Here is a 115,343-nt window from a genome sequence, read left to right on the forward strand (position 1 = left end):
ATCGCCACTTTATTTTGTCCACCTTCAGGAATGATAATATCGGCATATCTCTTAGTCGGTTCGATAAATTGATTATGCATTGGACGAACAACACTGACATATTGCTCAATTACTGAGTCAATGGAACGCCCTCGCTCCTTAATATCACGCATAAGCCTTCTAATAATTCTTAGATCTGCATCCGTATCGACAAACAGCTTCATATCCATTAAATCACGTAAACGCTCATCTTCAAGTACAAGAATACCCTCTAAGATAATCACATCTTTTGGTTCAACAACGATGACATCATCTGACCTCGTATGAATAGAATAGTCATATACAGGCTTTTCGATGACCTCGTGATTCGTTAAAGAGATGATATGCTCAATTAATAAATCTGTGTCAAACGCAAGTGGATGATCATAATTGGTTTTCAAACGTTCTTCAAACGGTAGATGTGCTTGATCTTTATAGTAATAGTCTTGTTCTAACATAAGAATAGAATGACCTTGAAATTGATTATAAATCGCCTTCGTTACACTTGTCTTTCCAGAGCCTGATCCACCAGCTACACCGATCACAATCGGTTTTCTCTTCATCTTTATCAATCTCCCTAACATCGTAGCTTTTTTGCTACTGTTTAACAATATACACCTTTTTGCTATGATTGCCAAACATATGGTACTTATACTAGTAATAATTCTTTATCACAACAAAACTTATTTCTTTCTACTAATCGCAACACCATCACCAATAGGCAAAATCACCGTATGGTAACGATCATTTGTCATAAGCCATTCATTAAATTGGTCAATTTTTTGCACTAGGTTGCGGATGCGTTTTTTTTCTATCTCTGCTTTTTCATAAACAAGGCCTTTAAATAACACGTTATCGGTAATAATTACACCTGTATCATTTAAATATTGACTATACATCTCGAAAAACTTCTTATACTGTCCTTTTGCTGCATCAATAAATATCATATCATAGTCACCTAATATTCGAACCTCATCTTCTTGCTCTAATGCATCGCCTTTAATTAAAGTGATTTGATTCGCCATGCCGCTTCTTGCAAAGTAGTTCTCTGCCTTTTCATAACGCTCCTGATCTCTTTCCAATGTAACAATATGAGCAGATGGACAAGCTTCAGCCATTCGTAAAGCGGAATATCCGATTGCTGTTCCAATCTCTAATATTTTTGTTGGTTGTTGAATTCGTACAATCTGTAACATGGCTTCAATACCTTCTAGTTCCATGATTGGCACACGATTTTCCCTAGCGTATTCTTCCATTTCCATGAAGAGGTTTGTACGATCCGGTATTAATTTTTGCATATATGTAATTAGCTCATCATTTAGCAATTACTCTCACCTCTATTAATTTAACTTCCATCCTTTGCATATGCAAGAAAAAAAGCGCTCACATTAGTAGATTGTCAACAAGAGCTTGGACCATCTACGCTATCTGCATGATACGCCACATAAAAAAATATATAAAATGCTTGTGCTATTTTACCACATAAAAAAGAGGAAAGCTATGAGATTTTATCATAAATGATGATCTAACATCATTCACACCTCTTTAGCTTCCTCTATTTTTTAATTATTACTAGTTATGTGCTCATTTTTCTTCACATTATGTTCATCCAATGTTTTAGAGAATAAAACTTCTCCTTCTGGTGTAGCTAGGAAATACAAATAATCCGTTTCTTCAGGATTCAAAGCAGCTTCAATAGAAGTTGAACCTGCATTAGCAATCGGTCCAGGTGTTAGGCCATTGTATTTATATGTGTTATATGGGTCATCTATTTCTAAATGCTTATACAATGTCCTTTCCTTATGCTCACCATGTGCATATAAAACGGTGGGATCTGTTTGTAAAGGCATATCTTCATCCATACGATTATAAAAAACGCTGGCTATCTTATCGCGGTCCACTTGTGCAGTGGCCTCTTCTTCGATTAATGAAGCCATTGTGAGTAATTCATGGACAGACATCTCTTTGTTCTCCATTGCATCTGTGTACTGAGCAAGCACTTCACTTGTCTTCTTAATCATTGGTGTTACAATTTCTTCTAACGTTGCATCTTCTTTGTAGTAATCATATGTGGCAGGGAATAGATAACCCTCTAAAGGGTATTTTATATTCTCCGCAAAAACATCATCAGTAATGACACTTGGAAATTTCTCCTGCATTTCCTGTACAAATGCTTTATCATTTAATTCTGCAAAGACTTCGTCTGCGTCCATGCCTGCTTTTTCTGCTATAATTGCTGCAATTTGCTCCAACTGCTTGCCTTCAGGAAGTGTGACTTTAAACACGACTTCTTGATCAACATTTCCAGTTTTCAGCTCTGATATGACTTGACCTAAAGTCATCGCCGGTGCCAGTTCATAAGTTCCTGCCATAAAGCCTGATTCATTCTTTAGCTTCACATAGTATTTGAATACTCTAGCATCCTTTATTATCCCATTCTCTTCTAATACTTGTCCGATCCCTGAAACGGATGAGCCTATAGGGATTTCGACATTTTTGACTTTGTCGTTATCTGGATTAACAGGTTTTAAAGCAGAATTCACATAAAGGAACCCACCTAGCCCTCCAACACCTATGATTACAAATAATATTATGGCTGTAATTAACACGATTTTACGCACAACTTTCGCCTCTGTTTGCCTCTCTATCAACTGTTTTTTCATCTTACCTTTTTTATCATCTGTCATGGTAAACCTCCTTGCAACTATTTCCCCTTACTATTCATACTTCCTTTTTGCCTCATGTTGCTACTGTATTAATAGCTGGAAAATAGCTCTCATACATCTCGGATTATTATACTATACTTTCTGTCATAGGATAGCATATTTAGACAAAATTCTTCTACTATAGAACGAATCAGTTATACTGAAAGCGTTAATCAATAATACCTCTCCCTTAATAATGAATGAGTTAAGTTTATAGAGAATGAGATAGAAATGAGGACAATGCTGAAAGTGGAGGTTTTTTTTGAGATAGGTTATATTTTGCTAAGTCTTTTTTTACTTAATGTTTTTTTGTTGTGTGATATTAATTCTGGGTTAGCCTTAGTCGCAAGTTCACCTGCGAAGGATGATAGAACATAAAAAAAAGACCCACTAAATACGCGGGTCTTTTCAAATTTATTCTTCTTCGTTTTCTAAAAATGTATTTAACATCTCTTCGATAAGGTCCCATTCTTCGTCCGTTTCAATTGGCATTAATTCACCATCAGTATTATCTTCACTTGGAACGAATGCAGATGCATGAATTTCAACCTCTTCTTCATCCTCATCTGCACCAATTGGATAATAAAGAACATAAGATTTGCCAAATTCTTCAGAGTCAAAAGTAAAAAGCACTTCGCAAAGCTGCTCGTTACCTTCCTCATCTACTACTGTGATATTGTTTTCTCCGTGATCCATTTCTTTCACCTCTTAATTCTGGCTATCTAAATAACCTTGTAAAATCATGACTGCCGCCATTTTATCAATCACTTTTTTCCTTTTTTTGCGACTGACATCTGCATCAAGTAGGACTCTCTCTGCAGCGATTGTAGTGAGACGCTCGTCCCAATAAATAACCTCAACACCGAAACGTTTGTTAAGTTCATTACCATAGAACTGACTCGCTTCACCTCTAGGCCCTATTGTACCATTCATGTTCTTAGGAATGCCAACAACAACCTTTGTTACTTCATATTCTTTGAGCAGCTCACCAATACGTTTAAATCCGTACTGATTCTGTTCCTCATTTATTTTCACTGTTTCGATGCCTTGGGCTGTCCAACCAAGACCATCACTAACAGCCACGCCGACCGTTTTTGAGCCGACATCTAATCCCATTGTACGCATATTATCCCTCTCGTTGCTGTTTTAAATACGACTTCACAAGTTCTTCAATAATTTCATCCCGTTCTAACTTGCGAATCACATTCCTTGCATCTTTGTGACGGGGTATGTAGGCAGGATCTCCAGAAAGCAGGTAACCTACAATTTGATTAATAGGATTATACCCTTTTTCCTGCAGGGCATCGTGAACATGGAACAAAACTTTATTGACATCTTGTTCAAATGGTTCCTCAGGAAAATTAAATCTCATCGTTTTGTCAAATGAGCTCAATTGCTACACCTCACTATTCTGTTCTTAAGCGATTAAGCTACCTATTCAAAAAGAGAAGGATGGATAGCTACACCAAGTTCATGAAGAAGAGGTTATATAACCTCTTCTTTTTATGATTCGCTTTTGTTTACCTACATTTTACACTAAACTATTCGGGAATCAAACGGATTTTACCCATTCCTCTACAAATTGTAACGCTCCCTCTAATTTTGCTGGGTCTTTTCCACCAGCTTGCGCCATATCTGGACGTCCACCGCCACCGCCTCCACAGCGAGTAGCCACTTCCTTAATTAATTTACCCGCATGATAGCCACTTTTAATCAAATCATCTGTCACACCGGCAATTAAATTCACTTTTCCTTCATTCGCACTACCTAGTACAACCACTGCTGAAGCAAGCTTTTGTTTTAATTCATCTGCCATATTACGCAAGTGGTTCATGTCTGTCGCCTGAACTTTTGCAGCTAATACTTTTACACCGTTCACTTCTTTCACTTGGTCAATCAAGCTTCCAGCTTCAATATTACCCAATTTAGTTGCTAATGATTCATTTTCTCTTTGTAATTGCTTGATCTCTGCATGTAAGCTGTCAATTTTTACTGGTACATCTTTTATATTTGATTTTAATTTAGCTCCAGCCTCTTTTAATACAGAGATTTGCTCTGTCATCATCTTATAAGCACCTTCACCTGTGACTGCTTCTATTCTTCTTGTGCCTGCACCAATCCCGCTTTCAGATTGGATTTTGAACAAACCAATGACTGCAGTATTTGCCACATGACAGCCACCACAAAGTTCTAATGAATAATCACCGATTTGAACAACTCGTACAATTTTCCCATACTTTTCTCCAAATAAAGCCATTGCTCCCATTGCTTTTGCTTCTTCAATATCTTTCAGGTCAATTTGCACATTTAAGCTATTCCAAATTTTCTCGTTAACAATGGCTTCGATTTTCTCTAACTCATCTCCTGTTACTTGTCCAAAGTGAGAAAAGTCAAATCTTAGTCGATCTGGTTCAACGAGAGAACCTGCTTGATTTACATGCGTACCTAATACATCTTTCAATGCTTGATGAAGAAGATGTGTCGCAGTATGATTTTTTACGATTTTATTACGATTAAAATAATCTACAGATGCTTTAACCGATGAATGAGCTTTTAATTCTCCTTCTGTGACAACTGCACGATGGAGGTTTTGTCCATTTGGAGCTTTTTGCACATCTTTTATTTCAACCCTCACGCCACTTGCTGTTAGAGTTCCCTTATCAGCGATTTGCCCACCACTTTCAGCATAGAAAGGAGTAGCTGTCAATATTAATTGAACCTCTTCGCCTTGACCAGCTTGGTCTACTAGCTCGCCACCACTTACAATTGCAGCTACTTCAGTATCAATCGTCAATTGTTCATACCCAACAAACCTACTGTCTACCGTAATTTCACCTAGGACACTATCCTGGACTTGCATACTATCTATATCTTGACGAGCAGCTCGAGCGCGATCACGCTGATTTTCCATCTCTTTTTCAAAGCCATCATGGTCGATGCTCATCCCTTCTTCTTCTGCGTACTCCTCTGTTAATTCAACGGGGAAACCATACGTATCATAAAGACGGAAAACATCTTTTCCATCGATTACAGTATGTCCATTAGCTTTTTCTTTTTTCATTACTTCTGAAAGAATAGCTAAACCCTCGTGTAACGTTTCATGGAAGCGTTCTTCTTCGTTTTTAATGACTTTTTGAATAAAAGCCGTTTTTTCTTTTACTTGTGGATAATAATCAACCATTATTTCTGCAACCACTGGTACTAACTCAAACATGAACGGACGATGAATATTGATTTGTTTCGCATAACGAACCGCGCGACGTAATAATCGTCTAAGAACATATCCTCTACCTTCATTTGATGGAAGAGCACCATCACCAATTGCAAATGCTACTGTACGAATGTGGTCAGCAATCACTTTAAATGCGACATCTTGTTCCGCAGTTTTTCCATATTTCTCAGCAGAAATATCTTCTGTTCCTTTAATGATTGGCATAAATAGATCTGTGTCAAAATTCGTCTTTACATTTTGCACAACTGAAGCCATACGCTCTAAGCCCATGCCCGTATCAATATTTTTCTTTGGTAGTGGAGTATATGTTCCATCTGGATTATGGTTAAACTCAGAAAATACAAGGTTCCATACTTCCAAGTAACGTTCGTTCTCTCCCCCAGGATAGAGCTCAGGATCATTTAAATCGTTACCATACTCTTCTCCCCTATCATAGAAAATTTCTGTGTTCGGTCCACTTGGTCCTTCACCAATATCCCAGAAATTCCCTTCCAAACGAATAATTCGTTCTTCTGGTACACCTACTTTTTCTCTCCATAATTTGTACGCTTCATCGTCCTCAGGGTGGATTGTCACAGATAATTTGTCTTCTTCAAAACCAATCCATTTTGGACTCGTCAAGAATTCCCAAGCATATAGAATCGCTTCTTCTTTAAAGTAGTCACCGATAGAAAAATTCCCAAGCATTTCAAAGAATGTATGGTGACGTGCTGTCTTCCCAACATTTTCAATATCATTGGTACGTATTGATTTTTGTGCATTAACGATCCTTGGATTTTCGGGAATCACTCGACCATCAAAATATTTCTTCAATGTAGCTACACCACTATTAATCCATAGTAGTGACGGATCTTCATGTGGTACTAAAGAAGCACTCGGTTCCACTGCGTGACCTTTTTCTTTAAAAAAATCTAAAAACATTTGTCTAATTTCTGCACCAGTTAAATGTTTCATAAAAAAACCTCCTAAAAAATTTATGTAACCATAAAAAAAAGCCCTCATCCCCAATACAGGGACGAGAACTTAAGCTCGCGGTACCACCCTGATTGTGAAAGAAAACTCTCACCTCTCAAAGCACCTTAACGCGGTGAACGGCAGTAGTTAACTGCACTCCGGATTAGCTTTCTGTTATCCTTCATCGAGAAATTCTCTCAGCCATGGAATTTCCTCTCTTTCGAATGGACTATAACATACTTCTTCCATCAACATCTTACATTATTTAAATAGATATAGTCGAATTATAGCTAGATTTTTGCTCTTTTGTCAATATCAATGTCTAACAGTATCAACAAATTCAGCTGAAACTATACCTTATCTGCCCTATGTCGGTTCATTAATAGTTTACGTGCATGTATAAGACTAATTTTTAGGATTGCCAAAATCGGAACAGCCATAATTAAACCAATGATACCGCCAGCTTCTCCACCAGCTAGTAATGAAAGCATAATAATGAGGGGGTGCATATGTAAGCTTTTCCCTACAATTAAAGGAGATAATATATTCCCTTCCACAAATTGCAATACAACTATAATAATTAATGTGATAATCACCATTTTGACTGACAGGGTCGCTGCAATAATCACCGCTGGGACTGCACCAATAATTGGACCAAAATACGGAATAATATTGGTTATTGCAATGATAAAACCAAGCAACAATGGATACTTCATACCGAACACCCAAAATAAAGTAGCTGAAATCACCCCGATTACTAAACATACAAGGAGCTGCCCACGAATATAACCTCCGAGTGACTTATCAACATCTCTTATAAACAAAACAGCTTCTTTTCTCCATCTTCTTGGCGTTAAGTACCAGACTGCTTTTTTTACATCCGTATAATCTTTTAAAAGGTAAAAGGAGATAAATGGGATAATAGCGATGATTAAAGCATAATTAAGAATCTCAAGCAATATATTAATTGCCTTTGTTAATAATTTATCTAATGCTGCTTCAATATTGTTAATCCCATCCTCTACACGTAATTGTAATGTTTCTGGCCATTCAGATGTGCGTTCTTGAACCAAAGCAATAAAAGAGCGATATTGCTCGGCAAACTCTGGCGCATGATCAACTAAATCATTTAGTTGATGAATAAAAGCCGGAATCCCTTTATACGATCCGTAGCCAACACCACCAAAAAATAATAAATAAATTCCTAAAGCTGCTAATCCTCTGTGCATACCCGTTTGATGTAACTTTTCAACAATAGGGTGTAAGAGATAAGTAAAAAACGCCCCAAGTAAAAACGGAATCAGCACAACAAGCAGTAATTTTAAAAGAGGGAGCCATAATTCTTTTAATTGAAAAAAGATATAAAGTAAAATGAGAACAAGCAAAACAAAGCCTAAACGGTACAACCATTTCATACGAACGTCCATGCACTACGCCTCCCTTTACTATCTTGAGAAGAGAGCATATGAATTATACATACAAGTTAAACAAGGGACGGAATGGATTCATTTATTGACATAGCACAGGTACGAAAAAACGTCCCCAATCTATTTGATTGAGGACGCCAAAACATTTAAAACATTTTCATTACTTTTCTTTGTATTTTTTTCATATCTCTTTTTGAGACGATGTTATTTTTCTGCATATAGCTATATGCGGCTACACCTGCGCCTATGACAGCTGCTGAGGTTAACATTTTATTCATCATATGACACCTCTCATAAGAATTTTTATGAAGAAAAACGACGCTCTTCTTCATCAAATAAGTCATCTAAAGAACTTAAAGACCCATCTTCTTCCACTTGGTGAGTGTGAATAATTCCTTTAGACAATGAGAGTTCGATAAAGCAATTCCAACAGTAATATTGATTTATGCCAATCTTACCGACATCTTTGCTTTGACAATTAGGACATTGAAGCATCATGGAAAGGACACCTACCTTATTCTACATTTACAATAATGGCATCCTTTCCAATCGCTGGTGCGCAACTAGCTTTAACTACTTTCTTTCCTTCAAGTACATCAGAAAAGAAGCCATCTGATAGTTCATACCCTACGATTGTGCCCAATTCTTCATTGAAATATACATCTTGAAGAAGTCCTAAGCGATCGCCCTCTCTTGTCATCATCATTCGGCCAGCCAGACGATTTTCACTAGCAATTGTAAAATCACTATGCTTTGGTATAGCTGTTAATACATCACAACTCTCAATCATCACACCATCCCAACCAAATGAGTACACATCTTTAATATCTAGAAAAAAGGATTTACGAATAAATGAGTGGTTCTTCACCCATAGTCCCTTCACTAATCCTTCGGGTGAGATGAAGAGATCATTCACTTCACCTATTGCCCTACCGTTATTCAACACGATTACCGACAAGCCTCTTAATAAGGAAAATGTTCGCAAAAGTTACTCCCACCTTCTTTGAACATTGTTATTTTGTTCAAAGATGGTGCGAGTCATTCTTCTTCCAGGTTGGCAATTTGTTTTATGTATATAGGTAAAAAAATAAGATGAGAAAAATCTCTCATCTTAGTCTAATCAGCCTCTAAAAAATCATAAGGTGTGATATTTTCCATTCCTATCAACGGGTCGACTTTCATCAAATAATCTTCATATGTTAATGATTCATCTATAGCTTCAATGGTCTCTCCTTCGAAGATTTCATCTTGTAACTTCAATCGTAAGTTAGATCGCCTCGATTGATCATCCAATCGTTGTATACCCATTTTTAACGCTTCTTCATCACCGCATAATATAAGGAACTGCTTGCTTCGTGTAATGGCAGTATATAATAAATTCCTCCGTAACATCCGGTAATAACTTTTAACGACCGGAAGAATAACAATCGGAAACTCACTGCCCTGTGACTTATGAACGGAACAACAATAGGCATGAGTGATTTGATTTAAATCCTGTTTTGTATACGTTGCTTCCACTCCGTCAAAAGAAACAATAACCATATCTTGTTTCTCTGTGTTCTCTTTTGCATAAAATATGGAAATAATTTCACCCATATCACCGTTATAAACGTGGTTTTCAGGTTGATTGACTAATTGCAACACCTTGTCTCCAATGCGATAGACAACATCACCAAAAGCAATTTCCTTTCTACTACCATCTTCATTAGGGTTGAAAATTTCTTGGATCATTTTATTAAGGCGATCAATACCTGCAGGACCACGATACATCGGTGCAAGTACTTGAATATCCTTTGCTAAATACCCCTTTTTCTTTGCATTTCGCACTACTTGCCCGATAACCGTGCCAATTTGACCTGGTTGGCATTGAAAAAAGGAACGGTCTTTTTGTTGCTGAGTAATATTTTGCGGCAATCTTCCCTTTTTCATTTCATGTGCTAACTCAATAATTGACGAGCCTTCCGATTGCCTATAAATATCTGTCAACATAACCGAAGGGATACGTTCAGAAAGTAATAAATCTCTTAATACTTGACCTGGGCCCACAGATGGTAATTGATCTTCATCACCAACAAGTATGACTTGCATTTCTTCAGGGATCGCTTTAAAAAGTTGATTGGCTAGCCATATATCAACCATGGAAGTTTCATCAACAATAAGAATTTTCCCTTCAAGCGGGTTTTCTTCATGATGGTCAAAACCCTCACTTCCATTCCAACCAAGCAATCTGTGAATCGTCACAGCTGGTAATCCTGTAGATTCTGCCATTCTTTTCGCCGCTCTTCCAGTAGGTGCAGCTAATAAGAAAGGAAAAGGCTCTTCTTTTTTATAGTCTTTCGGATTTAAACTACAGCCATGTAATTCACCATACAATTCAACAATTCCTTGAATAACCGTTGTTTTGCCCGTACCTGGACCACCAGTTAAGATCATCATTGGCGACATTAACGCTTTTTGAATGGCATCTTTTTGAGATGGCGCATACTGTACCGAAAGTCGCTCTTCTAATTGTCCCAAAGCAAGGAGGAATTCCGATTCAGGAAACTGTTCATTAAATTCCGTTTGATTGAGTATACGTTTGATATTTGTAACGATTCCCTTTTCAGAAAAGAAAAGAGAAGGTAAATATAACTGCTGTCCTTCTGCAATCACTTTTCTCTCTTCTCCGAGCTTTAAGATTGCTTCACTAATCGCCTCGTAAGGGATTACCTCAGTCGCTTTTTCCTCTAATAGTTTTTTGACAGCAGGGAGTAATTCTTCTGCTTCAGCATATACGTGACCTGCCTGTGCACTTTCACTATCAAGCACATACAAACATGCTGCTTTAATACGGTCAGGATGACTACCTGACATTCCCACTTGTTGTCCAATCTCATCTGCCCGATGGAAGCCAATCCCTTCAATATCCTCTACGAGTTGATAAGGTTTTTTTTGCAAAATATCTATTGCTTGATCTTTATATGTTTGAAAAATCTTCATAGATAGTTGTGGACCAAAACCAAGTTGATTGAGGTGAATCATGACTTGTTCAATTCCTTGATTCTCCACAAGTGTGTCGTATAAAACTTTCGCTTTTTCACTTGCTAATTTTGGTATCCCATCTAATAATGAAGGATTATTTAAAATGCTATTGATCGCATTTTCTCCAAGCTCGTCCACGATACTTTGTGCCGTTTTCTTACCAATTCCTTTAAAGAGGTCACCTGATAAATAATTAACGACACCTTCTTTTGTTTGAGGCATTTCTTTCTTGTACTGCTCTACATGGAATTGCAACCCAAACTTTGGATGTTCCTTCCATTCCCCTATAAATGTATAGGTCTCCTCTTCATGGATTTTCGGTATGTAGCCAGTAATGACCGCTTCTTTCTCTTCATATTGTGCATTTGTCTCTAGCACCCGAATACGTAAAACCGTATAAAGATTACTCTCATTATGGAAAATAGTCACAAGATGCTTGCCCTTTACATACGTTTTTTGTTCAGCAAATAAATCTAAAGAATTCTGCTCATCCATCCCATATGCTCCTTCCTTTTTAAGCGCATCTTGTTTTTTATCTTATGCTTGTTTTTCAATCATTTTCTTACCGTAGCCGGCAAGCATATGATCCGGTTGTATATCCAATGCACGATTAAAATGAGCGAGTGCCTTTTGCACGTCTTCTTTAAAACCATAAGCGACACCGAGATTATAATGAGCATCTGCATGTTCCTCATCTAATTCAATACATTGTTGTAGTTGCTTAATGGCTTCATCTATTAATTCTAATTGCGCTAAGCAAAGACCATATTGAAACGCCGCTTCTGCATCCTGTGGATTTAATTCAGTTGCACGTTGCAAGTATGGTAATGCTAATTTCCCTTGCTCTAATTGCATAAGGGAAATACCTAACATAAAATAATTGTCTCCATGGTCGATTCCTTTTTGCATCGCTTGTTCAAACATATTTTTAGCCTCGTCAAATTGTTCTTTTTCAAAAAGTAAATTTCCGACACTATAATAAGCAACACCCGCGTTTTCATCAAGTTCAATTGCTTTTAGAAAAAACTTCAATGCTCGTTCTCCGTCGCCAACGGCTGATAAAACATTACCAAAATTGATATAAGAAACCGCATCCTCAGGGTTTTCATCAATGGCTTCCATAAAAATCTTAGCTGCTTCTTCCCATTTACCTTCTTGCATATATTGAATACCTTGTTGGTTTTTATCCATTATTTATCGACTCCATTTCTATCTCTTTACTCTTCGAAATAGTATAGCATATTTTTCGTTATGACTTCATTCACAGGCTAAACGTTCAGGCATAATTTGTTTAGGTTTTTAGAATTGAACATAATATAGTTGGTACACGGCTTGATTTTCCAGCTTCTCCAAAGAATGAGAGGAGAAAAGTTAACTTCGATGATTTGCGGCATTTGTGCGTATCCATTCTAGACTCAGTAACTTGTTGAAGATTTATCATAAAAACGTGGGAAAAATAAAAAACCAGGCAATCAATTTGCCTGATTTTTTATCCTACATATGTGAGTTGACTACTATTAATATATACTTCATCAATTGTTGCTCCGCCTAAGCATTCGTCACCGTTATAAAAAACAACTGATTGGCCAGGGGTAATCGCTCTACTTAGCTCATGAAACTTCACTCGAACTTTATTGTCCGCTAAGCGTTCCACCGTTACATTATTGTCTGTCTGACGATATCTAAATTTAGCTGTACATTCAAATGTTTGTGGCATTTCTTTTTCAGATACCCAACTTACATTCACAGCTACAAGGGAATCGGAATATAATTTTTCATGATGAAAGCCTTGTCCTACATAAAGAACATTCCTTTTCAAGTCCTTACCAATCGCAAACCAAGGCTCACCTGCGCCACCGATCCCTAAACCATGTCTTTGACCAATTGTATAATACATTAAACCATCATGCTTACCGACTACTTTACCATCAAATGTCTCCATATTACCTGGTTGAGCTGGTAAGTAGTTACCTAGGAATTCTTTAAAGTTTCTTTCACCAATAAAACAAATACCTGTACTATCCTTCTTAGTAGCTGTTGCTAAATTTGCTTTTGCCGCAATTTCCCTTACCTCTGACTTTTTAATATTGCCGATTGGGAACATTACTTTTTTTAATTGATCTTGCGAAAGCTGATTAAGGAAATACGTTTGATCTTTGTTTTCATCAAGGCCACGAAGCATTTTTACTTCGCCGTCTCTTTCTTCTACACGCGCATAATGACCAGTTGCTAAATAATCAGCACCTAAATGCATCGCATGTTCTAGAAACGCTTTAAATTTTATTTCCTTATTGCACATGACATCGGGGTTCGGTGTTCTACCTGCTTTATATTCTTCAAGAAAGTAGGTGAACACTTTATCCCAATATTGCTTCTCAAAGTTGACAGCATAGTATGGAATACCGATTTGATTACATACGCGGATTACATCTTCATAGTCTTCCGTCGCTGTACATACACCGTTTTCATCGGTGTCATCCCAGTTTTTCATAAAAATGCCGATGACATCATAGCCTTGTTCTTTGAGAAGGAGTGCAGCTACCGATGAATCAACACCACCGGACATCCCAACAACAACTCGCGTATCTTTTGGCGCTTTTGTCATTGTCTTCACCTCTCTTTGCTATACTTTATTTATGCCTGAAATCGTTGCACGATTTTACTTACTTCTTTTCCAGCTACACCTGCTTGTTCTAATGTATTACCATAGCCAAAGCTGAACCTTATAGAGTTAGCTAACCGCTCATCTCCTTTACCAAACATCGCGACCAGTACATGCGATGGGTCTATAGATCCTGCTGTACATGCAGAACCACTAGATGCGGCAATCCCTACCAAATCCAAATTAACAAGCATAGCTTCCACATTTGTTCCTGGAAAGCTTAAGTTTAATACATGAGGAAGTGTTTCAGCAAGCGAACTGTTTTGCTTAAACTTTATTCCATTTTCTATCAATGTTTGCAAGAACATTTCTCTTAATTGTTGAAAGTGCGTACTTTTAGCCCCTCTATTTTGTTGACTTATTTTCACTGCTTCTAAAAAACCAGCAATGGCAGGTACATTTTCCGTTCCAGCTCTACGCTTTCTTTCTTGCTCGCCCCCAAACAATCTTGAAGGAAGGGAAATGTCTTTCCGGCAATATAGAAATCCAATACCTTTTGGACCATTTATTTTGTGAGCTGAAACAGAAAGTAAGTCAATATTTGCTTCATTCACATCTATAGGCAATAGGCCATAAGCTTGTACCGCATCTGTATGAAAGACTGCTTGATGATTAACGAGCAGTTTACCTATCTCAGCGATGGGCTGAATGGTACCAACTTCATTATTCGCATACATGATGGTAACTAAAATTGTATCATCTCGTAACGCTTTCTTAACAGTGTCTACCTCAATGACCCCTTCATTGTTGACTGGTAAATATGTTACTTCAAATCCTTCTCTTTCAAGCTCTTCGCACGCATGTAGTACTGCATGATGTTCAATTTCTGAAGTGATGATATGCTTACCTTTATTTTGATTCGCTCGAGCTACTCCAAAAATAGCATGATTATCGGATTCGGTTCCACCACTTGTGAAAATAATCTCGTTTGCAATAGCTCCAATACTTGATGCCATTACTTCTCTTGCCCGATCAAGTACTTGTCTTGCTTCTCTACCAAAAGAATGAATGCTTGATGGATTTCCGTAATCCTCTTGCATCATTCGCATCATTACTTCAATTACTTGAGGATGCATCGGACTTGTTGCCGCATGATCCAAATAAATTCTTTCCACTTTTTTCACCTTCTTGCCAATCTGTTAAATATAAAACATATAAGCATCGGATTCACCATTATCTTTATGGTTTGCTAAATCCTCAATCGTTGTATTATCCAATACCTCTTTCACTGCGTCACGTATACGCATCCATAATTCTCTTTTAGCTGGTTCTTCATTTTCTATCCCTTCAACTGGACTAATCGGACCCTCTAATACGCGAATAATATCGCCTGAAGTGATCTTTGATGGCTCATCTCCAAGTATATATCCGCCATAAGCTCCTCTTATACTTTTCACAAAACCAGCATTTCTTAAAGGAGCAATTAATTGTTCTAAATAGTGTTCTGATAAATCATTTGCTTGTGCAATTGTTTTTAATGAAACGGGACCTTCCCCATATTTCTTAGCGAGTTCTATCATAATCGTTAATCCGTAACGACCTTTTGTCGATATTTTCATTCCCGACACCTCTATTCATCTTTATTCTCTCTATAAATTCCATCGTTACCTGTTATGAGGCAATCGATACTTTTCTTTCCTTCATTCGTGCAAGTAACTTATTCGTAAATCGTTGACATTGTGGTAATGCTGCACCGACTATTGGACCAGTAGCCAAGCTTAAAACGATTGTCCCCCAAAAAACAGGACCGCCAAGCTGCCAACCGATAACTAACACAATAATTTCCATACTTGACCTTATATAGGCAACTTTCCAACCTGTTCGATTCATTAATGCCATCATTAAACTATCCCGTGGCCCAGTACCTAAACGAGCTGATATATACATGCCCATACCATAACAATTAATTAAAAGACCACAAGCAAACATAATGAACTTTCCCCAAATCGTTTCAGGAGTGGTCATAAACGGTAATAATAAATACAAATCAATAAAGATTCCAATAAGAATCATATTAAGATAAGCACCTGCTTTTGGCATCTCTTTACCAATGATTGCCGCAATGGCAAGTACAAGAATACCAACAATAATAGACCAGGTGCCAATTGATAACCCTAATTGATAATACAAACCTACATGCAATACGTCCCAAGGTGTTGCGCCTAAATCTGCAACAATAAGGAGTACAATTCCTAAACTCATTACTAATAAACCGAGTAAATAGATAATAAACCTCGGTCCTGTTTGCCCTATTTTATTATTATTGATCATTTGACAAGCCCTCACAGGATAGATTATTTTTAATCTTTTTTCTTACGCCCTCCATTAAATGGTAGAATACTCTTTAATAAGTAGTTGGATAGGTTAAAAACATTTTTCTTCACAACATATAAATAGACCTTGCTATTATAGCACATTTGCAAGCGTTAATCATTTTAGCTATTTTAATTTTATGATATGTTATCAAAAGGAACAGGATAAGCCTCTTATCTAATTAGGAGTGATATAGTTGAGTATCAAACCGTTAGCTTTTCGAATGAGACCAAGAACAATCAATGAAATTATTGGTCAACAACACCTCGTGGGAGAAGGTAAAATTATTCATAGAATGGTAAAAGCGAAACAACTATCATCGATGATATTATACGGACCACCAGGAATTGGAAAAACCTCTATTGCTAGTGCAATAGCTGGTAGTACTAAATTCGCTTTTCGCACTTTAAACGCAGTGACAAATAATAAAAAGGATATGGAAGTCGTAGCAGCCGAAGCAAAGATGTCAGGTAAGGTTATTTTATTATTAGATGAGGTTCATCGCTTAGATAAAGCAAAACAGGATTTTCTTTTACCTTATTTAGAAAATGGCATGATTACCTTAATAGGTGCTACTACTAGCAATCCTTATCATGCAATTAACCCCGCCATCAGAAGTCGATGTCAAATTTTCGAACTAAAGCCATTAGAAGTGGAAGAGATTAAAACGGCATTAAAAGTAGCTATTGCTGATGAAGATAGAGGGCTGGGTAATAAGACAATAGACATAGAAGATGAGGCATTAACTCACTTTGCAACTGCATCTGGAGGCGATGTTCGTAGTTCGCTAAATGCGCTTGAATTGGCAGTGCTTTCAACTGAACCAGATGACTCAGGTACTATCCTCATCACACTTTCAGCTGCCGAAGAATGCATGCAAAAAAAGAGTATGGCACATGACAAAGATGGTGATGCACATTACGATGTTTTATCTGGATTCCAAAAATCCATTCGTGGAAGTGACGTGAATGCCTCCCTTCATTATTTAGGCAGATTAATTGAGGCAGGAGATATGGTTAGTATTACAAGAAGACTATTGGTTATCGCTTATGAAGATATCGGACTTGCCTCCCCCCAAGCTGGACAAAGAACATTATCAGCCATTGAATCAGCAGAGCGGTTAGGTTTCCCTGAAGCAAGAATTCCGTTAGCTAATGCAGTGATTGAGCTATGCCTTTCACCGAAATCTAATTCAGCTATTATGGCGATTGACCGGGCTTTATCAGATATACGTGCAGGCATTAGCGGTGAAGTTCCAGATCACCTAAAAGACGCCCATTATAAAGGGGCCAAAGAATTAGGTAGAGGCATTGACTATCAATACCCGCATGATTATGAAAATGGATGGGTAAAGCAACAATACTTGCCTAATAACATTAAGCAGAAAACTTATTATGAGCCAAAAACGAACGGTAAATTTGAACAAGCTCTTTCCAATGTTTACAAACGGCTACAACAGTAAGATTCTGGCTAAAAAAGATAGTAAATCCACTCAGTTCTAAATGTTTGAGTGGATTTTCCTCATTTGTTAACAATAAAATACTTGGCAATGCCTTATCTATCTCTTGTCACTCTGATAAGTAACGCAGAACATATCTTTTCATCACCACTTATTTCCACTCAAAAAAAGAGAAAACGTGTTATTTTGCATCGAAGATAGTTGTTGGAATCTCTTGTGAAAGTAAAATAAGCTCGGACACAGTTACCCCTTTAAATTCAATATTTTTCATTGTTTTCAAGATTTCCTCTAGTGCAAACACTGTCTGTGAACGATCACCACCAGCATCATGTAAAACAATTATATCTCCAGGTTTCATCGCAGTAGATACGTGATGAAAAATAGGATAAACACCAGGGTTCATCCAATCTTTAGGATCTTGATGCCAAGACCACATCGTTACTAAATAACCTTGTTTTGTAGCTGTATTCATAATAGTATCATTGTATATTCCTGCAACTGGTCGATATAACGTCATTGATTTAGAAGTAATGGCTTTCACAACCTCCTCTGTCTTTATAAGTTCTTCTGTCAATTTATCTTCTTTAATTAAGACATCATATCCGTGGTTATACGTATGATTAGCAATTTCATGACCTTCTTTATTTATACGCTGTATCACCTCAGGGAAATCCTTTGCTTTTTTCCCCACGACAAAGAAAGTCGCCTTTACTTGATATTTTTTTAATAAATCTAAGATTTGCGGCGTGTATACAGGATCTGGTCCATCATCAAATGTAAGTGCTACATAATTTCCTTTCATTTGGCAAAAATCCCAAATGGCTAGGCCCAATTGTTCGTATTCATCTCTTTCCTTAATCGAAGCCTCGCTAATACGAAATGGTATAAATAAAATCATTATAAAAACGAGAAAAAACCACTTTATCCTCATGACCCCACACTCCTTCAATGATTATTTTGGCCATTTTACCCATAAAAATAAGCTGCTGGAAATTTCCAGCAGCTTCTAGATTTTATCCAGCTATATCTCTTTTCTTAAATATGATAAATGCAATGATTTGGAATATCAGAAAATAAACAATCAACATGATAACGGAAAAAGTTAACGTCATTCCTGGTAACATCGGTGTTCCTTCAAAGTACTGAAACAGATCGGTATTAGCAAATAAACTATATTTCGCCCAATCATACTTCATCGCAATGAGGTGAGTAATTTGTCCACCAGCAAACATAAGGAAAATAGATAAACCAATTGCTAATGAACTACTTCTGAATGCTGATGAAATCATAAAGGCCATCGTTGCTAGCATAATGTTTTGAATGGATGATAAACTATACACATTGATTAAATGCAAAATCATTGACTGTTCTTTTACTACTCCATCTTGATATAAGAGATACGGTTCACTACCACCTAAACCAAATAGAACGAGGCCTAATATGCCAGAGAACATGAAAAGTAAAAAGAGCAAACTGAAACCAAATAACAGCACAGTTATGTACTTGGAGAGAAGAATTTTACTTCTAGTAATTGGGCGAATGAGTAGCAGTTTAATCGTTCCCCAATTAAATTCACTTGCTACAATCCCTCCAGCAATAATAATCATAAACAAACCGGCAAAATCTATTAGCGAAGACATATCAGATATAAAACTCAGTGCCTCGTAATCTCCATTTGGTGATATATTGTTTTCGATGCGATACTCATTAATGGCAATGATCTTTTCATAGCTTTCTTTTACATCCTCTGGAAGCATATCTCCGGAATTCTCCAGCTCCTTCTCATAGGAGTCTATCTCCATTTGTAACCCTTTTTGCCATTGCTCATTTGGAGGGACTGATCCTTGTACATCTTGGTATTTCATAAAAGCACCTGCTACAGCGACGATAAAAAGAAGAATGCCAATCATTACATAAGTGCCACTTCGTTTAAAGATTTTCACCCATTCGTTTCTAATTAATGAGAACATCGCTTATTCCGCCTCCTTCTGTAGTGTTGTCACTTCAAGAAAGCGGTCTTCCAACGTTTTCGTCGTTTCTTGAATACGATATATATTAATTCCATCATGAACCCACTCTTTCACCAATAAAGGGATATCCTCTTTTTGTGCTCGCAGCATAAGCGTATTTCCCTTCACTTCTGCTTGCTGTTGTGGAATTAATCTATTGACAGCAAACATTGCTTCTGTTGGATGATCGACGTCAATTTCATATTCCTTTGCTCCTCCTTCTACTTGCTCATGGACAGACTGAATCGTAATTAATTTACCTTTTTGAATAATACCGACTCGATCACACATCATTTCCATTTCTGATAGTAGATGACTAGATACAATGACTGCCATTCCTCTTTCTCTTGCTAACTTCCTTACATGGTCACGGATTTCACGAATACCAGCGGGGTCTAATCCATTTGTTGGTTCATCCAGAATTAACACTTTAGGGTCATGTAACAAACATTGAGCTAACCCTAGTCGTTGCCGCATACCTAAAGAATAAGTCTTCACCTTATCATGTATTCTCTCAGTCAAACCAACAAACTCTACTGTCTCCATAATTTTTTCTTTTGTAATTCCCTCTGCCATTTTTGCGTAATGGAGGAGATTTTGATATCCACTCATAAATTTATACATTTCTGGATTTTCAACAATCGCTCCTACATGTTGGATTGCCTTCTCAAAGTTTGTTTGCACACTATTGTCAAGAATTTTAATATCACCTTCACTAATGCCAATTAAGCCAACAATCATCCGAATAGTGGTTGTTTTACCCGCACCATTAGGGCCTAGAAACCCAAAAACCTCTCCTTCCATTACTTCAAAACTTAAGGAATCAATAATTTTTCTCTTTTTAATGATCTTTGTTACATTTTCAATTTTAACTACTGCTTTCATTTCTTTTCCTCACCCCTTATATGTTTCTTTCATCCATTCTTTGATAGACAGCCCTTTTTCTTCTCTTATTGTTTCTACATGATACTGACCAAGAAATTTCCCATCTTCTATCATAATCAATTCGTCAAGGACTGTTTCAACTTCTTCTATTTCATGTGTAGCCATTAGCACTGTTTGTTTCTCAAAATCAATAAAGCTTAATAATCCTTGAACCAACGAATCCCGAACCATTGGATCTAATCCAGAAAATGGTTCATCTAAAAGTAGAATAGGTGCTCTTCTAGCAAGAGCCAATACTAACTTTAACCGTCCACGGTTTCCTTTCGATAATGACCTAATTTTTACTGAATCATTTAAGTTCATAAATTGAAGTAGTTCCATTGCTTTATCTTGTTCAAAATCAGCAAATTGGCTCTCATAAAAATTCAGCATATCTCTAACCGTAAAAGAAGGATAAAAACTGTCTGCCTCTGTTAAATAGATGACTTTGGACGCAATTCTTCTATTAGCAGGCTCGCCTAATACATTGACTTCACCACTTGAAGGATAAGTTAGACCAGAGATGAGTTTCAATATGGTGGATTTTCCACTTCCATTCGGTCCCACTAGACCGATGATTTTCCCAGGGCGTATTGTAAAGCTGATATCTTTCAAAACCTGATTAAAGCCATATTTCTTATTCACCTTATGAAACTCAATCATCATGATCCTCCTTCAGGAATTGAGATAGCCCTTGTTTCATTTCCTCATTAGAAAAGCCTAACTCTCGCAAATTATTTACATAGGATTGGATGATCTGCTTTTGCATATCTCTTTTTAAGTTCATTAACTTGGCTGTATCTTCTGTTACAAATGTTCCTTGCCCACGCTTCGCCAAGGCGACTTCCATCCTTTCTAGCTCTTGATACGTTCTTTGAATTGTATTTGGATTCACCCCAAATGTAAGGGCCATCTCACGAACAGAGGGTAATTTTTCCCCTGGAGCTAACTCTTTTCTCACAATCTGTTGACAAACCCGTTCCATGATTTGGAGATATATCGGCTGTGATGAATGAAACTCTTTCGCCATTATTACACCTCAACCTTCTTTTCGAGCAACCAAGTCGAGGTAATGAATAACAGACTAGCTGTAACGAGGTATAAAAGGATTTCTACAATGGAGATTGTACTATCAGCCATATTGAATGTGAACCCGTCTGATTGAACAAAAAAGTTGAAATGCAGCCAATCTACATTTAAATCAAGCTCACTCATATGGACTAATTGTTTGTACCAATCGCTTTCACCTATTAAACCAGAAATGAACATTTGCACAACTACTATGATAAATAAAGATACTGAGCGCACCCTTCCTAAGATTGGTACATTTTTTAAGCTATAGTAAACGAACCAATAAAAACAGAACCATAAACCAAAATAGAAAGACAAACAAGTGATAAATAATAATAAGTAAAGCGGAAGAACAACTGGTATGTTGTCATAGAATGAGACATTAGGATTATAATAATAGCTCCCTATTGCTAAGAAAATGGTAATGACTATCGACATTACAAAATAAATACTAATGGCCACTAGCTTACTACTCAATAAATAAGAACCCCGATTTGGGTTATGCAACCACCCTTGCGTCTTTGTCTCTAAATTTAAGGAATACAAAATAAAAATAGGGTAAAACAGAATATGCGCAAAAAATAAGAAGAACAGAAAAGCAGGTAAAATATTACCTTCCTTAAAATAATGAGTCAATGCTAAGCCTATTAACACGGCAAAGAACACGGTTAAAATTACGCCATAAAAGTGAGATTTCATTATCTTTAATTCTTTTACGAGCAAGCCACGAAAAGGATTCATTTTTTCCTCCTTTTTACATCTAGTGTATTAGTTAAATAGTACACCGGTACTTTGTTTCCGTCAAGCCTAATGTATGATTCTTTTTTTAAGGTAGAGGATAATAATAAATGTTTTGATAAGGAGGCTTTCGATGACACATGCATCTTGGCAAGAATCCGACGATCAACTATTAGAAGAATTGGTTAATGAGTATAGCCAAAATGGTGATTCTAAAGCAGATGCCTTTCGCATGGCAGCAAAAAAATTAGGTAGAACAGAATCAGCCTGTCAAACTAGGTATCACAATATGAAGAAGACTAAAGAAGACGCTACGAGCTTATCTATACAGAAAGTGATTGAATACTTAAAAACAACCCCTGACCTTTTATTATTATCTGAGAACAAGGCACTTTTACTGGAAAATGAGCAATTAGAGGAAAGAAATAAAGAACTTAATCAAAAATGGGAAGAAACTAGCCATCAATTAGAAAACGAGCTATCACTTTACGAAGGACTAATGTCTGTTATGAAAGAATATCGCAAATAAATGAAGAAAAGCTTGTAGTAACAATAACTACAAGCTTTTTTTCATTTATTTACTTTCGTCATTTACACGACTAATAGGAATGTCGGCTAATAATTCCTTAACAACATAACTTGCCATAATAAGTCCTGATACAGATGGCACAAATGCATTAGAAGACGGCGGCATTTTCGCCTTACGGATTTTTGCATCATCTTTCCCAACGGTTTTTCTCACATCTTCACGAATAACGATTGGACTTTCATCAGAGAAAACGACGGGTATACCTTTACGAATGCCTTCCTTTCGTAAACGAGTACGAATTACCTTAGCAATTGGGTCAGTATGCGTTTTAGAAATATCAGCGATTTGGAATCTTGTCGGATCCATCTTATTAGCTGCACCCATACTAGAAATAATCGGTATATCTCTTTTCAAGCACTCTTTCATTAAGTGGATCTTATAAGAAATCGTGTCTGAAGCATCAATGACAAAATCAGGGTTATAACTAAAGAAATCTTCATATGTTTCTTCTGTATAAAACATTTTCAAAGCAATGACTTCACATTCTGGATTAATATCCATAATTCTCTCTTTCATTACTTCTACTTTTTGTCTACCGACAGTAGAAAGCAAAGCAATAATTTGTCTATTGACATTGGTAATATCCACATCATCTTTATCAACAAGCACAAGTCTGCCCACACCTGAACGAGCAAGGGCCTCAGCTGCAAATGTCCCCACTCCCCCGATACCTAATACAGCCACTGTACTATTTTTCATTGTCTCTAAACCATCTTTACCAATGGCAAGCTCATTTCGCGAAAACTGATGTAACATGCTATTTCAACTCCATTCCATATCTATCCTACAAATAATCATACCCGTAAAAAAATATATCATACTTTCCGTTAAATACAAGTAAATCACTGGGATTTCTCATTCCTTCTTTTGAAAAAGGTGAACAGATTTTTATGGGCATATGATCTCTTTTGACCTTCCTGTTTTGGTACATATTTGTTGAGTTTTTTAAACCCTAAAAATAATGAAGTCATACGCATGCCAGGTTCTTTCTGAGGGACTTGCTCATTCATTTTGCGAAGCGCTCATACGCCAGCTTCCTGCTGAGGGACTTGCTAATACATTTTGCGAAGCGCTCTCGCCCGGGGTTCTTTCTGAAGGAGTTGCTCATCCATTTTGCGAAGCGCTCATAGGCCGGATTCATTCTGAGGGACTTACTAATCCATTTTGTGCAGCGCTCACGCCTGGGATTCCTTCTGAAGGACTTGCTATTCCATTTTGCGAAGCGCTCACGCCCGGAGTTCTTTCTGAGGGACCTGCTAATCCATTTTGCGAAGCGCTCACACACCGGAGTTCCTTCTGAGGGACTTGCTAGTCCATTTTGCGAAGCGCTCATACGCCAGATTCATTCTGAGGGACCTACTAATCCATTTTGTGAAGCGCTCACGCCCGGGATTCATTCTGAAGGACTTGCTATTCCACTTTGCGAAGCACTCACGCCCGGAATTCTTTCTGAGGGACCTGCTAATCTATTTTGCGAAGCGCTCACACACCAGAGTTCCTTCTGAGGGACTTGCTAGTCCATTTTGCGAAGCGCTCATACGCCAGATTCATTCTGAGGGACCTGCTCATCCACTTTGCGAAGCGCTCACGCCCAGGATTCATTCTGAAGGACTTGCTATTCCACTTTGCGAAGCGCTCACGCCCGGAGTTCTTTCTGAGGGACCTGCTCATCCACTTTGCGAAGCGCTCACACACCAGAGTTCCTTCTGAGGGACCTGCTCATCCACTTTGCGAAGCGCTCACACACCAGAGTTCCTTCTGAGGGACCTGCTCATCCATTTTGCGAAGCGCTCATACGCCAGATTCCTTCTGAGGGACCTGCTCATCCATTTTGTGAAGCGCTCACACACCGGGTTGTTTCTAACTTGCAAACCCCTTAAGTAAGTACACTATTATTCGACCACAGATAAAAAAACCTGATAACTATGATCAGGTTTCACATACAATTATAAATTGAAAGAGTCCCAATTATGCCGTCGTTATTGGTCCTTCATTTTGAACCCGCACTTAGCAGGTGGGTGTCCTGCTTCTCGCATCTGTAAGTCCTCTAGAAATGAGGCATTTACGCTTACGTAGAAAACTCCGGACTCCCGAAGGTAATATGTTCGGTCAAAATTAGGGTAGACGACGTACACATCAGGACTCTTTATGATTGAAGTAATCTTATCATAGCTAAGATATGAATTCAAGAAGTGACATATAGTTCAAAAATCACTTTTTTTACCAATTAATCTTGATTCTTTACATTCAAAGCGAGATGAAGATCATTTAATTGTGCTTCACTTACTTCCCCAGGTGCATCTGTTAAAACGCAACTTGCACTAGCTGTTTTAGGGAAAGCAATTGTATCTCTTAGGTTCGTTCTACCAGCAAGTAACATTACTAGACGATCAAGTCCTAGTGCAATCCCTCCATGTGGCGGAGTACCATAGTCAAATGCTTCAAGTAGGAAACCAAATTGCTCGACAGCTTCCTCTTTAGAAAAACCAAGAATTTCAAACATTCGCTCCTGAATATCTCTTTCGAATATACGTAGGGAACCACCGCCAAGTTCATAGCCATTAAGAACTAGGTCATACGCTTGAGCTTTTACTTCTCCAGGCTGATCAGCTAATTTTTCCAAATCTTGTCTTTGTGGCATTGTAAAAGGATGATGTGCTGCATAATAGCGACCATCTTCTTCGTCATACTCAAGTAGCGGCCAATCCGTTACCCATAAGAAGTTAAATTTGCTTTCATCAATTAATTCTAATTGCTTACCTAATTTTAGACGAAGCGCACCTAATGCATCAGCAACTACTGATTTTTTATCCGCAACGAATAGTAATAGGTCGCCAGCTTCTACACCAAGTGCTGACTGAATCGCTGCTTGTTCTTCTTCAGATACAAATTTAGCAATTGGGCCTTTTAAACCTTCTTCTTCTGCTTTTAACCAAGCAAGTCCTTTAGCCCCGTATACCGAAACAAATTCCGTCAAGGCATCAATATCTTTGCGGGAATAGGTGGAAGCAGCGCCTTTGACGTTGATTGCTTTCACTTGTCCACCTGATGATACAGCACCAGCAAATACTTTAAAGCTCGAATCCTTTACGATATCAGATAAATCCGTTAGCTCCATTTCAAAACGTGTATCTGGCTTATCTGAACCGTATCTTGACATAGCTTCATGATAGGTTAAACGAGGGAATGGGATATGAACTTCTTGTCCTTTTACATCCTTCATGATTTTAGCCATCATACTTTCCATCAACTCAATAATATCTTCTTGGCTCATAAAGCTCATTTCAATATCAATTTGCGTAAACTCCGGTTGACGGTCTGCGCGTAAATCTTCATCTCGGAAGCAACGAGCAATTTGATAATAACGGTCTACTCCACTGACCATTAATAATTGTTTAAATATTTGTGGCGATTGTGGCAGCGCGTAAAACTCTCCTGGATGCACACGACTTGGCACTAAATAATCGCGCGCTCCTTCTGGTGTACTCTTCGTTAAGATTGGTGTCTCTACATCGATAAAATCAGCATCATCAAGGAATCCTCTAATAGCTTTTGTTACTTGATGGCGTAGCTTTAATGTATTGGCCATTACTGGTCTTCTTAAATCTAGATAACGATATTTTAAGCGAACATCCTCAGATACTTCAGATTTTTCGTCAATTGTAAATGGAGGTGTTTTCGCCTCATTAAGAATCGTTACTTTTTCCACTCGAATTTCAATTTTACCAGTTGTTAAGCTCTCATTAACCGTCCCTTGTTCCCTTTCAATAACGACGCCTTCAATATCTAACACATATTCGTTACGAATTTTTTCTGCTAATGCTAAAGCTTCTTGTGAAACTTCCGGATTAAAGACAACTTGGACTATGCCTGTTCTGTCACGTAGGTCAATAAAGATAAGACCTCCTAAATCACGACGTTTTTGCACCCAACCCTTTAATGTTACTTTCTCACCTATCGCTTTTTCGGTAATCTCTCCGCAGTAGTACGTTCTTCCAAACATCTATGATTCCTCCTAGTTTCTATATAGCGCAGTAAAGTCTTGGATAAATGAAGCAAGCTCCATTTCCTTTTGTTCCCCACTATCCATTATTTTTAAGTTAATCTTATTGTTTTTTAATTCATCTTCACCAATAACAGCTACATATTTTGCGTTCATTCGATCGGCTGCTTTGAATTGTGCCTTAATTTTACGATCAGAATAATCTCTTTCAGCAGAATATCCTGCATGGCGTAATTTGTGGAGCAAACCGACAGAATAATCTCTCGCCTCTTCACCTAATGCGACAATATAACAATCAATGGATTGATCAATTGGGAGTTCAACATTTTCGGCTTCTAAAGCAGCTAGAAATCTCTCAATACTTAGAGCAAAGCCAATGCCAGGTGCTTCCGGTCCACCGACTTCTTCTGTTAAACCGTTATACCTGCCTCCACCACAAAGAGTTGTTATTGCGCCAAACCCTTCCGCATCACTCATAATCTCAAAGGCAGTATGCGTATAATAGTCTAAACCACGGACTAGATTTGCATCGACTTCAAATTCAATTTCTAAGTCTGTTAAGTACTGTTGTACTTTTTTGAAGTATTGTTTGGATTCGTCATTTAAGTGATCAATAATTGATGGGGCAGTTTTCATCAATGGATGCTCACGATCTTTTTTACAATCGAGAATACGCATAGGGTTTTTCTCTAATCTGCTTTGACAATCTGAACAAAATTCATTAATACTCGGGCTGAAATGAGCAATGAGGGCCTCACGATGTTTTGCCCGGCTCTCCTTATCACCTAAACTGTTGATGACTAGTTTTAACTTTTTCAAACCCATTTCTTTATAAAGCGCCATGGCTAAAGCAATAACTTCTGCGTCAATGGCCGGATCATCGCTGCCTATCGCTTCTACACCAAATTGCACAAACTGGCGGAAACGACCAGCTTGTGGTCTTTCATAACGAAACATTGGTCCCATATAATATAATTTAACAGGCTGATTTGCTTGGCCAAACATTTTATGTTCAACAAATGAGCGTACTGTGGAAGCTGTTCCTTCTGGTCTCAATGTTAAGCTTCTTCCTCCACGATCATCAAATGTGTACATTTCCTTCTGGACGATATCAGTTGTATCTCCCACACTTCGTAAAAACAAATCTGTATGTTCAAATATCGGTGTGCGAATCTCCTGATATTGAAATTTATGACAAAGTTCTCTCGCTTTTTGTTCTATTAATTGCCATTTCTCTACTTGACCAGGAAGTATATCCTGGGTACCCCTTGGTAAACGGATTGACATATATACCAAATCCTCCTCTTTCCTAAAGCTTAAATAAAAAAACTCTCGTCCCTTGTATTTTTCAATACAAGGGACGAGAGTTGAATATCCCGTGGTGCCACCCTAGTTACAGCATAATAATTATACTGTCTCTTTATACAGATAACGCCTGCATACGTTCTTCCCCTAATAAATTTATATTTTTCAGGGAGAAACCTAAGAAGTGTTCTTTCATCAAATCATCATATAGAAATGCTTTCAGCCTATGGCATTTCCTCTCTTTTTATGTGGAGAATGATTACTCTTCTTCATCATTGGTTCAATTTATTTTATCATTTACTGTATTAAAATATCATTTTATCCTTCTTATCATAATAACCATTGTACAAGATGTCAAGTCTCCATATAGAATAGATGGCGATTTACGTTCTAGAAATTTTCTTTTTCAGTTTTCTCACATCTTGTAAGGAAATTCCGAATTCACTCGCAAGTTCAACCATCGTGGCATTCCCCTCAGCTTGAATAAAATCATGAAAGTCAACACCAAATAATTGGTTCTCGCCACTTTGCACATTCATCCCTTTTTCACCATATCTCACAGACAATCATCCTTTTACCATATAGTCTTTTACTCATGTTAGTATGGGCAAATCGAATGATATTTATAAAAATAATAAAGAAATAGACAAAAACCATGCAATTCTCCCGAATGGTTTGAAGTGGTAATTACGTTACAACTTGTTTACAAAACAGGTTGATAAACCGATATTAGAAGGGAAACGGCCACATAAAAAAGAAAGTATATATAACCTCATTTATCTTGACGAGAGAGGAAATATTTGCTTATCTTGATAAATGGCAAACAGGAAGGAGGAACGTGGTTGCAAGGCAAAAAACATCTTTGGATAACCATTTGTATGATTCTAGTGATAGCTCTTCTAATACCCATAAAAGAGGCAGAAGCTGAATCAGCAGGACAAAAGCTTCGAATTGCAACAGATAGTCTTAATGTTCGCACAGGTCCAGGATTAAGTTATGCAAGTCTAGGAATGGCGGCAAGAGACGAGACTTACACAATCCTTGATCAAGAAGGTGATTGGTATCAGATTGATTTTGAATCCGGCCAAAAAGGGTGGGTCGCCAATTGGCTTGTTGTAATGGAAACAGAAAATAAGCAAGAAAAAGAAAAACAAGTAAATAGCGGTAGTGAAAAAACCGTTACCATCAATGCTGATGGTTTAAGAGTTAGAGGTGGTCCTTCAACTGATTATCGCGTTGTTGGCGTTGTCTCAAAAGGAAAAGAATACAAAATCGTCTCCACCGACCAAGATTGGTTCAATATTACGACTGAGTACGGAAATGTATGGGTACACAAAGACTTTGTTCAAGTGAATGGCCAAACCCAAGAAGCAAGCTCTTCATCTAATGAAGAAAAGAAAACGGTGATTAAACAAGGGGTCATTACTGGTAATTCCCTCAACGTTCGTACTAGTCCAGATACAAACAGTAAAGTAATTGGTAAGTTAAATTCAGGTACGTCCGTAGATATTTTATCACAAGAAAATGATTGGACTGAAATCTCATTTCAAGGGACAAATGCATGGATAAGTAGTCAATATATCCAAGCAGGCAAAAAGCAAGAAAAAAAGAAAGAAACTAATAATAATGGCACCATTACCGCAAGTTCTTTAAATGTAAGGGAAAAACCATCATTAAACGGGAACATTATCGGTTCAGTTGCTCAAGGTGACCATTTTCGTATTTTAAAGGAAGAAAATAACTGGACAAATATTGAGCTTCCAAATGGGACAAACGGATGGGTTGCTAGCTGGTATGTGAACAAAGATCAAAGTTCCTCAACGGAATCAAAATCGTCTTCATCTGTCAAAAATGTAACGATTCTGCACAATGGCTCCAATATTCGTCAAAGCGCAACGACTAATGCCACCATTGTAGCAAGAGCCAATCAAGGAGATACATTTGAAGTTGTGGGGACAGAAAAAGATTGGTATGAAATTAAATTAGGTGATGGACAAACAGGTTTTATTGCTGGCTGGATTGTTTCTAATGGCAAACAATCTCAACCAACCGACCAATCTTCTTCTACTCCAGGATTAAAAAACAAAGTGATTGTCTTAGATCCTGGCCATGGAGGAAGAGATAATGGTACAACTGGCGCATCCGGTACACTTGAAAAAACAGTAACGATTCGCACTGCTGAAAAATTGGCTGCAAAATTAAAAGCAGCAGGAGCTACTGTAATATTCACAAGACAACAAGATACATATGTTCCTCTCCAATCACGGGTAAGTATGTCTCATATGAATAAAGCTGATGCATTCATCAGTATTCATTATGATAGCATAAACGATCGAAGTGTAAGAGGCATGACTACTTATTACTATCACGATTATCAACAGCAATTTGCTGCTGATGTCCATCAAGGGATTATGTCGAAGATCGACTTAAATGATAGAGGTTATAGACATGGTGATTATTATGTTATACGTGAAAATAACAGCAAAGCAATATTACTTGAACTAGGTTATTTAAGTAACGCAACAGAGGAAATAAAAGTAACATCTGAACAATACCAAGAAGCTGTTTCGACAGGTATCTTCCAAGGATTACGTACACATTTTCAATAAGAATCTCACACCTGCCTTTTTACTTTTAGGCAGGTGTTTTTTTATATTTATTGAACTAGCATAAATTAAGAGTTCCTTAGCCCAATAACAAAAAGAGAGTGTGTAATGTAGTTTTGCTCGTCTATGTTTGATGTTGTCACTCTAGATACACGAGCTCATTCACTTTCCTACGCTATCTTTAACGATTCCACTCTATTTGTACGATTAATCCTCTTCCTACGCTATCTTTGGCGAAATGTACGAGCAAACACATTCAACTCTCATAAACAACGCCCAATTATTAGAACAAAAAAACAACCTGATCAAATCCCCTTCAATCAAGATTTGTTCAGGTTGGGTCTTATTTTTTATTTACTTTCTAAAATGAGTGTAACGGGACCATCATTGGTGAGAGATACATCCATCATCGCACCAAATTCACCTTTTTCTACGTGAACACCTTTTTCCTCAAGCATTTCATTAAAGCGAAGATAGATGTCTAACGCTTTCTCAGGGCGTGCAGCATTCATGAAGTTAGGGCGTCTCCCTTTACGGCAGTCCCCATACAGGGTGAATTGAGATACAGAAAGAATTTCACCTTGTATATCAAGTAATGACCTATTCATTTTACCTTCTTCATCATCGAACACACGAAGATGAACGATTTTATCAGCTAAATAAGCAGCATCTTCAAACGTATCCTCATGGGTAATCCCAACAAGCAAAACAAAGCCATGCGTAATGCTACCAGTTATTTTTTCACCAACAGTCACTTTGGCTGCTTTACTTCTCTGAACAACAATTTTCAAAACTCTAGCCACTCCTTTTAGTTCATAATTCGACGAACCGCATATACATCGGGTATCTGCTTAATACGCTCTACCACTTTATGCAGATGGTTTACATTATGAATAGAGATCGACATATTGATTGAAGCGGCTTTATTCTTGTCCGAACGACCTGTTACTGCAGATATATTTGTTTTCGCTTCATTTACTGCCTGAAGCACTTCATTCAATAATCCACGTCGATCATAGCCAGTAATTTCTATTTCTACATTATACTCTTTCTGATCATTTAAAGCGGTCTCCCACTCAACAGGTATAAGTCTTGCTTTCGCATCATCTGTATTAATATTCGTACAGTCCGCACGATGGACAGAGACACCTCTACCCTTCGTAATAAATCCGACAATTTCATCACCTGGTACCGGATTACAACAACGCGATAAACGAATAAGCAAGTTATCAATTCCTGATACGCGTACACCTGATTCACGTTTTTTCGCTTGAGGAAGCTGTTTCAATTCGCTTACAGCATTGGATATATCTTTTTTACCTTCAAGGTCTCTTTGCTTTCTTAACTTTTCAGTTAGGCGATTGGCTACCTGTAATGCCGTAATGCCATTGTATCCAACTGAAGCATACAAATCTTCTTCAGATGGGAAATTATATTTTTCCGATACACGATTTAGATTTTCTGCGGTCATAATCTCTTTTACTTCAAAATCCATATTACGAATCTCTTTTTCGATTAATTCGCGCCCTTTTTCAACATTTTCTTCTTTTCTTTGCTTTTTGAAGAATTGTCTAATCTTATTTTTTGCTTGTGAAGATTGAGCTAATTTAAGCCAGTCTTGACTTGGCCCATAAGAATGCTTAGAAGTTAATATTTCAACAATATCCCCTGTTTGCAACTTATAATCAAGTGTTACCATTTTACCGTTTACTTTCGCACCAATCGTTTTATTACCTATTTCTGAATGAATTCTATAGGCAAAATCTATTGGTACTGAGCCTGATGGTAGTTCAATGACATCTCCTTTAGGCGTAAAAACATAGACCATATCAGAAAACAGGTCCATCTTAAGCGATTCCATAAACTCCTCGGCACCAACCGAATCATCTTGGAAATCCAATATCTCTCTAAACCATTTTAATTTATCTTCAAATGAAGAATTTTCATCGACCTTTGTTCCTTCTTTATAAGCCCAATGAGCAGCGATACCAAATTCAGCTATTCTATGCATATCAAAGGTACGTATTTGCACCTCTAATGGATCTCCTTTAGGACCAATAACTGTTGTATGCAATGATTGATACATATTTTGCTTAGGCATCGCAATATAATCTTTAAACCTGCCTGGCATTGGTTTCCAATGCGTGTGGATAATACCGAGAACAGCATAACAATCCTTTATGCTATTTACCACAATCCTTACGGCTAGTAGATCATAAATTTCATTGAATTGTTTGTTTTGTAGAGCCATTTTTCGATAGATGCTATAAATATGTTTAGCTCTACCAGAAATCTCAGGTTCAATGGTTACGTCGTCCAGACGATCTCTCATCATCGCAATAACATCTACTAAATATTGTTCCCTCTCTGCTCTCTTCTTCTTCATCAAGTTAACAATTCGATAATATTGCTGCGGATTCAAGTATCTTAAAGCTGTATCTTCTAATTCCCACTTAATTTTAGAAATTCCTAGTCTATGAGCAAGCGGAGCAAAAATCTCTAAAGTTTCGTTCGAGATTCTTCTTTGCTTCTCAGCAGGTAAGTGTTTTAACGTCCGCATATTATGAAGTCTATCTGCAAGTTTTATTAAAATCACTCTAATATCTTGTGCCATGGCAACAAACATTTTACGATGATTTTCTGCTTGCTGTTCTTCTTTTGATTTATATTTAATCTTCCCCAGCTTTGTTACACCATCTACAAGCATAGCAACTTCTTCACTAAAATGTTCTGCGATATCCTCTAAAGTGGATTCAGTATCCTCAACAACATCATGAAGAAAGCCAGCTGCTACTGTAGCTGGGTCCATTTCCAGGTCCGCTAATATTCCCGCTACTTGAATAGGGTGAATAATGTACGGTTCACCTGATTTACGGTATTGTTCACTATGAGCAGACTTAGCGAATTCGTAAGCTCTTTTGACGAACTGGGCATGCTCTTCATTCAAATATTCTCTTGTCCTATCGATGACTTGTTCGGCGGTCAACACCTGATCGTTCGCCATGGAATCACCTTTATCCCAAATTATTTTTAATAACCATAACCATGTGTAATATCTTCTTTTCCTTATACAAAATAAATATATATCATTAAGAAAAAAGAAACGATTGTTACTATTATCGAAAAAAATAACATAGATGTAAAGAGCTAGCGTTTTATTTTTACAAAAAAACGTAGAATTTGTCGAAATTACTAATAATTAATTCCAATTTCTCCTTAATTATCCTAAAAATAACTATTAATAAAAAAAGAGAACACATATAGTGCTCTCTAGAATCTATTAATAAGTCATTAAAGTTAAAACATCATAATCCTTTAATTTCTCTTTACCATCTAAATAGCTTAACTCGATTAAGAAGGCAATACCTGCAACAACTCCACCTAGTTCTTCTACTAATTTTATTGTTGCCTCAATGGTTCCACCTGTAGCTAGAAGATCGTCCGTGATTAATACGCGTTGACCAGGCTTAATCGCATCTTTATGGATAGTTAAGACATCTTTACCATATTCCAGACCATAATCTACTTTTACCGTTTCTCTAGGTAGTTTACCTTCTTTACGAACAGGTGCAAATCCTACTCCTAAAGAATAAGCTACTGGACATCCAATTATAAATCCACGCGCTTCTGGCCCGACAACAAGGTCAATCTGTTTTTCTTTCGCATAAGTAACAATTTGGTCTGTTGCATATCTATAAGCATCACCATTATCCATTAATGTAGTAATATCTTTAAATGTGATACCTGGTTTTGGCCAATCCTCTACTATAGTAATATATTGTTTTAAATCCATCTTCTTTCCTTTGCCTCCTCAATTCACATAGGCATTCTGAAGCAGCCCATCAAACCAATCTTTTAATTGACCTGCTTTTGAATAAAGCAATTCATTTTCTAACTTCACTTGTTGTTGCTTTATGCAAAAAGCCTGTGATTCCGATAAATCTCTCTTTTGTTTTGCATCACTAAGAGAAATCATCCCATTATCTATTTTAACAAATTCTAGTTCAAAAAACACTTCAGTCATAAAATCAATATAAGAAACTTGCCAGCCTTTAAATTTAGCTACCTCTGCTTTTCTTTCTTCAAGGTTAAAAGGCCCTCTCTTAGCAATGAGCGCATAGTACCATTTAAAATGGTCACGGTTTGGAGTCGCCATAGAGAATATATCATTTGTTTGATAGAAATGACAATAAATTCTTTCTGGACTTTTCCCACGCAAAATAGCCTCTAGTCTTTCCTTTTGTGGTGGTAAATCACAAAAAACCACATGCTTACCATCTAATATAATATTTTCTGCCTCTTCGTCAGACAGAACCAACGATACATTGGGATTATAAGGTAAAAATTTATCATGATTTTCCTTATTAAATACGATCCATTCAGAGGTTTCATGATGGACATGTGTGACAATTGTGTCTAAACGTTTAGCGCCTCTAATATCAAATAATTGCCATTCTTGTATACGTATATCTTGGATAAAGACTTGTGGCTTCTTTATATTATTCCATTCGTTAATAGAAAGTTCCCCTACAATAGCAAGACTAGCATCCATAGAAATTTGTTCTGCGTATTCTCCAAATCCAAATCCAATTCCATCCAATGTCACATCATTATCTTCTAATGTAATCTTCAGATGTGTTTTATTGGTCCCAATTCTCTTTAACAGACTGACATTCGCCTCTTTTAACATTACTTTCGGCTTAGGATTATCAATACCAAACGGTGCCAATTGTTGTATTTCAGCGATCATTTCTAAATTAACATCAGCTACCCTTAATTCAGCATCTAGATTAGTAATCGGTATAAAGTCATCTTCGTTTAACTGTTCCTTCGCAAGCTGGATAAGCCTTTGACGAAGTATGTCAACATCATCAAGTTTCAAGGTCATTCCTGCAGCCATTGGGTGACCACCAAAATGAGGAAGGATATCTCGAGATTGCGACAGATTATGAAACAGATCAAAGCCAGTTATACTCCTCGCAGATCCTTTAGCTATTCCTTGTTGTGAATCGAAACTTAGACATATAACAGGACGATAATATTTCTCTACTAGCCTTGAAGCCACAATTCCAACAACCCCAGGGTTCCAACCTTCTTTACCTACTACAATGACCGGATTTTCCTCAATTGGATATTCCGCCTCAACTTGTTGAATCGCTTCTTCAGCCATGGTATGAACAATTGATTGTCGCTCTTTATTCATTTGGTCGATTTCTTCAGCTAACGCTTCAGCCTCAAGCGCATCTTCAGTTAATAACAATTCCACTGCAGGGTCCGCAGAATCTAATCTACCTACAGCATTTAATCTTGGTGCAATCGTAAAGCCGATTGTCTCTTCTGTCATCTCTGCTAATTTGACATTAGCTAATGATATTAATGATCTGATACCAAGATTCTGTGTTGATTGCAGCTTTTTAAGACCTTTCTTCACAATTAACCGATTTTCATCCGTCAATGAAACAAGGTCTGCAACTGTACCAATTGCAACAAACTCTAATAAATCATTTGGCACATTACCTAATAGAGCATGAGCAAGCTTAAATGCTACACCAACTCCAGCAAGTTCTTTGAAAGGATAACGACTGTCAGGAAGTTTCGGATGAATGATTGCCAGACACTCTGGCAAGACAGGGCCTGGTTCATGATGATCCGTAATAATTAAATCGATTCCCATTTCTTTAGCCGCTTGCGCAGGTTCGATAGCAGCAATTCCTGTATCAACAGTAATAATTAACGAAACACCGATATCACTAGCATATTGAAATGCCGGAACATTTGGCCCATAACCTTCCGTAAAGCGGTTAGGTATGTAAAATTGCACATCTGCTCCTAGTGATGTTAATGTTCTCATCATGACAGTAGTACTCGTAACACCATCGGCATCATAGTCTCCAAAAATCATAATCGATTCGTTATTTTTAATCGCTCGTTGTATACGCGAAACAGCCAAATCCATATCATTTAATAAGAAAGGATCGTGAAATTCTTTTTTTTCATCAAATAAAAAATACCGTGCTGATTCGACGGTATTAAAGCCGCGATTAACAAGTAATGTAGCCAACGCAGATGAAATATTTAATCCGTTTATGAGTTCCTCTACAGAGGCTTCATCTGATTGACGAACATTCCAACGCGTTTTAGAATGTAACATACGTTCACCCCTCAACTTTTACATTATACTAGAGCGTCGCATTCGTTTCAATTATTCTTTGTTGTTGCTTACCTTAATTGTTTAGCATCATGAAATTCACTTTTCACTTGATGAGTTTTATCTGCTTCTTTTTGTCCCTCATTTCCTTTAAGCGCTACTAACTGTTTTTTCAACGATTTAACTTCTCTTTGTAAATTAAAAATTTTTATTAAACCGACTGAACTAACAATGAGACCTCCCATTAATACAGAACTTAAAATAACGAGAATCAGCGGCCAACTACTTTCGCCGAATAGATAATTAACCGTAACAGGATCGACGTTAATAACAGCAAAAATAGCGACAATTAATGTAAAAACAATACTGAGTAATATAATCCATTGATTTTTCATTTATTCCCCTCCTATGTATGATCATATGGAATCATTTGAATAAAAACGTTTTGCACTTGATGAAAAGCCATTAGTTTTTCTTTTGCATTTTTTACAATGAGATGACCGTCTTCAACAGTGAGAGATGGGTCTACGGCTATCTTTAAATCAATAATTAAGTAATGCCCATGCTCTCTTGCATGCAGCTCTTCTATTCGTTTAATTCCTTCTACTTTATCGACAGCAGAAAATAGATAACTTGATGCCTCAGGGCTTAACACATGATCCATTGTATTATGAATGGCTTCCTTCCCTAGTTGAAAAGCCATATGGAGAATCATAAAAGCTACTACTAAACCAATGACAGGGTCCGCATATTCTAGCCAATTGAGCCCTAATTTTCCTCCTATAATCGCACTACCTATACCAATTAATGCAGCTAATGAGGAATAGACATCTGAGCGGTGTTCATAGGCATTTACAATAAGTGCATCACTATTTAACTCTTTTCCCAGTTTAAACTTATATCTAAACATTCCCTCTTTTACTAGGATGGAAACAATCACAGCAATAATCGCATATACCTTCGGAGCTTCAACAGGTTGAAATAATGATTGAAATGATGATATGAAAATCTCTATACCAACAAAGAATAGAAATACAGCAACAATAATTGCAGCAATTAATTCAGCTTTACCGTGTCCATATGGATGGTCCTCATCTGGAGGCCTTTTAGCTGCAATTAAGCCAATATAAACAGCGAGTGAACCTGCTACATCAGATGCTGAATGGATCGCATCCGCTATTAAAGCTTTACTACCAGAATGAACTCCAATTACCCATTTGAAAATAGCTAGGGCAATATTTGCCCCCATTCCTAAAATTGCTGCATTCTCGGCCCGTTTAAACCTCACTTCTTTCTCAACAAGCATTTAAAAATCCCCCTCTTGATCATTCATCTACCTATTATTTCCATAACAACTAAAATCATAACCATAACTAGAGCGTGCCTCCTACTTTAACTAATTACTGACTCTAAATGGAGGGGATAAAAAACGAGAGCAAACAATAAAGACCTAGCAATACCACCTATATACCTTACTAAACCCATACTTGCGATTTAGCAATGAATATAGTGACATCTATGTTATGAAAGCGATAAAAAAAGCATCTGCCATTTTATGCAGATGCTTGATATCTTCTTTTAAACTTGTGGTTCGTCCGTTTTCTGTTTCTTTTCTTTATAAGTAATTAATACGCCATGCTTTTTCAGTTGCATACCTTTCCATGATAGCCACATTTGTGTCGCAAGGAAGATAGATGAATAAGTACCGGCAATTAACCCTATTAATAAAGCAATATTAAAGTTACGTATCGCTTCACTACCAAATATCAACAGTCCGAGTACAGCTAGTACGACTGTAATAATGGTATTAATTGATCGACCCAGCGTTTGCCGCAAACTTTGATTAGCTATTTGCGCAAGCTCCTCAAAGGTTTTAATTTTCTTCTTCCTAACCATATTCTCACGTATGCGGTCAAATGTAACGATTGTATCATTGATTGAATAACCAACAATGGTTAAGACAGCAGCTATAAATGTAAGATCCGCTTCTAGCCTTGTCACACTAAATATAACAACAATAAAGAAGGCGTCATGCAATAAAGCTAGTACTGCGGCTAAAGCCATCCTCCATTCGAAACGGATGGTGACATACAGAATAATTCCTATGGCCGCTATGGCTAATGCTTTTATTGCATTCATCGCTATTTCTTTACCTACTGTTGGGGTAACAGTACTAATGTTAGGAATACTTCCATATTCATCTTCTAGTTGTGATTGATACTCAGCAATTTGTTCTTTATTGAATACCTCGTCTTTTATACGGGCGACACCAATTTCATTATTATTACCGGAAATAACGATATCGTCCGTTTCTATACCTATTTCTGCTAAAGATGCTTGATAACCGTCTTCCGTTAACGGCTCATTAGACATTTGCTCAATTCTTGTTCCTTGTGAAAAGTCAATGCTCAAGTTTAAGCCGAATATAAAGAGCATAATAATTCCTAGGACGATCATCAAGCCAGAAAAACTATAGTATTTTTTCCGATGTTTAACGAAGTCAAAGCGGTCAAATTTAGTTGTTAAGTCTACTGTATCTAGGTTTTCATTTAATTGGTGTATATCTTTCTTATGAACACCGAACATGCCTGGCATGTTTTTAAACAGGTTACTATTTACACATAACCAGAGTAGTAATCTAGCTCCGTATACAGCCGTAATGAAACTCATCAAAATACTTAAAATTAAAGTCGTAGCAAACCCTTTTACAGAACTTGTCCCATAAATAAACAATACGCCAGCTGCTAACAATGTCGTTAAATTGGCATCAAAAATAGTTGATAAAGAGTTTTTACTACCTGCTTTAAATGCAGCTTTAATCGAACGGCCCACTCTTATTTCATCTTTTATTCTTTCATAAGTAATAATATTTGCATCTACTGCCATACCCACTCCAAGAATTAATGCCGCCACACCAGGTAATGTGAGTACCGCATTCATCAGATTAAATACGACTAATGTCAAATATAAGTAAACAGATAAAGTGATGACTGCAATGACTCCAGGAAGTCGGTAATAAGCAATCATAAAGATGAAAATCGCAGCAATACCTATTATTCCGCCAATAATGGTTTTATCTAATGCTGACTCACCAAATTGTGCACCAACAGAAGTCGAATAGACTTCATCTAACTTAACTGGTAATGAGCCTGCCGATAATAAATCAGATAAAGTTTTTGCTTCTTCTAAAGTAAAGTTACCTACAATTGAAACCGAATCTTGATTAAATACTTGACTCACTTGTGGGGCTGATAAGTATTTAGGATCTTCTTTTGTCGCTTCTTCGGCGAATGAATCTCCTTCTTCAAAATCTAACCAAATGACCAGTAGATTCTCCCCTGCTGGTTTGTTTACAATTTCTTGAGTAACTTCTCTAAACTTATCCGCACTCTTTAACTTAATAGAGACGCTCGGACGACCATTTTCATCGAATGTTTGTGATGCTCCCCCTTCAACAAGGTCACTCCCATCCATCAACACATTATCATCCACGTCTCTAAACGTTAGATTGGCCTCAGTTGAAAGCATTTCCCTAGCTTGCTCTTGATCTGTTACTCCAGCCAGTTGCACCCTAATGCGGTTGTCCCCTTCAATTTGAATATTGGGTTCACTTACACCAAGGACATTAATTCGGCGATCTAGGGATTGTGCTGTTGCTGACATTGCAGCTTGGTCAATTTCTTGGCCTTCTTTTGCAGGCGACACCTCATAAAGCACTTCAAACCCACCTTGCAAATCAAGACCAAGCTTTACATCTCCTAAAATATCTTTCGAAGTGAATCCCATCAAACTTGCAAATAAAATAATGATTAGAAAAAATGATAGAATTCTGCTACGCTTTACCATTATGTATATTTCCTCCTCACTTTCCAAACAAGCCCAAATATTGAGCTTTTTACCGTGACTTTTCTAACAGGATAAACGAAGTAAATATGATTATAACCGTTTAATGAAAACCTTTCTCAAGCGCAATATTATTATTATGAAACAAGAGGAAGGGACTGTCAATTTTATCAACATAGTTGTTGAGATAAACGTTTATGACTAGAGTACTAAGTGATGGATAACTAACTCGTTCTATTTTAGTAATTCCTTCATTTCCTCAGCATTTTCCAGAGAAAATTCTGTGTCCATATAAGCTTCAACAGTTGTATAGTTAATAAATTCTCCAACTTTTATCCCTAAAACATCTTCCACAATTTCAAATAATCGTATCGTTGATTTAGGTGTTTTCCACTTTTTCTTCTTTAAGTATTCCCATAATTGCGCTCTTGTCACATGTTCATATCCAAGAAAGCGAAACTCATCGATTTTTACATCAATTGCAGGTTCTACCTCTTCGAAAAAAATATCATAGGCATGCATTTTCAAATTCAACTCTCCTTTTTTTAAATATAACTCACTTTAATTACGAAAGCTTGTCATGCTTTGTCCATCTTCTTGCATATAGATTAATTGTATATGAATACCTTTCATTTGAGAAGGCAGGGTGTACAATGTCGAAATTTATTCAAGGAACGATTATTCTCTTATTTGCTGGACTTGTAACTAGAGTACTCGGGTTTATTAATCGGATTGTCATCGCAAGGTTCATTGGAGCTGAAGGTGTCGGTCTTTATATGATGGCTTTTCCTACATTTATTCTAGTCGTAACAATTACACAGCTTGGTTTACCCGTAGCAATTTCAAAAAATGTGGCGGAAGCGGAAGCAAGAGGAGATACGGAAAAAACAAAAAAAATCCTCATTGTTTCATTAGCTAGTACATTATCATTATCGATCTTATTTACACCAGCTTTAATTTTATTAACTCCCTATCTTTCAGAGCATTTATTAACAGATAACAGGACGCTATATCCATTATTAGCTATCGCACCTGTTGTGCCGATTATTGCCGTCTCTTCTGTCATACGCGGATATTTCCAAGGTAAGCAAAATATGAAGCCGGCCGCTTATTCACAACTTATTGAACAAGTTGTAAGAATCACATTAATTGCTGCACTAACTAAAGCATTTTTGCCATACGGGATTGAATATGCTGCAGCGGGAGCTATGCTTGCATCCGTAATTGGCGAATTAGCGTCACTCATTTATTTACTAGCATCATTTAAATTAAAAAAGAAGTTTAAGGTACGAAGACAATTTTTCCAACATATCCGTAAGGGCAAGGATACGTTTAAACAACTTATGGAAGTGGCATTACCTACGACTGGAAGTAGAATGATCGGTTCTGTCGCTTGGTTTTTAGAGCCAATTGTTGTAACTTATAGTCTTGCTATAGCTGGTGTTTCTACTATTGCTGCTACAGAAGGATATGGTGCCTTAACCGGATTTGCTCTTCCTTTGTTAATGCTACCATCATTCATTAATATGGCGCTCTCCACCTCACTCGTACCTGCCATTAGCGAAGCGAAAGCAGTAAATAACTTTCATTTAATTGAATATCGTCTGCAGCAAGCATTAAGGATTTCTTTAACCACAGGTGGTCTTTCAGTTGTAGTTATTTATATTCTGGCTGAACCATTAATGACTGTCATGTATGGTTCGACAACAGGTACCGACTTCCTAAAATTAATGGCGCCTCTTTTCCTATTCTACTATTTCCAACAGCCACTGCAGTCTGCGCTACAAGCCCTAGATTTAGCACGTGCTGCCATGATCAATAGCCTGATTGGTGCGGTTGCTAAAATTGCGGTTATCTTTATTCTTGGAAGCCAGCCTGCCTTTGGTATTACAGGAGTAGCGCTCGGGTTAATTGTCGGCTTTGTATTAGTTACTCTACTGCATTTCGCCACTTTGTTAAAAGCCATTTCTTATACCATTCATATGCGTGAATACTTAATCACATCGGGCGCTATGCTCCTAACCGGTTATATCGGATATATTACAATTAAGTACCTAAATTTCACCATCGTACCTACTATCCTATGTGGGGCAATGATTATGAGTTTACTCTATCTAATCATCATGATTTTCACAAAGCTCATTAGAAAAGGTGATGTACAAGGACTTCCGGGAGTCGGTCAGTTTTTAGCGAAATTTATGTTTAGATAGCCTTCATATAAAAAACTGAGTGACTAGATTTACACACTCAGTTTTTTCTACCCATGAACATCTTTTCTATTTCTCATCAATTAAATCAATATAAAATGTATTATTTTCAAAACTACATAAGGACACCCTTGAAATATCATGGACCCCTTTTTCCTTTAATTCTTTCTTCAACCATTCTTCATCCTTATTGATTAATGCTAAGTTTTCACTATTTATTCTCCCGTCCATGACAAGAGGAAGGGTAAATGATGGGGTAAGGTCCGCTTGTGATGACTGATTGCTCTTTTCAATCACAGACAAGCTCCCGGATACCTCTAGTATTGCATATTCGACATCAGATATAAGTGAAATATCTTTTTCACGTAGTTGCATAAGGAGATCATCTAAATTGTAGCGCAGTTTTTTCATCGCTTTCTCATCAATCTTCCCTTTATTAATTAAAATGACTGGTTTTCCATCAACAAGATCCCTCATTTTCTTACTTTTTAATGACCAATAGGCGGAAATAATCTGTACAACCATCAGAATAAGCATAGGAAGAATATTCCTAAATAATTTCTCGTCACTCTTCTCAATCGCAACAACAGCCAACTCAGCAATCATTATTGAAATGACTAAATCAAGTATACTAAGCTCACCAATTTCCCTTTTCCCCATGATGCGATAAATGATAGTCATTAAAACATATAGTAAAATCGTTCGAAATATAACAATAAAATATTCTTCCAAAATAGCCACCTCTTTATAAGATTAGCTTGTACAGGACTTCTCAATTTAATCAAATAGAGTAAGAAATATTTTATGATTTTGCTTCTATTTTTCCATCCGCAGAATATGCTTGTACAAAGGAATTTTATCAAAAGAGAAAGGGGAGGTTTCCAATCGAAGAATCGAAGGCATTAGGGACTTCCGTTTTACATGGCCTTATAGCCATTTTCACATTGGCAATTGTTAGTAGTTTTATTTTCGCTCTTATATTGAGGTTTACTTCCTTACAAGAGTCTTCTGTTCAATATGTAATGACAGCCATTTCTTTTATTGCTCTCTTTACTGGAGGTTTCATTTCAGGTGGGAAAGGAAAACAAAGGGGATGGATGCTCGGCGGGATAACTGGTGCGATTTATACAATCATTATTTTTTTATTCCAATATCTCGGTTTTGATAAACTATTTAATCCTCAACAAATCGTATACTTTATTTGCTATATTCTCATTGCAATGATGGGTGGTATTTTAGGTGTAAACATGAGTTCAAAATCAAAATAGAAGTTAAGTGAAAATGAAAAAAGCTGTTTGAAGTAGGAAAACTACTTCAAACAGCTTTTTCATTCTTAAACGGTACCGGGAGCTGATTCAGTTACTTCACGAATCGCTTGACGGTCGTATGTAAGACGGCTTCCATCGCCACACTTGATAACGACTTTGTCCTCATCGATTGCATCTACAAAACCATGTAAACCACCGATTGTAACTACTTTATCGCCTTTTTTCAGACTATTCTGCATTTGATTAACCGCTTTTTGACGTTTTTGTTGTGGTCTGATTAAAAGGAAATAAAACAGCACAAACATAATGACTAACGGCCCAATAGTAGCTAAAATATCCATATTCTCTTTTCCCCTCCTTTCAAGTATTAGAAGTTTTTCGCGTTCGGCTTATTAAAACCATATTTCTCGAAAAATTCTTCTCTAAAGTCACCTAGACGATCCTCTCTGATTGCCTCTCTGACCTTTTCCATTAATTTTAACAGAAAATAAAGGTTATGATAAGTTGTAAGCCTTATTCCGAAAGTTTCGTCACATTTTATTAAGTGTCTTATATAGGCACGACTATAATTTCGACAAGTATAGCAATCGCAATTCTCATCTAGCGGACCAAAGTCACGTGCATACTTCGCATTCTTAACAACTAATCTTCCTTCGCTCGTCATTAACGTGCCATTTCTTGCAATCCTTGTTGGTAATACACAATCAAACATATCTACCCCACGAATCGCACCATCAATTAAGGAATCCGGTGAACCGACACCCATTAAATAACGAGGCTTATGATTGGGCAGAAGTGGTGTTGTTTCTTCCAACACTCTATTCATTATATCCTTTGGTTCCCCAACTGATAACCCCCCTATTGCATAGCCAGGAAAATCAAGTGAAACAAGGTCTTTCGCACTTTGAGCACGTAAATCATTATATTCGCCACCTTGAACAATACCAAATAAACCTTGGTCGTTTGGTCGTTCATGTGCTTCTAAACATCTCTCGGCCCACCTAGATGTTCGCTCAACAGATTTTTTCATATATTCATGTGTTGCTGGGAAAGGTGGACATTCATCAAATGCCATCATAATATCTGAGCCCAGTGCGTTTTGTATTTGCATGGCCTTTTCAGGTGAAAGAAATAGTTTATCTCCATTCAAATGATTACGGAAATGGACACCCTCTTCTTCAATCTTTCTAAAATCACTAAGACTAAATACTTGGAATCCACCGGAATCAGTTAAAATAGCACGATCCCAATTCATGAATTCATGTAAGCCTCCCGCTTCCTTTATCAACTCATGACCAGGTCGTAACCATAGATGATACGTATTACTTAAAATTATTCCTGCCCCCATATTCACTAGATCTTCCGGTGACATTGTTTTCACCGTCGCTAGCGTACCTACTGGCATGAAAACAGGTGTTTCAAATGAGCCGTGAGGTGTGTGAACACGTCCAAGTCTCGCGCCTGTTTGTTTACATGTTTTTATCAATTCATAACGTATAGCTGTCATGACGTAACTCCTTTTCCATATCAAACTCTTTTATTTAATAAACATTGCATCTCCAAAACTAAAGAAACGATACCTTTCTTCTACTGCTTGCTTATATGCTTCAAGCACATGCTCACGACCAGCCAATGCACTAATAAGCATAATCAACGTTGATTTTGGTAAGTGAAAATTCGTGATCATGCCATCAATCGCCTTAAATTCATACCCAGGGAAGATAAAGATATCAGTCCAACCACTTGACTCTTCAAAACGTCCGTTAAAAGCAGTAGCAATTGTTTCAAGTGTTCTTGTTGAAGTTGTACCAACACTGATGATTTTATGACCGCTTTCCCGAATTCGGTTCAACGTTTGAGCTGTTTCTTTTGTCATTTGATAGAACTCGGCGTGCATTTCATGATGATCAATGTCATCTACATTTACTGGTCTGAACGTACCTAAACCCACATGAAGGGTAATGAAAAGAATCTCAATTCCACGCGCTTTTATTTCTTCTAATAGTTCTTCAGTAAAATGTAAACCAGCTGTAGGTGCTGCAGCAGAGCCATTCTCCTTTGCATAAACCGTTTGATAACGATCTCGATCCTCTAGTTGTTCTTTAATATAGGGTGGCAATGGCATTTCACCTAATTGCTCTAATACCTCGTAAAAAATCCCTTCATATTTGAACTTGAGAACACGTCCACCATGGTCACTCTCTTCAAGGCATACCGCTTTCAGCTGACCATCGCCAAAGATAATTTCTGTCCCTACTTTCACCCGTTTTGCTGGCTTTACAAGTGTTTCCCATTGATCATTTTCAAGCTGTTTCAACAGTAACACTTCTAATTTTGCTCCCGTTTCTTCTTTCATTCCAAAAAGTCGTGCTGGCAATACTCTTGTATCATTCAATACTAGTGCATCACCTGGCTGTAAATATTCTAAAATATGTTTAAACACGTCATGACGGACCGCTCCCGTCTCCTTATCTAATACCATTAATCGGCTACTTGTTCTGTCTTTAAGCGGTGTTTGCGCAATTAACTCTTCTGGTAAATTAAAATCAAATAAATCTACTTTCATTTTGTCTCGTCTCCAACTTTTGAATAATTTAACGTGACTTCCCAATAAAATAGACAATTAAGGAAAGTATCACACTAATAATAATTGACGTTACAATTGGGAAATAAACAGTTGTATTCCCTTTTCTAAATACAATATCTCCAGGGAGCTTTCCTAAATTGAAAAAATGCATAAGAAAACCAATAACAAATAGAAGACCACCAATAATCATGAACCATTTTGGCAATTGGATGGCACCTCCATTTGAAAATGTTGATAAACAAGCTGTGTCGCAATTCTGCCCCTTGGTGTCCTTTGTAAAAAACCAATTTGTAATAAATAGGGTTCGTACACATCTTCTATCGTATGTGCTTCTTCTCCAATGGTTGCAGCAATTGTATCTAATCCTACTGGACCACCACGAAAGCGCTCAATCATGCCCCTAAGTAACTTATGATCAATATGATCTAAGCCTAATCTATCGACCTGTAACATCTCTAATGCCTCGTTTGCAAACTGTTGGTTTACTGCACCATCCCCTCGCACTTGAGCATAATCCCTAACTCTACGAAGCAATCGGTTTGCAATACGAGGGGTTCCTCTTGAGCGTCGAGCAATCTCATCTGCCGCTTCTTCGTCTATTTCTGTATCGAGAATCGCCGCTGTTCTTACAACGATTTCCTTTAGTTGTCCCTCATTATAATATTCCAGTCTACTCATAACCCCGAACCTATCCCTTAAAGGGGCAGATAAAGAGCCTGCTCTCGTTGTAGCACCAACTAAAGTAAAAGGGGGAAGATCCAGTCTGACAGAACGAGCACTTGGGCCTTTTCCAATCACGATATCAAGACAAAAATCCTCCATTGCCGGGTATAATACTTCTTCTATTGCCCTTGGCAAACGATGAATCTCATCTATAAATAATACATCACCAGGCTCAAGTGAAGTCAAGACAGCCGCTAAATCACCAGGCCGTTCAATGGCTGGCCCTGCTGTTGTCCGAATATTAACGCCCATCTCATTACTAATAATCGTTGCTAAAGTAGTTTTTCCTAGGCCTGGTGGTCCGTAAAGAAGAACATGATCCAAGGTTTCATTACGCATTTTCGCTGCTTCTATAAAGATGCGCAAATTCTCCTTTACCTGATCTTGGCCGATATACTGTGCTAAGGTTTGTGGACGTAAGCTATATTCAAATGAGGTATCCTGATGATCCGCTTCTCCTGATATAATACGCTCATCCATTTGTTAACCATCCTTCCATGCCTTGCCTTCTTTCTTACTTAAGCAGCTTTTGCAAAGCCAATTTAATATACTGATTGGTAGTTAATGTTTCAGCACTTAAATCTTTCGTTATTTTCTTTAATTCTTTATCAGAATAGCCTAGTGCTTTTAACGCCAGAAGAGCTTCATCTAATTCATGGTTTCGATTACTTTTTATTTGTTTCTCTTCTGTAAATAAGTTCGGTAACAAGTCTGGTACAATATCAACTAGTTTCCCTTTTAAATCAAGAATCATCTGCCTAGCCGTTTTTTTACCTACACCTGGGAACTTCACAAGAAATGCCTCATCTTCATGCTCAATTGCATGAACAACCGCTTCTGGCTGACCTGTAGCAAGAACTGCCAGTGCTCCTTTTGGACCAATACCAGTTACATTGAGCAATTTCATGAATAAAGCTTTTTCCTGTCGTGATGTAAAACCATATAGTGATTCAATATCTTCTCTGACATGATGATATGTATAAATTTTCACTTCTTGATCGGTCGTATATCTAAATGGGTTTGGTGTAATTACTTGGTACCCAATCCCATTATTCTCAACTACAATGTATTCTGGCCCGATGAAGTCAACACGACCAATAATATATTCAAACAAAATTTATTCTCTCCCTCTTTTGCATACCTCCCACCATTATACTACAAAATCGCCTTGAAGAAAAAAGGATATCTATTTACGCTACGACTATCATTCCTTTCACCTGCAGACCACTGAGAATAGTGGACTAACCATTGCAAATTAATTGCACACGTTTGCAAGATTATCGCCGCTTAGGGAATAAAAGAAAAAACCAGCCATTAAGACTGGTCTCCTTCCCGATCTTTCCCTACCAATACTTTCTTTAACTCATCTTGAACAGTGACATCAGCCATTGGAACTTTTGAGCGATAAGCGGAGCGTGAGATGAGATGCGCTGATACAGGTGCAGTTAAAAAAACAAAGAAAATGACTAATATTAATCGAATACTAAAGACACCTTCATGAACAAGAAAAAAGATTAAAGTACCTACAAGCGTAAATAACACACCAATCGTCGAACTCTTTGAAGCTGCATGAGACCTTGTATATACATCTGGTAAACGCAAAATACCGATTGCACTAAGAAAACTAAACAATGTCCCTATAATAATGAGAATCCCTGCTCCTAACTCACTTGTTACGGTCAGATTCAATGACTTTCCCCCTCTCTAGAAAACGCGCAAAGGCTATCGTACCAATAAACGATAAAATTCCCAGTAATAACATGACTGAAAAGAACGCACTCGTCCGCATGAATATAGAAATGATCGCTATCGCCGCAATAATATTTACTCCTATATTATCAAGTGCCTGCACGCGATCCGGAATAGACGGACCCTTAATAAGCCGATATACTGCTGCTAAAATAGATAGGACAAGAAAACATAATGCAACTACTAATAAACTCTCAATCATCTTCCTGTCACCCTCTTAATAGACTTTTCGAATCGAACCTTGGACTTTAATAGCGATTCACTCGAAGTTGGGATATCAAGTCCATGAACATAAAACGTTTTGTTATCATTTCCTACCTCAACCACTACCGAACCTGGTGTTAAACAAAGGAGAAAAGAAAGCAATGCTAATTCGATATCACCTTCTAATTCTGTCTCCAATGTAAAAATGCCTGGCCTAATATCTAGTTTTGGTTTAATTACTTGTTTCACAACTTCCATACTAGAGGTAAATAGCTCATGAATAAACACTAACAAAAGACTAAGGATGTTCATAAAAGTAACGATATAAAAATTATCATCAAAAAATCTTCTTATTAAAAATAAAATAAATATCCCTACAATATAACCACTAAAAAAAGATAAAAAACTCCATTCATCCTGCAAAAACATCCATAACGCAGCAATGAATAAATTGACTAGTACTTGCATAGCCATGCTCGCTCACCGCCCTTTCTATTAGAATGATATTAATCGCTATACCCTAGTAAAACGGCTTCAATATAAGAAGAAGGATTCATTAAAGATTCAACAGCTATATTCACGTAATCATATAATCCCTCTGCGCCTAATCCAAGTCCAACTGTTAACAAAACGAGTGTTACTATTGGAAACATGACACCTTTCGTGCTGCTCTTTTCCATATCTTCTGATAGAATCGTTTCTCCCCAAAAGCTGTTCATAAATATCTTCATGACAGAAAAGAGCACCATTAAACTCGTTATTAACCCAATTGCCCCTAGCCAGTAATAGCCAACTGCAAAGGTTCCTTCTGTTATATATACTTTGCCGATAAAACCGCTTAATGGAGGAATACCCGCTATTGAAAGAGCAACAATAAAGAACATCCATCCTAGGTAAGGGTGTGTCTTAATTAGACCACTAATATCATTCAGTTTGCTTGTACCTACAAGAGCAATAATCACACCGCCGATAAGGAAAATAACTGCTTTAATCACCATATCGTGTATTAAATAATAGATTGAACCAGTTAATCCTTCATGTGTATACGTAGCTAAGCCTGCTAATATAAATCCAACACCAACTATGACATTATATGTTAAAATCTTTTTAATATCATTAAAGGCAATGGCACCAATTGCACCGAGCAGCATAGTAATAGCAGCCATAATACCAATAATTAAATGTGTAACCTCAGGTTGATGATAAAAAATCAAAGTAAAGAATCTAAAGATCGCGTATATTCCTACTTTCGTAAGTAGCGCTGCAAAGATTGCCGCTACAGCTGTTGGAGGTGCACTATAAGATCCCGGTAACCAAAAGAATAAGAATAAACCCGCCTTTAAACTAAAGACAAATAAAAACATCATTGCCACTGCAGTAATAATCCCACTCTGCCCTACTTCTCCTACACGTTCTGCTAAATGTGCCATATTAATCGTCCCTGTTACTGAATATAAATACGCAACAGCTGCTAAAAATAGGAAAGATGCTAGTAGGTTGATTAACACATATTTGATTGACTCTCTTAATTGCTTCTTCTCTCCACCTAACGTGATTAATGCATAGGAGGAGATTAACATTACTTCAAAACACACGAATAAGTTAAAAACATCACCTGTGAGAAAAGAACCATTTACTCCTGTAATTAAGAATAGGAACAGGGGATAAAAGTAATGCCTTTCTCGATCCTCACCAATGGAACCAAAAGCAAAGATAAGACAAAGTAGACCAACAATACTTGTTGTCAATAAAAGTAGTCCCGAAAACATATCCGCTACCATACTGACACCAAAAGGCGCTTCCCAACCACCTAATTGTAATGTTTGAATACCATTATATTTCACCTGGTAAATCAAAAATCCTGAAATAACTCCCGTAGCTATTAGCGTAAACACACTTAAAATCTTATGGAAAAGTATTTTCTGTCTAAATATGACCATCACTAAACCAATAATAAGAGGTACAATGATCGGCATAATGACTAAGTTATTCATTCTCGTCACCTCTCATTTCTGCAGTGTTATCCGTCCCCAGCTCTTGATAGGCTCGGTAACTTAACACGAGAAACAAGGCTGTCGTTGCGAAATTGATAACTATAGCAGTTAAAATAAGAGCTTGAGGAAGCGCATCCGTAAAGGTTGTTGTATCTATCCCCAATAAAGGCGGACCTCCACTTTTTAAGCCCCCCATCGTAAGAATAAGCAAATGAACACCATGACTAATAATTGAAGTTCCTAAAATAATTCTTATCAAGCTCTTCGTTAATATTAAATACGTACCGATTGTAAATAAAACACCAATTAAGATCGACATTAAAGTTTCCATATTATCGATCCTCACTAATTGTCATAATAATAACCATTGCTGTTCCAATAACAGCTAAAGCTACACCTACATCAAAGAGCACAGCAGTCGCTAATTCGGTTTTCCCGAATATTGGTAAGTCGAAATAATCAAAAGCTTGGAATAGGAACGGCTGATCAAATAAGATTCCTCCCACTCCAGTAAATACCGCTATAAGCACACCAACAGCTGTTAAAACTTTAAAGTCAAACGGAAAGTTAACTCTAATTGAATCAATATCATATGTTAAAAACAAGAGCGTGAGAGCTGCTGCGAAAGCTAGCCCTCCAATAAATCCGCCTCCTGGATTGTGATGTCCAGCAAAAAACAAGTAAACAGCAAAGGTAAGAATAATGACTACTGCTACATTCGTTACAGCCCTTAAAATAATATCATTAGGCTTTTTCATTATTTCTCCCTCCTTGAAAATCGTAATTTAATCAGTGTATATACACTTAATGCTGTAATACATAGCACAAAGATTTCTAACATCGTATCAATACCCCTGAAATCAACTAATATCGCATTTACGATATTCTTCGCTCCTGCTAATTCATATGAATCCTCATAATAACTTGCTATCGGTTCAAATATTTGTGTACCATTTGCCGAAAACGCGAACACTGTTACCACTGCACCAACCGCAATCGATATAATTAAATTCAATGGCTTAAATGGAACACCTTTTTTATGCTTTTGCGTTTGCTCTTTGAATTTTGGTAAATGAAAAAAGCAAAGCAAGAATAAGGCTGTAGTGACCGTTTCTACTACTAGTTGAGTTAAAGCTAAATCTGGTGCTCTAAAAATGACGAAGAACAAGGATACTAAATAACCTAAAACACCTAGTGAGATAATAGCAGTCAACCTTGATTTCGCTAATAGTATTGTAAATGCAGCTACTAGCATGGAGAACATAATGGCTAACTCAAAAATGTTCACAGGGGCATCATTGGTCAAATCAATCGTAATAGAATTAGTAATGATTAATGTACCACCAATTAATAACACGAAGAATGTAAATATATAAGCAAGATAATCACGCGTGTACCCCGTCATATATTTATTTGTCACACTTGCTGCTATTCTTTGCGATGTTTCCAAACTATTATTGTATAGTGCATTAATGGTTAAATTTTGTGGATATAGACGATAAACTTTGGTCCACTTTTTCAACATTAGATACATGATTGTTCCTACAACAACGACGCCAATTGTCATATATAATTCGGCTGAAAATCCATGCCAAGCTGAAATATGGATATTCAGTACACCTTCTTCTATTAAAGAAGGAAGAATCGCTGATACGGCAGGAACTAATAATAAATCAGCAATCACATTAGGAAAGAAGAAAATAACAATAACCAATGACGCAAGGATAATAGGTGAAATAAGCATGCCTATTGGTGCTTCATGCGCCTTCTTCTCTAATCGATCTGGTTTATATTTCCCTCTAAATGTCTTAAAGACAAGAATCATACTGTATATAAAGGTAAAAACACTCGCAACCCAAGCGATAATTGGAAACAGTATACCTAATGTTTCCATATTAAATACATCCATTTCCGTTACTTTAACAACAGATGCAAAAAACATTTCCTTACTTAAAAACCCATTAAATGGTGGTAGACCTGCCATTGCAAATGAACCAATTAAGGCAACTGTAAATGTGATAGGCATAACAGTCATTAAACCACCTAGACGTCTAATATCACGCGTACCAGTTTCATGGTCAACGATGCCCACTACCATAAATAAGGCACCTTTAAATGTAGAGTGATTAATCATATGAAAAATAGCTGCTGTAATCGCCGCTGCATACACAGCAGCTTCATTTCCGTAACCGAAATAAAGGGCAGCTGATCCAATTCCAAGCAAGCTCATAATCATTCCCAATTGACTGATGGTGGAATATGCCAGTAATCCTTTTAAATCAATTTGTTTCACAGCGTTGAATGAACCATACAATAGCGTAATTAATCCAACAATTGATATAATCCAAAACCATTCTGCTGTACCACCAAATATGGGGGTTAATCTTGCAACTAAATAAATTCCTGCTTTAACCATTGTTGCTGAATGCAAATAAGCACTAATTGGTGTAGGCGCCTCCATTGCATCAGGTAACCAAATACTAAAAGGAAACTGTGCTGATTTTGTAAAAGCACCTAGTAAAATTAGTATCATTGCTGGTAAGAATAAATCATGAGCAATGATTGTCTCACTCATAGCAAACATTTCTCTAATGCTATACGTGTCCGTTATCATCGATAGCATAATAAAACCAGACAACATCGCTAAGCCGCCAAAAATCGTAATTAACATTGATTTTTGCGCACCATATCTGGATTTTTCTCTCTCATACCAATAGGCAATTAATAAAAAGGATGAGATACTCGTTAATTCCCAGAAAACATATAGAACAAGTATATTATCTGAGAATACAAGTCCTAGCATCGCTCCCATAAAAAGAAGGAGATACACATAAAAATTGTGAAGTGCTTCCTTTTCTTTTGATAAATAATAAATCGAATATAAAATAACGAGTGCACCAATACCCGTGATTAGTAATCCAAAGATCAAACTTAATCCATCTACATACATATCTAAATTAATACCAAACGAGGGGATCCATGGTATCGTTTCGTATATTGTTGCTCCTGAGGATATTTTAGGAATTAATTGAAGCAAATAAACGAATATAATAATAGGAATTAGAATAACAAACCAACCTGTATGCAATCTTTTATTGAAGTATTTATATAACAGCGGGACAAAAATCGCAAAAACAAATGGAATTAAAATCATGATGTGCAATATCGTCAACCGTAGTCCCTCCTCCTGAAATGACTGTGAATAGGTGAATATTAATAAAAAAAGCTTTTTAAAAATGGGGTGACATACTTATTCTGTCTTATGTTAATTTATCCATTACATTAATGTTTTAATTAGGGGAAAATAATGTTTCTAACTATCTTGCCACATTTCAAAAATGGCAGAATTCATTAAATTTCATTTTTTAATTGACTGTTTCATTCGCATAGGATATAGTCATACATAGTTTATTGATATTAAATGTAAATTTTTATGAATTTCACATCTATTTCGAGGTGACAAAACATGAAAAAAATTAAAGGACGTATGGACGAAAGCATTTTAGTATGCGTCTATTATGGACCAAATGGTGAAAGACTTATTCAGCGTGGATGCAAGATTGCAAACATGATGGATTGCCCTCTATATATTTTAACGATTGACCCTAAGCCTTTTGATGATATGGATGCAGAGAAGTCTCATTATATTACGAAATGGCAGCAATTAGCTGAAATGCACAGTGCTGATGCTTTCATTTTAAAAGATAATGAAAGAAGACCTGTTTCTAAAGTTATTGCTGATGTCGCTCGCGAAAAAAATATAACACAAATCATTCTTGGGCAAACGGCTCAAAGTCGCTGGGAGCAAATTGCAAAAGGGTCTATTATTAACTCTCTATTAAGAGAAGTACCTTTTGTCGACCTGCATATTATCTCAGTATCACGATCATTAAAAGATGAAGAAGGTCATTTTGAAAAAGGTGTTCGCGCTTATCTAATTAAGGACGGGGACCATTATCGACTCACTTTCAAATATTCTAATGATGTAGAATATGAAGGTATATTCTTCAAAGATCTCGGTACCGATTTTAATAATGGTGTGTTTAAGTTCATGAAAGATAAAAAAACACTGCAGGTTGAATGTACAGATGATGTCATAAAAGATTTCAAAAACGTTGATATGGCTCCTGAATTTGACGAGGAAGATGAAAAATAATACTTTCTTTCCTCTTAACGCCTCCAATTATATGGAGGTGTTTTTTTTATAAATTGACATCTACTTTTATTAGCTTTTTATCGAATTTATCAATCCCAATATACCTTAACGTTTCAGCTGGCGTATTGTGATTGTATATGTTCATTAGAATGGAAATGGCAATTCCTTTTCGATAGGCATGGTAACCAAAAGTTTTTCTTAATGTATGCGTACCAATTTTCCCTTGTACACCAACCTTTTTTGCCGCTTGGTTAATGATACGGTAAGCTTGTTGCCTTGTAATAGGTTGTTTGTTCTTTTTAGATTTAAATAAATAATCGTTGTCATTTAATTTAAATAACTTCATATAAGAAGCTAGTTCTTTCAAAATGCTGTTATTTAAATAAAATGCACGAGAATCACCATTCTTTTCATCCTTAATATATAAAAATTCTTTTAAGCCCTCTTCCTCCCATAAATCTTTAACCTTTAAAAATAATAAATCACTCACTCTTATCCCTGTATTAATCCCTAAGACAAACAGGAGTACATCCCTTTGTGAATGCAATCTTAATTCTGATTTAATTTTGTTAATGTCTTCTATATCCTTAATCGGATCCACAAACTCCACAGGATTTCCTCCTAGAAATTTTAATGTAACTTAATTGTATGTTATCAAAAATTAAGTTACATTACAACTTGTAAGTATACGGTTTAGCCCATTTATTTATATTTTTAAAATTGCTACCATTCTTGATTTTCCTCACTCCAAGACAAAATAAACTTTTACTCATTTAAAATAGCGACCTTTAAAAGGTCGCTACAGTTCATTTATAAAGAATAGCCGCTAAAAGATTTTAAAACTTCCATGTAATCATTCTTTGACTTAATTGGAATCCCTTGTTTCAACTGCTCGCATTTTTTACTTTCAAGCTTTCCTAAATCAATAGAAAAGAATGATTGAATAATTTGTGCCTTTCTAGGTTCTCCATTAAAAATGGTGAGTACACCATCTTCAGTAATGCCAAAATAACCATTTGCCTTTAATAATGGCGAAATATCATTCACTTGTTGACGAAAAACCATTTCTCCTTTTTTCATATCCATTAATTGCCACTCATCGTATTTTGCCCATAAATCTTCAAATGACCATATCGTTTCGCGCACTCGTTCCTGACTAATTTCCCCATCAATATATTCTCTTTCTAAAATAATATCTATTTGTTCTGGTTTAATTTCTTTTATTGTTTGGTTTTCATTCCCACGACTTACAGCTTGGACGCTATTATGAATACTAAAGGGAAAAGTGATGAGTAAGATAATTAAGGTTATCGCACTTAATTTCTTCATTATTGCCCCTCCTTCACCAAGTATATCCACCTCTTAATACTATATATTTTCTCCACTTTTTTTTTCCTTATACGCATACTCCCGATTGAGCCTATTCATAGGACTAAAATCAAATAACAAACATTAGGTAAATCATCTAACTCCAAAAAAAATGCACGAACAAATTTAATTTCCAAACTTGTTCGTGCTTCATTTATATTGATTACTTTGAATAAAAGATTTCATCAATATTCTCATTTATTTTTTCCATTGGGAGACCTGCTTTTACATCATTATCAATTGTATTTAGGCGAAAGAATTGACTTTCGTTCGTAACAATTCTCACTTTTCTCTCTCCAACAAAGGATTTTACCTTTGAAAAAACCTCTTGTTCAACTTGCTTTTCATCCGCATCTTTATTTAGTCTTAAAGCAATTACTATCTTCCCGTCATGCTCAGCCGCTCTCGCTTCTTTTACTTGCTCTACTTCTTCTGCATCATGGATAACTTTTTCAATTAATTCTCCTTCATAAGATTGATAATAGTTAGACCGCGGTACATGATTATACTCAATATGGCCATTATAATTGACATCTGTTTTGCTGAATTTCCCATCTCTTGTTGTATCCGTTTCATCTCCTAGAGAATGATCCATCCACTCTGTTACTGCACCATCATCATCATTTAATAGGTTAAATTTCGATTTTTGATTATGCTGTTCATTCGTATAATAACCCATAGGTACCGTCCGATTCCGGTTCTCATCTGTCGTCTCACTCGCATCGTTATTCGTACCACAGGCAGCTAAACTCATCGACATCACAACAGCAAAAGGGACAAATAGAATCTTCTTTTGCATTTAACATACCCCCACTGGTAATATTGGAGATTTTTCATCTCTTTACTATTTTGCAAAAAACAAGGGGCAGTCATACAAATTAGATTTATCCATCTATTCTTTTTTTCAGCTCTTCCACAAATAATTTCCTTTTCTGAAATTGATCAATGGTTAAGGATAATAATGGTCGCATTTTCTTTGGATAAATATAGGTTCGTTCTCGAATACACCTGTTCCACTCCCGAAAGACATCAGTTGGATAAGAGAGAGCGTACAAAGATTGGTTACTAGTAGTGAGTTCCTTTAATTGAGGGAACTTCTCCATTTCATTTAACTCCCAATCAAGCGTTGGCAAAATTCTGTTTGCGTACTGTAAATAATCATATTCCTTTTGGCCAATGGATATTAAGTCAAAATCAATTAAAAATAATTGGTTACTATCATCGCGAATAAAATTATGATGAGCCACATCACCGTGAAGTATCACTTCATTCGCTTCAATTGTCTGTTCTTTTCCCCCCATACCAGATAAAGACCAATCTGCCCATGCTAAATATTCAGCCATTATCTCTTTTGGTATAAAATACTTTAAAATACTTTCATTTTTTTTGAATTGCACAGTCCGAATTCTCCATTTATCTCGCTGGTGGTGGGGGGACAATAATGTAACATAACGATCCTTTAATTTTTTTGAGACATGATGAAATTTGTCAATGAGATCTAACCCTTCTTTACGGTTGGTTTCGTTTTGGTAAGTAAAAGGCTGTTCAGAAGGGAGGATATAAAATAAGCATCCAAAATAAATTCCATCGAAAAATAACGGTGGATCCTTTGCTAAAGGAAGAAAGGAATAAGTATGAACAAACCCCTCCTTTATTAATGAAGAGGTAAATGTTTCTTGAAGTTTAAACTTATGATAAGAACGAAACCCTTTTAATATAAATGGTGTGTGGTTTGTTTCTACTTTAAAAACATTTTGCCTGATTTGATTAATTTCTAATATGGTCCATGGTATTTGCTTTTGTAAATAGGAGAGGAGACGATTATGATGATCGTCTCCTTTAACATTATCCTTCGAAGTCACTGCTTTCATCATAGCCTCTTGGCATTCCAAACGGTTGTGCGCCACCCATTGGTGCATAGCCATATGGGGAACCATGGTGCGGCATCGGACTATAAGGATAGCCAAAACCCTGATTCATCGGTGCTTGATATTGAGGGCCACCACACCCACAATCTTGTGTTCCTGCTACAGTTGGAGGCATTGGCATTTGACTGTGGCTAGGACTTAACGGCATCTGGCTTTGACTTGGACTTAACGGTAATTGTTCTCCTGACTCACTCACACCTTGCACCTGTGGATAGAACGGCATTACACCATGATGATGCATCATATGATGTGGCGGGCATGGCGGTGGACATGGTGGCGGGCATGGATAGCAAGGCTGCTGCATCGCCGGCATCATATAAGTCGGTTGTAGCGGTAATTGCTGATCAAACGCTCCCCCTACTTGTGGTGGAAGCTGTGCTTGTTGATCATAGGCACCACTCACTTGCGGCGGGAGCTGTGCTTGTTGATCATAAGCACCGCCCACTTGTGGAGGGAGCTGCGCTTGTTGATCGTACATACCTCCTACTTGCGGCGGGAGCTGTGCTTGCTGATCATACATACCTCCTACTTGTGGCGGGAGCTGTGCTTGCTGATCGTACATACCTCCTACTTGCGGCGGGAGTTGCGCTTGCTGATCGTACATACCTCCTACTTGTGGCGGAAGTTGTGCTTGCTGGTCGTACATACCTCCTACTTGTGGCGACAGTTGTGCCTGTTGTTGATTTTGATATGGTGACATATATGAAGAACTTTCTTCATGATAATTCGGACTCTCTACACCCGCTACCATACCTTGTTGCTGATAGGGGTTGTAAGCACCTTGATTTTGAGGATAGTAAGGCTGTTGCATGCCAGGTTGGAACATATTAGGGTTATAAGGATACATAAGTTGATCATAACCTCCTTGGATTTGCTCCTTCCCTTTAATAGAAGGAGATTGTGATGCCTCAGTCGACTTAGGTAAGATATTGGTTGGTTTTGGTGGTAATTGCGGCATAGGTTTTAATGGCTTTTGTTCTTGAACAGGTTTTAATGGCTTTTGCTCTTGAACAGGCTTTAACGGCTTTTGCTCTTGAACAGGTTTTAACGGCTTTTGCTCTTGAACAGGCTTTAACGGCTTTTGTTCTTGAACAGGCTTTAACGGCTTTTGTTCTTGAACAGGTTTTAAAGGTTTTTGCTCTTGAACAGGTTTTAAAGGTTTTTGCTCTTGAACAGGTTTTAACGGCTTTTGTTCTTGAACAGGCTTTAACGGCTTTTGTTCTTGAACAGGTTTTAAAGGTTTTTGCTCTTGAACAGGTTTTAACGGCTTTTGTGTTTCGAAATTCATCATATAGTAGTTGTTTATATCGATATCCGGCAGGATTTGTTTAGGCATTTTAGGTTTATACGGTTTTTTCACTTCTTTTTTTACTGCTTCTTTCTTTACTTCTTCCTTCTTTACCTGTTCTTTCGGCATCTCTTTTGGCATTTCTTTTTTAGAGCCTACGTTAATCTTTGTTCCTGATAGGGGTGCTTCCTTCTTAATCATCCCACCTGCTCCTGGTACTTTAATTTTCATACCCGGCATAATCATATCAGGGTTACTTAACTGAGTATTCATCTTTTTAAGCTCTTCGAAATTCACGCCGTACTTCTTCGCAATCTTCCATAGGGTATCACCCTTTTGAACGATATGGATTTTCACGCTGGTTCCCTCCTATACAAAACAAACTTTCATTGATGAGAGCTTTATACCATCAATGATTATAACGAATCGGGATAAAAAGTAGCTGCCTAACACCTATAAATACGTGCGGGCTCATACCTACTTCTCGACGAGTCCATATATTCTATGAAGGAATGGGCAAATTGCTAATAATCTTCAAAAAAACTTATGCAGAAATCATGAAAATTATGATAAACATTAAAGGAAAGCACAAAAAAAGGATTTTTTTAATGAAAATTCTGAACAGACTTATGAAATGATTTTTTGTCCACAGCAACATTTTTTGATTCACCCATAAAAAAAACTACCTAATGAAAGGTAGCCTTATTTCAATTTATTTTATTACCAACATGCGTGCTAAAGCTTGTTTTGCTCCTGCAGCGATTTGATCATCAACCTTGATTTGATTTATGGGCTCACCTTTCTCCAACATTTCTAAATTCCATGCCAAATGCATTAAATCAATGCGATTCATTGTCATACATGGACACATATGTGGATTTAATGAAACAATCTGTTTATCTGGATGTGATTGAATGAGACGATTTACTAAGTTCATTTCAGTGCCAATTGCCCACTGAGAACCTGGCTTACTCTTTTCGATTGCCTGAATAATATCATTCGTAGAACCATCCATATCAGACCGCTCAACAACTTCTCTTCTACACTCAGGATGAACAATGATTTTCATTTCTGGTCTGTTTTTTCGTATATCTTCGATGTTCCTCACTGTAAAATTCTCATGCACTGAGCAATGACCTTTCCATAAAATCACTTTGATCTGCTCATTTCCTCCATCAAATTCTAATCTATGTTGAATCGGATCCCAGACTGCCATTTCATCTAAAGCAATACCTAACTTATAGGCTGTATTTCTGCCAAGATGCTGATCCGGCAAGAACAAAATCCTTTCCTTTTGTTGGAGCGCCCATTTTACCACTTCTACTGCATTGGAAGAAGTAACGGTCGCTCCACCATGTTCACCCACAAATGATTTAATGGCAGCTGTTGAATTTACATAAGTAAGCGGTAAAATGGTCTCCCCAAATCGCTCGGTTAATAGCTCCCATCCTCTTTCTGTTTGATGGATATTAGCCATATCAGCCATTGAACAGCCCGCTCTCATATCTGGTAAATAGACTTTTTGATTTTTAGTTGTTAAGATATCGGCTGTTTCTGCCATAAAATGTACACCGCAAAACACGATAAACTCAGCTCGGGTATTCTGCGCACAAAATTGTGCTAATTTTAATGAATCACCTGTACTATCAGCAAATTGTATCACTTCATCTTTTTGATAATGGTGGCCTGGAATATACAACTTGTCTCCAAAGGTACCCTTCACGCGACGCACAATATTTTCTAACTGCCCATTAGATAAAGAACGATATTTTTCTGGTAGTATCGTTTGTTTTTCAATCGTGTCAAATAGATTCATTTCGCTTCTCCTTCTCTATCATAGACATTCTCACACTAATATCAAGTGCGGCAACTGAATGTGTTAAAGCACCAATCGAAATATAGTCAACACCTGTTTGTCCATACTTATGAAGTTCCTCTAAACGGATACCTCCTGATGCCTCGGTTATAACACCTTTCGGCACATAAGTTAACCAATCTTTTATTTCATTAGGTGTACGATTATCAAACATAATGACATCTGCGCCAGCAGTAATCGCTTCATTCAATTGCGCTATACTCTCAATTTCGACCTCTATCTTAACCATATGTCCAATCTTTGACTTCACACTTTCTACTGCTTTACTTATCGAGCCTGCAAAGCTTATATGATTATCTTTAATCATGACCGCATCATATAATCCGTAGCGGTGATTATAACCACCACCTGTTCGAACTGCATATTTCTCAAGCATTCTTAATCCAGGTGTTGTTTTTCTTGTATCGACAATACGTGTATGTGTGCTATTTAATAAATCAACCGCTTTCTTTGTTTTCGTTGCGATTGCACACATTCGTTGCACTAAATTCAAAATTACACGCTCTCCTTTTAAAAGTGCTGAGATTGGCCCATATACTTTAAGTAAGACTTCCCCTTGATTAAACCACTCACCTTCCTGTTTGAAGAATTCAAAATGGCATTCATTAGATAACAAAGGAAAGCCTGTCGTTATGATCTCTCTACCGCAAAACACACCTGTATCCTTCGCTAGAAAAGTAATTGCACCTCTTTCGTGTTCTCCAAAGATCAATTCTGTCGTTACATCTCTTTCACCAATATCTTCAATGAAGTAATGCTCTAATTGTTTGCGAAGTTTCAATGTATTCATCATGATCACCTTTCTTTTCATGCTTAATTTCTTTTTTCATCCATTCTTCCATTTCAATTGGAAAGTCCTCACGAAAATGTCCCCCTCTACTTTCATTCCGTTTAAGGGCTGATTTCGTAATGCATTTTGATATTTCCATCATAAAAACGATTTCAATCTCCTCTTGTGATAGATAATCTAATGATTGTGGGAGATGAAAATGATTGAGATAACGTAACTGATCTTGTAAGTTGGCCTTATTCCTTACTATGCCAACATATTCCATCATTCGGTTTTGAATATCTTCTTTTGCAGGTAATCTTCCTTGGATATTCTCTTTCTTAATTTCAAAACGATAATCGCTTCTTTTACCTACGTCATGATCCTTACTCTTATTTATTTGCTGAGCTACTTTTTTACCAAAATACAAACCTTCTAAAAGAGAGTTACTAGCTAAACGATTTGCTCCATGCACGCCCGTCCTTGCCACTTCCCCCATTGCATAAAGATGAGCAATACTTGTTTCGCCACTATCATTCGTCTTGACCCCACCCATAAGAAAGTGGGCACCAGGCGAAACTGGTATTAATTGATCTTCAAGATTAACACCATTAGCTTCACATAATTTACTAATAGTCGGAAATCGAGTAGTAAATCGTGCCACCTGCTGGATATTTAAATAAACTTTTCTACCTTGCTTCATAGTTTGATAAATTTCTTGAGCGACAATATGCCTCGGAGCCAAATCCTCAAGTGGGTGAACTCCCTTCATTATCGAAATTCCTTGTTCATCAACTAAAACGCCACCTTCCCCACGAACAGCTTCAGAAATAAGACCTTTCGTTTCACCACCCACGTATAATAAAGTCGGATGGAATTGAATAAATTCAAGATCCGTTAATATAGCCCCTGCCCGATGTGCAAGAGCTAAACCATCACCGGTAACAACAGGGCTATTAGATGTATATTGAAACAACTGACCACACCCACCAGTTGCTAAAACCACATGTTTGGCGAAAATGATATGGGTTTCGTCTTTTTTTTTCACTTTTACGCCATAGCAAATTTTTCGTTTAACGAGAAGCTCATAAACAAATGCATTTGTTATTACTTCAATATGTTTAGGTAATTGACTGATCATAAAATCAACAAGATGCTTCCCCGTCGCATCGCCGCCACTATGCACAATTCTTTTTTTACAATGCGCTCCTTCTAACCCAAGTGATAATTCCCCGTTTGTATTCTCATCAAATGGAAAGCCTAGTGCACTTAACTCATGAATTAAATCAGGTGCCTCCTTTGTTAAAGCTTCCACAACCCGTTCCTCATTGTGATAGCATCCAGCATTCAAAGTATCTTGTAAATGGAGGGCCCAATCATCCTCTTTACTGAGCGAAGCAGCAACCCCTCCTTGTGCTAAATAAGAATTACTACTTCTCATATCTGACTTTGTGATAATTATCACATGCAAATCATTACGAATTTTTTGTGCTAATTGAAGAGCAGCTACACCACTCCCAATAATAACCACATCTAAACTTTTCATTGTGATCCTCCTGACAGTAAACTATACAGGTAAAATTAACATATGTCTTGACACTTATATTTACACAGATTTAAACTGATGACAAGAGTTTTTAACAATATTTATTTCCCTACTTGTAATAATTAGGTTAAAGCCTAGAAATGAATACAGATGATGATGGATAAGACCTTCATACATCCCCTTCTATTCAAAAACAAAGGAATGAAGCCATTTATGATTTACTTAGACTATGCCGCCACTTGCCCCTTATCAAAAGAAGCGGCTGATGCATATGTAAGAACTGCTACTGAATTTTATGGAAACACAGAAAGCTTTCATGATATAGGCAGTCGGGCACATGATTTACTGGAACAATGCCGTTTGACGCTAGCTTCTTTTCTACATGTACCGAGTAGTGGAATTTATTTTACGAGTGGAGGGACGGAAAGTAACCTTATTTGTATCCGATCTCTTTTAACCTTAACGAATACAAAAGGACATATTATTACCACATTAGCTGAGCATTCTTCTATTTCTAACTTTTTATCTATACTTGAAGATAATGGTTATGAGGTGACTTATCTACCATTTGATCATAATGGTCAAATTGATTCTAAACAATTCGCGGCCGCTATTAGGCCAGATACCATTCTTGCTATTATTCAACATGCCAATAGTGAACTTGGTTCAATCCAACCAATCGAAGAAATAAGCGCATTATGTAAAATTCATCAAATCTACCTTCATTGTGACTGTGTCCATTCCTTTACGAAAGTAGATATCACTCCTGTGAGCCAAGTCGTTGATAGTCTTGCAATATCTGCCCATAAATTTTACGGACCAAAAGGAGCCGGTTTAGCCTATATACATCCTGCACATCCCATTCGTGGCTTACTACCAAATACTTCACATGAAAAGGGATTGAGGCCAGGTACAGTCAATCTACCAGCTATAGTCGCTATGACAATAGCTGCGGATGAAAGTATGAGAACATGGAAACAAACAAGAACGCACGCACAAATCCTTCGCCAAGCTTTCATCACTCATTGTGTCCATTTTGACTCTATTATTTATGAGGCACCAAAAGAAAGACAAATCCCATCTACTATAGGGATGCGAATACCTGGAATTGAGGGACAGTATGTGATGTTAGAAGCGAACCGAAAAGGCTTTTGCATTGCTACTGGTAGTGCTTGTGCGACCAATGCGCAATTGCCATCCTCAGCTATGTCTGCCATCGGTGTTAATGGAAAAGCGGCGAAAGAATTTTTCAGAATATCTACTGGAACAGAAACCTCGAAAGAACAATTAATCGCACTTGCCGAATTGCTAGCAACAATAAAGGAAAGCATGGGATAACTTTATTTATACTGGTTTCCTATGGTAAAATTATTGATTATGGTTATAGTAGAGGGGATTAAGAATGAGCGAACAAAAAAAGGTGCTTGGAGAAGACAGACGGATGAAACTACTACAATTATTGAAGGAAAGTGAAGAGCCTATTACAGGTAGTGAACTAGCAGCAAAGTACCATGTAAGCAGACAAGTAATCGTTGGTGATATTACACTGTTAAAAGCAAGAAGCGAACCAATTATTGCCACAAGTCAAGGATACTTAAGGTTAAATCATACTTCACCACATCCGGTAGCTACAAGAACAATAGCTAGTAACCATTCACCTGAACAAACTGAAGAAGAGTTAAACTTACTTGTTGATCATGGGGTCACTGTAAAAGATGTCACAATCGAGCATCCAGTATATGGTGATTTGACAGCATCTATTATGGTTTCTGACCGCAAAGAAGTAAAACAGTTTATGAAGAAAATTCATTCTACTCAATCTAGTTATTTATCAGAATTAACAGGTGGGATTCATTTACACACGATTACGAGCAGCAGTGAAGCAAAGCTTGACGAAGCAGAAGAGGCATTGAAAAAATCAGGATTTCTTATCGAAATAGATACATAATACTTGCTAGGAAATGGTACTTTATAAAAAGAAAGTAGAGCATGTACTCTACTTTCTTTTTTGTTATTTATGAGTCAATTCTTCTATTTTCCCGAGTTGATATGAAGGATAACTACCTAAAATTTGCACTTTGCAACCTAATGCCTCTAATTCCGCCTTTACGCCCGGAATAAGGACATCATCTATTTTCTGGTCGATATCAATAATAAAGAAATAATTCCCTAATCCTGTTTTCATTGGTCTTGACTCGATTTTTGATAAATTTAAATTTCTCCATGAAAAGGCGGATAGCACTTGGTGAAGTGCTCCAGCACGATCATCAGGTAACGAGACCATAACAGTTGTCTTATATCCTTTTGACTTCTGCGCTGTCTTGAGGTGACAATCTTGCTTTGCCACTACAATAAACCGTGTATGATTATGTGAATAATCATGAATATCTTGGTGAGCAATGGTTAATTGATATTCTTCTGCTGCTAAAGCATTGGCTATTGCAGCAACCTTTTCGTCAGGATGGTCACTTACATATTTTGCAGCTGCAGCCGTTGATGTCATATTAACAAGTTCAACAGCTTTTAAAGTCGAATGTAGGAAGCGATGGCATTGAGCAATCGCATGAGAATGGCTATATACCGTTTGAACATCTTCTAGTTTTTGGCTAGGATGAATAAGTAAATGTTGTCTAATAGGGATGGTCATTTCACCCACAATTGGGTAAAGTGCCTCATGAACTAAATAATCTAAAGTAATATTAACTGATCCTTCTAATGCATTTTCAATTGGTACAACAGCTAAATCAATTTCATCATTTGCTAAAGAATCTAAACAAGCAGGAATGGTTGCTTGTGGAATTGCTCTATCTTCTGGAAATAACCCGCGAACGGCTATATCTGTAAAAGTAGCAACTGGTCCTAAGAAGCCTATTTTTTTCATTGTGAACACCTTTCATCAGTAGCTTCATTCTATGTAGCCACAACAAATTTGAATTATGAAAAAACTCATTATACTATACTTTAACACTTTAGTTTATGGATGTAAAAGAGGTTTTTATCTTTTTTTATAAGATATCTTTCTTATTAAAATCGAGATAGTTTATATGAGCTGTCGATGAGTAAACAAATACGGTTTGACTTGCCTATTATTTCATTGCCTCTGACTCGTTTCTACATGTATGTTTGAAACTTCACCATTTTATTTTACTAAGCTGTTTGAGTGATTCATTTTAGGTATAATAACCCCCTTTTTAAAATGAATAAGACGCAAGAGTTTTAACTCATGCGCCTGAACTTAATACTTCTACTTTATCTACAAATTCTAGTTTCCTTAAATCGGATAATAAATGATCGATTCCTACCGCCATATCAGCAACATTTAGTGACAAGGTGACATTGGCACGACCTAAAATCGGAATGGTTTGATGGATGGTTAATACGTTACAACCTGATCCAGCCACAATACTTAATAATTGTGACAATGTGCCCGAACGATCCTCCAAATGAAAAAACAATGTAATAATTCTTTCCTTCACGATTGTATGAAAAGGAAAAACAGTATCGCGATATTTATAAAATGCGCTGCGACTCAAATCAACTTTATGGACAGCGTCCCAGACAGATTCTGCTTTTCCCCTTTCAATCATTTCTTTTGCATCCAAAGTCTTTTTCATAGCCTCAGGCAATACATCTTCTCGGACAAGGAAGAATTTTTTATCTAATTTATCCTGTTTCATCTTTCACCTCATTGATATTTTAAGGTTAGTCAATAAATTCAAATTCATAATCTAATAACTTGACGATATCCCCGTCTTTTGCACCTTTTTCGCGTAATGCTTCATCTACACCCATCCCTCTTAATTGACGGGCGAAACGTCTAACCGATTCATCTCTGCTAAAATCAGTCATCTTAAATAATTTCTCAACTGCATCACCAGACACAATAAAGTCACCAGCTGAATCTCTTGTAATCGTAAATTCTACTTGATCTGCTTCATGTTTATAAAGTACACGGTGAACTCCTGTATCCTCTTCTTCATGTTCAAGTGGGAATTCTGGTGTTTCTTCTACCTTATCTGCAATCGCAAATAGTAGCTCACGTAATCCAGACCTTGTAACTGCAGAGATCGGGAAAATTGGATACTCTTCTTCAAGCTGCTCCTTAAATGCCGCTAAGTGTTCTTCTGCATCAGGCATGTCCATCTTGTTAGCTACAATAATTTGTGGACGTTCTGTTAAACGTAAATTATATTCCTGTAATTCATTATTGATCGTCACATAATCTTCGTAAGGATCTCTGCCTTCCATTCCTGACATATCAATCACATGAACAATTACTCGTGTACGTTCAATATGTCTTAAAAATTGATGTCCCAGGCCCACTCCAGAATGAGCACCTTCAATTAACCCAGGTAAATCAGCCATGACAAAACTACGATTATCTTCTGTTTCTACCATACCCAAATTAGGAACGATTGTCGTAAAATGATACGCGCCAATTTTCGGCCTAGCAGCAGAAACGACAGAAAGTAAAGTCGACTTACCAACACTTGGGAATCCAACTAGCCCTACATCTGCAAGCAATTTCAACTCAAGCATAACTTCTCTCTCTTGACCTGGCTCTCCATGTTCTGATAATTCCGGTGCAGGATTGGCAGGTGTAGCGAACCGTGAATTTCCACGACCTCCACGGCCACCTTTTGCTATAATTGCCTGTTGGCCATGCTCAGTTAAATCCGCAATTACTTCACCAGTCTCAGCATCTGTAACCACAGTTCCCGGCGGTACTTTTATAATCATGTCCTTCGAATTTCTGCCATGCTGATTTTTAGACATTCCATGCTCACCACGTTCCGCTTTGAAATGTCGTTTATATCTAAAATCCATTAACGTTCTTAAACCTTCTTCAACAATAAAGACAACATTCGCGCCCTTACCACCGTCCCCACCAGCTGGACCGCCTTTAGGAACATATTTTTCACGACGAAAGGCTACCATTCCGTTCCCACCGTCGCCACCTTTTACATACACCTTGACCTGATCGACAAACATAAGATCTACTTCCTCCTATTCAAAAGATGCACATGAATATGAACACCCTTGACTCTCGCTGTTTATAATATCTTTTACTGACTAGCTTTTTACTATTAAATAAATCCATTTTACTTCTCTTCAAAAAGAACAAAGAAATCAAATGATATTTCATCTTCTGTTAAGCGTCTCACTGTAAGCCCCATACTTGTTGATTGCTCTAGTAAAAATAAGCGAATCTGCTGCATATAAGTAATTGTTCCACTAAAATCAAAAAAGAAACGGACACCCTGCTTTTCTGGATTAATTGATATAGATAAATGATTATCAGCAAATGGCTGTACAGCATCATTTAAGCAAGAGAAAAAAGATCTTGTCCAATCAGTTAAACTTTTATCATCCAGTTGATCACATTTGAATACTTCATAAACGTCATACTCTAATTGAAATTTTGGATTTCGCCAATTGTACGTAAATAAAAGTGAAGCAAATTGAGGCATTTGTAGGTTTGATAACTTTGCCTCTTGTTGCGCCTCCACAACAATTTCATCAATAATTTCTTTTGCCCGTTCCACCTTATTTAAGCTTAAATTGCCTTTAATTAGTTGTATTTTATTTAACCAATCATGCCTTGCATGACGTAGCACTTCAACAATATCCCAATCTTTTTCCATAATTGACTCCTACATCTTCTTTTATGGTCCTCAGCCATTACATTGATATGGTGTTAGTATAACAAAAAAAAACCATAGCCGTATGTATCTTAGCAAAAAGAAAGGTAAGAATTTTTAAATCTGCCCCTATATTTAAGGTTCCATCAATAGAAATGCATAAAAAGTAGCGGACTTTTATCAAAAGAGGACAGTTTGAGGAGATATATGTGGGATGAATGACATGAAGAGAACTCTAACCATTAATGGTTAGAGTTCTCCACTCAATCTTATGCTTCTTGAGCTGCAGGGTATACGCTAACTTGCTTACGGTCACGTCCAAGACGCTCAAATTTTACAACTCCGTCCACTTTCGCGAAAAGAGTATCGTCTCCACCTTTACCCACGTTTACACCTGGGTAAATTTTCGTACCGCGTTGACGGTAAAGAATAGAACCACCAGTAACGAATTGACCATCTGCACGCTTAGCGCCTAAGCGTTTAGAGATTGAGTCACGTCCGTTCTTTGTAGAACCTACTCCTTTTTTAGATGCGAATAACTGAAGATCTAATTTTAATAGCATGAAATCCACCTCCTACTGTTTGAAGGTTATTTTTATATTTTCCGGATAGTTCTCAACGATCGTTTGCAATGAGACAACCATACCCTCAAGCAATAATTGGACTTTTTCTTCTATATCTTGAGCAAGATTGCTCGGAAGAATACAGGATAATAGTCCAGATTCCATTTGAATATGCGGAGTAACTCCCGCTAACTGATGGATGCTATTAACGCACCCAACTGAAACAGCTGATGCACCTGCACAGACAATGTCCTCACCATTATTAGCAAACAGGGCATGACCACTTATTTCAAATGATTGTATGAGTCCAGAACGATTACGATGAATGCTTACATCAATCATCAATCATCAACCTTATGCGTTGATTTTATCAATCACGACTTTAGTGTACGGTTGACGGTGACCTTGTTTCTTATGATAGTTTTTCTTTGCTTTGTATTTGAATACAGTGATTTTCTTCGCACGACCTTGTTTTTCAACTTTAGCCGTAACTGAAGCACCATCAACAACTGGGCTTCCAACTTTCACACTGTCTCCACCTACGAAAAGAACCTTTTCAAAAGTAACTGTTTCGCCTGCTTCTGCGTTAAGCTTTTCGATGTAGATTGTTTGACCTTCTTCTACACGGATTTGCTTACCACCAGTTTCAATAATTGCGTACATAACTGCACCTCCTCTTAAGACTAAGACTCGCCATCCCAGGTGTTCTGCCAAAGCAGAAGCTTAATGACCTTTTCTGCGCGGTTGTAGCATGGGCGCTACAAACATAACATCAAAATGTTATCATACACATACTGTACTGTCAATACGATTACACTTGCATTTCTTTCAATGGACCAAATCTTTTTATTTGATAGCTTGGTTTTGGGCGATCGATGAAATCGAAAACAAGGTGTTTCGCACAGCTCTCTTCTAATTGCTGTAACTCCTCTTTAGTGTATACAGCAACGACATCCCTTGTCACTTCTATAAGAACCGCTTCCTCATCACGGGTGCGATACGACCACAATTCTCTCTCTAAGCGAAAGGCAACCGTTTCTGCGCGCAATACCTTACCCGTCCCATGACAAACTGTACAATTCTCCTGTAAAGCTTCAGAAAGAGACACCTTCGTTTTCTTTCTCGTCAATTGTAAAATACCAAGAGGTGTAAATCCAATTACTTTTATTTGTCTTTCATCGGTAGCTAGCGCCTCTTTTATCACAGATAAAATATGTATTCTATCCTGCTCTTTTTCCATACTAATAAAATCAATTAGTATCATTCCTGCTAGGTCCCTGATACGTATTTGTCTCGCTACCTCCCTTGCCGCTAATTCATTTGTTTTTATGACCGTATCTTGCAATTGGTGTTTTCCAGAAAATTTACCTGTGTTCACATCAATAATAGCTAACGCTTCTGTTTCATCAAAAATCAGATAAGAACCATTATCTAACCATACAATTCTTTTTAATGCTTTTTCAATTTCACGTTCAAGACCATAGGAAGTAAAGATAGCTTCTTGATCCGTATGAAGGTGAAATGTGACATTGTCTTTAGGCTGTAACTGCTTTTTGACAGTAGTATCATCCACAATTACTTCCCCACTCTTCATTTTTTGTATGACTTGACGTACTTTATGTAAAAATTGATCTTCCGTTTGAATAACACCGGGTCTTTTTATTAAGAGAGAGGCGGCATAGAGTTGCTGATATTTTACACGCAATTGCGTTAATTCTTTTTTAAGTACAGCCATATCAACATCTTTCGCAGCAGTCCTAATTACTAGCCCTTCCTTGGCTTCGAGCAACCTCGCACAGTTTTGCTTTAACTGTTCTCTGACACTCTGATTAGTAATTTTCTTCGATACAGCAAGATAGTTCCCATACGGCAAATAGACCATATAATTGCCTTGCAATTCTACGATCCCCGTTAACCTTGGTCCTTTCGTTCCCGTTTGATCCTTTTCTACTTGTACAAGTAACCTTTCCCCTTGATGGACAAAAGAAGAAAGGTTACGTTTTTCCTTCTTATCATCATCTTCAAGTGCATAACTTTGCAATTTATCCTTATGCAAAAAGCCACTCTTTTCTTCACCAATATTGACAAAGAGTGCATTTAACCCTGGCATAACCTTTTCAACTATGCCTAGATAGATATTCCCTACTTTTGTTTCGAGTTGTAATGGTTCAATATACAATTCTTCAACTTCATTTTGATCGAGCAAGGCATACCTTTTTTCTCTATTTATTGTATTGATCACTAATCTTTTCAATTCTACTTTCCTCGCTTCTAATAAACATACACTAAGTCACTTATTTGAGCTGACACATTCTTTTCCGCAAAGTACGCATGTAATAACTCATTTTCATCTAGCACACTCTTTTCTTTATTCCCCGTCTCAACAATAATCGAGTGTTTACAACCTCGTTGAAATTTCTCGAGCACTTTCATGATTGGTTCAGATTCTTGAACGACTAACGGTTTTAATTTACGTAGTTCACTATGCTTTCCATAGTATCGTTCCAATAAGAACCGCATAAATATATATCTGCGCTGTTTCCATTCATAGTATAAGGAAAAAAGTAAGAATGCAAGGATGATGCAAATATTAATATTAAAAGGGAGAATCCAAAGAGAAGCAATTAAAAACAATATGAGCATAAAAATAGACAGCTGCAACGCCTTCCTATGTGCATCACCAAATGCATAAAAATAAGACAGATACAAAAAGACTAATTTCCCACCATCCAATGGCCAAATCGGAAGCAAATTAAAAAGTAAGATCATCAAGTTATACTGGACAAACAAAGAAAAGTACTCAGGTGTGATTAGCTGCCATTCAAAACATAGGAAGGCAGCAGCAATCATCCAAACATGCTGTATAGGTCCTGCTAAAATTACCATTAACTCTTCTTTTAATGGGCGATTACCATGTTCGTCCATCTCTGCCACACCGCCAAATGGAAGTAACACAATGCTTTTTATTCTCCAAGAAAAAAACTGTGCGGCCACAGCATGTCCTATTTCATGAACAAAAATAATCAATAGTAAAAGAAAAAGCTCGTTGAAATGAGAAGTGATAACAGCTAATCCGACTACCAACCAGAGTAAAGGATGGATACGTATCTGCTTAAAAAGTAAGATCCATTTATTCAAAAGGAATCACCTGTGAAGGATCAACAAAGTCATCCCCTTTTTTAATGGCAAAATAAAACAAGCCTTTCCCATCCTCTTTAGTAGCCGCTTCTCCTACTTCTGCACTTTTTTCAACATAGTCATATGCCTTTACATCAATTTCAGCTAAATTGCCATACCAAGATTGACTTTGATCGGCATGCTGAATGATAACGGTTTGTCCAAACCCAGGTTTTTCGCCAATAAATTCAACGACTCCTCCATTTGCAGCCTCTACTTTTTCACCCATGTTTGTTTCAATCGAAATTTTTTGTCTATCTTGCTCAAACGCTTGTAATACCTTGCCTGTTGCTGGTAAGCTTGGTTGCGCTTCCTCAACAGATTCTTCTGTCTGTTTCTGCTTTGGCAAAAGGGCAAAGGTTTGTCCGAATTGCTCTTCATACCAATTTATAACAGTAGCAAACTGAAAATTCTTATCCATTGCCTCTACAACAAAGGCTTTCGGCTTTTCAAAAATTGCTCCATCATTTTTAAACATAATGGCTACTATGAGGAATAAGCAGGCTGATACGAGCACTTTAAATAGAAAAACCTCCTTTTTAAATAAAGGGTGATTCGTATTTGAATCTTTAGGAGGTGGACTATCATATGAGGGAAGTTGGTCAAATCCATGCCTCTCCTCATCTTGCAACCAATTCATTTTTTTCGATTTTTTTTGAACAGGCTTATTCTTCTCCATCTCTTTTTTTCTTTTAGCCATCCGTTTTCTTATATCATCAGCTCTTGAGCTCATCATAACTTCCCACCTATTCATCAGCATTTGTACAAGTCTATGATGTGAGGTTTTTAAGTATGACAGATAGATAAGGGAGAAGTATTTTTTATGTTGTCAAACACCTAGATGCAGTTGGAAAGCTACCTACTTATAAATGATCATTATATCTGTGTTTACTCTTAGACTATTGATAGTGAAACCTTTTATTATGAATGATCGTGCTCTTAGAGTGCTTTCTATAGAAGAAGATAGGGGTACTAACAGGGGTAATTGACTATACGTCGCTTTTTGATGAAAAGCTTACATTTCTGCAATTGAATGGCTTATTCATGGATGGTGCATTTGGACCGTTTGCTGTACTACTTATTACTATCAGCAGAATATTCCATAGTCCTATTTCTTTTCCCATGTCAAATATTAAGAAATCCTTAGTGACAACAGTTCACTAAGGATTTCTTTTGTTATTTTACTTTGAAGAAGTTCTTTATCTTTGTAAAAACACCGGTATTCTCTTCTTGAAGTTGTTGAAGTGGTACAGATTCGCCAAGAATTCTGCGGGCAATATTTCGATAAGCAATAGATGCGATATTATTTGGATCCATTGCGATGGGTTCTCCTTGATTTGTCGCCCGAATCACTTGATCATCATCCGCTACAATGCCTAATAATTCTAAATCGAGATGTCTCGTAATATCATCAATATCCATCGTATCACGGTTTTTCATGAGTTGTGGTCGGATACGATTAATGACTAACCTTGGACGTTCGATATGATCTTCTTGCTCTAACAACCCGATAATGCGATCGGCATCGCGTACCGCTGTTGCCTCTGGTGTAGTTACAACAATCGCTTTTGTTGCTCCTGAAACGGCATTACGATAGCCTTGTTCAATTCCCGCAGGACAATCAATAATAATATAATCAAAATCCTGCTTTAAATCGTCTATTAATATTTTCATTTCGTCCGGGTCAACCGCGTTCTTATCACTTGTTTGTGCCGCAGGCAGGAGATAAAGAAGATCATCAAAGCGTTTATCCTTCACAAGGGCTTGCTGCATCTTACAACGCCCCTTAACTACATCCACTAAATCATAAATAATACGGTTTTCAAGGCCCATAACAACATCAAGATTTCTTAGTCCAATATCTGTATCCACAAGGCACACTCTTTTTCCTTGCAGGGCTAATGCTGTACCAATATTTGCAGATGTTGTTGTTTTACCAACGCCGCCTTTTCCGGATGTAATGACTATCGCTTCTCCCACTCTAGAATCCCCCTTGCAAATTCGATATATTTGGTCTTACATGTACCAATACTTGTAGTCTGTCGATAATGATCTGCTGCTCTTCATTCATATAAGCACATTCCATTTCGCGACTGTTCTCATCTTGTTTTTCATCAGGCGCACGAGTGATACTATCACAAATTCGAAGCTGTGTCGGTCTCATAATAGAAGCTGATATCACAGCCTCCTGGTTACCATAGTAACCCGCATGTGCAATTCCTTTTAGCTCGCCCATAATAAAAATATTGCCACCAGCTCTTACTGTTCCTCCAGGGTTTACATCTCCAATGAGCAATAAATCCCCCGGGACTTCAATCACTTGACCTGACCGAACAATTTTTGTTATAGAGACGATTTCATTTGCTTGCTTTTGCTTTTCAGCCTCATCCTTTGTCAGTACATTAGAAAGCACAGACTCCACAACAAGATTTTTCTTTTGCCTGATTAACTCTTTTATCTCTTCCTCTTGAGAGGAGGTTAAATAGCGATTACCTGTATGTACAAGGACAGATATCAATTTATCTTCTTGACTTTTACTACTCTCTATTAATTTATGATTTAACTCTTTTTTAAGTTCCTCATAAGAACAGGCATCATCAAGATGGAGTGTAATCCCATCCTTTGTGCCCTTCATCGTTACATTTTGTCTTTTATTCATTTCAAGATGTTCACCTCAAGAAAGACAAGAACAGATCCATTCTGTTATCTCGCCTCATTCTGATTCTCAATACATATTGTAGGAATAAATTCGACATCAGTTTGCAAAATCCTTTTTTCTTGCAAACTCAATCTTCACTCTGGTTGAAAAGAATAATTATATGGCAAAAGAAACCGGATAACCGGTTTCTAAAGTTGCCTGCAAACAGTCATTCAACTTTATTTCTTCGTTTTCCTTCATTATTGACTAGAACAGACTTAACATTATAACGATAGTCGTTCAACATATCTTTCAAAATATTTCTTCAATGGAAAAATGACTATGACGATAAAAATGAGGTTCAATATAAGTGTTGGAATGAATCTCATAAAGATGAAATCCGAGAATCCCATTGTTGTAATACTAATAATATAGTTGACCCCGAAAGATCCTAGCTCCATTAATGCTACACCAAAAAGAGTAATGATTGTCGTCACAATAAGGTTATTCTGTAAGATCTTCATTAGTTGATACACAATATAAGTGACAACTGGAAATAAAAATAGGTTAATACCGATAATTTCAGTATAAACAATGTCAAACAGCAATCCAAAAATAAAAGCATAAAGTAAACCTAGCTTCCTCGAGCCAAAAATAACTAAAAGCATAATCGCTCCAAGTAAAAAATGCGGGATAAGCCATCTCTCATTTGCAAACATCTCTGTTGGAGCGACCATAAGGGCAAATGTACTTTCAATGACGAATAAGAAAATAAATAAGAGAGGGAGAAGATATTTTCTCAACTTTCTTCCTCCTCATTTAATTCTTCAAGCTCTTCTTGAATCTCTGGATTAATGCTGTTAAGTTTTGTTACCATCACATGTTGAATGTCATATAGGTCCGCATTCGGCTCAATATAAGCAGTTTGTGTAAGGCCATATTCCGCAGGTGTAACCTCAACAACTTTTCCAATTGGCAAGCCTTTAGGGAATACTCCACCATAACCAGATGTCACTACCATTTGCCCTTTTTCTACTTTTGCATCATAAGGTATCTTCGTCATAAGCAAACGTTTTGTTTTTTCATCGTAGCCTTCAATTAAACCAAAAGTTTCTTCTTTTTTCTCACCATCTTGAACAACAGCTGAAATACGGTTCGTTGGATCTTTAGAACTCACCAGCTGAATCGTGGACGTGAAGGTTTGTGCACTTTTCACCTTACCAATCAGTCCATTGGCTGTAATAACCGCCATATTTGCCTCGATACCGTCTCTGGTTCCTTTATTTATGGTAAGCTTTTCTTCCCACCTTAAAGGATTTCTACCGATTACTGTAGCCTGTATAGGTTCATAGTCGGTTAAACTATCTTCTTTTTCTAGTATTTCACGAAGCTCAGCATTATCCTTTTCTAACAATTGTACCTCTGCCTCTAAAAATGCTAGTTTATCTAATCTAGATTTCAGTTCTTTATTTTCTTCATATGTATTTTGCAAGTCTTGAACATTTTCAAAGAAACCAGCAATGTACTGTGTTGGACCAGCAACAATGTTCTGCGCCCATCCTGTCATATCTTTCAAAAACTGTTCTGGCCATGTAACACTATCTCTCTCTCTTAAAGAAAAGCCTATCAACGATACGAGAATAATGATACTTACAAGCAAAATAATCAGGCGTTTATTCAGAAAGAACTGTGGCATGCTAAACACCTCGATTGTTATATTTTATGCAAAAAAACTTGAAAAACTGGGCATTAATGACAGCCACTAATGCCTAATTTTTCTGTAGGTCACTATTCTTAACGAGAGTCTTTAGATTTATTTTTAAATAAATGAATATGATCTAATGCTTTACCGGTACCAATCGCCACACAATCCAGTGGATTTTCAGCAATAAGAACAGGCATTTTTGTTTCTTCACTAATCACTTTGTCCAAATTGCGTAACAACGCTCCTCCACCTGTTAAAACAATGCCACGATCCATAATATCAGCTGCTAACTCCGGCGGTGTTTTTTCTAATGTTACTTTTACAGCATCAACAATAGAGTATACCGTATCTTTTAATGCTTTTGAAATTTCATCACCTGTAATCTCAATTGTTTTTGGTAATCCAGTTAAAAGATCACGCCCACGGATTTCAAGGTTTTCTACACCTTCCGCTTCACTAGCAGAACCAATTTCTAATTTAATCATTTCAGCAGTTCGGTCACCAATCATTAAATTATAAGTTTTACGGATATAATTAATGACTGCATCATCCATTTCATCCCCAGCAATGCGGATTGATTGGCTTGTAACTATTCCCCCTAAAGAAATAATAGCCACTTCAGTTGTACCACCACCAATATCCACAACCATACTTCCTGTCGGCTCCCATACAGGTAAATTCGCACCAATTGCTGCTGCAAATGGTTCTTCAATGGTAAATGCATCCTTTGCACCAGCTTGTCTAGTTGCATCTACTACAGCTCTTTCTTCTACTGCAGTAATGCCAGATGGTACACAGACCATAACATTCGGTTTACCTGAAAAAATGCCCTTATTTTTATTCGCTTGTTTCATATAATATTTCATCATTGTTGCTGTCGTATCATAATCAGCAATTACGCCATCTTTCATTGGTCTTAATGCCACGATATTTCCCGGTGTACGACCAATCATATTTTTAGCGTCATTCCCAACGGCAACAATATGTTTCGTATCAGTTTGAAGTGCCACGACCGATGGCTCTCTAACAACGATTCCTTTACCTTTTACATACACAAGTGTATTTGCTGTTCCTAAATCTATCCCAAGGTCTTTTGTACCAAATCCAAACATTCCTGTATCTCCCTTTCTGATACTATACGATTTTTAAAATAAGGTTTATTTAATAGGGCATCTGACAGTCCCTCATTCTTAAAAAAATGATAGGTAAAATACTATACTTCCCCTAAAAAATCATAAACAATATTATATCGTATCGTCAAATAAAAACATAGTGCTAGATATAACCTTTTTCCTTTAAACTGACAAATTTCTTTTCACCAATGATAATATGATCGAGAATATCTATCCCAATTATTTTACCACATTCAGTTAGCCTTTTCGTCACATCAATATCTTCTCTACTTGGAGTCGGATCGCCAGAGGGGTGATTATGCAGACAAATAATCGAGGCGGCAGACTGTCTGAAAGCTTCTTTATACACTTCTCGTGGGTGAACAATAGAGGCATTTAAGCTACCAATAAAAATGGTTTGCTTGCTTAAAACTTGGTTCTTAGTGTTTAAATAAAGACAAACAAAATGTTCCTGAGATAGAAAACGCATTTCGTTCATCACATAATTAGCAGCATCTTCTGGTGAACGAATGCTGTATCTTTCATCGAAGGTTAAATTAGCCATTCTTCTGCCGATTTCTACAGCTGCCATGATTTGAATGGCTTTTGCCTGGCCAATACCTTTCACTTCGGTAATTTCGCTAAGGGAAGCATCCTTTAATAAACGCAATCCATCAAACTTTGTTAGCAAGCGATTGGACAGCTGCAAAACAGATTCATTTTTTGTCCCTGTCCGCAATAAAATAGCTATTAGTTCATGATTGGATAAGCTCTCTGGTCCACTCTGCATTAACCTTTCCCTCGGCTTTTCATCTTGAGGGAAGTCTTTAATCATTAAGCTTTCCGTATGCATCCCTTTCCTCCTTTTTCATTATCCAAACAAATGGTGAGGAAGTGAATAGCCCATTTTGCGCAACTCTCTAATCGTTTGTGAAATAGGCAATCCCATCACAGCAAAATAGTCTCCGTGTATTTGTTTAACAAGTGTTGCACCAATTCCTTGGATCCCATAGCCCCCCGCTTTGTCAAAAGGCTCACCCGTTTGGATATAGGCATAGATTTCTTCTTCTGAAAGCGGCCAAAATTCAACTTTTGTAACAACAGAAAAACGAGTTATTTTATTAGCTGTTAGTATCGCTACACCTGTGTACACTTCATGTGTACCGTTCGATAGGTTCTTAAGCATAAGATACGCTTCATCTTCATCAATCGGTTTGCCTAAAACCTCGCCTTTTTGGACAACAACCGTATCTGAGCCAATAACAAAAGTATCACTTTCGTTATTGTAGACTGCTCTCGCTTTTCGTTCCGCCAATTCTTGCACAATTTCATCCGGCTTTAAATTGGCTTCAAACTGCTCATCAACATGACTGCCTTTTACTTTGAAAGATAAATTTATTTGTTCAAGTAGCTGTTTTCTACGAGGAGAAGTGGAAGCGAGTATGAGGGTTTGTGTTTGCATGTGGTTCACCTTACTTTCATCGTATTTCAAATTGGGAGATACTTCTCTATCGTATCAAACAATCCACCTATTAACAATTTTAAATCATCTAATAATATGAATTTCCCACAAAAAATAGCCCGAAGAAAATCGAGCTAAAGAGAGGTAATCTGCTAAAAATAAATATAGACAGTGAAATCAGTGTTTCATAGATTCAATTAGAAATAAAATTAAATTATTCCCCAGAAAATAATATACTAAGAAACTTTTAAGTTTGAACGATGACCGTATATGATTGTAGGAAATTTAAGGCTGCCTGTTGAGCGTCCTTTCCGTTATTAGCTTTTAGAGCAGTAAGCATTTTATCCTTTAATGCTATTAGGTCTTCATGGTTCAGTCCTTGATTAATCTCATTTAACGTACTTGAATATGCATTAATTTGTTCAGGGGACGCTTCACCTGTCAATAATTGATACACTTGGGGTGAGAGCTCTAAGATTTTCTTTTCTTCTGCAGTTAAACCTTCTACCTTAGCACCATCAATCGTATACTCTTTAGCAAACACTTCTGCACCTTGACCTTCTAATTGGGTACTCATAGTCTTAGCCGCTTCACTTGTAGCTGCTACTCCGATGATAAGTGTATATTGTTCTTGATTCTGGTGGATAAATGTAGGAATGCCTTTTTCCTTATACGAAGCAGCGATACCCTCTGCACTATCCTTGGTAGTAAAAACACCTCCTTGGACGATAAACGTATCTAAAGCAGGTAATTCTGCCGTCTCACTACCCGCAGTTACTGCTCCTGATGCACCTACTTGGGAACTTGCTGCGCCTCCTTCTGCCGTTTCCCCTTTATCGAGAACATTTAACATTACCAACCCAAATCCCGTTCCGATAACAACAGCAAACAGAATGGTAAAAAACATCGACGGGTTTAATTGATATTTCATTTGTTTAAAACTACTTTTCTTAGCTGTGCTTTTACTGTATTTGTTTTTCTTTTTCGTCACTTTTTCTCTATCTGCAAGTTCTTTCTCCCAATCTACTTCTTCTTCTCCACTTGGTAAAATCCAATCAAATTGATCCTCCGCTTCATTTTCCTTTGTGGCCGCTTGCTCCTTTACACCTTCTTCTTTATGCTTCGGTTGCCCGTCCTGATTTAATTTTATTGTGATTGTTCTCGCCTTTCCATTATGCTTGTCCATCTTTGTCCACTTCCCTCCCTCTTACCTTTTACTATTATTTTCATCACTTTATCATAGGAGAAAAAAAAAATAACAAGACTTTTGTCGTCTTGTTACAGAATGATTTCGTCAAATTCCATCATGGATAAAAACTTTGTCAAAGAAAGGCATCAGTCTCTATCTTCAAAAGGATAGGACTTGCCAGCAGCTTGATCATTGACGATTTTAGGATCATTTTCTTTTAAATCAATAGCGGTAGGAAAATGATAAACTGATACAACCATAGTGTAATCTCTTATACCATCTTTCACCTGGGTGATTTCGATTGATTCAATGGTTGTATACCGCTCTAGATGCTGTAATTCCTCTGTGAATGAAAGCCAATCCTCATAGCTTTGAGATTGCAAGTGCATGCTAATGACGGTCTTTTCTAATCCATTGGGCAACTTTACTTCAACAATACCTTCTTCTGATGTTGTCGAAATATCATTGATTGTTTCACTATTTGCCGTCTCATCCGAATGAACTCTTTCAACATTAATGGCCATTTGTGTAAGCTGAATCTTATTGACCGTTGCCGCTTCATCTAATAATAATAAAAACTGTTCTTCTAATGGCTCGATAGGTAGATGTAGTTGAGCATCTTCCCATTGTTCTGTCTGTGATACCGTTGCGGAAGAGCCTTGTTCCTTTAAGCTATTTAACCGTGCTTCTTCTGTAATGACCCTTTTTTTTATGGCCGATTCCTCTAACTTGAGTGGGTATAAGTAAAGAACGTAGGTTAATACAACTGTTATAAGCATGGATAAAACAATTACCAACAACCAATATTTACTTCCTTTGAACACAGTCAACGTTTTTCCTCCTCTACAATTGAGAAATAAGAGGGATCAAACGTGAAGGAGTAACTTGCTTCAAAACGAGACCGTTCCATTTCAGCTGCCTGTTGTTCATTAATCGTTGCTAAAGACGCATCTATAGACCAATCAGCTTGTTTAATACTGTGCAATAAATAAGCTGCTTCTCTTTGTGTATCAAATTGAACAAGCATCTCAACCTCATTTTTGTTCGATAGCTGCAGCGAAAGAATATAGCCTCTTGTTGGCAAAAGAGCTGTTAATTCAGATAAAAACCCGGTGATATTCACGCGTTCTTGTTCTAGCCAAGTTGTTGCATTCATTAACTCTTCTAGCGATTGTGATTGCTCTCTCTCATTCGACATTTCTGTTTGCTCTATTATTTCAACTTGTATATACGCTAATTCTTCCTCACTTGATTGGATACTTCTTTTTATTTTGTAGGCTCCTACGAAAATCGAAGCTAAGAGTAGCAGCAGGATGACCAACAAGATAACTATAAAAGTTGGGTTAACTAAAGGCTTTTGCTTTTGCAACAAATTTATATTGACCGTCATTTAAAGCACATCCTTTAACGCTAACCCCAGCACCTTATTCATCGAAGGTACAATCGTTTCATCATCCATTATTTTCCTAGCGTCAACAATAGCTATACGGCTTGTCATTCTACTACTTAAAAACAACTGAAAACTATGTATAATATTTTCACCACTTAATAAAACACTTGTAGTTGCATGATTGGTTTGTTGAAGGGTGAAAAAATGAAAATCTTGTAATCGATCCACTTCACGATACACTTCGGTAAATAAATAATCATCATTGGTTAATTCTATATTGTCATCATAGGGTAAATAATGAACAAGCATAGGAATGCCATGATGAATGATAGAGATATGAACACCTTGTTTTTCAAAATGAATGATAACAACACTCTCATTATCCTCTGCTAATCCTAAATAGGCGCTCAACCTCCATAAAGATAATGCTGTGATCTCTGCTTCTTCTGGGTAAACATTAGCTTGAGCGATTACTTGTTCAAACTGATGAACGAGCGTCTCCTCCGCAGCAACTAACAACACACGTTTCTCTTCATTCACCTCTTTATTAGGCATGAGGTGATAATCAAATACTGGTTGTTGAAATGGTAAATGAATGCTAGCCCCTATTTCCATATCCAAATATCCATGAATATGCTTTGCAGGCACTTCATCAGGAATAACTACTGACCTTACAACACTTTGTCCATCCGGAACTATAAATCTAACTTTTTTCCGATGAAGCTGCCAGTCTTCCACACAGCTTTGGAGGATTAAGGATAACCCCGTTTCATCTATTATTTTTCCTTCTTCAATGATTCCTTTTGCAATAGGTTTCACTGCTAGCTTTGTACCATAGGGAAACTGCCGCTTGTTCACTTGGCAATAGCGAATGCAATCATCCTCTATGACTATATTACAAAAGCTTTTTCTTAAGAAAGATAAAGCCATCATTTAAACTCCTTTGTCTAAACTAGAAGATTTGTAAATAATACAGCCATATTTCTTTGCCGAAAAAGTAAGCAGAAAGCGCTCCAGCTGCAATAAAGGGACCAAAGGGGATGGGGTTGCCTCGTTTAACTTTGCCTACTAGCATAGCTAGTAAACCGAATACAGCGCCGTAAATCGTCGCAAGGAAAAAGGTTAACAAGACAAGCTTTGCACCAAGAGCAAACCCTAATAACGCAAACAGTTTAATATCACCACCGCCCATCCCACCATTACTCACAACTGCAATGGCAAGAAGCAAAAAGAAGCCAATAGCGCAACCTACTAAACTATCCCACCAAGGTGAAAGTGGCCAAATCAATCGTTCTATTATAAAAATGACTGCAAAACTTAACAAAATACGATCCGGTATTAACATATATTGAATATCCGAAACGAAAATAATCATAAATAAAGATATCAACGTTAGAGCAAACAAAAGCTCTGGCGTCCAACCTAACGTGACAAGCGCAAGCACGAATAACAGCCCTGTTAACAGTTCAACAATAGGATATAAGGGCGAGATCCTCACACCACAGTGACGACATTTCCCGCGCTGAAATAAATAAGATAACACTGGCACCAATTCATACGCTTGTAAGTTATGGCCGCAGTCAGTACAAGCTGACCGCGGTTTTACAATCGATTTTTTCACAGGTACCCTCAAACCGACAACATTGTAAAAGGAGCCGAGGATGAGGCCTATGATAAATAAGTAGATTAGTAGTATGTGATTGACCTCCTAACTTTATTCCTTAACACTTTCTCTAGATAAGTCAGATTCTAGAACGGCTTCATTATTTCCATCAGAAACTGATCTTTCTCCGTTTGTTAAGAAAACTTTGTATGTGATATTGCTTTTATCTTTTTCAACTTCAACATAGGAACCATTTTTATTTTTATTTCTTTTATATCCATTTTTAACTTTATCTGGATCATCCATCTTTTCCAAATAACCAGATTCCTCTATATCAGCTAAGTATATTATTTTATTTCCATTGTTCTCTTGAATAACATCCTCTGAAGCTACCATTAATTTAGCTGAACTAATCATCTGCCTTGCATTGGCGACGTGAGCATCCTTTTTACTATTATCAATCAATCCTCCGATACTAGGCACAGCAATGGCAGCTAGTATACCAAGGATGACAACAACTGCTAATAATTCAACAAGCGTTAGCCCTCGCTCATTTTTACACTGTTTTTTCCATTTTTTCAACATGTTCATCTACCTTTCTATCTTTTTATTTAAAATAGGTATAATTACCTAAGTATATTATACTATTTTTCTGTGAAATAAATAGATATTTTTTCCTCTAAATGGTAGATATTATTCAACATGATTAAAAATATCAAACATAGGCACAACGATACTGATAACGATTGTACCGACGATAAGTGCTAAGATGATAATCATAAGCGGTTCAAGCAGCGCTTTCATCCGTTCGGTTGTCTGATCGATTTCACTATCATATAAATCAGCTACTTTTTCAAGCATCTCATCTAAGGAACCACTTCTTTCACCAACGGCAATCATATGTGAAAGCAATGGAGGTAGCAGACGATTCTTCATCGGCTTCGCTAATGATCTTCCTGTCTCAATACTGAGACTTGCATCTTGTAGAATAGTTTTTATTACCGTTAAGGAAGCCATTCTTTCCACTATTTTAAGTGCTTCTACAATCGATACAGAACTGATTAACAAGCTTGATAATGTTCTCGTAAATAAAGCGACCTCTTTAATAATAAGCATTCTTCCGATAAATGGGGTACGTAACAATAACCAGTCTCTACAACCTCTAAGGAGTTTATGATCACGAAATAGTAAAATCGTGAGTACAAGCACGAATAAGAAAAAGAGAATCATATACCAGTTCATCGTAAGGTAGTCACTAATACGAAGGACAAATATCGTAATGGCTGGAAGTTCTGCATTGAAGCCTGCGAACATTTGAACGAATGTCGGCACCACTTGTAGCATTAAAAATAGAACAACAAAAATAGCAATGATGCTGACAACAATAGGATAGGCTAGGGCAGATAAAACCTTGTTTTTTAGCTGATTTTGTTTTTCGTAATAATCGGCCAGACGGCGTACGACATCATCTAGCATCCCCCCGGCTTCTCCAGCATGTATCATATGAATCATATAAGGCTGAAACAAATCAGGGTGTTCTTTTACTGCTGCCGATAGAGGCTTTCCTTCATCCAAAGTGTCTCTCATACTTAATAATGCTTGCTTTAAACGTTTATTTTCCGTCTGCTCTGCTAACATATCTGTTGCCTCAATTACTGTAATTCCAGCTTGTAAAAGGGCAGCGAATTGCCTCAAATACACTACAAGCACACTTGTCTTTAATCCCTTTTTTATGGCAATATCTTTTGTCCAGAATGTTTCTCTCACTTCATTTAATTCGATAACCCGAAATCCTTTTTGCTCTAATTTAGTGACCGCCTCTTTTTTTGTCCAGCCATGAATGATTCCTGTCCGCTTTCCTTTTAAGCTTTTAGCGACATAGGAGAATCTAGCCATGACGTCTCCTTTCTTTTATAAAGGGAGAAGCCACCTCCGGAGAGATGAGCTGTTTTTGTAATAATTTCGTTACGCTTGTCTCTAGTGTATGCATGCCAATCTCTCTTGATGTTTGCATCACATTGATGAGCTGATGGATTTTCTCGTTACGAATAAGGTTAGCTACTGCTGCTGTATTCACTAATAATTCAGTAGCTACCGTTCGACCGGTACCCGTTTTTAAAGGCAAGAGTCGCTGTGAAAAAACCCCTACTAAGACGGATGAAAGTTGAAAGCGAATTTGCGTTTGTTGGTCAGCCGGAAAAACATCAATCATACGATTAATTGTTGAAGGAGCACTAGATGTATGCAATGTGCCTAGAACGAGATGACCCGTTTCAGCAGCTGTAATCGCTGTTTGAATCGTTTCAAGGTCACGCATTTCACCCACCAATATGACATCAGGGTCTTGTCTTAATGCAGCCCGCAACCCGTTGGCAAAGTTTTGTGTATCAAAACCGACTTCTCTCTGATTAATAATTGACCGATGATGTTTATGTAAATACTCAATCGGATCTTCTAAAGTGATAATATGCTTAGAAAAAGTTTCATTCATTTGTTGAATAATAGCTGCTAATGTTGTTGATTTGCCGCTACCTGTTGGTCCCGTCACTAAGAAAAGCCCTTGTGGTTGCTCAACTAATTTAGCTAACACCGGCGGTAAAGAAAGCTGATTCAATGTTGGAATGCTGACTGGAACAACACGAATTGCGAGGCTTATACATGACCTTTGATGATAAGCATTGACTCTAAAACGGGATAAACCAGGAATGCCATATGAGAAATCTAATTCCCCTTTTTCTTTAAACTTTTGCCAAAGGTGAATAGGAATGATCTCTTTAGCCATCTCCTCTGTCGCCTGTGGTGTTAATATTTCCTCTGTGATTCTTTCTAGCACACCATTGATACGAATAATCGGTTGAGTCCCTACACTAATATGTAAGTCAGATGCCTGTTTGTTATACGCGCTCGTTAACAAATCTATCATTTTCATTTCCCAAACTCCCCCCTTCCTCTAACATCGTTACTTTTAACACTTCCTCTAAAGTCGTCAGTCCTTGAGAGATTTTATGCAATCCGTCTTCTAATAAGCTTCTCATCCCAGCTTTCTTGGCTGCGATTTTTAATGTAGTAGTATCATGATCAGTAGTAATAATTTTTCGCAAAACGTCGTTTAATGTAAAAACTTCATGTAAAGCGATTCTCCCTTTATACCCTGTCATCTGGCAATGACTGCACCCTCTCCCTCTTTGTAAGTTTTCAGGTTCAATTCCTTTGCTAGCAAATACCGTTTGCTCATACGAAGTAGGTGTAACGGTTTCCCTACATTCAAGGCAGACTTTGCGTACCAATCTTTGAGCAACCACACCATTTAATGCTGAGCTCACTAGGAAAGGTTCAATTCCCATATCGATTAACCTCATCACCGTTGACACACTATCATTTGTATGGAGAGTACTTAAAACGAGATGCCCTGTTAAAGCTGCCCTTATAGCGACTTGAGCTGTTTCTTGATCTCTTATTTCACCGATCATGATGATATTTGGGTCTTGCCTTAATATAGATCTCAATCCACTAGCAAAGGTCATCCCCACTTGCTTATGAACTTGTAGCTGATTGATTCCTTTTAGAATTTGTTCAACAGGGTCTTCAATCGTAATAATATTGACTTCTTCTTTATTCATTTCATGCAAGGCGGCATATAAGGTAGATGTTTTTCCGGCACCAGTTGGTCCTGTAATTAGTACAATACCTGCCGGTTGCTGAATCATCTGCCTTATTTGCATTAAATATTCTTTTTGAAAGCCAAGATGTTCAAACTTCATAAGCCGCTCTTGCCGATCTAATATTCTTAATACCGCTTTTTCCCCATGAACCGTCGGAATAATAGACACCCTTATATCGACCGTGCGATAATCAATTGGTATTTTGATACGTCCGTCTTGTGCTATTCTTTGCTCGGTTGTATCCATCTCTGCCATGATTTTAATTCTTGAAAATAGTTCATTTTGGATTGATTTCGCTAATTCCCTCTCTCGACGTAATAACCCATCAACGCGAAAGCGAATAACAACACTGCTTTCTTGTGCATCTATATGAATATCACTAGCCTTCATGGCAATGGCACTACTTAATAATTGATCTATTAACTGGATAATCGGTGCATTCCTTCTACTTCTTTGCTTTCCTTGCCTTTCATTCCCAGCTGCCACTTCTTCTTTAGGTTCATCTCGATAATAGCGATGGATCGTACGAACAATATCATCTTTAGCAGCAATGGCTGGATGAATTTTATACCCTGTTGTTAATCGAAGATCATCAATTGTATAGTAATCTAGTGGGTCCGCCATCGCCACGAGGAGATGGTCACCCTCAAGCTTTAAAGGAATGACAAGATTTCTCTTCGCCACTTCCATTGAGATAAATTGCAAAATTGAGGGATTGATTGGATAAGCCGTTAAGTCCACATGAGGAATGCCCAATTGCCATTCGAGCGCTTGAATGAGTTGTTTCTCCGTTATTAATTCGCTTTGTAGTAAGGCATCCCCGAGCTTTTGACTCTTGTTCTTTTCCCGTAATACCTTCTCTAATGCTTCATGGGTGATAACACCGGCATCTATTAATAATTCACCTAATTTTTTGCGCAAGAGATTTCCTCCTTTATTTCTCCATTTTTTCGCCCTCTATCCCCCATAAATCATCACGCGGTTCACTTTCTTCATTAGAATCCTTTGTTACTTTTTTGTTCTCTTCATCTTCCCTACCGTCACCTCTCCATTCAATTGTAGATATGGGGGGATAATAATCTTTCAATCTAGCAAATGTCTCTATAAACATACCTTTTCGCTTCTGGCGCTCAATGACAACCCGTATACCTACGGCACCCTCTTCAATCATTTTCACACCGTCTGCTAACCCTTCTTGGTTATATACCTTTGTCAGTGGCTCAATTTGCTCCATCTCTTTTATTACGGCTTCATAATCATAAATAAATGGTGGCCCCATTAAAGTAAAATACATCCTCCCCCTGTTCTCTTCTATTTTGATTGTATAATTGACAGTATTAGGGTTGTAGAATTTGAAATCATTGTCCACGTAAGCTTCATATCCTGCCTCAGTAAAGCTTGGCTGCTTATTTTGAATGTATCTTTCTTCAATGGAAAAATTCGTATGTAAGGTAAGTTGATAAATGCCTGTTGCTATTATATGTAGATCATTTTCCTCACCGAATTGATCTAACACAGAGAAAAGGGAACGATTATCGATAGCAATGGATTGGGTATAGCCACTCCAATCAGCATCTACTTGTAGTACAACTTGAGCGAGTGGTTCTTGTACAAGTGTTACAGGTAAGTATTCCTCTATTTGCACATTATAGGATGTTTCTAATCTACTAACTTTATCTACAATGTCCTCATAGATTTTATTCATCTCTTCTTCATTCAACGTCAATTGTGAAAATAATTCTTCTACACGCTCATAAAATAATTGCTTATCATATTCAACAAAAAGTGGATTATTTGTTCCTTCTGTTAGTTCTTCAACAGTATCCTCCACGTTAAAGCGAAATAATTGCGGGTCAAGTATCCATTCTTCATCAAGGTAGGCAACCTTTATTTGTGCTTTATTTCGCCATTGTTCTATTTTTTGCAGTAACTTACTTTTTATTTCTCCTTCACTTAAACCTTTAATGACCACATCTGCCACTTTCGTTTTGCTTGAATAAATAGAAGGAGGAGTGGCATGAGCAACATACTGCCAAACGATGATGAGCAGAAGAATTAGTACAATACTTGTTAGAATTATTCTTGCTTTCATTTTTCTTCACCTTCATGTACGAATGCCATTGCAGATCCGCACTTATTTTTATAAATAGGGATTATACCTAACCCTTCTATATCCAATGCATTGTCACATTTACAAGCACTCGTCTCATCCTCTATCTCAACCCAAGATGTATCTGTAGCGAAAACCACACAGTGATGGTCAGATAGCGCAATTGCCTTGTTCCCTTCTTGGGTAGCAAATAGGGTTACTCCTACTTCAATCAAACGACGATGTTGAATATCAAATTGACTTTGTGTGATTTGTTTGGTTGATTGAAGGACACCTAACAAAAGCGGTGGGATGATAATAAATAGCAACAATATAAGCAAGAGAACAGTAACAAGTGCATACCCCTTTTCGCCATTTTCCTTTACTTGCACCTTGAACCCTCACCTTCAAGTTGTGATATACCATAGAGTTCCTCTAAAGGCTCATCTCCTTCCTTTCCAGTAGAGACAGTAACCTTCAGTATTGCTTTTTCTTCTACCATCTTCTGAATCACCTTAATAACATATTCTTGGTCGTTTATATCAACAGTTTCTTGACCGCACTTTCCCTCTATTAATGCTTTCTCTGCTAGTTGTAATGCAGTAAAATCATTCTCCGCTCTTGTTATTTGTCCGTTTGCATTGATAAAGACAGAAATAAACGCAGTAAGTACAATCGTGATTAACAAAAGAGAAACAATGACTTCAATGAGTGTTAACCCCTTTTGTTTTTTTAATAGTTTAAAAATTCCTCATTCACCTCCAGGTAATTATTATGTAAAATAAAGGTATGAAGGGGGTATAAAGAAATGGGTCAATATAACTATAAAAATAACATAGGTATGACATTAATTGAAGTACTAGCGACCATTGCTATCCTTTCAATTATTAGTTCTGTCATTTATGGTACTTTTATTTCAATAGAGAAAACAAAAAGTAAGACTTTTACTTCTGTCAATTTAAGGCAAGAATCTAACCTCATTATGGCTTATTTAAGAGACTTACATCAAGTAAAATATGCAACAACGCCACAATATTCTTTATCGCTACCTTCTTTACTATTAAGAAATGATATTCACTTCAAAGACATCTCGATTAAACCTGCTAATCAAAGCACAGCAGATCCTTATTGTAGTTATCATGAAGATGATGTGAAACCTCTTGAGGATTGCCTCATTTCTAGTGATGTTATTGATGTTCAATTCACTCTTGCAGGCGGAGAAGATACTTTCGGTGTTCATACAAAAATAAACAAACTGCTGATAGATAAAGAGGACGATTCCGGAAACGTGGAGAATCCCGGCGACGGAGAAGATAATGGCGAGGACCCTGATGAAGGAGAGAATTCTACTTGCTCTGACAGCTTTTATCAATGTATGATAGAAAGTCAACTATTTCTCCATGGTTCCTCATTTGCCTTTCATGGTAACCGAATCAATGGTAGCGATGCCACCATATATATTGGAGATTCATTAAAAACTGCCCAGATCAATGGCGGCGCCTTAAGTAGTGTTTCTAATCTATTTATAGATGGAGATGTAAATTTACAAGGAGGTAGTGCAGGGTTAGGATCAGCTTCTAAGCCAGGGCAAGTTTGTATTAACGGCGACTTTTCAGCCTCAGGTGGACGTTCTATTTATGGTCATACCGTTGTGAATGGAAGGGCCAATATTAAGGATACGACTTTTTATCAACCTTTAACAATAATGAAGGATGCAGTGTTACCTGGAGGAACATATAAAGATAACGTACATATTGGTGGTGACACATACATCAAAGATGCTTACTTTGAGAAGGCGCTTTTTTCTCATCAAGACTTGACGGTTGATTGGACTCCATCCTTTTCTCCTTCCGCTTTAGCAACATATGTTGGAGAATTGTATCATCCGAATAATATAGATTTATCCGCTTATCAAAAAGGATCATCTTTAGAAAAGTTAACGAGTTGTAGCATCCCTTCTTACCCTCTTCTTAAAACCAAACCAGCAGGATGGTATGAAGCAAATGGCTATGGTTCCTCAGTAAAAAGTGAAAATATGAAATTATTTGGCGAAGATATTACCATTTCTCCATATCTTGACGAAAAATACCGTTATATAAACTCCTTTTCAAAAGCAGTAATTATTGCTACCGGTGATGTATATATCGGTTCACAAAGTCAATGGATTGAACGATTTAGCGGAGTTGTATTTGCTCCATATGGAAGTGTAACCTTTTATGGAGGAGAATTTAATGGCAGTATCATTGCTAAAAATGGCGTTTACCTTATGAGTGGGGGAACAACAGTGAACTATATCCCGATTAGTGATTTTTTTGCTCAAGAAAAGGATTTCCCTCTTGAATAAGACACATAATGAGAAAACGCCAATTGCTCTATTCATGTTGGTCAACTAAAAAGTAAAGGGCGATTCTAAAAGTATTTGACGCCCTTTACTTATACGGCTACAAGCAATATCCATCGTAACCAATCATTATTGATGAGCAAAAAAACGCTTTACTTCGGAAATAAAGTATAGGGAACCTGTAATCACTAAAACATCATTTTCACGCATCATTTCCTTCGTTTCTTTTATTGCTTCTTGCCAATCAGCTGTAACTAAATGATGATTCTTTTGACTGATTGCAGACAGTTCCTCAGCTGTTGCCGCACGAGGGAAATCAAACCCTACAAAAGTAATCGCTTTCGCACAATCCTCCATTCTTTGAATCATGCCTTGCAGTGGTTTGTCCTTTAATGCTGCAAAAATAAAATAAATATCACGATCTTGATAGCGCTTTTCTAATTCGTCACAAACAGCAGCCATTCCTTCTTCATTATGTGCTCCGTCTAAAATCGTTAGTGGTGCTGTTGCCACGCGCTCAAAACGACCAGGCCAATACATTTTTTTCAAGCCTCTCTCTATGCTTACTTCTGAAATCACAAAGGAAAAATATTGATTCAGAAAATCAACCGCCATCAACGCCAAGCTAGCATTTTCTACTTGATGAACACCTGGCATCGATATTTCTAAATAGTCTCTTTGCCTAAATGTATTCTGAAAAGAAAAGGCCTCACCTACTTCTGTCGATACGATATGCTCCGCTTGGAATTGCTTATTTGCTTGATAAACTTTTGCATGTTTTTCTTTTGCTGTCTTTTCGATAACAGCCACTGCCTCATCTTGCTTAACACCAGTAATAATTGGTGTTCCAGGCTTTATAATCCCAGCTTTTTCAGAGGCAATCTTCTCAATCGTATCACCTAATATCGCTGTGTGATCAAGACCGATATTTGTAATGATAGATAATAGGGGATGAAGGACATTTGTTGAATCTAGTCTGCCACCTAATCCTACTTCAAACAAAGCAATATCAACCGGTTCAATATGGGCAAAATAATGAATCGCCATTGTTGTTATAATTTCAAATTCAGATGGCTCTCCTAGTTCTGATCCTTCGAGCTCTACTGCAAGCGGATAAATATCATTCACTAGCTGGACAATATCTTTATCAGAAATCGGCTTGCCGCCTAATGTAATCCGTTCATTGAATTGCTCTATATATGGAGAAGTAAATGTACCTACCATAATCCCCTCTGCTTCAAGGATTGAGTGGATATAAGCTAGTGTCGAACCTTTACCGTTCGTTCCCCCTATATGTATAACCTTCAGTCTTCTTTCTGGATGATTCAATTTTTCCATCATCCATTCCATCCTTTGTAATCCTGGTTTGATCCCAAGACGAAGACGAGAATGAATCCAACCAATTGCTTCTTCATATGTTGTAAACATTTCTATCTGCCACCTTTATTAATATAACCATTATAAGAGGAGACGATATTTCGCCTCCTCTCCTATTATACCTTATTCACCTTTTAATTCGTTCATTCTTGCTTCAACTGCTGAACGTTTTTCGCTATAATCTTGTTCTTTCGCTTTTTCTTCAGCGATTACTTTTTCGGGTGCTTTCTTAATAAAACCTTCATTGCTTAATTTTTTCTGAACACGTTCCACTTCTTTATTTAACTTATCCCATTCTTTTTGTAGACGAGCAATTTCTTCATCAATATTAATTAAACCTGCTAATGGCAGAATAATTTCTGCTCCAGTAACAATTGCTGTCATCGCTTTATCAGGTGCTTTTGCATCAATCGCAATGGTTAATTGCTCAGGGTTACAGAAGCGTTCAATATAACCAACATTTTTACTTAAAACCTTCTGTACATTTTCATCTTTTGTTTTGATGAGCATATCAATCTTCTTACTCAATGGTGTGTTTACCTCTGCACGAATATTACGTACAGAACGAATAATTTCCACAAGCAGTTTCATTTCTTCTGCTGCTGCTTTATCGGAAAGCTCTTCATTCACAGTCGGCCAAGAGGCAACTGTAATCGATTCTCCTTTATGAGGGAGGTTTTGCCAGATTTCCTCTGTAATAAACGGCATGAATGGATGCAATAATCTCATTGTTTGGTCTAATACATAAGCGAGAACAGATCTTGTTGTCTGTTTAGCCGCTTCATTTTCACCGTATAATGGCAGTTTTGCCATTTCAATATACCAGTCACAGAAATCATCCCAAATGAAGTTATAGAGGATTCTGCCCACTTCACCAAACTCATAACGATCGGACAACCTTGTTACCGTTTCAATTGTTTCATTTAAGCGCGTTAAAATCCATTTATCTGCAACCGATTTTTCATCGGTTAAATCAATTTCATCATAAGTTAATCCATTCATGTTCATTAAGGCAAATCGAGAAGCGTTCCATATTTTATTGGCAAAATTCCACGTAGATTCTACTTTTTCAAAGCTGAAACGCAAATCCTGACCTGGTGAGCTTCCTGTTGATAAGAAATAGCGCAAAGAGTCTGCACCATATTTCTCAATAACATCCATTGGATCAACACCATTACCTAGTGACTTACTCATCTTACGACCTTCCGCATCACGAACCAATCCGTGAATAAGTACATCTTTAAATGGACGGCCATCAGTAAATTCAATACCTTGGAAAATCATTCTAGATACCCAGAAGAAAATGATATCATAGCCGGTTACTAACGCATCAGTCGGATAATAGCGTTTAAAATCAGCACTTTCTTCATTCGGCCAACCTAATGTAGAGAATGGCCATAACGCTGATGAAAACCATGTATCAAGCACATCTTCATCTTGTTTCCAGTTCTCACTATCACTCGGTGCTTCTGTTCCTACATATACTTCACCTGTTTCCTTATGATACCAAGCTGGGATGCGATGGCCCCACCAAAGTTGACGAGAAATACACCAGTCACGAATATTTTCCATCCAGCGTAAATACGTATTTTCAAAACGATCTGGAACGAAGTTGACTTTATCTTCACCCTTTTGTAACTCAACAGACGCATCCGCAAGTGGTTGCATTTTTACAAACCATTGGGTAGACAAATAAGGTTCTACAACTGCTCCACTACGTTCTGAATGACCAACAGAATGAAGATGCTCTTCGATTTCAAAAAGAATACCTTCTTCTTGCAAATCTTTAACGATTTGTTTACGACATTCGAAACGATCTAGCCCATGATATTTGCCAGCATTCTCATTCATTGACCCGTCTTCATTCATTACTAGAATTCTTGTTAGGTTATGACGATTACCAATTTCAAAGTCATTTGGGTCATGAGCTGGTGTAATTTTTACTGCTCCTGAACCAAATTCCATGTCAACATAATCATCTGCAACAATCGGAATTTCTCTTCCAGTAATAGGTAGTTTCACCGTTTTACCAATCAAGTGTTGATAACGCTCATCTTTAGGGTGAACGGCAACCGCTGTATCACCTAGCATCGTTTCAGGTCTTGTTGTCGCAATTTCAATATGACCACTACCATCTGTTAATGGATAGCGCATATGATAGAACGCCCCTTGAACATCTTTATGGATCACTTCTATATCTGATAAAGCTGTTTGAGTAGAAGGGTCCCAGTTAATAATATACTCGCCTCTATAAATCAAACCTTTATTGTATAAAGCAACGAAAACTTCTTGTACAGCATCTGATAACCCTTCGTCTAGTGTAAAGCGTTCACGGTTATAATCTAGACCGAGACCAAGCTTAGACCATTGTTGTCTAATATGTCCTTTATATTCATTCGTCCATTTCCACGTTTCCTCTACAAACGCTTCACGACCAAGATCATAACGACTTTTTCCTTCTTCGCGCAGTTTTTGTTCAACTTTTGCTTGAGTAGCAATACCTGCATGGTCCATACCAGGTAACCACAAAACATCATACCCTTGCATGCGCTTCATTCTCGTCAAAATATCTTGAAGCGTTGTATCCCATGCATGACCAAGATGCAACCTTCCCGTTACATTTGGTGGCGGTATCACAATTGTATAAGGTTTTTTCTCCGGATCATCTTTTGCCTCAAAATATTTTCCTTTTAACCACCAATCATAACGACCTTGTTCAATAGACTGAGGGTCATATTTTGTTGGCATCGTGATATTATTCTCTTCCATCGCCTATTCATCCTTTCTCACATTCGCTTATCGTTAACAATCAAACAAAAGCAAAATAAAAAACTCCACTCGTCACAAAAAGGACGAATGGAGTTGCTTCCGCGGTACCACCTTTTTTTCAATTACCATAAACTTTAGTAATTGACTCTCGAATGGATAACGGCGTTCCCGTCTTTCGCTAATAATAGAACTACGTTCACGAAAGAAGCTCCAGGGCGACCTTCCAATGGGTTCGCTTAGAAAATCTCACAGCAATTGATTTTCCTCTCTTAAAGCAAAGCGCCAATGTACTCTTCCCTATCAAAGCTTTTCATTTGTTTGAATATAAAGTAATACTACCTAAAAATAGTCACTATAGTCAATAAGGATGACCAATTTTTTTTATTATATACATGATAATAAAAAAAGGGAACAAACCTGTAAAAAAAATTGCTCATATTTTGAGCCTGCCTATGTATGAGGGAATATGCGCGGGATGAGGATGCAAAAGAGAAATCCACTACCTAAATGTAAACTTTCGAGGAGGGGTAGAAAGGTATACCCTAAGATATAAAACTTGCTTTTACTGAGTGAGTTTGTTTACCATTTGGATTCTCTTAAAATGAATATAGGAGCCCAGGTTTTATCCATTTTGGGCTCCTTCTTGTTCTGCATTCGCCTTCTCAGCTGCTTCTTGTGCTTGTTTTTTCTGACGCTCAATTTCATCAATCCTCATAGCCACATATTCCGTATTTTTTAATAACCAAAATTGCCTTTGTATATGCTCTACATGCTTTCTTTCATTCTTTTTCGACTTACCATTATGATATTTTTCTGCTGCGCGAATGACAGGCCCTGGATGAGCAAAATAACTTTGAAATAACAGCATTTCATCTTCTCTAAACGGATAATGCTTAAAATAAGTGTAAATCCAATCGACAGCATCGTCCGCACGCTTCGGAAAGGTTTTTAATGACCTTGATAAGAACGGAAGAAGATCATGCATAGGTGAACTTCTCTTCGCTTCTTCAAAATTCAAAAAATAGCCATATCCGCGCTCATCATACAAGAAATGTTCGGTAGAAATTTTTCCATGTATAACAGCTGTACGAACTTTTTCCTCTTCCTTCGTTTTTTCGTACCAATCCTTTAATTTCTTCGTTGAGAAAGTTAAAGCTTGAGCGATATCATTATAATATTGTGTAAACATCAATTCATAAGGAGATAAATATTCCCTAGATTCACATGTTTCAATAAAACCATCCAAAAATTCACTCTGCTTTTCCCATTCTAGTAACGTATTTTCATAATGCTCTTCACGTTCTTCTTTGGAGACTTCCACTTCTTTCGTACTTAAGACATGCAAGCGAGCAAGTTCTCTAAACATTTGTTGATGCCGTTCAAATTGATCTTCTTTAATCTCATTAGCTAGCCAAGGCATTAAATAATACAGCTTTTGGTTGTGTAAAACGGCATACCTACCATCAACCGTCGGATAAATCGGGACGATCCGGTTATAACCCATTTGGTATAATTGCTGAATATAACGAATGAAGTCCGCACCATGATTTGCTTTTATTTTTTTTAAAGAAAAAACACCTTTGCTAGAGTAAACCTTTTGAACGCTACCAAAACTTTCGATGAAATTTGGCTCAAGTGCGTAGTGTTTTAAGATCGGACCATATTTTTTTAATCTATTTTCCTTTGCCACTTAGACCACTCACTTTCCTCGCTTACCTAAACTGTGTAAGTAAACAAGTGACACTGATAAAAATGCGAGCAGACCGATGAGATCTGCTCTTAATGTACTCCCCTTATCCGCTAGTTCGTAACAGCTACAGGGATATATAAAACTTGGCCTTCATGCACTTCTTTATTCAATTCTAGTTGATTGGCTCTCATTAATGTTTGTGGTGTCACATCATATCTTTCTGAAATAAGATCAATCGTATCATTAGGCTGGACAATACATACCTTAACCTTCGTCAATTGTTCTTCATCTTCTTTACGAGCAAAAAATTCCGTCAAACTCATGCTTTTCTTGCCCTTTACTTTTTTCTTTTGTGGTTTCACTTCTTCTGAAGAGGATTCAAGCTCATCTTTCAATTCTTCAAGCTCTTGAACTGGTTTTGTTTCTTCTACTTGCTTAACCTCAAAAATCTCTTCTGCTTCCTGCTTTTTCTCTTCATATCGATTAGCTATAAAAGAAACCTCTGGCATATCAATGGGTTCTTCTTCTTGGGGCTCAAGAATAGGTAAGGAGCGATTTAATACCGGTTCTTCTTCAACCACTTCTGGCTCCTGCTTCGCTTCAGCAACAAACACATCTTCATCTTTTTCATTCTCCTCTGGTAGGGAGAAGTTAATTTCTGTTGTTTGTTCTTCTTCACGACTGGTGTCTGTGTCTTCTTCTTCTTGATCCTGAACCGTTGAACGTTCTACCGTATCAAGTTCAAGCACATTATTCTCATCTTCAGTATATGCCACATGCTGTTGGTCACCATACAAACCAGATATCGTCAAATTAGCATGGAGTTTCATGCAACTTCTTTCAGGAAACATATAATCAAATGACTCTACTTGGACATCAATATCATCCAATCTCTCAATACGGTTATTCGGGATCGTAATATCTACAGGAAAGTAGTGTGTAAACTCACATACCCCCTCTTCCCTTTCTTCCACAGATTGGATAAACCTTAATGTAGATGGCGGTTCATTCATACTGTCCTCGGTTGATTCATCACGATGATATTCGCCTGTTAGTTCTAGTGCACCTTGAATCGTTACATACTGCTCACTATCCTGAATCGTTATATTCGGATCAAGTGAAATCGAAAGTAATTGTGATACTTCCTGTCCTTTTTGAAACCAAACGGATTCCTCTAATGAAAACCGCAAGTTCGACGGATTTCCTTGAGACATATTCGACTCCTCCTCCCATATCATCAAAAACAATAACATCTTTTCTCTTACACTTTATGAGGAGGAAAAGTGAATTATGATTACTTTACTTAGAAAGGAGCACGTCTTCGATAGAATAACTATATTGTTAAAGAGGAATAGATTAATTTAGGGGTTGCGAATTTAAAATCTCACATCTTTTCCAACAGAGAATTATTTTCTACATAAGTGACTATATCCACTTTGACTATTTTTCGATGTGAGCCTTTTTCTTTTTCATTCTAACTACCGTTGTTCTTCTCTTTGCCCCTCTCTCAAAAAGATTGGCATCTTTCGATCGAGAATAAAAAAGCGAACAAATTCCGGAATGGAATTGTTCGCTAAAAACTTATTTCAATTTCGCAAAAGCCTTTTCTGCTGCGGCAATTGTTTGATCAATATCTTTATCCGTTAATGCTGTAGACAGGAATAAACCTTCAAATTGTGATGGTGGAAGGAATACGCCTTGAAGCGCCATTTCACGATAATAAGAGGCAAAGAAGTCAAGATTAGACGTTCTCGCTTGATCATAATTAATGACATCTTCATTTGTAAAAAATAGTCCAATCATCGATCCTGCCCGGTTAATTGTATGTGGAATCTCATATTTTTCTGCTGCTGTTCTCAAGCCTAATTCGAGTTTATCAGCTTTCTTAATAAAGTTAGCATACGTATCCGGTGTTAATTGACTTAATGTTGCATAACCGGCAGCCATCGCAAGCGGGTTCCCTGATAATGTACCTGCCTGATAAATGGGGCCACTTGGTGCAACCTGCTCCATAATTTCTCGTTTACCACCGTAAGCACCAACAGGCAGTCCACCACCTATTACTTTTCCTAAGCAAGTTAAATCAGGTGTAACGCCGAAGAAACCTTGGGCACAGTTATAATCAACACGGAAACCTGTCATTACCTCATCAAAAATAAGAAGGGCACCGTATTCAGTTGTCACATCACGTAACCCTTGTAAAAATCCTTCTACTGGTGGGACAACTCCCATATTACCAGCAACAGGTTCAACAATGATGGCAGCGATATCTTCACCAAATTGTTCAAAAGCGTATTTAACACCTTCAAGATCATTGTATGGAACTGTAATCGTATTCTTTGCAATACCTTCAGGCACACCAGGACTATCAGGCAATCCAAGTGTAGCTACACCAGAACCGGCTTTAATTAAGAGAGAATCTCCATGACCGTGATAACAGCCTTCAAATTTAACTATTTTATTGCGTCCTGTGAAACCTCTAGCTAATCTTAATGCACTCATCGTTGCTTCTGTACCTGATGAAACCATACGAATCACATCAATTGAAGGAACACGATCGATGACGAGCTGTGCTAATTCATTTTCAATCAACGTTGGCGCCCCGAAGCTTGTGCCATTTTCGGCAACTTCCTTCACCGCAGAAACAACTTTTTCATTAGCATGTCCTAAAATCAGTGGTCCCCATGAAAGGACATAATCAATATATTCATTACCATCAATATCATAGATTTTTGATCCTTGGCCCTTCTCCATAAAAATCGGATCCATATCAACCGATTTAAAAGCACGCACTGGGGAGTTTACTCCACCAGGCATCAATTTAACTGCTTCTTTAAATGCGGCTTGTGACTTTTCATATGAACGCATAAACATCCCTCTTTTCTTATTTGTGTGAGTTCATCCATTTGGCAGCATCTTTTGCATGATAAGTAATAATTAAATCACTACCAGCTCTTTTCATCCCTGTTAACATCTCAAGCACGATTCTTTCTTCGTCAATCCAGCCATTTTGTGCAGCGGCCTTTACCATCGAGTATTCGCCACTTACATTATAAGTAACAAGTGGTAAATTAATATTGTTTTTCACATCGCGAACAATATCAAGATAAGGCATCCCAGGCTTTACAATGAGGAAGTCTGCACCTTCCATTAAATCTGATTCTGCCTCTCTCATTGCTTCTAAGCGGTTTGCAGGGTCCATTTGGTATGATTTCCGATCACCAAATTGTGGTGTACTGCCAGCAGCATCCCTAAATGGTCCGTAAAAAGCAGACGCATATTTAACTGCATAAGACATAACAGGTATATGTTCAAAGCCTGCCTCATCAAGGCCCTCACGAATAGCGATTGTAAATCCATCCATCATATTAGAAGGAGCAATAATATCTGCGCCTGCTTTTGCTTGACTAATTGCTGTTTGCACAAGTAATTCTAATGAAGCGTCATTTAATATTTCGCCATTTTCAATCAAACCACAATGACCATGGTCAGTATACTCACAAAGACAAGTATCTGCAACGACCAAAATTTCTGGATACTTTTCCTTGATTAATCTTGTTGCTTCTTGGACAATTCCATGTTCATGATACGCCTGCGTACCACAAGCATCCTTTTCAAGAGGAACACCAAATAATAAAACAGATTGGATACCTAGAGATACAACCTCATCCATCTCTTCAGTTAAATGGTCTAATGATAAATTATAAATGCCTGGCATAGAAGGAATTTCTTTTTTTATGTCTTGTCCTTCTGCAACAAAAATTGGATAAATAAAATCCTCCACATGTAGATGTGTTTCTCTTACCAAATTGCGCATATTAGCTGTCCGACGTAAACGGCGATGACGATTAAATTGACTATCCATTGTACTACCTCCAACTTGATTAAGAAATGACTTTTACTACTTCCTTAATTAAATGTTTAAATGTATATATAGTTGGTACAGCATGTACCTTCAAACCGTAAAATTCTGCTCTTTTTGCAGCTATTGGTCCTATACAACCGATGATACTCTTCCTTATTTGATTCTTCAAATCATGACCCTCTACGATTTCCATAAAGTGATCAATCGTTGATGGGCTGGTAAATAATAGTATATCAATGCCATCATTCAATAAGCGACCCGTTAATAATTGTTTACTCTCATCAGGAAAAAAATTTTCATAAACGATTCGTTCAGTCACTCTATGCTTTGCTTCCATAAGCTTTTGCTTAATATAATCTCGGGCCAAGTTGCCCTTAGGCAAGAATATATTTTGTTCATCCCCTAAAATTGCTAAAAATTCAAGGGTAAAAGTTTCAGCCACAAATTCCGTTGGTATGAAATCAGCTTTCAAGTCATATTGTGATAACTTTTCAGCTGTTTTCTTTCCTATAACGGCCAACTTCGGTAAGTTTGTCTTCTGTGACACATATGTAAAAAACACCTCAACTGACACACTGCTTGTGAAAATAATCCATTGGTATTGTGTGAAATCATGGGTTTTTAAAGAATGGGCTTCTGTTGTTTCTCTAAACGAAATTAATGGGATAATTACTGGATGTCCACCAAGGGATCTGACCAAATCACCACTAGCCTCCGATTGATCTTTACTTCGGGGAATAAGGACAGACATTCCATGTAAGGCACTGTCCTCATGAATCATCCTTCGTCTAACTCCTCTTTGACAGCATCAATTAATGCTTTTGCACCTAATTCCGATAAGTTTTCTGCTACTTGATACCCTATTGTCTCAGGATCATCACCAACAACCATATCTTTATAAATCGTACGACCATCTGGAGAACCAACTAAACCAGTCAAACTTACTTCACCATTCTCAGTTAAACGTGCAAAGCCTGCAATCGGCACTTGGCAACCGCCCTCCATTTTATGAAGAAATGCACGCTCGGCAAGCACTGTTCTTTTCGTTTCCTCACAAGTGAATGCATCTAAAAGCCTTCTTAGTTCATGATCATCTTCTCTACATTCAATAGAGAGTGCACCTTGACCAACAGCTGGTAAACAAATATCTGGATCAATAAATTCTGTAACGATCTCCTTCGTCCATCCCATTCTTGATAGGCCGGCAGCAGCAAGAATAATGGCATCATATTCTTCTGTTTCTAGTTTAGCAAGACGTGTATCAATATTCCCTCGTATCCATTTAATTTCCAAATCTGGTCTTTTAGCCAAAATTTGTGAACCTCTTCTTAAACTACTTGTCCCGACAATTGCACCTGGTTTTAAGTCAGCTAATTTCACATGGCCTTTGGAAATAAGTGCATCTCGATAGTCTTCTCTTTCCGGAATACAACCAATGGTCAATCCTTCAGGTAAGACAGCTGGCATGTCCTTCATACTATGTACAGCCATGTCAATTTCCTTATCTAACATCGCTTGTTCTATTTCTTTAACGAATAGGCCTTTTCCTCCTACCTTTGAAAGGGTAACATCCAGGATTTTATCTCCTTTTGTCACAATTTCTTTTACTTCAAAATCAACTGCAGGATTCAAACGGCGTAACTGATCAATCACCCAATTCGTTTGTGTTAACGCAAGCTTACTTCTTCTTGAACCGACAATTATTTTTCTCATGACAGCCTCCCTATTCTTTAAAAACATATTCCTTTTCTTATTCATACCAGAAATGGAAAGACGATAACCTTCCAAATAAGAAAAAATTAATTAATACAACAAGGAAAGCAGCCACATTCCAAGTAGCAAGTGATTTACCACGCATTCCTCTGCCAACCTTTAAATATAAGTAAATACTATACAAAATGAGTACCAATAAGGAACCAAGCACTTTTGAATCCAACCATACCATATTTGGTAATTTCATATAAGCCCATTGTATCCCTAATATTAAACTAATCACTAACATAGGCACCCCTATACTAGCAAATAGATAAGACATTTTTTCTAGTTGTGATAAATTCGCAATTCGAATAAGCCTTGAACCCCACTTTTTCCTCTTCAACAAATCATATTGAATCAAATATAAAAGAGCAAATACAAATGACAATGAAAAAGCACCATATGAGAGAATCGCACCAATAATATGAAAAAAGAGGAGCTCAGACATCAATTGATTCGCCAGCACATCTGATTCAATCTCAATAGGAGCAAATGTATGTAAAGCCATAATAAAAAAACCAAGTACATTTGTGAAGAAAACGATAAAATCGACTTTCATAATGCGATTAATAATTAAAGAAAATGTAATAAGTACCCATGCGTAGAAGTATAAACCTTCAAATATCGTTAATACAGGGAATCTACCCGTATTCCACATATAGAGTAATAAGAATACCGTCTGTAATCCCCATACAAATGCAAGTAACCAGAAGGCGACACGATTGGCCTTCCGGTTACTTGCTAAAAAGTCAATAAAGTAGAGAAGTACACTCGCTGCATAAAGAACGACAGTAAATTCATGCAGGCGTGCCATATAGATATCAAACATGGACAGTACCCCTTTTTATGATTGAAAGGATGTCTGTTGCACCTTTACACGATCTGATTTTGGTTGTTCTTGTTTTTCGATTTGCTGGACAACAAGATCTTCTATATTAAATATTTTCACGAACAATTCTAATGCTTTATCAGCATTTTTATGTCCTGCCAATTCTTTTGCTTGTAATACAGGGTCTTTCAACATTTGGTTCACAATACTCTTCGTGTGCTTGCTAACCACTTTTCTTTCACGTTCTGTTAGGTTAGGAAGCTTTCTTTCCAAACTTTTCATTGTGTCAGCCTGAATAGCAAGAGCTTTCTCTCTTAAAGCAGAGATGACAGGTACAACACCTAGAAGTTTAAGCCATTGTTTAAATTCAACGATTTCTCCTTCGATTAATAATTGAATTTTCGCCGCTGCTTTTTTACGTTCTTGCAAATTCGCTTCAACAATACCTTCTAGATCATCAATATCATATAAGAAAACGCTATCTAAATCAGCGAGTGCTGGATCTAAATCACGTGGGACAGCAATATCGACCATAAATAATGGCTTACCTTTCCGCAATCTTTCTACATCTGCCATCATCTCTTTTGTAATCATATAACTGTTTGCACCTGTAGAAGAAATCACGATATCGGCTTCCACTAATGCACATTGTAATTCTTGCATTAATTTCGCTTGCCCTTCATAGCGGTGTGCTAAATTTTTCGCTTTCTCAAAAGTACGATTAATAACCGTAACATTCGCACCATTTGCATGAAGATGTTGTATCGCTAATTCGCCCATTTTACCTGCTCCAAGAATAAGTACTTGCTTATTCGTAATTAGACCGAATATTTTCTTAGCAAGCTCAACTGCAGCATAACTGACAGATACAGCATTTGCACCAATATCTGTTTCGGAATGTGCTTTTTTAGCAAATGTAATGGACTGCTTAAATAATTGATTGAAAATTGTTCCAGTTGTATGTTCAACTTGCGCTTGCAAAAAGCTAGAGCGAACTTGGCCCAAAATTTGAGTTTCTCCTAGAACCATTGAGTTTAATCCACTACCGACTTTAAATAAATGCTCTATCGCACCATCATGTTCATAAATAAAAAGAAAGGGCGAAAATTCATTTTGATCTATTTGAAACCAATCGGCTAAAAATTCTTTAATATAATATCTTCCTGTATGCAGTTGATCAACAACCGCATAAATTTCGGTCCGATTACATGTGGATAGAATTACATTTTCCAAGATGCTTTTCTTTTGTTGCAATGCTTGCATTGCTTCACCCAATTGAGAAGGATCGAATGTTAATCTCTCTCTAATTTCCACAGGGGCTGTTTTATAATTTAGACCAACGACCACGATATGCATTTTTAGTAGACCCCCCAAAAAAATTGCATAATTACATACATATATTATAACATTATCTTTACAAGCTTTTTCGAAAAAATGTGAACAGAGTATGAACACATATGATATGATATTTGAGTAGTATATGATTACTTTAGAACTATTATAATTTGATATTTATTATCATAAACACTCCACTATGTACAATACCAAAAATCTGCCTAATATTCAAGTGTACCTAACTGAAAGTGGTGAATAAATGAAAAGTCAACGACTATTTGCCGGTATTATCTTAGTAGGCTACGGCTGTTTCTTTCTCATCCAGCAATTACAGGTTGAGAGTTTACAATCGTTATTGACCTGGCCAGTATTACTAGCTATTACAGGTTTGGCCTTTTTAATCCAAGCATATAGCGGTAAAGAATATAATGCTATATTTCCCGGTGTGATTCTCTTTGGGTTTGGTTTACATTTCATCATTGTTGATCGTTTAAGCATATGGCCTAATCATATTGGTGCCTTTGTCCTTATTATTGCCCTTGCCTTTTTATTATATTACTTAAAAACAGGCAACGGCCTCTTGCAAGGGTTTCTTATGTTAGTATTAGCCATTACTTTATTATTTTATGAAAAAATTTCGCAATATGCAGGTAGCTACGGTGAGATCATTTCATACATAACGAAATTCTGGCCTGCTATTTTTATTATCATTGGCCTCTTTTTCCTCATTAAAAGAAAATAATCTATTAGAAACTTCCATTGAAAAAACGAACATATCTGCAAAGAAAATGTTCGTTTTTTCGTTTTAATTATTAACTCTTTTTAAAGAACAGAATCTAGGAAGCTTTTCGTTCTTTCTTCCTTTGGATGATTAAATAACTCTTCAGGATGACCGACTTCAACGATTTTACCATCATGCATATACACTGCCCAATCTGCTACTTCCCGCGCAAATCCCATTTCATGCGTGACGACAATCATCGTCATTCCTTCTTCAGCAAGTTCTTTCATTGTTGCTAACACTTCACCAACTAATTCTGGGTCTAGTGCAGAAGTTGGTTCATCAAACAGCATTACATCCGGCTTCATCGCTAATGCCCTCGCAATGGCAACACGCTGCTTTTGACCACCCGATAGTTTAGATGGATAAACATCTTTCTTATCCGATAAGCCAACTTTATCTAAGAGTACTAACGCTTGTTCCTCTGCTTCCTTTTTCGATAATTTTTTCACTTGCATCGGTGCTTCCATTATATTTTGTATGACTGTTTTATGAGGGAAAAGATGAAAGTGCTGAAACACCATTCCAACTCTCTGTCTAATTTCATTTAAGTCATGAGAGTCCTTTTCTATTACTTCACCCTCTAATGTAATTGTTCCACTATCTTTTAATTCTAGAAAGTTAAGACATCTTAGTAATGTGCTTTTACCAGAACCACTGGCACCTATTAGACAAACAACATCGCTTTCTTTTACTGTAAAATCAATATCTTTTAATACATGAAGATCACCAAAAGACTTATTTAATTTCTCTATACTAATCATAACTGATTCACTCATCTACATTCATCCCTTTCTATCGCTCACTATTAGACATTTTCTTCTCAACAAGGTTCACAATAACTGTAAATAGAAGAACAAGCACTAAATAATAGACGGCAACAATCAATAAGTAAGTCATATAATCATAATTGATTGATCCTTGTGTTGTGGCAATATTAAAGAGCTCATAGACACCTACAAACGAAGCTAGTGAAGAATCCTTTAACGCGATAATAAATTGGTTCCCGAGTGGTGGCAAAGCACGTCTGCTTGCTTGTGGTAAAATAATTCTTCGCATTGTTAAGCCTGCACTCATCCCTAGGGATCGACCTGCCTCCATTTGACCACTTTCAATAGATTGAATGGCTCCTCTAAAAATCTCTGCAATATAGGCACCATTATGGAAGGCTAAACCTAAAACAACGGACCAAAAACCGGAAATATTTAATGAAGTTAAACCGAAATAAAAGATAAAAATTTGCACAACGAGAGGTGTTCCTCTGACTAAGAAGATATAGAGGTCCGCAACCCACTCTAATACTTTCACTTTAGATATCTTTAACATTGCAAAAAAGAGACCGATAAAAATAGCAATAAAAATTGAGACTATTGTTAATTGAAAAGTTAGGAGCATTCCCTCAAAAAACATTGGGAAGGTGTCAACAAACGTTGTTAGTATGTCCATATTTCCTCCTTAAGGTAAAATGTATTTTCTCTTTAGATAGAAGAGGCGAATGCACACGCAATAAACGGAGATGCATTCGCCAACAGAAAATTATTCTTCTGATTCTACAGTAATATCTTCGCCGATATATTCCTTGCTAATTTCAGTCAAGGTTCCATCTTCATGAAGCTTCTCTAATGCATCGTTAATTTTTTCAAGTAGCTCGTCATTGTCTTTGGCTACAGCAATCGCTTGCTCACTTTTTTCTAAAAGCTGTTTTCCCTCAATATTCATACCCGCACCGATCGCTTCTTTACCTGTAACAAAATCGGTAATTACAGCATCATGCTTTCCACTAGATAAAGCCTCGAGTGCTACGACATCGCTATCATAAAACTTAATATTATCTGTAACTTCTGATACTGTTTTTTGATACGTTGTTCCTTTAGCTACAGCTACTTCAAGACCCTCTAAATCTTCTAATGTTTCTACATCACTATCCGGTCTCACATAAATTTGTGGGCCTGAATAGTAGTAAGGAATCGAGAAATCAACAGCTTGTAATCTTTCCTCTGTTATTGTATGACTAGCAACAGCGGCATCAAAACGTCCTGATTTTACACCTTCAACAATTCCACCGAATTTAAATTTTTGCTGCACTGGTTCTAGTCCTAGCTCTTTTGCAACTGCTTCTGCTACTTCAATGTCGAAACCTGTCATTGAACCATCATCTTGCGTTACACTAAATGGATTAAATTCTCCCGATGAAGCATAAGTGAATTTCCCTTCCTCTGCTAAATCCATTCCTCCACTACTCGCTTCTTCATTTGAGCCACATGCAGCTAATACAGCTACAGATGCAGCAACAATCATTCCTTTAAGTATCTTTTTCACTAGTAAAATATCCCCCTTGTATGTTCTTTTTTCATATACGCTATCAACCTTACCACTCTTACAAATTATTCTCAAAATTCATATTTTATGATATTTTGAGATATAAAACTGTAAGAAAGTCTCACACATCCCTCTTATACTCTATCCTCCTTATTAAACATGTATCCTCCTATATCATCTCTATTACTAAGTATAGCGGGAAAAGGGCTCACTTGATTCACAAGTGAAATTATGTAAACCAAAATTCACGTACATAGTCTAATTTCCCTAAATTCAGAAAAATAAACGTAAACTTCTCAAAAAATGATTAACTTTTAACTTATTTTGATAACCATTAATACTACCAAGATGAAAGATATAGCGAATTAAATCTTTAACAAAAAAAAGCGAACAAATCCGGCTTTGTCCGGTTTGTTCGCCTTTTTAAATGTTTGTTTGATTTTAACCTTGAACCCGATTACATCAATCCTTTAATAACAGCCCATGCTTCCTCTTTCCCTTTTCCTGTTTCTGAAGAGAATAAGATAAGGGAGTCACTAGGGTCAACATCAAGGGTTTCTCTCGTCACTTTAATATGTTTCTGCCATTTTGATTTTGGCACTTTATCGGCTTTTGTGGCAATAATGATACAAGGAATCTCATAATGTTTAAGGAATTCATACATCATAACATCATCTTTAGTAGGCTGATGTCTTAAATCCACAATCAGAACAACCGCTCGTAATTGATCTCGAGAAGTGAGGTAGGTCTCAATCATTTTCCCCCATGCTTCCCTTTCTTTTTTTGACACTTTTGCATAGCCATATCCTGGTACATCAACAAAATGTAAGATTTCATTAATAAGATAAAAGTTTAATGTTTGCGTTTTACCAGGCTTAGAAGATATTCTTGCTAATCCTTTACGATTCAACATTTTATTAATAAAAGAAGATTTCCCTACATTCGATCGACCTGCTAATGCGAATTCTGGTAATTCTACATCTGGATATTGCTCAGGCTTTACGGCACTGATGACAATATCTGAACTTACAACCTTCATTGTTCCACCCCGTCTACTAACGCTGCTTTAAGCACTTCATCTACATGGGATACAAGCACAAATGAAAGTTCCTCACGAATCGATTCTGGAATATCATCTATATCCTTTTCATTATCTTTCGGTAAGATAATTTTCGTTAATCCCGCTCGATGAGCACTTAGTGATTTCTCCTTTAATCCCCCGATAGGTAAGACACGACCACGCAACGTTACTTCACCTGTCATTCCTACTTCTCTTCTAATTGGTACACCGGTTAATGCTGAAACAAGTGCAGTAGTCATTGTGATTCCTGCAGATGGACCATCTTTAGGGACAGCCCCTTCTGGAACATGAATATGAATATCGAATTTCTCATGAAAATTCTCATCAATCCCTAATTCCTTCGCATTTGAACGCACATAACTAAAAGCTGCTTGAGCGGATTCTTTCATCACATCACCAAGTTTACCAGTTAAGACTAACTTGCCTTTACCTTTTGATAAAGAGACTTCGATTTGAAGTGTATCTCCGCCTACAGTTGTATAAGCAAGTCCTGTAGCGATACCGACTTGATCCTCTAATTCCGCTTGGCCGTATCTAAAACGTTTCTTACCTAAGAAATCTTCAAGGGATTTCGCCGTAACTACAACTCTTTTTTTCGTCTCTGATACAATAATCTTTGCCGTTTTTCTACAAATACCAGCCAGTTGACGTTCTAAACTCCTAACACCAGCTTCTCTTGTATAATAGCGGACAACACCTTGAACAGCATCATCTCTCACTTGCAATTGAGATTTCGAAAGACCATGCTCTTTAATTTGTTTTGGCAGAAGATGGTCCTTGGCAATATGAAGCTTCTCATGTTCTGTATAACCAGCAATTGAAATAACTTCCATGCGATCTAATAATGGTCCTGGAATTGTACTTAAATTGTTAGCCGTAGCAATGAACATAACCTTCGATAAATCATACGTCTCTTCAATATAGTGATCACTGAAGTTATGATTTTGCTCAGGATCTAATACTTCAAGCATTGCTGATGAAGGGTCTCCACGAAAATCATTAGACATTTTATCAATCTCATCTAATAAAAATACTGGATTGACTGTTCCTGCTTTTTTCATTCCCTGGATCACTCTACCAGGCATTGCACCAACATATGTTCTTCGATGGCCGCGAATTTCTGATTCATCACGGACACCGCCTAAAGATACCCGGACAAAATTACGGTTGAGTGAGGAGGCGATTGATTTCGCGAGACTTGTTTTCCCTACACCCGGAGGTCCAACGAGACAGAGGATAGGGCCTTTTAAAGAGTTCGTTAACTGTTGAACCGCCAAATACTCAAGCACTCTCTCTTTTACTTTCTCTAAACCATAATGATCTCGATCAAGGATTTTCTCTGCTTTGTTGATGTTTAAATCATCGACCGTTTCTTTAGACCAAGGTATAGCTAATAACCAATCGATATAATTACGAATAACAGAGCTCTCTGCCGAACTAGAAGGAACCTTTTCGTAACGATTTAACTCTTTTAATGCAGTATTTTCTACATTACTAGGCATATTTGCTTCTGTGATTTTCGCTTTTAAATCTGCAATTTCTCCTGTTTTACCTTCTTTATCGCCTAATTCGGTTTGAATGGCTTTCATCTGTTCACGCAAATAATATTCTTTCTGCGTTCTTTCCATCGATTTCTTTACCCGATTACCGATTTTCTTTTCTAAATTAAGCACTTCTTTTTCGTTATGAATAATGCTGATCACACGATTCAAACGATCTTTTATATTAATCGTCTCCAAGATTTCCTGTTTCTCTTTAAGTTTTAAAGGAAGATGAGAAGCAATAATATCAGCTAAACGACCGGGTTCTTCAATATCTGTAACAGATGTAAATGTTTCTGTTGATATTTTTTTAGATACTTTTATGTATTGTTCAAAATGACTTAAAAGAGTACGCATTAATGCTTGGTCTTCTACATCGCGAGATTCAGGCTCTTCGAATGCTTCCACTTTTACTGAAAAATAGTCTTCATCATCTAAAACCTCTGCTATTTTTGCACGTTTAAGTCCTTCTACTAGTACACGAATCGTACCATTTGGCAATTTGAGCATTTGTTTTACCCGAGTAAGAGTACCTAAATGATATAATTCATTGCTGTCAGGCTCATCTATAGAAATGTCCTTTTGTGTTGTTAAAAAGATTAAATGGTCATCTACCATTGCTTTTTCAAGTGCTTGTACTGATTTATCACGACCTACATCTAAGTGCAGGACCATTGTAGGATAAACGAGCAAACCTCGAAGCGGCAGGAGGGGGACGATGATCTCTTTCTTATTCGTCATATACTTGCACCTCCAAAATGCATATGTATCAAGATTTCAATTCATTTTCTTTGTACAATTTTATCTTATTTACTTCACAGTGTCGACTTTTTTAATCTAGTTCCTTTGCTAAAAGAGTTAAAAAGTACAACCGTTTTGTTTGTTTTCTTCATTTCTCGCTTGACAATTACTTATTTCATTCCCTATTTATAGGACTTTAAAACGAAAGGAATAAAAACTCCGGCAGCTGTTGCCGAAGTTATTACCTTACATACTTTCCTTTTTAGCAAGATCAATCGTTGACGCATCTAGTGGTGAAATTAACGGCTTTTCATGTTGATATTCTTTGTGGAGGGCGCACTCGAACACCTCATTCAACGTTTTAACGGTAACAATATGAATTCCTTCCACTTCATTTAATATCGATTGCATATTCTCTTCAGGGATAATAACGGTTTTTGCTCCAGCTTTTTTAGCAGCTTTTACTTTTGGATATACGCCGCCAATAGGCTTAACGGCACCATGAATACTAATTTCTCCTGTCATTGCCACTGTATTGTCTATCGGATGTTTATAAATAGCTGAATATATACCTGTAGCCATTGCAATCCCAGCAGATGGGCCATCAATCGGTACACCACCAGGGAAGTTCACATGAATATCATAATCATCTGCAGGTACGCCCATTGAGCGAAGAACTGTAATCACATTCTCAATTGAGCCACGTGCCATACTCTTTCTTCGAATCGATTTTCCTTGTCCGCCAATACTTTCTTCTTCTACAATTCCTGTAATATTAATTGATCCTTTTTCTTTAGCAGGAATCACAGTAACTTCAATCTCTAATAAAGCACCAGAATTAGGTCCATGAACAGCCAAGCCATTAACTAAACCAACCTTTGCTGTTTCTCCGATTTTTCTTTCCATTCTCGGCACTAACTGACTTGATTGAATCACCCACTCGACATCTTCGTCCTTAATATAATCGCGCTCTTCTTGTATTGCTAGACTCGCTGTCGTTTGTACTAAGTTGACTGATTCACGACCGTTTCTTGCATAAGATGCTAATGTTTGTAAAGCTTGTTCACTTATTTTTAAGTTCACTTTATCAGCTGCTTTTTTAGCAACTTCTGCGATTTCTTCTTCTGTTAATTCCCGGAAAAACACTTCCATACAACGGGAACGAATAGCTGGAGGCAATTCGTTAGGTGTTCTTGTAGTGGCACCCACTAACCGAAAATCTGCCGGTAAACCATTTTTAAAGATATCATGTATATGAGAAGGAATTTGCATATTTTCCTCATTATAATAAGCGCTTTCGAGGTATACTTTGCGATCTTCCAACACTTTTAACAACTTATTCATCTGAATAGAATGTAACTCTCCAATTTCATCTATAAACAAGACCCCACCATGGGCATTTGTGACTGCTCCTTGTTTTGGTTGTGGGATTCCTGCCTGCCCCATCGCTCCTGCCCCTTGATAAATGGGATCATGTACAGATCCAATAAGAGGATCTGCAATTCCTCTCTCATCAAAACGAGCGGTTGTCGCATCTAGTTCAATAAAGACGGAGGATGGTTTAAATGGTGATTTTTGATTTTTCTTTGCTTCTTCTAATACTAATCTGGCTGCAGCTGTTTTACCTACTCCAGGAGGCCCATAAATGATGACATGCTGGGGATTTGGTCCACAAAGTGCCGCTTTAAGTGATTTTATGCCATCTTCTTGACCTACAATATCATCAAAGGTCGCTGGCCTAACTTTCTCTGACAGAGGTTCTGACAGTTTAATTGACCTCATCTTCTTTAATTGATCCATTTCTTTACGAGACTCTCTATCAATAGAGACTTTTTGAGTACGTTGGTTTTTAAGTAAGTTCCAAAAATAAAGCCCAATAACAATCCCAAAAAATAGCTGTACAAACAATGCAATTCCCGTCCAACTCATCCTATTCCCTCCTGAACATTTTCTTGCTGTTAATGGATAGTATCTCCTGCGCAAAGTTGGAATAAACA

At 37.2% G+C, this 115,343-nt stretch carries 113 protein-coding genes, 1 other RNA gene and 4 other annotated features (1 of these 118 running past the window's edge); of the genes, 10 read left to right on the forward strand and 104 right to left on the reverse strand.

Features of this window, described 5'->3' with window-relative positions; all coding sequences use genetic code 11:
* The 17 genes from udk to U9M49_RS08915 all read right to left on the reverse strand — a co-directional run.
* A protein-coding gene (gene udk / locus U9M49_RS08835; RefSeq protein ID WP_095372475.1) for a uridine kinase crosses the window boundary here: on the reverse strand, positions 1 to 581 show its 5' portion. The gene continues 55 nt to the left of window position 1, outside the view; only the first 581 of its 636 coding nucleotides appear in the window; its start codon is at positions 579 to 581; the stop codon falls past the left edge of the window.
* 120 nt (positions 582 to 701) lie between these two features.
* A complete protein-coding gene (locus U9M49_RS08840; protein WP_322909614.1) occupies positions 702 to 1,343 on the reverse strand; it encodes an O-methyltransferase in 642 nt (213 codons plus the stop codon).
* Between the two features lie 237 nt (positions 1,344 to 1,580).
* Complete coding sequence (mltG, locus tag U9M49_RS08845) at positions 1,581 to 2,705, reverse strand: endolytic transglycosylase MltG (RefSeq protein ID WP_322909615.1); 1,125 nt, start codon at positions 2,703 to 2,705, stop codon at positions 1,581 to 1,583.
* A gap of 432 nt (positions 2,706 to 3,137) precedes the next feature.
* Complete coding sequence (locus U9M49_RS08850) at positions 3,138 to 3,419, reverse strand: DUF1292 domain-containing protein (RefSeq protein WP_095372472.1); 282 nt, start codon at positions 3,417 to 3,419, stop codon at positions 3,138 to 3,140.
* 12 nt (positions 3,420 to 3,431) lie between these two features.
* On the reverse strand, positions 3,432 to 3,848 hold the full coding sequence (gene ruvX / locus U9M49_RS08855) for a Holliday junction resolvase RuvX (RefSeq protein WP_095372471.1): 417 nt from the start codon (positions 3,846 to 3,848) through the stop codon (positions 3,432 to 3,434).
* 1 nt (position 3,849) lies between these two features.
* On the reverse strand, positions 3,850 to 4,116 hold the full coding sequence (locus U9M49_RS08860; protein ID WP_095372470.1) for an IreB family regulatory phosphoprotein: 267 nt from the start codon (positions 4,114 to 4,116) through the stop codon (positions 3,850 to 3,852).
* 159 nt (positions 4,117 to 4,275) lie between these two features.
* Positions 4,276 to 6,909 (reverse strand): alanine--tRNA ligase, encoded by a 2,634-nt coding sequence (gene alaS / locus U9M49_RS08865; RefSeq protein WP_322909616.1) that lies wholly within the window; start codon positions 6,907 to 6,909, stop codon positions 4,276 to 4,278.
* Positions 6,910 to 6,963: 54 nt separating this feature from the next.
* Positions 6,964 to 7,170 (reverse strand) — a binding site (T-box leader).
* An 89-nt stretch (positions 7,171 to 7,259) separates the two neighbouring features.
* Positions 7,260 to 8,336 carry an AI-2E family transporter gene (locus tag U9M49_RS08870; RefSeq protein WP_322909617.1) on the reverse strand — a complete coding sequence of 359 codons (1,077 nt, stop codon included), beginning with the start codon at positions 8,334 to 8,336 and terminating at the stop codon, positions 7,260 to 7,262.
* A 146-nt stretch (positions 8,337 to 8,482) separates the two neighbouring features.
* The gene (locus U9M49_RS08875; RefSeq protein ID WP_095372467.1) at positions 8,483 to 8,614 is read right to left on the reverse strand and encodes a DUF3918 family protein; all 132 of its coding nucleotides are present in this window, start codon (positions 8,612 to 8,614) and stop codon (positions 8,483 to 8,485) included.
* 25 nt (positions 8,615 to 8,639) lie between these two features.
* Positions 8,640 to 8,831, reverse strand: coding sequence for a hypothetical protein (locus tag U9M49_RS08880; protein WP_095373640.1), 192 nt, complete (start codon positions 8,829 to 8,831; stop codon positions 8,640 to 8,642).
* A 19-nt stretch (positions 8,832 to 8,850) separates the two neighbouring features.
* Entirely contained in the window at positions 8,851 to 9,321 is a 471-nt protein-coding gene (locus tag U9M49_RS08885; RefSeq protein WP_095372466.1) for a PRC-barrel domain-containing protein, read from the reverse strand.
* Positions 9,322 to 9,452: 131 nt separating this feature from the next.
* Positions 9,453 to 11,852: an ATP-dependent RecD-like DNA helicase gene (locus U9M49_RS08890; protein WP_322909618.1), complete on the reverse strand. Its 2,400-nt coding sequence runs from the start codon at positions 11,850 to 11,852 to the stop codon at positions 9,453 to 9,455.
* Between the two features lie 42 nt (positions 11,853 to 11,894).
* The gene (locus U9M49_RS08895) at positions 11,895 to 12,548 is read right to left on the reverse strand and encodes a tetratricopeptide repeat protein (protein ID WP_095372464.1); all 654 of its coding nucleotides are present in this window, start codon (positions 12,546 to 12,548) and stop codon (positions 11,895 to 11,897) included.
* Between the two features lie 298 nt (positions 12,549 to 12,846).
* Positions 12,847 to 13,962, reverse strand: coding sequence for a tRNA 2-thiouridine(34) synthase MnmA (gene mnmA, locus U9M49_RS08900; RefSeq protein ID WP_322909619.1), 1,116 nt, complete (start codon positions 13,960 to 13,962; stop codon positions 12,847 to 12,849).
* Positions 13,963 to 13,991: 29 nt separating this feature from the next.
* Positions 13,992 to 15,134: a cysteine desulfurase family protein gene (locus tag U9M49_RS08905; protein WP_322909620.1), complete on the reverse strand. Its 1,143-nt coding sequence runs from the start codon at positions 15,132 to 15,134 to the stop codon at positions 13,992 to 13,994.
* Positions 15,135 to 15,158: 24 nt separating this feature from the next.
* Positions 15,159 to 15,578 carry a cysteine metabolism transcriptional regulator CymR gene (cymR, locus tag U9M49_RS08910; protein ID WP_095372461.1) on the reverse strand — a complete coding sequence of 140 codons (420 nt, stop codon included), beginning with the start codon at positions 15,576 to 15,578 and terminating at the stop codon, positions 15,159 to 15,161.
* A 52-nt stretch (positions 15,579 to 15,630) separates the two neighbouring features.
* Positions 15,631 to 16,290: a YitT family protein gene (locus tag U9M49_RS08915; RefSeq protein WP_322909621.1), complete on the reverse strand. Its 660-nt coding sequence runs from the start codon at positions 16,288 to 16,290 to the stop codon at positions 15,631 to 15,633.
* 238 nt (positions 16,291 to 16,528) lie between these two features.
* On the opposite strand from U9M49_RS08915, the gene U9M49_RS08920 reads away from it, so the two are divergent.
* A complete protein-coding gene (locus U9M49_RS08920; RefSeq protein WP_095372459.1) occupies positions 16,529 to 17,794 on the forward strand; it encodes a replication-associated recombination protein A in 1,266 nt (421 codons plus the stop codon).
* A 178-nt stretch (positions 17,795 to 17,972) separates the two neighbouring features.
* On the opposite strand, the gene U9M49_RS08925 is transcribed toward U9M49_RS08920, so the two are convergent.
* The 6 genes from U9M49_RS08925 to U9M49_RS08950 all read right to left on the reverse strand — a co-directional run bounded on the left by U9M49_RS08925 (position 17,973) and on the right by U9M49_RS08950 (position 22,536).
* Entirely contained in the window at positions 17,973 to 18,722 is a 750-nt protein-coding gene (locus tag U9M49_RS08925; RefSeq protein ID WP_322909622.1) for a polysaccharide deacetylase family protein, read from the reverse strand.
* Positions 18,723 to 18,804: 82 nt separating this feature from the next.
* The gene (locus U9M49_RS08930) at positions 18,805 to 19,761 is read right to left on the reverse strand and encodes an ABC transporter permease (protein ID WP_095372457.1); all 957 of its coding nucleotides are present in this window, start codon (positions 19,759 to 19,761) and stop codon (positions 18,805 to 18,807) included.
* A 3-nt stretch (positions 19,762 to 19,764) separates the two neighbouring features.
* A complete protein-coding gene (locus tag U9M49_RS08935) occupies positions 19,765 to 20,685 on the reverse strand; it encodes an ABC transporter ATP-binding protein (RefSeq protein ID WP_322909623.1) in 921 nt (306 codons plus the stop codon).
* A gap of 9 nt (positions 20,686 to 20,694) precedes the next feature.
* A complete protein-coding gene (locus U9M49_RS08940; RefSeq protein ID WP_095372455.1) occupies positions 20,695 to 21,390 on the reverse strand; it encodes an ABC transporter ATP-binding protein in 696 nt (231 codons plus the stop codon).
* Positions 21,380 to 21,754: a GntR family transcriptional regulator gene (locus U9M49_RS08945; RefSeq protein WP_095372454.1), complete on the reverse strand. Its 375-nt coding sequence runs from the start codon at positions 21,752 to 21,754 to the stop codon at positions 21,380 to 21,382. The genes U9M49_RS08940 and U9M49_RS08945 overlap by 11 nt, the downstream gene beginning before the upstream one ends.
* A gap of 2 nt (positions 21,755 to 21,756) precedes the next feature.
* Complete coding sequence (locus tag U9M49_RS08950) at positions 21,757 to 22,536, reverse strand: hypothetical protein (RefSeq protein WP_095372453.1); 780 nt, start codon at positions 22,534 to 22,536, stop codon at positions 21,757 to 21,759.
* Between the two features lie 130 nt (positions 22,537 to 22,666).
* Here U9M49_RS08950 and U9M49_RS08955 point away from each other — a divergent pair, with 130 nt between their 5' ends.
* Positions 22,667 to 23,062 (forward strand): SANT/Myb-like DNA-binding domain-containing protein, encoded by a 396-nt coding sequence (locus tag U9M49_RS08955; protein ID WP_095372452.1) that lies wholly within the window; start codon positions 22,667 to 22,669, stop codon positions 23,060 to 23,062.
* Between the two features lie 45 nt (positions 23,063 to 23,107).
* Here the strand turns inward: U9M49_RS08955 and U9M49_RS08960 are convergent, their stop codons facing one another.
* The 6 genes from U9M49_RS08960 to U9M49_RS08985 all read right to left on the reverse strand — a co-directional run bounded on the left by U9M49_RS08960 (position 23,108) and on the right by U9M49_RS08985 (position 28,990).
* The gene (locus U9M49_RS08960; protein ID WP_095372451.1) at positions 23,108 to 23,878 is read right to left on the reverse strand and encodes a ThiF family adenylyltransferase; all 771 of its coding nucleotides are present in this window, start codon (positions 23,876 to 23,878) and stop codon (positions 23,108 to 23,110) included.
* A 381-nt stretch (positions 23,879 to 24,259) separates the two neighbouring features.
* Complete coding sequence (locus U9M49_RS08965) at positions 24,260 to 24,403, reverse strand: hypothetical protein (protein WP_157733928.1); 144 nt, start codon at positions 24,401 to 24,403, stop codon at positions 24,260 to 24,262.
* A gap of 676 nt (positions 24,404 to 25,079) precedes the next feature.
* A non-coding RNA gene (gene ssrS / locus U9M49_RS08970) (6S RNA) lies at positions 25,080 to 25,268 on the reverse strand.
* Positions 25,269 to 25,349: 81 nt separating this feature from the next.
* Entirely contained in the window at positions 25,350 to 27,125 is a 1,776-nt protein-coding gene (aspS, locus tag U9M49_RS08975) for an aspartate--tRNA ligase (protein ID WP_307312785.1), read from the reverse strand.
* A 12-nt stretch (positions 27,126 to 27,137) separates the two neighbouring features.
* Positions 27,138 to 28,412, reverse strand: coding sequence for a histidine--tRNA ligase (hisS, locus tag U9M49_RS08980; protein ID WP_095372447.1), 1,275 nt, complete (start codon positions 28,410 to 28,412; stop codon positions 27,138 to 27,140).
* Between the two features lie 66 nt (positions 28,413 to 28,478).
* Positions 28,479 to 28,715: a binding site (T-box leader), on the reverse strand.
* Positions 28,716 to 28,813: 98 nt separating this feature from the next.
* Positions 28,814 to 28,990 carry a hypothetical protein gene (locus tag U9M49_RS08985; protein WP_180316944.1) on the reverse strand — a complete coding sequence of 59 codons (177 nt, stop codon included), beginning with the start codon at positions 28,988 to 28,990 and terminating at the stop codon, positions 28,814 to 28,816.
* Positions 28,991 to 29,272: 282 nt separating this feature from the next.
* Between U9M49_RS08985 and U9M49_RS08990 the strand changes: the two genes are divergently transcribed.
* The gene (locus tag U9M49_RS08990; RefSeq protein WP_322909624.1) at positions 29,273 to 31,039 is read left to right on the forward strand and encodes an SH3 domain-containing protein; all 1,767 of its coding nucleotides are present in this window, start codon (positions 29,273 to 29,275) and stop codon (positions 31,037 to 31,039) included.
* Between the two features lie 347 nt (positions 31,040 to 31,386).
* Here the strand turns inward: U9M49_RS08990 and dtd are convergent, their stop codons facing one another.
* The 8 genes from dtd to U9M49_RS09030 all read right to left on the reverse strand — a co-directional run bounded on the left by dtd (position 31,387) and on the right by U9M49_RS09030 (position 41,549).
* Positions 31,387 to 31,827: a D-aminoacyl-tRNA deacylase gene (gene dtd, locus U9M49_RS08995; RefSeq protein WP_095372445.1), complete on the reverse strand. Its 441-nt coding sequence runs from the start codon at positions 31,825 to 31,827 to the stop codon at positions 31,387 to 31,389.
* A gap of 17 nt (positions 31,828 to 31,844) precedes the next feature.
* Positions 31,845 to 34,040: a RelA/SpoT family protein gene (locus U9M49_RS09000; protein WP_095372444.1), complete on the reverse strand. Its 2,196-nt coding sequence runs from the start codon at positions 34,038 to 34,040 to the stop codon at positions 31,845 to 31,847.
* A gap of 276 nt (positions 34,041 to 34,316) precedes the next feature.
* Positions 34,317 to 34,829 (reverse strand): adenine phosphoribosyltransferase, encoded by a 513-nt coding sequence (locus U9M49_RS09005; protein ID WP_095372443.1) that lies wholly within the window; start codon positions 34,827 to 34,829, stop codon positions 34,317 to 34,319.
* 18 nt (positions 34,830 to 34,847) lie between these two features.
* Entirely contained in the window at positions 34,848 to 37,187 is a 2,340-nt protein-coding gene (gene recJ, locus U9M49_RS09010; RefSeq protein WP_322909625.1) for a single-stranded-DNA-specific exonuclease RecJ, read from the reverse strand.
* A 68-nt stretch (positions 37,188 to 37,255) separates the two neighbouring features.
* Positions 37,256 to 37,579, reverse strand: coding sequence for a LapA family protein (locus tag U9M49_RS09015; RefSeq protein WP_322909626.1), 324 nt, complete (start codon positions 37,577 to 37,579; stop codon positions 37,256 to 37,258).
* Between the two features lie 11 nt (positions 37,580 to 37,590).
* The gene (locus U9M49_RS09020; RefSeq protein ID WP_095372440.1) at positions 37,591 to 38,490 is read right to left on the reverse strand and encodes a cation diffusion facilitator family transporter; all 900 of its coding nucleotides are present in this window, start codon (positions 38,488 to 38,490) and stop codon (positions 37,591 to 37,593) included.
* A 272-nt stretch (positions 38,491 to 38,762) separates the two neighbouring features.
* Positions 38,763 to 41,030 (reverse strand): protein translocase subunit SecDF, encoded by a 2,268-nt coding sequence (gene secDF / locus U9M49_RS09025; RefSeq protein ID WP_095372439.1) that lies wholly within the window; start codon positions 41,028 to 41,030, stop codon positions 38,763 to 38,765.
* Positions 41,031 to 41,261: 231 nt separating this feature from the next.
* Complete coding sequence (locus U9M49_RS09030; RefSeq protein ID WP_233435379.1) at positions 41,262 to 41,549, reverse strand: post-transcriptional regulator; 288 nt, start codon at positions 41,547 to 41,549, stop codon at positions 41,262 to 41,264.
* Positions 41,550 to 41,680: 131 nt separating this feature from the next.
* Here U9M49_RS09030 and spoVB point away from each other — a divergent pair, with 131 nt between their 5' ends.
* Positions 41,681 to 43,237 (forward strand): stage V sporulation protein B, encoded by a 1,557-nt coding sequence (gene spoVB, locus U9M49_RS09035; protein ID WP_095372437.1) that lies wholly within the window; start codon positions 41,681 to 41,683, stop codon positions 43,235 to 43,237.
* Positions 43,238 to 43,303: 66 nt separating this feature from the next.
* Here the strand turns inward: spoVB and U9M49_RS09040 are convergent, their stop codons facing one another.
* Positions 43,304 to 43,966, reverse strand: a complete 663-nt coding sequence (locus tag U9M49_RS09040) for a DUF421 domain-containing protein (protein WP_412728586.1) — start codon at positions 43,964 to 43,966, stop codon at positions 43,304 to 43,306.
* A 152-nt stretch (positions 43,967 to 44,118) separates the two neighbouring features.
* Here U9M49_RS09040 and U9M49_RS09045 point away from each other — a divergent pair, with 152 nt between their 5' ends.
* The gene (locus U9M49_RS09045; protein ID WP_095373639.1) at positions 44,119 to 44,502 is read left to right on the forward strand and encodes a TIGR04086 family membrane protein; all 384 of its coding nucleotides are present in this window, start codon (positions 44,119 to 44,121) and stop codon (positions 44,500 to 44,502) included.
* Positions 44,503 to 44,567: 65 nt separating this feature from the next.
* Here U9M49_RS09045 and yajC read toward each other — a convergent pair whose 3' ends face one another.
* The 13 genes from yajC to U9M49_RS09110 all read right to left on the reverse strand — a co-directional run bounded on the left by yajC (position 44,568) and on the right by U9M49_RS09110 (position 54,931).
* Entirely contained in the window at positions 44,568 to 44,843 is a 276-nt protein-coding gene (gene yajC / locus U9M49_RS09050) for a preprotein translocase subunit YajC (protein ID WP_095372435.1), read from the reverse strand.
* Between the two features lie 26 nt (positions 44,844 to 44,869).
* On the reverse strand, positions 44,870 to 46,009 hold the full coding sequence (gene tgt / locus U9M49_RS09055) for a tRNA guanosine(34) transglycosylase Tgt (protein ID WP_095372434.1): 1,140 nt from the start codon (positions 46,007 to 46,009) through the stop codon (positions 44,870 to 44,872).
* A 30-nt stretch (positions 46,010 to 46,039) separates the two neighbouring features.
* On the reverse strand, positions 46,040 to 47,068 hold the full coding sequence (gene queA, locus U9M49_RS09060) for a tRNA preQ1(34) S-adenosylmethionine ribosyltransferase-isomerase QueA (RefSeq protein ID WP_307312771.1): 1,029 nt from the start codon (positions 47,066 to 47,068) through the stop codon (positions 46,040 to 46,042).
* A 28-nt stretch (positions 47,069 to 47,096) separates the two neighbouring features.
* Complete coding sequence (locus U9M49_RS09065) at positions 47,097 to 47,279, reverse strand: DUF2905 domain-containing protein (protein WP_095373638.1); 183 nt, start codon at positions 47,277 to 47,279, stop codon at positions 47,097 to 47,099.
* The gene (gene ruvB, locus U9M49_RS09070) at positions 47,276 to 48,292 is read right to left on the reverse strand and encodes a Holliday junction branch migration DNA helicase RuvB (RefSeq protein ID WP_095372433.1); all 1,017 of its coding nucleotides are present in this window, start codon (positions 48,290 to 48,292) and stop codon (positions 47,276 to 47,278) included. The genes U9M49_RS09065 and ruvB overlap by 4 nt, the downstream gene beginning before the upstream one ends.
* A 34-nt stretch (positions 48,293 to 48,326) precedes the next feature.
* The gene (gene ruvA, locus U9M49_RS09075; protein ID WP_322909628.1) at positions 48,327 to 48,926 is read right to left on the reverse strand and encodes a Holliday junction branch migration protein RuvA; all 600 of its coding nucleotides are present in this window, start codon (positions 48,924 to 48,926) and stop codon (positions 48,327 to 48,329) included.
* Positions 48,927 to 49,126: 200 nt separating this feature from the next.
* Positions 49,127 to 49,501, reverse strand: coding sequence for a monovalent cation/H(+) antiporter subunit G (gene mnhG / locus U9M49_RS09080; protein ID WP_095372431.1), 375 nt, complete (start codon positions 49,499 to 49,501; stop codon positions 49,127 to 49,129).
* Positions 49,479 to 49,763: a Na(+)/H(+) antiporter subunit F1 gene (locus U9M49_RS09085; protein ID WP_095372430.1), complete on the reverse strand. Its 285-nt coding sequence runs from the start codon at positions 49,761 to 49,763 to the stop codon at positions 49,479 to 49,481. Before U9M49_RS09085 ends, mnhG begins: the two co-directional genes overlap by 23 nt.
* The gene (locus U9M49_RS09090; protein ID WP_095372429.1) at positions 49,760 to 50,239 is read right to left on the reverse strand and encodes a Na+/H+ antiporter subunit E; all 480 of its coding nucleotides are present in this window, start codon (positions 50,237 to 50,239) and stop codon (positions 49,760 to 49,762) included. The genes U9M49_RS09085 and U9M49_RS09090 overlap by 4 nt, the downstream gene beginning before the upstream one ends.
* Positions 50,240 to 50,271: 32 nt before the next feature.
* Positions 50,272 to 51,759 (reverse strand): Na+/H+ antiporter subunit D, encoded by a 1,488-nt coding sequence (locus U9M49_RS09095; protein ID WP_095372428.1) that lies wholly within the window; start codon positions 51,757 to 51,759, stop codon positions 50,272 to 50,274.
* The gene (locus tag U9M49_RS09100; RefSeq protein ID WP_095372427.1) at positions 51,752 to 52,090 is read right to left on the reverse strand and encodes a Na(+)/H(+) antiporter subunit C; all 339 of its coding nucleotides are present in this window, start codon (positions 52,088 to 52,090) and stop codon (positions 51,752 to 51,754) included. Before U9M49_RS09100 ends, U9M49_RS09095 begins: the two co-directional genes overlap by 8 nt.
* A 1-nt stretch (position 52,091) precedes the next feature.
* Positions 52,092 to 52,517, reverse strand: coding sequence for a Na(+)/H(+) antiporter subunit B (locus U9M49_RS09105; RefSeq protein WP_095372426.1), 426 nt, complete (start codon positions 52,515 to 52,517; stop codon positions 52,092 to 52,094).
* On the reverse strand, positions 52,517 to 54,931 hold the full coding sequence (locus U9M49_RS09110; RefSeq protein WP_157733924.1) for a Na+/H+ antiporter subunit A: 2,415 nt from the start codon (positions 54,929 to 54,931) through the stop codon (positions 52,517 to 52,519). Before U9M49_RS09110 ends, U9M49_RS09105 begins: the two co-directional genes overlap by 1 nt.
* A gap of 294 nt (positions 54,932 to 55,225) precedes the next feature.
* Between U9M49_RS09110 and U9M49_RS09115 the strand changes: the two genes are divergently transcribed.
* Positions 55,226 to 55,915 (forward strand): universal stress protein, encoded by a 690-nt coding sequence (locus tag U9M49_RS09115; protein ID WP_095372425.1) that lies wholly within the window; start codon positions 55,226 to 55,228, stop codon positions 55,913 to 55,915.
* Positions 55,916 to 55,961: 46 nt separating this feature from the next.
* Here U9M49_RS09115 and U9M49_RS09120 read toward each other — a convergent pair whose 3' ends face one another.
* From U9M49_RS09120 to nadB, 8 genes are all read right to left on the reverse strand, one after another.
* Positions 55,962 to 56,525, reverse strand: a complete 564-nt coding sequence (locus tag U9M49_RS09120; RefSeq protein WP_095372424.1) for a tyrosine-type recombinase/integrase — start codon at positions 56,523 to 56,525, stop codon at positions 55,962 to 55,964.
* 200 nt (positions 56,526 to 56,725) lie between these two features.
* Positions 56,726 to 57,244, reverse strand: a complete 519-nt coding sequence (locus U9M49_RS09125; RefSeq protein ID WP_095372423.1) for an intercompartmental signaling factor BofC — start codon at positions 57,242 to 57,244, stop codon at positions 56,726 to 56,728.
* 202 nt (positions 57,245 to 57,446) lie between these two features.
* Positions 57,447 to 58,082, reverse strand: coding sequence for a YhcN/YlaJ family sporulation lipoprotein (locus tag U9M49_RS09130; RefSeq protein ID WP_322909629.1), 636 nt, complete (start codon positions 58,080 to 58,082; stop codon positions 57,447 to 57,449).
* A gap of 85 nt (positions 58,083 to 58,167) precedes the next feature.
* The gene (locus U9M49_RS09135) at positions 58,168 to 59,154 is read right to left on the reverse strand and encodes a phosphotransferase (protein WP_095372421.1); all 987 of its coding nucleotides are present in this window, start codon (positions 59,152 to 59,154) and stop codon (positions 58,168 to 58,170) included.
* Positions 59,129 to 60,856, reverse strand: a complete 1,728-nt coding sequence (gene safA / locus U9M49_RS09140; RefSeq protein WP_322909630.1) for a SafA/ExsA family spore coat assembly protein — start codon at positions 60,854 to 60,856, stop codon at positions 59,129 to 59,131. The genes U9M49_RS09135 and safA overlap by 26 nt, the downstream gene beginning before the upstream one ends.
* Positions 60,857 to 61,211: 355 nt before the next feature.
* Positions 61,212 to 62,315, reverse strand: a complete 1,104-nt coding sequence (nadA, locus tag U9M49_RS09145; RefSeq protein ID WP_322909631.1) for a quinolinate synthase NadA — start codon at positions 62,313 to 62,315, stop codon at positions 61,212 to 61,214.
* Positions 62,302 to 63,165 (reverse strand): carboxylating nicotinate-nucleotide diphosphorylase, encoded by an 864-nt coding sequence (gene nadC, locus U9M49_RS09150; RefSeq protein WP_322909632.1) that lies wholly within the window; start codon positions 63,163 to 63,165, stop codon positions 62,302 to 62,304. Before nadC ends, nadA begins: the two co-directional genes overlap by 14 nt.
* Positions 63,119 to 64,690 carry an L-aspartate oxidase gene (nadB, locus tag U9M49_RS09155; protein WP_307312755.1) on the reverse strand — a complete coding sequence of 524 codons (1,572 nt, stop codon included), beginning with the start codon at positions 64,688 to 64,690 and terminating at the stop codon, positions 63,119 to 63,121. Before nadB ends, nadC begins: the two co-directional genes overlap by 47 nt.
* Positions 64,691 to 64,903: 213 nt before the next feature.
* Here nadB and U9M49_RS09160 point away from each other — a divergent pair, with 213 nt between their 5' ends.
* Both U9M49_RS09160 and U9M49_RS09165 read left to right on the forward strand, forming a co-directional pair.
* Positions 64,904 to 66,028 carry an IscS subfamily cysteine desulfurase gene (locus tag U9M49_RS09160; RefSeq protein WP_095372416.1) on the forward strand — a complete coding sequence of 375 codons (1,125 nt, stop codon included), beginning with the start codon at positions 64,904 to 64,906 and terminating at the stop codon, positions 66,026 to 66,028.
* A 64-nt stretch (positions 66,029 to 66,092) separates the two neighbouring features.
* The gene (locus U9M49_RS09165) at positions 66,093 to 66,638 is read left to right on the forward strand and encodes a transcription repressor NadR (protein ID WP_095372415.1); all 546 of its coding nucleotides are present in this window, start codon (positions 66,093 to 66,095) and stop codon (positions 66,636 to 66,638) included.
* Positions 66,639 to 66,701: 63 nt separating this feature from the next.
* Here U9M49_RS09165 and pheA read toward each other — a convergent pair whose 3' ends face one another.
* The 29 genes from pheA to U9M49_RS09310 all read right to left on the reverse strand — a co-directional run bounded on the left by pheA (position 66,702) and on the right by U9M49_RS09310 (position 91,670).
* A complete protein-coding gene (gene pheA / locus U9M49_RS09170; protein ID WP_322909633.1) occupies positions 66,702 to 67,571 on the reverse strand; it encodes a prephenate dehydratase in 870 nt (289 codons plus the stop codon).
* Between the two features lie 340 nt (positions 67,572 to 67,911).
* Positions 67,912 to 68,367, reverse strand: coding sequence for an ACT domain-containing protein (locus U9M49_RS09175; protein WP_095372413.1), 456 nt, complete (start codon positions 68,365 to 68,367; stop codon positions 67,912 to 67,914).
* 25 nt (positions 68,368 to 68,392) lie between these two features.
* Positions 68,393 to 69,682 carry a GTPase ObgE gene (obgE, locus tag U9M49_RS09180; protein WP_095372412.1) on the reverse strand — a complete coding sequence of 430 codons (1,290 nt, stop codon included), beginning with the start codon at positions 69,680 to 69,682 and terminating at the stop codon, positions 68,393 to 68,395.
* A 110-nt stretch (positions 69,683 to 69,792) separates the two neighbouring features.
* Entirely contained in the window at positions 69,793 to 70,335 is a 543-nt protein-coding gene (locus U9M49_RS09185; protein WP_095372411.1) for a sporulation initiation phosphotransferase B, read from the reverse strand.
* A 266-nt stretch (positions 70,336 to 70,601) separates the two neighbouring features.
* A complete protein-coding gene (gene rpmA / locus U9M49_RS09190) occupies positions 70,602 to 70,895 on the reverse strand; it encodes a 50S ribosomal protein L27 (RefSeq protein WP_009333115.1) in 294 nt (97 codons plus the stop codon).
* Positions 70,896 to 70,907: 12 nt separating this feature from the next.
* Positions 70,908 to 71,237: a ribosomal-processing cysteine protease Prp gene (locus U9M49_RS09195; RefSeq protein ID WP_095372410.1), complete on the reverse strand. Its 330-nt coding sequence runs from the start codon at positions 71,235 to 71,237 to the stop codon at positions 70,908 to 70,910.
* Positions 71,238 to 71,249: 12 nt separating this feature from the next.
* The gene (rplU, locus tag U9M49_RS09200; RefSeq protein WP_095372409.1) at positions 71,250 to 71,558 is read right to left on the reverse strand and encodes a 50S ribosomal protein L21; all 309 of its coding nucleotides are present in this window, start codon (positions 71,556 to 71,558) and stop codon (positions 71,250 to 71,252) included.
* A gap of 13 nt (positions 71,559 to 71,571) precedes the next feature.
* Positions 71,572 to 71,651 (reverse strand) — a sequence feature (ribosomal protein L21 leader region).
* Positions 71,652 to 71,706: 55 nt separating this feature from the next.
* Positions 71,707 to 73,149: an Rne/Rng family ribonuclease gene (locus U9M49_RS09205; RefSeq protein ID WP_322909634.1), complete on the reverse strand. Its 1,443-nt coding sequence runs from the start codon at positions 73,147 to 73,149 to the stop codon at positions 71,707 to 71,709.
* Positions 73,150 to 73,166: 17 nt separating this feature from the next.
* On the reverse strand, positions 73,167 to 74,033 hold the full coding sequence (locus tag U9M49_RS09210; protein WP_095372407.1) for a M50 family metallopeptidase: 867 nt from the start codon (positions 74,031 to 74,033) through the stop codon (positions 73,167 to 73,169).
* Complete coding sequence (locus U9M49_RS09215) at positions 74,026 to 74,808, reverse strand: M23 family metallopeptidase (RefSeq protein ID WP_322909635.1); 783 nt, start codon at positions 74,806 to 74,808, stop codon at positions 74,026 to 74,028. Before U9M49_RS09215 ends, U9M49_RS09210 begins: the two co-directional genes overlap by 8 nt.
* Before the next feature lie 440 nt (positions 74,809 to 75,248).
* Positions 75,249 to 76,052, reverse strand: coding sequence for a septum site-determining protein MinD (minD, locus tag U9M49_RS09220; protein WP_095372405.1), 804 nt, complete (start codon positions 76,050 to 76,052; stop codon positions 75,249 to 75,251).
* Between the two features lies 1 nt (position 76,053).
* Complete coding sequence (minC, locus tag U9M49_RS09225; protein ID WP_095372404.1) at positions 76,054 to 76,731, reverse strand: septum site-determining protein MinC; 678 nt, start codon at positions 76,729 to 76,731, stop codon at positions 76,054 to 76,056.
* A 263-nt stretch (positions 76,732 to 76,994) separates the two neighbouring features.
* Entirely contained in the window at positions 76,995 to 77,513 is a 519-nt protein-coding gene (gene mreD, locus U9M49_RS09230; protein ID WP_095372403.1) for a rod shape-determining protein MreD, read from the reverse strand.
* A complete protein-coding gene (mreC, locus tag U9M49_RS09235; protein ID WP_095372402.1) occupies positions 77,510 to 78,406 on the reverse strand; it encodes a rod shape-determining protein MreC in 897 nt (298 codons plus the stop codon). Before mreC ends, mreD begins: the two co-directional genes overlap by 4 nt.
* A gap of 98 nt (positions 78,407 to 78,504) precedes the next feature.
* Positions 78,505 to 79,527, reverse strand: a complete 1,023-nt coding sequence (locus U9M49_RS09240) for a rod shape-determining protein (RefSeq protein ID WP_095372401.1) — start codon at positions 79,525 to 79,527, stop codon at positions 78,505 to 78,507.
* A 163-nt stretch (positions 79,528 to 79,690) separates the two neighbouring features.
* Entirely contained in the window at positions 79,691 to 80,380 is a 690-nt protein-coding gene (gene radC, locus U9M49_RS09245; protein WP_095372400.1) for a RadC family protein, read from the reverse strand.
* An 18-nt stretch (positions 80,381 to 80,398) separates the two neighbouring features.
* A complete protein-coding gene (locus U9M49_RS09250; protein WP_095372399.1) occupies positions 80,399 to 80,989 on the reverse strand; it encodes a Maf family protein in 591 nt (196 codons plus the stop codon).
* A gap of 247 nt (positions 80,990 to 81,236) precedes the next feature.
* Positions 81,237 to 82,175, reverse strand: coding sequence for an SPOR domain-containing protein (locus U9M49_RS09255; protein ID WP_095372398.1), 939 nt, complete (start codon positions 82,173 to 82,175; stop codon positions 81,237 to 81,239).
* A gap of 149 nt (positions 82,176 to 82,324) precedes the next feature.
* Positions 82,325 to 83,008: a hypothetical protein gene (locus tag U9M49_RS09260; RefSeq protein WP_095372397.1), complete on the reverse strand. Its 684-nt coding sequence runs from the start codon at positions 83,006 to 83,008 to the stop codon at positions 82,325 to 82,327.
* Positions 83,005 to 83,568 carry a hypothetical protein gene (locus U9M49_RS09265; RefSeq protein ID WP_095372396.1) on the reverse strand — a complete coding sequence of 188 codons (564 nt, stop codon included), beginning with the start codon at positions 83,566 to 83,568 and terminating at the stop codon, positions 83,005 to 83,007. The genes U9M49_RS09260 and U9M49_RS09265 overlap by 4 nt, the downstream gene beginning before the upstream one ends.
* Positions 83,569 to 84,498: a type IV pilus biogenesis protein PilM gene (pilM, locus tag U9M49_RS09270; RefSeq protein WP_157733923.1), complete on the reverse strand. Its 930-nt coding sequence runs from the start codon at positions 84,496 to 84,498 to the stop codon at positions 83,569 to 83,571.
* Positions 84,499 to 84,520: 22 nt separating this feature from the next.
* A complete protein-coding gene (locus tag U9M49_RS09275; protein ID WP_095372394.1) occupies positions 84,521 to 85,264 on the reverse strand; it encodes a prepilin peptidase in 744 nt (247 codons plus the stop codon).
* Between the two features lie 18 nt (positions 85,265 to 85,282).
* On the reverse strand, positions 85,283 to 85,756 hold the full coding sequence (locus tag U9M49_RS09280; protein WP_095372393.1) for a prepilin-type N-terminal cleavage/methylation domain-containing protein: 474 nt from the start codon (positions 85,754 to 85,756) through the stop codon (positions 85,283 to 85,285).
* Between the two features lie 108 nt (positions 85,757 to 85,864).
* Entirely contained in the window at positions 85,865 to 87,067 is a 1,203-nt protein-coding gene (locus tag U9M49_RS09285) for a type II secretion system F family protein (protein ID WP_322909636.1), read from the reverse strand.
* Positions 87,060 to 88,100 (reverse strand): type IV pilus twitching motility protein PilT, encoded by a 1,041-nt coding sequence (locus U9M49_RS09290; protein WP_095372391.1) that lies wholly within the window; start codon positions 88,098 to 88,100, stop codon positions 87,060 to 87,062. The genes U9M49_RS09285 and U9M49_RS09290 overlap by 8 nt, the downstream gene beginning before the upstream one ends.
* Entirely contained in the window at positions 88,066 to 89,754 is a 1,689-nt protein-coding gene (locus U9M49_RS09295) for a GspE/PulE family protein (RefSeq protein ID WP_322909637.1), read from the reverse strand. The genes U9M49_RS09290 and U9M49_RS09295 overlap by 35 nt, the downstream gene beginning before the upstream one ends.
* Positions 89,755 to 89,767: 13 nt before the next feature.
* Complete coding sequence (locus U9M49_RS09300) at positions 89,768 to 90,925, reverse strand: hypothetical protein (RefSeq protein ID WP_322909638.1); 1,158 nt, start codon at positions 90,923 to 90,925, stop codon at positions 89,768 to 89,770.
* The gene (locus U9M49_RS09305) at positions 90,922 to 91,314 is read right to left on the reverse strand and encodes a hypothetical protein (RefSeq protein ID WP_095372388.1); all 393 of its coding nucleotides are present in this window, start codon (positions 91,312 to 91,314) and stop codon (positions 90,922 to 90,924) included. Before U9M49_RS09305 ends, U9M49_RS09300 begins: the two co-directional genes overlap by 4 nt.
* Positions 91,305 to 91,670 (reverse strand): type IV pilus modification PilV family protein, encoded by a 366-nt coding sequence (locus U9M49_RS09310; RefSeq protein WP_095372387.1) that lies wholly within the window; start codon positions 91,668 to 91,670, stop codon positions 91,305 to 91,307. Before U9M49_RS09310 ends, U9M49_RS09305 begins: the two co-directional genes overlap by 10 nt.
* A 60-nt stretch (positions 91,671 to 91,730) precedes the next feature.
* Between U9M49_RS09310 and U9M49_RS09315 the strand changes: the two genes are divergently transcribed.
* Complete coding sequence (locus U9M49_RS09315) at positions 91,731 to 93,266, forward strand: type II secretion system protein (protein ID WP_322909639.1); 1,536 nt, start codon at positions 91,731 to 91,733, stop codon at positions 93,264 to 93,266.
* A gap of 126 nt (positions 93,267 to 93,392) precedes the next feature.
* Here the strand turns inward: U9M49_RS09315 and U9M49_RS09320 are convergent, their stop codons facing one another.
* The 10 genes from U9M49_RS09320 to hemA form a co-directional block, all read right to left on the reverse strand.
* Positions 93,393 to 94,691, reverse strand: a complete 1,299-nt coding sequence (locus U9M49_RS09320; protein WP_322909640.1) for a folylpolyglutamate synthase/dihydrofolate synthase family protein — start codon at positions 94,689 to 94,691, stop codon at positions 93,393 to 93,395.
* Positions 94,692 to 94,763: 72 nt separating this feature from the next.
* The gene (locus U9M49_RS09325) at positions 94,764 to 97,409 is read right to left on the reverse strand and encodes a valine--tRNA ligase (protein ID WP_322909641.1); all 2,646 of its coding nucleotides are present in this window, start codon (positions 97,407 to 97,409) and stop codon (positions 94,764 to 94,766) included.
* A gap of 76 nt (positions 97,410 to 97,485) precedes the next feature.
* Positions 97,486 to 97,722: a binding site (T-box leader), on the reverse strand.
* 309 nt (positions 97,723 to 98,031) lie between these two features.
* Positions 98,032 to 99,099 (reverse strand): spore coat protein YsxE, encoded by a 1,068-nt coding sequence (ysxE, locus tag U9M49_RS09330; RefSeq protein ID WP_095372383.1) that lies wholly within the window; start codon positions 99,097 to 99,099, stop codon positions 98,032 to 98,034.
* 110 nt (positions 99,100 to 99,209) lie between these two features.
* Positions 99,210 to 100,313 carry a stage VI sporulation protein D gene (spoVID, locus tag U9M49_RS09335; protein ID WP_322909642.1) on the reverse strand — a complete coding sequence of 368 codons (1,104 nt, stop codon included), beginning with the start codon at positions 100,311 to 100,313 and terminating at the stop codon, positions 99,210 to 99,212.
* Positions 100,314 to 100,680: 367 nt separating this feature from the next.
* Entirely contained in the window at positions 100,681 to 101,967 is a 1,287-nt protein-coding gene (hemL, locus tag U9M49_RS09340) for a glutamate-1-semialdehyde 2,1-aminomutase (protein ID WP_095372381.1), read from the reverse strand.
* Positions 101,968 to 101,983: 16 nt separating this feature from the next.
* Positions 101,984 to 102,964: a porphobilinogen synthase gene (hemB, locus tag U9M49_RS09345; RefSeq protein WP_095372380.1), complete on the reverse strand. Its 981-nt coding sequence runs from the start codon at positions 102,962 to 102,964 to the stop codon at positions 101,984 to 101,986.
* A 19-nt stretch (positions 102,965 to 102,983) separates the two neighbouring features.
* A complete protein-coding gene (locus U9M49_RS09350; protein ID WP_322909643.1) occupies positions 102,984 to 103,745 on the reverse strand; it encodes a uroporphyrinogen-III synthase in 762 nt (253 codons plus the stop codon).
* Entirely contained in the window at positions 103,742 to 104,677 is a 936-nt protein-coding gene (hemC, locus tag U9M49_RS09355; protein ID WP_095372378.1) for a hydroxymethylbilane synthase, read from the reverse strand. Before hemC ends, U9M49_RS09350 begins: the two co-directional genes overlap by 4 nt.
* 37 nt (positions 104,678 to 104,714) lie before the next feature.
* Entirely contained in the window at positions 104,715 to 105,548 is an 834-nt protein-coding gene (locus U9M49_RS09360) for a cytochrome C assembly family protein (RefSeq protein WP_322909644.1), read from the reverse strand.
* A gap of 15 nt (positions 105,549 to 105,563) precedes the next feature.
* Positions 105,564 to 106,904 carry a glutamyl-tRNA reductase gene (gene hemA, locus U9M49_RS09365; RefSeq protein WP_322909645.1) on the reverse strand — a complete coding sequence of 447 codons (1,341 nt, stop codon included), beginning with the start codon at positions 106,902 to 106,904 and terminating at the stop codon, positions 105,564 to 105,566.
* 238 nt (positions 106,905 to 107,142) lie between these two features.
* Between hemA and U9M49_RS09370 the strand changes: the two genes are divergently transcribed.
* Positions 107,143 to 107,625, forward strand: coding sequence for a LiaI-LiaF-like domain-containing protein (locus U9M49_RS09370; RefSeq protein ID WP_095372375.1), 483 nt, complete (start codon positions 107,143 to 107,145; stop codon positions 107,623 to 107,625).
* Positions 107,626 to 107,705: 80 nt separating this feature from the next.
* On the opposite strand, the gene U9M49_RS09375 is transcribed toward U9M49_RS09370, so the two are convergent.
* The 6 genes from U9M49_RS09375 to lonB form a co-directional block, all read right to left on the reverse strand.
* Positions 107,706 to 108,443 (reverse strand): amino acid ABC transporter ATP-binding protein, encoded by a 738-nt coding sequence (locus U9M49_RS09375; RefSeq protein WP_307312704.1) that lies wholly within the window; start codon positions 108,441 to 108,443, stop codon positions 107,706 to 107,708.
* 16 nt (positions 108,444 to 108,459) lie between these two features.
* Positions 108,460 to 109,110, reverse strand: coding sequence for an amino acid ABC transporter permease (locus U9M49_RS09380; protein ID WP_095372373.1), 651 nt, complete (start codon positions 109,108 to 109,110; stop codon positions 108,460 to 108,462).
* A 90-nt stretch (positions 109,111 to 109,200) separates the two neighbouring features.
* Positions 109,201 to 109,983 (reverse strand): transporter substrate-binding domain-containing protein, encoded by a 783-nt coding sequence (locus tag U9M49_RS09385; RefSeq protein ID WP_095372372.1) that lies wholly within the window; start codon positions 109,981 to 109,983, stop codon positions 109,201 to 109,203.
* A gap of 457 nt (positions 109,984 to 110,440) precedes the next feature.
* The gene (yihA, locus tag U9M49_RS09390; RefSeq protein ID WP_322909646.1) at positions 110,441 to 111,022 is read right to left on the reverse strand and encodes a ribosome biogenesis GTP-binding protein YihA/YsxC; all 582 of its coding nucleotides are present in this window, start codon (positions 111,020 to 111,022) and stop codon (positions 110,441 to 110,443) included.
* A complete protein-coding gene (gene lon, locus U9M49_RS09395; protein WP_095372370.1) occupies positions 111,019 to 113,346 on the reverse strand; it encodes an endopeptidase La in 2,328 nt (775 codons plus the stop codon). Before lon ends, yihA begins: the two co-directional genes overlap by 4 nt.
* A gap of 246 nt (positions 113,347 to 113,592) precedes the next feature.
* The gene (lonB, locus tag U9M49_RS09400; RefSeq protein ID WP_095372369.1) at positions 113,593 to 115,275 is read right to left on the reverse strand and encodes an ATP-dependent protease LonB; all 1,683 of its coding nucleotides are present in this window, start codon (positions 115,273 to 115,275) and stop codon (positions 113,593 to 113,595) included.
* Positions 115,276 to 115,343: the final 68 nt, after the last annotated feature.

It is taken from the genome of Cytobacillus sp. OWB-43 (assembly GCF_034651445.1).
GTDB classification, from domain to species: Bacteria; Bacillota; Bacilli; order Bacillales; family Cytobacillaceae; genus Cytobacillus; species Cytobacillus kochii.

Excerpts from the sequence above, each read along its gene's own strand:
- U9M49_RS09090 (WP_095372429.1), bottom strand. The coding sequence starts at position 50,239 with ATGGCTATGCAAGTACTAGTCAATTTATTCATTGCTGCGTTATGGATG.
- U9M49_RS08960 (WP_095372451.1), bottom strand. The coding sequence starts at position 23,878 with ATGTTACATCAGTTTTCGCGAAATGAGCTTGCCATTGGTAAAGATGGT.
- U9M49_RS09135 (WP_095372421.1), bottom strand. The coding sequence starts at position 59,154 with ATGAAAGCAGTGACTTCGAAGGATAATGTTAAAGGAGACGATCATCAT.
- U9M49_RS08915 (WP_322909621.1), bottom strand. The coding sequence starts at position 16,290 with ATGATCAATAATAATAAAATAGGGCAAACAGGACCGAGGTTTATTATC.
- recJ (WP_322909625.1), bottom strand. The coding sequence starts at position 37,187 with ATGTTACATTCTAAAACGCGTTGGAATGTTCGTCAATCAGATGAAGCC.
- U9M49_RS08940 (WP_095372455.1), bottom strand. The coding sequence starts at position 21,390 with ATGATGATTGAGTTTCATAAGGTGAATAAGAAATATGGCTTTAATCAG.
- U9M49_RS08955 (WP_095372452.1), top strand. The coding sequence starts at position 22,667 with ATGACACATGCATCTTGGCAAGAATCCGACGATCAACTATTAGAAGAA.
- tgt (WP_095372434.1), bottom strand. The coding sequence starts at position 46,009 with ATGACAGCTATACGTTATGAATTGATAAAAACATGTAAACAAACAGGC.
- U9M49_RS09255 (WP_095372398.1), bottom strand. The coding sequence starts at position 82,175 with ATGGACAAGCATAATGGAAAGGCGAGAACAATCACAATAAAATTAAAT.
- spoVID (WP_322909642.1), bottom strand. The coding sequence starts at position 100,313 with ATGTCTCAAGGAAATCCGTCGAACTTGCGGTTTTCATTAGAGGAATCC.
- hisS (WP_095372447.1), bottom strand. The coding sequence starts at position 28,412 with ATGTCAATCCGTTTACCAAGGGGTACCCAGGATATACTTCCTGGTCAA.
- minC (WP_095372404.1), bottom strand. The coding sequence starts at position 76,731 with ATGAATAAAAGACAAAATGTAACGATGAAGGGCACAAAGGATGGGATT.
- U9M49_RS09115 (WP_095372425.1), top strand. The coding sequence starts at position 55,226 with ATGAAAAAAATTAAAGGACGTATGGACGAAAGCATTTTAGTATGCGTC.
- mltG (WP_322909615.1), bottom strand. The coding sequence starts at position 2,705 with ATGACAGATGATAAAAAAGGTAAGATGAAAAAACAGTTGATAGAGAGG.
- U9M49_RS09320 (WP_322909640.1), bottom strand. The coding sequence starts at position 94,691 with ATGTTTACAACATATGAAGAAGCAATTGGTTGGATTCATTCTCGTCTT.
- U9M49_RS09285 (WP_322909636.1), bottom strand. The coding sequence starts at position 87,067 with ATGGCTAGATTCTCCTATGTCGCTAAAAGCTTAAAAGGAAAGCGGACA.
- U9M49_RS09020 (WP_095372440.1), bottom strand. The coding sequence starts at position 38,490 with ATGCTTGTTGAGAAAGAAGTGAGGTTTAAACGGGCCGAGAATGCAGCA.
- U9M49_RS09030 (WP_233435379.1), bottom strand. The coding sequence starts at position 41,549 with ATGCATGCCTATGATATTTTTTTCGAAGAGGTAGAACCTGCAATTGAT.
- U9M49_RS08945 (WP_095372454.1), bottom strand. The coding sequence starts at position 21,754 with ATGGCGAAAGAGTTTCATTCATCACAGCCGATATATCTCCAAATCATG.
- U9M49_RS09130 (WP_322909629.1), bottom strand. The coding sequence starts at position 58,082 with ATGCAAAAGAAGATTCTATTTGTCCCTTTTGCTGTTGTGATGTCGATG.
- U9M49_RS09280 (WP_095372393.1), bottom strand. The coding sequence starts at position 85,756 with ATGTTGAAAAAATGGAAAAAACAGTGTAAAAATGAGCGAGGGCTAACG.
- U9M49_RS08935 (WP_322909623.1), bottom strand. The coding sequence starts at position 20,685 with ATGAAAGCAGTAGTTAAAATTGAAAATGTAACAAAGATCATTAAAAAG.
- U9M49_RS09015 (WP_322909626.1), bottom strand. The coding sequence starts at position 37,579 with ATGAAAAATCAATGGATTATATTACTCAGTATTGTTTTTACATTAATT.
- mreC (WP_095372402.1), bottom strand. The coding sequence starts at position 78,406 with ATGCCACAGTTCTTTCTGAATAAACGCCTGATTATTTTGCTTGTAAGT.
- hemA (WP_322909645.1), bottom strand. The coding sequence starts at position 106,904 with ATGCATATCGTGGTCGTTGGTCTAAATTATAAAACAGCCCCTGTGGAA.
- U9M49_RS08870 (WP_322909617.1), bottom strand. The coding sequence starts at position 8,336 with ATGGACGTTCGTATGAAATGGTTGTACCGTTTAGGCTTTGTTTTGCTT.
- U9M49_RS08850 (WP_095372472.1), bottom strand. The coding sequence starts at position 3,419 with ATGGATCACGGAGAAAACAATATCACAGTAGTAGATGAGGAAGGTAAC.
- obgE (WP_095372412.1), bottom strand. The coding sequence starts at position 69,682 with ATGTTTGTCGATCAGGTCAAGGTGTATGTAAAAGGTGGCGACGGTGGG.
- spoVB (WP_095372437.1), top strand. The coding sequence starts at position 41,681 with ATGTCGAAATTTATTCAAGGAACGATTATTCTCTTATTTGCTGGACTT.
- U9M49_RS09085 (WP_095372430.1), bottom strand. The coding sequence starts at position 49,763 with ATGATTGAGAGTTTATTAGTAGTTGCATTATGTTTTCTTGTCCTATCT.
- ruvX (WP_095372471.1), bottom strand. The coding sequence starts at position 3,848 with ATGCGTACAATGGGATTAGATGTCGGCTCAAAAACGGTCGGCGTGGCT.
- U9M49_RS09315 (WP_322909639.1), top strand. The coding sequence starts at position 91,731 with ATGGGTCAATATAACTATAAAAATAACATAGGTATGACATTAATTGAA.
- nadC (WP_322909632.1), bottom strand. The coding sequence starts at position 63,165 with ATGAATACATTGAAACTTCGCAAACAATTAGAGCATTACTTCATTGAA.
- rpmA (WP_009333115.1), bottom strand. The coding sequence starts at position 70,895 with ATGCTATTAAAATTAGATCTTCAGTTATTCGCATCTAAAAAAGGAGTA.
- rplU (WP_095372409.1), bottom strand. The coding sequence starts at position 71,558 with ATGTACGCAATTATTGAAACTGGTGGTAAGCAAATCCGTGTAGAAGAA.
- U9M49_RS09375 (WP_307312704.1), bottom strand. The coding sequence starts at position 108,443 with ATGAGTGAATCAGTTATGATTAGTATAGAGAAATTAAATAAGTCTTTT.
- U9M49_RS09215 (WP_322909635.1), bottom strand. The coding sequence starts at position 74,808 with ATGATGAGCTCAAGAGCTGATGATATAAGAAAACGGATGGCTAAAAGA.
- cymR (WP_095372461.1), bottom strand. The coding sequence starts at position 15,578 with ATGAAAATATCGACAAAAGGTCGTTACGGATTAACGATTATGATAGAA.
- hemL (WP_095372381.1), bottom strand. The coding sequence starts at position 101,967 with ATGCGTTCATATGAAAAGTCACAAGCCGCATTTAAAGAAGCAGTTAAA.
- U9M49_RS09380 (WP_095372373.1), bottom strand. The coding sequence starts at position 109,110 with ATGGACATACTAACAACGTTTGTTGACACCTTCCCAATGTTTTTTGAG.
- U9M49_RS09100 (WP_095372427.1), bottom strand. The coding sequence starts at position 52,090 with ATGGAAACTTTAATGTCGATCTTAATTGGTGTTTTATTTACAATCGGT.
- U9M49_RS09240 (WP_095372401.1), bottom strand. The coding sequence starts at position 79,527 with ATGTTTGGATTTGGTACAAAAGACCTTGGGATAGATTTAGGAACAGCA.
- lonB (WP_095372369.1), bottom strand. The coding sequence starts at position 115,275 with ATGAGTTGGACGGGAATTGCATTGTTTGTACAGCTATTTTTTGGGATT.
- U9M49_RS09325 (WP_322909641.1), bottom strand. The coding sequence starts at position 97,409 with ATGGAAGAGAATAATATCACGATGCCAACAAAATATGACCCTCAGTCT.
- mnmA (WP_322909619.1), bottom strand. The coding sequence starts at position 13,962 with ATGACAAAAGCGCCAAAAGATACGCGAGTTGTTGTTGGGATGTCCGGT.
- U9M49_RS09195 (WP_095372410.1), bottom strand. The coding sequence starts at position 71,237 with ATGATTGATGTAAGCATTCATCGTAATCGTTCTGGACTCATACAATCA.
- hemB (WP_095372380.1), bottom strand. The coding sequence starts at position 102,964 with ATGGATAGTCAATTTAATCGTCATCGCCGTTTACGTCGGACAGCTAAT.
- U9M49_RS09065 (WP_095373638.1), bottom strand. The coding sequence starts at position 47,279 with ATGATTATTGGTGGTCTTCTATTTGTTATTGGTTTTCTTATGCATTTT.
- queA (WP_307312771.1), bottom strand. The coding sequence starts at position 47,068 with ATGAAAGTAGATTTATTTGATTTTAATTTACCAGAAGAGTTAATTGCG.
- U9M49_RS09300 (WP_322909638.1), bottom strand. The coding sequence starts at position 90,925 with ATGAAAGCAAGAATAATTCTAACAAGTATTGTACTAATTCTTCTGCTC.
- U9M49_RS09360 (WP_322909644.1), bottom strand. The coding sequence starts at position 105,548 with ATGTTTGATATCTATATGGCACGCCTGCATGAATTTACTGTCGTTCTT.
- U9M49_RS08890 (WP_322909618.1), bottom strand. The coding sequence starts at position 11,852 with ATGGATGAGCAGAATTCTTTAGATTTATTTGCTGAACAAAAAACGTAT.
- U9M49_RS09005 (WP_095372443.1), bottom strand. The coding sequence starts at position 34,829 with ATGGATTTAAAACAATATATTACTATAGTAGAGGATTGGCCAAAACCA.
- aspS (WP_307312785.1), bottom strand. The coding sequence starts at position 27,125 with ATGTTTGGAAGAACGTACTACTGCGGAGAGATTACCGAAAAAGCGATA.
- yajC (WP_095372435.1), bottom strand. The coding sequence starts at position 44,843 with ATGGATATTTTAGCTACTATTGGGCCGTTAGTCATTATGTTTGTGCTG.
- U9M49_RS09000 (WP_095372444.1), bottom strand. The coding sequence starts at position 34,040 with ATGGCGAACGATCAGGTGTTGACCGCCGAACAAGTCATCGATAGGACA.
- nadB (WP_307312755.1), bottom strand. The coding sequence starts at position 64,690 with ATGAAAAGTTTAGATGTGGTTATTATTGGGAGTGGTGTAGCTGCTCTT.
- U9M49_RS09175 (WP_095372413.1), bottom strand. The coding sequence starts at position 68,367 with ATGAAACAGGATAAATTAGATAAAAAATTCTTCCTTGTCCGAGAAGAT.
- U9M49_RS09165 (WP_095372415.1), top strand. The coding sequence starts at position 66,093 with ATGAGCGAACAAAAAAAGGTGCTTGGAGAAGACAGACGGATGAAACTA.
- U9M49_RS08930 (WP_095372457.1), bottom strand. The coding sequence starts at position 19,761 with ATGTTCTCATTAATTAGAAACGAATGGGTGAAAATCTTTAAACGAAGT.
- hemC (WP_095372378.1), bottom strand. The coding sequence starts at position 104,677 with ATGAGAAAAATAATTGTCGGTTCAAGAAGAAGTAAGCTTGCGTTAACA.
- U9M49_RS09105 (WP_095372426.1), bottom strand. The coding sequence starts at position 52,517 with ATGAAAAAGCCTAATGATATTATTTTAAGGGCTGTAACGAATGTAGCA.
- ruvB (WP_095372433.1), bottom strand. The coding sequence starts at position 48,292 with ATGGATGAGCGTATTATATCAGGAGAAGCGGATCATCAGGATACCTCA.
- U9M49_RS09370 (WP_095372375.1), top strand. The coding sequence starts at position 107,143 with ATGAAAAGTCAACGACTATTTGCCGGTATTATCTTAGTAGGCTACGGC.
- nadA (WP_322909631.1), bottom strand. The coding sequence starts at position 62,315 with ATGAATCTATTTGACACGATTGAAAAACAAACGATACTACCAGAAAAA.
- lon (WP_095372370.1), bottom strand. The coding sequence starts at position 113,346 with ATGACGAATAAGAAAGAGATCATCGTCCCCCTCCTGCCGCTTCGAGGT.
- U9M49_RS09250 (WP_095372399.1), bottom strand. The coding sequence starts at position 80,989 with ATGCAAACACAAACCCTCATACTCGCTTCCACTTCTCCTCGTAGAAAA.
- U9M49_RS09160 (WP_095372416.1), top strand. The coding sequence starts at position 64,904 with ATGATTTACTTAGACTATGCCGCCACTTGCCCCTTATCAAAAGAAGCG.
- U9M49_RS09095 (WP_095372428.1), bottom strand. The coding sequence starts at position 51,759 with ATGAATAACTTAGTCATTATGCCGATCATTGTACCTCTTATTATTGGT.
- U9M49_RS09265 (WP_095372396.1), bottom strand. The coding sequence starts at position 83,568 with ATGACGGTCAATATAAATTTGTTGCAAAAGCAAAAGCCTTTAGTTAAC.
- radC (WP_095372400.1), bottom strand. The coding sequence starts at position 80,380 with ATGCATACGGAAAGCTTAATGATTAAAGACTTCCCTCAAGATGAAAAG.
- pilM (WP_157733923.1), bottom strand. The coding sequence starts at position 84,498 with ATGGCTTTATCTTTCTTAAGAAAAAGCTTTTGTAATATAGTCATAGAG.
- U9M49_RS09185 (WP_095372411.1), bottom strand. The coding sequence starts at position 70,335 with ATGGAAAAAGATTGGGATATTGTTGAAGTGCTACGTCATGCAAGGCAT.
- secDF (WP_095372439.1), bottom strand. The coding sequence starts at position 41,030 with ATGGTAAAGCGTAGCAGAATTCTATCATTTTTTCTAATCATTATTTTA.
- U9M49_RS08895 (WP_095372464.1), bottom strand. The coding sequence starts at position 12,548 with ATGGATAAAAACCAACAAGGTATTCAATATATGCAAGAAGGTAAATGG.
- U9M49_RS08880 (WP_095373640.1), bottom strand. The coding sequence starts at position 8,831 with ATGCTTCAATGTCCTAATTGTCAAAGCAAAGATGTCGGTAAGATTGGC.
- U9M49_RS08875 (WP_095372467.1), bottom strand. The coding sequence starts at position 8,614 with ATGAATAAAATGTTAACCTCAGCAGCTGTCATAGGCGCAGGTGTAGCC.
- alaS (WP_322909616.1), bottom strand. The coding sequence starts at position 6,909 with ATGAAACATTTAACTGGTGCAGAAATTAGACAAATGTTTTTAGATTTT.
- U9M49_RS08925 (WP_322909622.1), bottom strand. The coding sequence starts at position 18,722 with ATGAGGATAAAGTGGTTTTTTCTCGTTTTTATAATGATTTTATTTATA.
- pheA (WP_322909633.1), bottom strand. The coding sequence starts at position 67,571 with ATGAAAAAAATAGGCTTCTTAGGACCAGTTGCTACTTTTACAGATATA.
- U9M49_RS08950 (WP_095372453.1), bottom strand. The coding sequence starts at position 22,536 with ATGAATCCTTTTCGTGGCTTGCTCGTAAAAGAATTAAAGATAATGAAA.
- U9M49_RS09350 (WP_322909643.1), bottom strand. The coding sequence starts at position 103,745 with ATGATTCATGAGGACAGTGCCTTACATGGAATGTCTGTCCTTATTCCC.
- U9M49_RS09125 (WP_095372423.1), bottom strand. The coding sequence starts at position 57,244 with ATGAAGAAATTAAGTGCGATAACCTTAATTATCTTACTCATCACTTTT.
- yihA (WP_322909646.1), bottom strand. The coding sequence starts at position 111,022 with ATGAAGGTTGTAAGTTCAGATATTGTCATCAGTGCCGTAAAGCCTGAG.
- U9M49_RS09290 (WP_095372391.1), bottom strand. The coding sequence starts at position 88,100 with ATGAAAATGATAGATTTGTTAACGAGCGCGTATAACAAACAGGCATCT.